107 protein-coding genes and 11 pseudogenes (2 of these 118 only partly in view) are annotated in these 111,277 nt (G+C 60.1%); 56 read left to right on the plus strand and 62 right to left on the minus strand.

The genetic code is table 11. The features are described 5' to 3' along the window. The 6 genes from ABID26_RS18890 to ABID26_RS18915 all read right to left on the minus strand — a co-directional run. On the minus strand, positions 1-571 hold the 5' portion of the coding sequence (locus tag ABID26_RS18890; protein WP_292374039.1) for a Gfo/Idh/MocA family protein. 530 nt of this gene lie to the left of the window's left edge; 571 of the gene's 1,101 nt are visible here — the first part of the coding sequence; it begins with the start codon at positions 569-571; its stop codon lies beyond the left edge, outside the window. Then, entirely contained in the window at positions 559-1,542 is a 984-nt protein-coding gene (locus tag ABID26_RS18895) for a glycosyltransferase family 2 protein (protein WP_292374041.1), read from the minus strand. The genes ABID26_RS18890 and ABID26_RS18895 overlap by 13 nt, the downstream gene beginning before the upstream one ends. Further along, positions 1,539-2,471 carry a glycosyltransferase family 2 protein gene (locus ABID26_RS18900; RefSeq protein WP_292301957.1) on the minus strand — a complete coding sequence of 311 codons (933 nt, stop codon included), beginning with the start codon at positions 2,469-2,471 and terminating at the stop codon, positions 1,539-1,541. The genes ABID26_RS18895 and ABID26_RS18900 overlap by 4 nt, the downstream gene beginning before the upstream one ends. A gap of 57 nt (positions 2,472-2,528) precedes the next feature. Next, positions 2,529-3,500, minus strand: coding sequence for an NAD-dependent epimerase/dehydratase family protein (locus ABID26_RS18905; RefSeq protein WP_127425066.1), 972 nt, complete (start codon positions 3,498-3,500; stop codon positions 2,529-2,531). Continuing rightward, the gene (locus tag ABID26_RS18910; RefSeq protein WP_292374044.1) at positions 3,497-4,684 is read right to left on the minus strand and encodes a glycosyltransferase family 2 protein; all 1,188 of its coding nucleotides are present in this window, start codon (positions 4,682-4,684) and stop codon (positions 3,497-3,499) included. The genes ABID26_RS18905 and ABID26_RS18910 overlap by 4 nt, the downstream gene beginning before the upstream one ends. A 455-nt stretch (positions 4,685-5,139) precedes the next feature. Further along, on the minus strand, positions 5,140-6,465 hold the full coding sequence (locus tag ABID26_RS18915; RefSeq protein WP_354416040.1) for a polysaccharide biosynthesis/export family protein: 1,326 nt from the start codon (positions 6,463-6,465) through the stop codon (positions 5,140-5,142). Positions 6,466-7,004: 539 nt separating this feature from the next. On the opposite strand from ABID26_RS18915, the gene ABID26_RS18920 reads away from it, so the two are divergent. Both ABID26_RS18920 and ABID26_RS18925 read left to right on the plus strand, forming a co-directional pair. After that, positions 7,005-7,274: an exopolysaccharide production repressor protein gene (locus tag ABID26_RS18920; RefSeq protein ID WP_127425069.1), complete on the plus strand. Its 270-nt coding sequence runs from the start codon at positions 7,005-7,007 to the stop codon at positions 7,272-7,274. Positions 7,275-7,704: 430 nt separating this feature from the next. Then, positions 7,705-9,588, plus strand: a complete 1,884-nt coding sequence (locus ABID26_RS18925) for a Wzz/FepE/Etk N-terminal domain-containing protein (RefSeq protein ID WP_292374047.1) — start codon at positions 7,705-7,707, stop codon at positions 9,586-9,588. A gap of 157 nt (positions 9,589-9,745) precedes the next feature. On the opposite strand, the gene ABID26_RS18930 is transcribed toward ABID26_RS18925, so the two are convergent. Continuing rightward, positions 9,746-10,858, minus strand: coding sequence for a glycosyltransferase (locus ABID26_RS18930; RefSeq protein WP_292374049.1), 1,113 nt, complete (start codon positions 10,856-10,858; stop codon positions 9,746-9,748). A 377-nt stretch (positions 10,859-11,235) separates the two neighbouring features. On the opposite strand from ABID26_RS18930, the gene ABID26_RS18935 reads away from it, so the two are divergent. The 7 genes from ABID26_RS18935 (at position 11,236) to ABID26_RS18965 (ending at position 21,542) form a co-directional block, all read left to right on the plus strand. Continuing rightward, positions 11,236-12,483 carry a glycosyltransferase gene (locus tag ABID26_RS18935; RefSeq protein WP_354416041.1) on the plus strand — a complete coding sequence of 416 codons (1,248 nt, stop codon included), beginning with the start codon at positions 11,236-11,238 and terminating at the stop codon, positions 12,481-12,483. Positions 12,484-12,641: 158 nt separating this feature from the next. After that, positions 12,642-13,859, plus strand: a complete 1,218-nt coding sequence (locus ABID26_RS18940; protein WP_292374272.1) for a glycosyltransferase — start codon at positions 12,642-12,644, stop codon at positions 13,857-13,859. Positions 13,860-13,959: 100 nt separating this feature from the next. Further along, complete coding sequence (locus tag ABID26_RS18945) at positions 13,960-15,102, plus strand: hypothetical protein (RefSeq protein WP_292301943.1); 1,143 nt, start codon at positions 13,960-13,962, stop codon at positions 15,100-15,102. 76 nt (positions 15,103-15,178) lie between these two features. Next, complete coding sequence (locus ABID26_RS18950; RefSeq protein ID WP_292374051.1) at positions 15,179-16,666, plus strand: lipopolysaccharide biosynthesis protein; 1,488 nt, start codon at positions 15,179-15,181, stop codon at positions 16,664-16,666. Between the two features lie 209 nt (positions 16,667-16,875). Next, the gene (locus ABID26_RS18955; protein WP_292374053.1) at positions 16,876-18,930 is read left to right on the plus strand and encodes a hypothetical protein; all 2,055 of its coding nucleotides are present in this window, start codon (positions 16,876-16,878) and stop codon (positions 18,928-18,930) included. 378 nt (positions 18,931-19,308) lie between these two features. Then, on the plus strand, positions 19,309-20,589 hold the full coding sequence (locus tag ABID26_RS18960; RefSeq protein ID WP_354416042.1) for an O-antigen ligase family protein: 1,281 nt from the start codon (positions 19,309-19,311) through the stop codon (positions 20,587-20,589). Next, a complete protein-coding gene (locus tag ABID26_RS18965) occupies positions 20,586-21,542 on the plus strand; it encodes a glycosyltransferase family 2 protein (protein ID WP_292301935.1) in 957 nt (318 codons plus the stop codon). Before ABID26_RS18960 ends, ABID26_RS18965 begins: the two co-directional genes overlap by 4 nt. 415 nt (positions 21,543-21,957) lie before the next feature. Here the strand turns inward: ABID26_RS18965 and ABID26_RS18970 are convergent, their stop codons facing one another. After that, a complete protein-coding gene (locus ABID26_RS18970; protein WP_292374057.1) occupies positions 21,958-23,133 on the minus strand; it encodes an IS91 family transposase in 1,176 nt (391 codons plus the stop codon). Positions 23,134-23,146: 13 nt separating this feature from the next. Beyond that, positions 23,147-24,008 (minus strand): annotated as a pseudogene (locus ABID26_RS18975) (tyrosine-type recombinase/integrase). An 886-nt stretch (positions 24,009-24,894) separates the two neighbouring features. Between ABID26_RS18975 and ABID26_RS18980 the strand changes: the two are divergent. Continuing rightward, on the plus strand, positions 24,895-26,046 hold the full coding sequence (locus ABID26_RS18980; protein ID WP_292374059.1) for a glycosyltransferase: 1,152 nt from the start codon (positions 24,895-24,897) through the stop codon (positions 26,044-26,046). 545 nt (positions 26,047-26,591) lie between these two features. On the opposite strand, the gene ABID26_RS18985 is transcribed toward ABID26_RS18980, so the two are convergent. Continuing rightward, positions 26,592-27,959: an exopolysaccharide biosynthesis polyprenyl glycosylphosphotransferase gene (locus tag ABID26_RS18985; RefSeq protein ID WP_292374061.1), complete on the minus strand. Its 1,368-nt coding sequence runs from the start codon at positions 27,957-27,959 to the stop codon at positions 26,592-26,594. A 381-nt stretch (positions 27,960-28,340) separates the two neighbouring features. Here ABID26_RS18985 and ABID26_RS18990 point away from each other — a divergent pair, with 381 nt between their 5' ends. The 8 genes and pseudogenes from ABID26_RS18990 (at position 28,341) to ABID26_RS19025 (ending at position 34,998) form a co-directional block, all read left to right on the plus strand. Continuing rightward, entirely contained in the window at positions 28,341-29,108 is a 768-nt protein-coding gene (locus ABID26_RS18990) for a Crp/Fnr family transcriptional regulator (RefSeq protein WP_292374062.1), read from the plus strand. A gap of 183 nt (positions 29,109-29,291) precedes the next feature. Further along, positions 29,292-30,181 (plus strand): annotated as a pseudogene (locus ABID26_RS18995) (DUF1403 family protein). A gap of 2 nt (positions 30,182-30,183) precedes the next feature. After that, a pseudogene (gene scpB, locus ABID26_RS19000) lies at positions 30,184-30,686 on the plus strand (SMC-Scp complex subunit ScpB); the annotation flags it as partial. A gap of 140 nt (positions 30,687-30,826) precedes the next feature. After that, the gene (locus ABID26_RS19005) at positions 30,827-30,982 is read left to right on the plus strand and encodes a DUF4236 domain-containing protein (protein ID WP_292374064.1); all 156 of its coding nucleotides are present in this window, start codon (positions 30,827-30,829) and stop codon (positions 30,980-30,982) included. A gap of 680 nt (positions 30,983-31,662) precedes the next feature. Continuing rightward, positions 31,663-32,202: pseudogene (locus ABID26_RS19010) on the plus strand (ATP-binding cassette domain-containing protein); the annotation flags it as partial. 141 nt (positions 32,203-32,343) lie between these two features. After that, positions 32,344-33,621, plus strand: a complete 1,278-nt coding sequence (locus tag ABID26_RS19015) for an HlyD family type I secretion periplasmic adaptor subunit (RefSeq protein WP_292374066.1) — start codon at positions 32,344-32,346, stop codon at positions 33,619-33,621. Position 33,622: 1 nt separating this feature from the next. After that, a complete protein-coding gene (locus ABID26_RS19020; RefSeq protein WP_292374068.1) occupies positions 33,623-34,348 on the plus strand; it encodes a tetratricopeptide repeat protein in 726 nt (241 codons plus the stop codon). Continuing rightward, on the plus strand, positions 34,282-34,998 hold the full coding sequence (locus tag ABID26_RS19025) for a tetratricopeptide repeat protein (protein WP_354416043.1): 717 nt from the start codon (positions 34,282-34,284) through the stop codon (positions 34,996-34,998). The genes ABID26_RS19020 and ABID26_RS19025 overlap by 67 nt, the downstream gene beginning before the upstream one ends. Here the strand turns inward: ABID26_RS19025 and ABID26_RS19030 are convergent. The 3 genes and pseudogenes from ABID26_RS19030 to ABID26_RS19040 all read right to left on the minus strand — a co-directional run. Continuing rightward, positions 34,995-35,310: pseudogene (locus ABID26_RS19030) on the minus strand (transposase); the annotation flags it as partial. The gene ABID26_RS19025 and the pseudogene ABID26_RS19030 overlap by 4 nt on opposite strands. A 375-nt stretch (positions 35,311-35,685) precedes the next feature. Continuing rightward, positions 35,686-35,877 carry a hypothetical protein gene (locus tag ABID26_RS19035; protein WP_292374072.1) on the minus strand — a complete coding sequence of 64 codons (192 nt, stop codon included), beginning with the start codon at positions 35,875-35,877 and terminating at the stop codon, positions 35,686-35,688. A gap of 356 nt (positions 35,878-36,233) precedes the next feature. Next, positions 36,234-36,323 (minus strand): annotated as a pseudogene (locus ABID26_RS19040) (transcriptional regulator); the annotation flags it as partial. A gap of 85 nt (positions 36,324-36,408) precedes the next feature. Here ABID26_RS19040 and ABID26_RS19045 point away from each other — a divergent pair. The 4 genes from ABID26_RS19045 (at position 36,409) to ABID26_RS19060 (ending at position 37,871) form a co-directional block, all read left to right on the plus strand. Next, the gene (locus ABID26_RS19045; RefSeq protein WP_354416044.1) at positions 36,409-36,645 is read left to right on the plus strand and encodes a hypothetical protein; all 237 of its coding nucleotides are present in this window, start codon (positions 36,409-36,411) and stop codon (positions 36,643-36,645) included. 159 nt (positions 36,646-36,804) lie between these two features. Next, on the plus strand, positions 36,805-37,131 hold the full coding sequence (locus ABID26_RS19050; protein ID WP_292303315.1) for a hypothetical protein: 327 nt from the start codon (positions 36,805-36,807) through the stop codon (positions 37,129-37,131). Between the two features lie 14 nt (positions 37,132-37,145). Then, positions 37,146-37,301 carry a hypothetical protein gene (locus tag ABID26_RS19055; RefSeq protein WP_292374076.1) on the plus strand — a complete coding sequence of 52 codons (156 nt, stop codon included), beginning with the start codon at positions 37,146-37,148 and terminating at the stop codon, positions 37,299-37,301. A 201-nt stretch (positions 37,302-37,502) separates the two neighbouring features. Continuing rightward, complete coding sequence (locus ABID26_RS19060; protein ID WP_292340739.1) at positions 37,503-37,871, plus strand: hypothetical protein; 369 nt, start codon at positions 37,503-37,505, stop codon at positions 37,869-37,871. Positions 37,872-38,331: 460 nt separating this feature from the next. Here the strand turns inward: ABID26_RS19060 and glnQ are convergent. The 11 genes and pseudogenes from glnQ to ABID26_RS19115 form a co-directional block, all read right to left on the minus strand. Then, a pseudogene (gene glnQ / locus ABID26_RS19065) lies at positions 38,332-38,588 on the minus strand (glutamine ABC transporter ATP-binding protein GlnQ); the annotation flags it as partial. A 20-nt stretch (positions 38,589-38,608) separates the two neighbouring features. Then, positions 38,609-40,342 (minus strand): GMC family oxidoreductase, encoded by a 1,734-nt coding sequence (locus ABID26_RS19070; protein ID WP_354416045.1) that lies wholly within the window; start codon positions 40,340-40,342, stop codon positions 38,609-38,611. Positions 40,343-40,345: 3 nt separating this feature from the next. Beyond that, positions 40,346-41,074 carry an SDR family oxidoreductase gene (locus ABID26_RS19075; RefSeq protein WP_292374105.1) on the minus strand — a complete coding sequence of 243 codons (729 nt, stop codon included), beginning with the start codon at positions 41,072-41,074 and terminating at the stop codon, positions 40,346-40,348. A 163-nt stretch (positions 41,075-41,237) separates the two neighbouring features. Next, positions 41,238-41,969, minus strand: coding sequence for an SDR family oxidoreductase (locus tag ABID26_RS19080; RefSeq protein WP_292374107.1), 732 nt, complete (start codon positions 41,967-41,969; stop codon positions 41,238-41,240). A 54-nt stretch (positions 41,970-42,023) separates the two neighbouring features. After that, the gene (locus ABID26_RS19085; protein WP_126098655.1) at positions 42,024-42,752 is read right to left on the minus strand and encodes an SDR family oxidoreductase; all 729 of its coding nucleotides are present in this window, start codon (positions 42,750-42,752) and stop codon (positions 42,024-42,026) included. Between the two features lie 47 nt (positions 42,753-42,799). Further along, positions 42,800-43,558 carry an SDR family NAD(P)-dependent oxidoreductase gene (locus ABID26_RS19090; protein ID WP_292374109.1) on the minus strand — a complete coding sequence of 253 codons (759 nt, stop codon included), beginning with the start codon at positions 43,556-43,558 and terminating at the stop codon, positions 42,800-42,802. A gap of 20 nt (positions 43,559-43,578) precedes the next feature. Next, the gene (locus ABID26_RS19095) at positions 43,579-44,847 is read right to left on the minus strand and encodes a D-tagatose-bisphosphate aldolase, class II, non-catalytic subunit (RefSeq protein WP_292374111.1); all 1,269 of its coding nucleotides are present in this window, start codon (positions 44,845-44,847) and stop codon (positions 43,579-43,581) included. Further along, positions 44,847-45,833 (minus strand): tagatose kinase, encoded by a 987-nt coding sequence (locus ABID26_RS19100; protein ID WP_292374113.1) that lies wholly within the window; start codon positions 45,831-45,833, stop codon positions 44,847-44,849. Before ABID26_RS19100 ends, ABID26_RS19095 begins: the two co-directional genes overlap by 1 nt. Before the next feature lie 38 nt (positions 45,834-45,871). Next, a complete protein-coding gene (locus ABID26_RS19105; protein ID WP_292374115.1) occupies positions 45,872-47,089 on the minus strand; it encodes an ROK family transcriptional regulator in 1,218 nt (405 codons plus the stop codon). 231 nt (positions 47,090-47,320) lie between these two features. Then, positions 47,321-47,761, minus strand: a complete 441-nt coding sequence (locus tag ABID26_RS19110; protein WP_292374117.1) for a substrate-binding domain-containing protein — start codon at positions 47,759-47,761, stop codon at positions 47,321-47,323. Positions 47,762-47,825: 64 nt separating this feature from the next. Beyond that, entirely contained in the window at positions 47,826-48,713 is an 888-nt protein-coding gene (locus ABID26_RS19115; RefSeq protein ID WP_126098660.1) for a sugar phosphate isomerase/epimerase family protein, read from the minus strand. Positions 48,714-49,061: 348 nt separating this feature from the next. Between ABID26_RS19115 and ABID26_RS19120 the strand changes: the two genes are divergently transcribed. From ABID26_RS19120 to ABID26_RS19185, 14 genes and pseudogenes are all read left to right on the plus strand, one after another. Then, entirely contained in the window at positions 49,062-50,450 is a 1,389-nt protein-coding gene (locus ABID26_RS19120; protein WP_435528591.1) for an extracellular solute-binding protein, read from the plus strand. Between the two features lie 121 nt (positions 50,451-50,571). After that, entirely contained in the window at positions 50,572-51,450 is an 879-nt protein-coding gene (locus ABID26_RS19125; RefSeq protein ID WP_354416046.1) for a carbohydrate ABC transporter permease, read from the plus strand. A gap of 5 nt (positions 51,451-51,455) precedes the next feature. Next, positions 51,456-52,292, plus strand: coding sequence for a carbohydrate ABC transporter permease (locus ABID26_RS19130; RefSeq protein WP_292374121.1), 837 nt, complete (start codon positions 51,456-51,458; stop codon positions 52,290-52,292). Positions 52,293-52,308: 16 nt separating this feature from the next. Further along, on the plus strand, positions 52,309-52,548 hold the full coding sequence (locus ABID26_RS19135; RefSeq protein WP_210211936.1) for a DUF2160 family membrane protein: 240 nt from the start codon (positions 52,309-52,311) through the stop codon (positions 52,546-52,548). A gap of 5 nt (positions 52,549-52,553) precedes the next feature. Next, positions 52,554-53,603, plus strand: a complete 1,050-nt coding sequence (locus ABID26_RS19140) for an NAD(P)-dependent alcohol dehydrogenase (RefSeq protein WP_292374274.1) — start codon at positions 52,554-52,556, stop codon at positions 53,601-53,603. 20 nt (positions 53,604-53,623) lie between these two features. Then, positions 53,624-54,703, plus strand: coding sequence for an ABC transporter ATP-binding protein (locus ABID26_RS19145; RefSeq protein ID WP_292374276.1), 1,080 nt, complete (start codon positions 53,624-53,626; stop codon positions 54,701-54,703). Beyond that, positions 54,700-55,395, plus strand: coding sequence for an HAD family hydrolase (locus ABID26_RS19150; RefSeq protein WP_292374123.1), 696 nt, complete (start codon positions 54,700-54,702; stop codon positions 55,393-55,395). Before ABID26_RS19145 ends, ABID26_RS19150 begins: the two co-directional genes overlap by 4 nt. A gap of 303 nt (positions 55,396-55,698) precedes the next feature. After that, positions 55,699-56,202 (plus strand): phage integrase N-terminal SAM-like domain-containing protein, encoded by a 504-nt coding sequence (locus ABID26_RS19155; protein ID WP_292374125.1) that lies wholly within the window; start codon positions 55,699-55,701, stop codon positions 56,200-56,202. Between the two features lie 265 nt (positions 56,203-56,467). Beyond that, positions 56,468-56,773 carry a hypothetical protein gene (locus tag ABID26_RS19160; protein WP_292374127.1) on the plus strand — a complete coding sequence of 102 codons (306 nt, stop codon included), beginning with the start codon at positions 56,468-56,470 and terminating at the stop codon, positions 56,771-56,773. Between the two features lie 312 nt (positions 56,774-57,085). Further along, positions 57,086-58,363 (plus strand): GGDEF domain-containing protein, encoded by a 1,278-nt coding sequence (locus ABID26_RS19165; protein WP_292374129.1) that lies wholly within the window; start codon positions 57,086-57,088, stop codon positions 58,361-58,363. Positions 58,364-58,827: 464 nt separating this feature from the next. After that, positions 58,828-60,804, plus strand: coding sequence for a hypothetical protein (locus tag ABID26_RS19170; RefSeq protein WP_354416047.1), 1,977 nt, complete (start codon positions 58,828-58,830; stop codon positions 60,802-60,804). Positions 60,805-60,838: 34 nt separating this feature from the next. Then, positions 60,839-61,384, plus strand: coding sequence for a hypothetical protein (locus ABID26_RS19175; RefSeq protein ID WP_292374133.1), 546 nt, complete (start codon positions 60,839-60,841; stop codon positions 61,382-61,384). Positions 61,385-61,490: 106 nt separating this feature from the next. After that, a pseudogene (locus tag ABID26_RS37065) lies at positions 61,491-61,657 on the plus strand (IS66 family transposase); the annotation flags it as partial. After that, positions 61,627-61,789, plus strand: a pseudogene (locus tag ABID26_RS19185) (transposase domain-containing protein); the annotation flags it as partial. The pseudogenes ABID26_RS37065 and ABID26_RS19185, both read left to right, overlap by 31 nt. Before the next feature lie 61 nt (positions 61,790-61,850). Here ABID26_RS19185 and ABID26_RS19190 read toward each other — a convergent pair. Then, the gene (locus tag ABID26_RS19190) at positions 61,851-62,582 is read right to left on the minus strand and encodes a cysteine hydrolase family protein (protein WP_292374135.1); all 732 of its coding nucleotides are present in this window, start codon (positions 62,580-62,582) and stop codon (positions 61,851-61,853) included. 571 nt (positions 62,583-63,153) lie between these two features. Here ABID26_RS19190 and ABID26_RS19195 point away from each other — a divergent pair. The 3 genes from ABID26_RS19195 to ABID26_RS19205 all read left to right on the plus strand — a co-directional run bounded on the left by ABID26_RS19195 (position 63,154) and on the right by ABID26_RS19205 (position 65,373). After that, positions 63,154-64,431 (plus strand): glucoamylase family protein, encoded by a 1,278-nt coding sequence (locus tag ABID26_RS19195; RefSeq protein WP_354416048.1) that lies wholly within the window; start codon positions 63,154-63,156, stop codon positions 64,429-64,431. A gap of 184 nt (positions 64,432-64,615) precedes the next feature. Further along, the gene (locus ABID26_RS19200; RefSeq protein ID WP_292374139.1) at positions 64,616-64,813 is read left to right on the plus strand and encodes a hypothetical protein; all 198 of its coding nucleotides are present in this window, start codon (positions 64,616-64,618) and stop codon (positions 64,811-64,813) included. Positions 64,814-65,154: 341 nt separating this feature from the next. Then, the gene (locus tag ABID26_RS19205) at positions 65,155-65,373 is read left to right on the plus strand and encodes a KTSC domain-containing protein (protein ID WP_292374141.1); all 219 of its coding nucleotides are present in this window, start codon (positions 65,155-65,157) and stop codon (positions 65,371-65,373) included. Positions 65,374-65,541: 168 nt separating this feature from the next. Here ABID26_RS19205 and ABID26_RS19210 read toward each other — a convergent pair whose 3' ends face one another. Continuing rightward, complete coding sequence (locus tag ABID26_RS19210; protein WP_292374142.1) at positions 65,542-65,727, minus strand: DUF3606 domain-containing protein; 186 nt, start codon at positions 65,725-65,727, stop codon at positions 65,542-65,544. Positions 65,728-66,737: 1,010 nt separating this feature from the next. Between ABID26_RS19210 and ABID26_RS19215 the strand changes: the two genes are divergently transcribed. Both ABID26_RS19215 and ABID26_RS19220 read left to right on the plus strand, forming a co-directional pair. Further along, positions 66,738-67,040 (plus strand): DUF982 domain-containing protein, encoded by a 303-nt coding sequence (locus tag ABID26_RS19215; protein WP_292374278.1) that lies wholly within the window; start codon positions 66,738-66,740, stop codon positions 67,038-67,040. Between the two features lie 27 nt (positions 67,041-67,067). Continuing rightward, positions 67,068-67,352, plus strand: a complete 285-nt coding sequence (locus ABID26_RS19220; protein WP_292374281.1) for a DUF982 domain-containing protein — start codon at positions 67,068-67,070, stop codon at positions 67,350-67,352. A gap of 880 nt (positions 67,353-68,232) precedes the next feature. Here ABID26_RS19220 and ABID26_RS19225 read toward each other — a convergent pair. Further along, a pseudogene (locus ABID26_RS19225) lies at positions 68,233-69,322 on the minus strand (IS110 family RNA-guided transposase). A gap of 427 nt (positions 69,323-69,749) precedes the next feature. Here ABID26_RS19225 and ABID26_RS19230 point away from each other — a divergent pair. Beyond that, a complete protein-coding gene (locus tag ABID26_RS19230) occupies positions 69,750-70,133 on the plus strand; it encodes a GFA family protein (RefSeq protein ID WP_292374145.1) in 384 nt (127 codons plus the stop codon). Positions 70,134-70,430: 297 nt separating this feature from the next. On the opposite strand, the gene ABID26_RS19235 is transcribed toward ABID26_RS19230, so the two are convergent. From ABID26_RS19235 to ABID26_RS19270, 8 genes are all read right to left on the minus strand, one after another. Beyond that, positions 70,431-71,288 carry a hypothetical protein gene (locus ABID26_RS19235; protein WP_292374147.1) on the minus strand — a complete coding sequence of 286 codons (858 nt, stop codon included), beginning with the start codon at positions 71,286-71,288 and terminating at the stop codon, positions 70,431-70,433. Beyond that, on the minus strand, positions 71,285-71,677 hold the full coding sequence (locus ABID26_RS19240) for a phage holin family protein (RefSeq protein WP_126098680.1): 393 nt from the start codon (positions 71,675-71,677) through the stop codon (positions 71,285-71,287). The genes ABID26_RS19235 and ABID26_RS19240 overlap by 4 nt, the downstream gene beginning before the upstream one ends. Beyond that, positions 71,674-72,270 (minus strand): hypothetical protein, encoded by a 597-nt coding sequence (locus ABID26_RS19245; RefSeq protein WP_292374149.1) that lies wholly within the window; start codon positions 72,268-72,270, stop codon positions 71,674-71,676. The genes ABID26_RS19240 and ABID26_RS19245 overlap by 4 nt, the downstream gene beginning before the upstream one ends. 164 nt (positions 72,271-72,434) lie before the next feature. Continuing rightward, positions 72,435-72,764, minus strand: coding sequence for a hypothetical protein (locus ABID26_RS19250; RefSeq protein WP_292374151.1), 330 nt, complete (start codon positions 72,762-72,764; stop codon positions 72,435-72,437). 2 nt (positions 72,765-72,766) lie between these two features. After that, positions 72,767-73,126, minus strand: coding sequence for a hypothetical protein (locus ABID26_RS19255; RefSeq protein ID WP_292374152.1), 360 nt, complete (start codon positions 73,124-73,126; stop codon positions 72,767-72,769). Then, the gene (locus ABID26_RS19260) at positions 73,126-74,346 is read right to left on the minus strand and encodes an NRAMP family divalent metal transporter (RefSeq protein ID WP_292374155.1); all 1,221 of its coding nucleotides are present in this window, start codon (positions 74,344-74,346) and stop codon (positions 73,126-73,128) included. The genes ABID26_RS19255 and ABID26_RS19260 overlap by 1 nt, the downstream gene beginning before the upstream one ends. Further along, a complete protein-coding gene (locus ABID26_RS19265; RefSeq protein WP_292374157.1) occupies positions 74,343-74,774 on the minus strand; it encodes a hypothetical protein in 432 nt (143 codons plus the stop codon). Before ABID26_RS19265 ends, ABID26_RS19260 begins: the two co-directional genes overlap by 4 nt. 111 nt (positions 74,775-74,885) lie before the next feature. After that, positions 74,886-75,860 carry an alpha/beta fold hydrolase gene (locus tag ABID26_RS19270; RefSeq protein WP_292374159.1) on the minus strand — a complete coding sequence of 325 codons (975 nt, stop codon included), beginning with the start codon at positions 75,858-75,860 and terminating at the stop codon, positions 74,886-74,888. 287 nt (positions 75,861-76,147) lie between these two features. Between ABID26_RS19270 and ABID26_RS19275 the strand changes: the two genes are divergently transcribed. After that, positions 76,148-76,393 carry a hypothetical protein gene (locus tag ABID26_RS19275; protein WP_292368018.1) on the plus strand — a complete coding sequence of 82 codons (246 nt, stop codon included), beginning with the start codon at positions 76,148-76,150 and terminating at the stop codon, positions 76,391-76,393. Between the two features lie 14 nt (positions 76,394-76,407). On the opposite strand, the gene ABID26_RS19280 is transcribed toward ABID26_RS19275, so the two are convergent. Then, the gene (locus tag ABID26_RS19280; RefSeq protein ID WP_292374161.1) at positions 76,408-76,782 is read right to left on the minus strand and encodes a low affinity iron permease family protein; all 375 of its coding nucleotides are present in this window, start codon (positions 76,780-76,782) and stop codon (positions 76,408-76,410) included. A 157-nt stretch (positions 76,783-76,939) separates the two neighbouring features. Here ABID26_RS19280 and ABID26_RS19285 point away from each other — a divergent pair, with 157 nt between their 5' ends. Continuing rightward, complete coding sequence (locus ABID26_RS19285; protein ID WP_292374163.1) at positions 76,940-77,485, plus strand: inorganic diphosphatase; 546 nt, start codon at positions 76,940-76,942, stop codon at positions 77,483-77,485. A 116-nt stretch (positions 77,486-77,601) separates the two neighbouring features. Here ABID26_RS19285 and ABID26_RS19290 read toward each other — a convergent pair whose 3' ends face one another. Further along, positions 77,602-78,123, minus strand: a complete 522-nt coding sequence (locus tag ABID26_RS19290; protein WP_189521492.1) for a YciE/YciF ferroxidase family protein — start codon at positions 78,121-78,123, stop codon at positions 77,602-77,604. 155 nt (positions 78,124-78,278) lie between these two features. After that, positions 78,279-78,593: a DUF982 domain-containing protein gene (locus ABID26_RS19295; RefSeq protein ID WP_292374165.1), complete on the minus strand. Its 315-nt coding sequence runs from the start codon at positions 78,591-78,593 to the stop codon at positions 78,279-78,281. 301 nt (positions 78,594-78,894) lie between these two features. On the opposite strand from ABID26_RS19295, the gene ABID26_RS19300 reads away from it, so the two are divergent. Both ABID26_RS19300 and ABID26_RS19305 read left to right on the plus strand, forming a co-directional pair. Beyond that, complete coding sequence (locus ABID26_RS19300; protein ID WP_354416049.1) at positions 78,895-79,884, plus strand: SDR family oxidoreductase; 990 nt, start codon at positions 78,895-78,897, stop codon at positions 79,882-79,884. A gap of 384 nt (positions 79,885-80,268) precedes the next feature. Further along, positions 80,269-80,853 carry a sigma-70 family RNA polymerase sigma factor gene (locus tag ABID26_RS19305; protein ID WP_292374169.1) on the plus strand — a complete coding sequence of 195 codons (585 nt, stop codon included), beginning with the start codon at positions 80,269-80,271 and terminating at the stop codon, positions 80,851-80,853. Positions 80,854-80,862: 9 nt separating this feature from the next. On the opposite strand, the gene ABID26_RS19310 is transcribed toward ABID26_RS19305, so the two are convergent. From ABID26_RS19310 to ABID26_RS19365, 12 genes are all read right to left on the minus strand, one after another. After that, positions 80,863-81,039, minus strand: coding sequence for a hypothetical protein (locus tag ABID26_RS19310; protein WP_292374171.1), 177 nt, complete (start codon positions 81,037-81,039; stop codon positions 80,863-80,865). 186 nt (positions 81,040-81,225) lie between these two features. Continuing rightward, positions 81,226-81,444, minus strand: coding sequence for a hypothetical protein (locus ABID26_RS19315; protein WP_292344995.1), 219 nt, complete (start codon positions 81,442-81,444; stop codon positions 81,226-81,228). A 63-nt stretch (positions 81,445-81,507) separates the two neighbouring features. After that, a complete protein-coding gene (locus ABID26_RS19320) occupies positions 81,508-82,422 on the minus strand; it encodes a class I SAM-dependent methyltransferase (RefSeq protein ID WP_292344996.1) in 915 nt (304 codons plus the stop codon). Then, positions 82,419-83,411 carry a GNAT family N-acetyltransferase gene (locus ABID26_RS19325; RefSeq protein WP_292374173.1) on the minus strand — a complete coding sequence of 331 codons (993 nt, stop codon included), beginning with the start codon at positions 83,409-83,411 and terminating at the stop codon, positions 82,419-82,421. The genes ABID26_RS19320 and ABID26_RS19325 overlap by 4 nt, the downstream gene beginning before the upstream one ends. Next, a complete protein-coding gene (locus ABID26_RS19330) occupies positions 83,408-84,472 on the minus strand; it encodes a glycosyltransferase (RefSeq protein ID WP_292374175.1) in 1,065 nt (354 codons plus the stop codon). The genes ABID26_RS19325 and ABID26_RS19330 overlap by 4 nt, the downstream gene beginning before the upstream one ends. Positions 84,473-84,493: 21 nt before the next feature. After that, positions 84,494-85,309 (minus strand): PIG-L deacetylase family protein, encoded by an 816-nt coding sequence (locus tag ABID26_RS19335; protein WP_292374177.1) that lies wholly within the window; start codon positions 85,307-85,309, stop codon positions 84,494-84,496. A 7-nt stretch (positions 85,310-85,316) separates the two neighbouring features. Continuing rightward, positions 85,317-86,249: a beta-xylosidase gene (locus tag ABID26_RS19340; protein ID WP_126098697.1), complete on the minus strand. Its 933-nt coding sequence runs from the start codon at positions 86,247-86,249 to the stop codon at positions 85,317-85,319. Continuing rightward, positions 86,242-87,003 (minus strand): TIGR04290 family methyltransferase, encoded by a 762-nt coding sequence (locus ABID26_RS19345; RefSeq protein WP_126102608.1) that lies wholly within the window; start codon positions 87,001-87,003, stop codon positions 86,242-86,244. Before ABID26_RS19345 ends, ABID26_RS19340 begins: the two co-directional genes overlap by 8 nt. Positions 87,004-87,005: 2 nt before the next feature. Continuing rightward, positions 87,006-87,809, minus strand: a complete 804-nt coding sequence (locus tag ABID26_RS19350; protein WP_292344998.1) for a nucleotidyltransferase family protein — start codon at positions 87,807-87,809, stop codon at positions 87,006-87,008. After that, the gene (locus tag ABID26_RS19355) at positions 87,809-88,909 is read right to left on the minus strand and encodes a CgeB family protein (protein ID WP_292344999.1); all 1,101 of its coding nucleotides are present in this window, start codon (positions 88,907-88,909) and stop codon (positions 87,809-87,811) included. The genes ABID26_RS19350 and ABID26_RS19355 overlap by 1 nt, the downstream gene beginning before the upstream one ends. A gap of 13 nt (positions 88,910-88,922) precedes the next feature. Next, positions 88,923-89,519: a histidine phosphatase family protein gene (locus ABID26_RS19360; RefSeq protein ID WP_292374179.1), complete on the minus strand. Its 597-nt coding sequence runs from the start codon at positions 89,517-89,519 to the stop codon at positions 88,923-88,925. Then, on the minus strand, positions 89,516-90,619 hold the full coding sequence (locus tag ABID26_RS19365) for an inositol-3-phosphate synthase (protein WP_292374181.1): 1,104 nt from the start codon (positions 90,617-90,619) through the stop codon (positions 89,516-89,518). The genes ABID26_RS19360 and ABID26_RS19365 overlap by 4 nt, the downstream gene beginning before the upstream one ends. Before the next feature lie 208 nt (positions 90,620-90,827). On the opposite strand from ABID26_RS19365, the gene ABID26_RS19370 reads away from it, so the two are divergent. From ABID26_RS19370 to ABID26_RS19395, 6 genes are all read left to right on the plus strand, one after another. After that, positions 90,828-91,283 carry a c-type cytochrome gene (locus tag ABID26_RS19370; RefSeq protein ID WP_292340709.1) on the plus strand — a complete coding sequence of 152 codons (456 nt, stop codon included), beginning with the start codon at positions 90,828-90,830 and terminating at the stop codon, positions 91,281-91,283. Positions 91,284-91,336: 53 nt separating this feature from the next. Beyond that, complete coding sequence (locus ABID26_RS19375) at positions 91,337-92,449, plus strand: c-type cytochrome (RefSeq protein ID WP_354416050.1); 1,113 nt, start codon at positions 91,337-91,339, stop codon at positions 92,447-92,449. Between the two features lie 171 nt (positions 92,450-92,620). Continuing rightward, complete coding sequence (gene coxB, locus ABID26_RS19380) at positions 92,621-93,700, plus strand: cytochrome c oxidase subunit II (RefSeq protein WP_292340707.1); 1,080 nt, start codon at positions 92,621-92,623, stop codon at positions 93,698-93,700. Next, entirely contained in the window at positions 93,697-95,610 is a 1,914-nt protein-coding gene (ctaD, locus tag ABID26_RS19385) for a cytochrome c oxidase subunit I (RefSeq protein ID WP_292374187.1), read from the plus strand. Before coxB ends, ctaD begins: the two co-directional genes overlap by 4 nt. Continuing rightward, on the plus strand, positions 95,611-96,207 hold the full coding sequence (locus ABID26_RS19390) for a cytochrome c oxidase subunit 3 (RefSeq protein ID WP_354416051.1): 597 nt from the start codon (positions 95,611-95,613) through the stop codon (positions 96,205-96,207). Continuing rightward, on the plus strand, positions 96,207-97,145 hold the full coding sequence (locus tag ABID26_RS19395; protein WP_292340704.1) for a cytochrome c oxidase assembly protein: 939 nt from the start codon (positions 96,207-96,209) through the stop codon (positions 97,143-97,145). The genes ABID26_RS19390 and ABID26_RS19395 overlap by 1 nt, the downstream gene beginning before the upstream one ends. A gap of 95 nt (positions 97,146-97,240) precedes the next feature. On the opposite strand, the gene ABID26_RS19400 is transcribed toward ABID26_RS19395, so the two are convergent. From ABID26_RS19400 to ABID26_RS19440, 9 genes and pseudogenes are all read right to left on the minus strand, one after another. Then, positions 97,241-97,399 carry a DUF3309 domain-containing protein gene (locus ABID26_RS19400; RefSeq protein ID WP_292340703.1) on the minus strand — a complete coding sequence of 53 codons (159 nt, stop codon included), beginning with the start codon at positions 97,397-97,399 and terminating at the stop codon, positions 97,241-97,243. A gap of 405 nt (positions 97,400-97,804) precedes the next feature. Continuing rightward, a pseudogene (locus tag ABID26_RS19405) lies at positions 97,805-98,812 on the minus strand (UDP-glucuronic acid decarboxylase family protein); the annotation flags it as partial. Between the two features lie 23 nt (positions 98,813-98,835). Then, positions 98,836-99,945 carry a CgeB family protein gene (locus tag ABID26_RS19410; protein WP_292340702.1) on the minus strand — a complete coding sequence of 370 codons (1,110 nt, stop codon included), beginning with the start codon at positions 99,943-99,945 and terminating at the stop codon, positions 98,836-98,838. Continuing rightward, positions 99,942-101,036, minus strand: a complete 1,095-nt coding sequence (locus ABID26_RS19415) for a CgeB family protein (protein WP_292374191.1) — start codon at positions 101,034-101,036, stop codon at positions 99,942-99,944. The genes ABID26_RS19410 and ABID26_RS19415 overlap by 4 nt, the downstream gene beginning before the upstream one ends. Beyond that, positions 101,033-102,163: a CgeB family protein gene (locus ABID26_RS19420; RefSeq protein ID WP_292374193.1), complete on the minus strand. Its 1,131-nt coding sequence runs from the start codon at positions 102,161-102,163 to the stop codon at positions 101,033-101,035. Before ABID26_RS19420 ends, ABID26_RS19415 begins: the two co-directional genes overlap by 4 nt. Before the next feature lie 2 nt (positions 102,164-102,165). Beyond that, positions 102,166-103,227 carry a glycosyltransferase family 4 protein gene (locus ABID26_RS19425; protein WP_292374195.1) on the minus strand — a complete coding sequence of 354 codons (1,062 nt, stop codon included), beginning with the start codon at positions 103,225-103,227 and terminating at the stop codon, positions 102,166-102,168. Between the two features lie 23 nt (positions 103,228-103,250). Beyond that, positions 103,251-104,543, minus strand: a complete 1,293-nt coding sequence (locus tag ABID26_RS19430; RefSeq protein WP_354416052.1) for a TIGR04295 family B12-binding domain-containing radical SAM protein — start codon at positions 104,541-104,543, stop codon at positions 103,251-103,253. After that, entirely contained in the window at positions 104,540-105,577 is a 1,038-nt protein-coding gene (locus tag ABID26_RS19435) for an NAD-dependent epimerase/dehydratase family protein (protein WP_292340697.1), read from the minus strand. The genes ABID26_RS19430 and ABID26_RS19435 overlap by 4 nt, the downstream gene beginning before the upstream one ends. Before the next feature lie 32 nt (positions 105,578-105,609). After that, positions 105,610-106,716 carry an NAD-dependent epimerase/dehydratase family protein gene (locus ABID26_RS19440; RefSeq protein ID WP_292374197.1) on the minus strand — a complete coding sequence of 369 codons (1,107 nt, stop codon included), beginning with the start codon at positions 106,714-106,716 and terminating at the stop codon, positions 105,610-105,612. A gap of 183 nt (positions 106,717-106,899) precedes the next feature. On the opposite strand from ABID26_RS19440, the gene ABID26_RS19445 reads away from it, so the two are divergent. Both ABID26_RS19445 and ABID26_RS19450 read left to right on the plus strand, forming a co-directional pair. After that, entirely contained in the window at positions 106,900-107,172 is a 273-nt protein-coding gene (locus ABID26_RS19445) for a hypothetical protein (RefSeq protein ID WP_292302537.1), read from the plus strand. Positions 107,173-107,281: 109 nt separating this feature from the next. Beyond that, positions 107,282-107,515: a hypothetical protein gene (locus ABID26_RS19450; protein ID WP_292374199.1), complete on the plus strand. Its 234-nt coding sequence runs from the start codon at positions 107,282-107,284 to the stop codon at positions 107,513-107,515. Positions 107,516-108,035: 520 nt separating this feature from the next. Here the strand turns inward: ABID26_RS19450 and ABID26_RS19455 are convergent. Together ABID26_RS19455 and ABID26_RS19460 are read right to left on the minus strand one after the other, a co-directional pair. After that, positions 108,036-108,356 (minus strand): hypothetical protein, encoded by a 321-nt coding sequence (locus ABID26_RS19455; RefSeq protein WP_292302539.1) that lies wholly within the window; start codon positions 108,354-108,356, stop codon positions 108,036-108,038. 12 nt (positions 108,357-108,368) lie between these two features. Continuing rightward, on the minus strand, positions 108,369-108,647 hold the full coding sequence (locus tag ABID26_RS19460; RefSeq protein ID WP_292374201.1) for a hypothetical protein: 279 nt from the start codon (positions 108,645-108,647) through the stop codon (positions 108,369-108,371). A gap of 979 nt (positions 108,648-109,626) precedes the next feature. On the opposite strand from ABID26_RS19460, the gene ABID26_RS19465 reads away from it, so the two are divergent. After that, positions 109,627-110,052, plus strand: a complete 426-nt coding sequence (locus ABID26_RS19465; RefSeq protein WP_126098720.1) for a hypothetical protein — start codon at positions 109,627-109,629, stop codon at positions 110,050-110,052. A gap of 457 nt (positions 110,053-110,509) precedes the next feature. Beyond that, positions 110,510-111,112: a diguanylate cyclase gene (locus ABID26_RS19470; RefSeq protein WP_292374203.1), complete on the plus strand. Its 603-nt coding sequence runs from the start codon at positions 110,510-110,512 to the stop codon at positions 111,110-111,112. A 68-nt stretch (positions 111,113-111,180) separates the two neighbouring features. Here ABID26_RS19470 and ABID26_RS19475 read toward each other — a convergent pair whose 3' ends face one another. Next, positions 111,181-111,277, minus strand: partial view of an RNA-binding protein gene (locus tag ABID26_RS19475; protein ID WP_354416053.1) — the 3' portion only. The gene runs 95 nt beyond the window's last position; the window shows 97 of its 192 coding nt (coding positions 96-192); its start codon lies beyond the right edge, outside the window — the gene reads right to left on this strand; the stop codon is at positions 111,181-111,183.

Here is a 111,277-nt window from a genome sequence, read left to right on the forward strand (position 1 = left end):
ATTCCGCGCAGCTGAAGTAGGTCGTCGAAGCCACCGGCCACTGGAAGGGGCCGCCCTCAAAACAACTGACGCTTCGTAGGCGTCCGATCAATCCGCCCTCCAGCATCGCCTTTATCGACCGCGTCGCCGGGAACTGCCTTCTGACGAGCCCCGTTGCCACATGAAGATCATTGGCCGCCGCTGCCGCGAGGATGCGATCCGCGTCGGAGCTGCTCGCGGCCAGCGGTTTTTCGCACAGAACATTGACCCCGGCTTTTAACGCCTGTGTCGACTGATCAGCGTGATAAGCAGGTGGCGAAGCGATGATCGCAATATCGGCGTGCATAGCCAAAAGGCCGTCGAAACTGCCTGCAACCTTGGCCGAAGGCAGTCGCGCCTGAACGAGTGCGGCCTGCTTTGCATCTGGATCGAATATTCCCGCGACGGCAATCTGGCCTCTGCTTTGAAGCCGCGAAAGCGCTTCCGCATAGTAAAGCTTTGTGACGGCGCCGCATCCGGCCAAAACGAGCCGGACCGGTTCATCTTCCCGCAATCCTTCAGGCCGCTGCTCGGTTTCAACTAGGATGGACAATCTTGCCTCTCCGCAACGAGCCGCAGCATACGACCAATTGTCTTGAGTGATGGATCGAAGCGGAACGCTTCGCTCATCTGCGCCAAGCATCCAGCCCAGTCGCCGGCGCCGAACAGTCGCCGCGCAGTTTCGAGGGCGCTTAGCGCATAGGTCCGCCGAGCCGATGCTGCGACATCGTCCGCAAGCTCGGTTGGAAGATAGGTCTTGAAAATATCGATCGCCATTCGCGTGTAGGCCATGTCCTCGGCATTTCGGATATGGCGTCCTGTGTTCGATTGGGGATGCATCCGATAAAGTGCAAGGGCCTGCGGTTCGTACCAGACAGGAAACTGAGAAGCGATGCGGACCCACATCTCCCAGTCTTCACTGCATTTTAGCCGCCGGTCGAACGCGCCGAGTTCTTCGTAGACCGCGCGCCGCACCACGATTGATGGCGTCATGATGTGCTGTTCCAGCGCCAGTCGAATCGCCGCATTCTCGAGCCGTCCGGGGCTTGACTGCATTACGGGCGGGATCGACAGCTCCTGCCCCTGGCCGTCTATGAAGATCGCCCGGCAGAATGCGGCGCCCGTACTCGGGTCCGCATCGAAGCCTCGTCCGAGCAATTCGTAGAAGCCGGGGCGGATGGCGTCGTCGCCGTGCAGGAGATGTACAAGTTCACCCTGGGCACGATCCAAGCAGGTATGGAAGTTGCCGATATGCCCTAGATTTTGCGGCTGGTGGAAAAAACCAACGCGGTTCCCACCGATTTCGTTCAAGACCCTCTGCGGGTCATCGGAGGAACAGTCGTCAACCACCTCGATTTGCATTTGAGCCGGGCCCGGGTCCTGCGCCAGCACACTTTCCAGCGTTGCGGCAAGAAAGCTGGCGCAGTTATAGGCGGGGATCATCACCGACCATTTCGGGCGAGCGGCCTCCCGTGGCAACGGCGAGATCGGATCGCGATATTCGAAGTCGCGGACCGTCGTCATCTCTTGCGCACCGAGGACTTCAGCAGATGCAGCCCCAACCTGGCAATGTCGCGTTTGGGCATGCCACGTCCGATGCCACCGCCGCGAAGGCTCCGCAGGAAGCACGATCTGGCGGATGGCAAATCTCCTTCTGCCAGATACCGCATTGACCATTCATAGAAGTAGCGGGAGCAGCCGCCACGCGCAGAATTTGCCCCTTGCGTATCCATGACCTGCGCCATGCGACGGTAGAATCCTTCGATCGCATCCAGTTTAAGTCGGCTTGGCAGTGCCGACACCAGTCCGCCCGGATGCAGCCGGTAGACACCTGCTACCTCGTCAACAAAAGCGATATCGGCTGTCTTTGCGCAAAGCACATAGAGCGGCCAGTCAGTAATCGGAAAGAAATCAGCATACCACGACGGCACGTTTCGAACGCACGCGGTTCGCATCATGCCAGCACAAGTTGCGAAAGGATTGCCTTCCCAGATATCCCGTTGCGAGACGATGGGTTTCTGGTCCGCCGGCGTCCACCGTGTCGATGTGACCTCATCGCCGTCTGCTACGACTGCATTATAGAATATTGCGGAGAGTTCCGGGTGCACGTCGAGATGGCTCGCCTGATCTTTCAGCTTGGTCCTGGATGTCCACAGGTCGTCGCCGTCGAGAATCGAGACGTAGCGCCCACGCGCCACCCGGAGTCCTCTTGCGACGACTTCGTTCGATCTCACATTACTGGTGGAAAAGATCGCCGCCAGCCTTTCAGGATGGTCGGAAACATATCGCTCGACAATCTCCCGGGTACCGTCGGTCGAAAAGTCTTCACTGATCAGTATCTCGACACCGAAATCGGCCTCTTGCATGAGAGCGCTGTCGATTGCGGCCGCCACGTAGCGTGCGTGATTGTAAGTGACAATAAGGACAGTCACGCGAGCCGTTGATTCATTCACCTTCCGCTCCGCAATGCAGGCCGCCCGGCTTCTCAATGACGCCGACAATTGCCAGCTCTAGACTGCACGGGTTGCCCTCATTTCCGCAATTCCACCATTGACCTCAAACCAGCGCAAGGTGCGTACGACACCCTCTTCATAGGGCACTTTGCACGACCATCCCGGCAGGATTCTTCGGCACAGGGTCAGATCAGGACACCGGTTGGTCGGATCCTGCGGAGCCAAATCGCCATGAACAATTGTCGTGCCGGGAATCAGGCCTGCAACATACCGCGCGATCTCAAGCACCGAAATCTCCCGGTCGTTTCCTACGTTGACTGCTCCCACATGATTGAAGTTCTCCAGCCAGAACAGCCGTTCGAGTCCATCGACAATATCGTCGACATAGCCCCAACTGCGGGTTTGGCGACCATCGCCATGAACGACGATTGGCTTGCCGGCCAACGCATTGGCGATAAAGTTGGAAATAGCACGCCCATCATCGGCCCGGGTACGGGGACCGTAGACGTTAAAGAGTCTGGCAACCCGCACGTCGACACCACGAACGCGGTTGCTCTCGAAGAGGAGCGCCTCGGTGCAGCGCTTGCCTTCGTCGTAGGAAGAGCGCGGGCCCGTACAGTCCACTGACCCCCGATACGTCTCCGGCAGCGGGTTGACCAACGGATTTCCATAAACTTCCGAGGACGACGCAAAGCAAATCCGCCCACCCTTTTTGAGCAGCTTCAAGAGCCGCATAGCGCCAACCAGATTTGCTGAGACAGTACGCTCGGGCTCCTGCATATAGACCGGCGGCGACGCGGGCGACGCAAGATGAAAGATCTCGTCGAATTTGAGATCGGATTGGAAATGCTCCACCTCGGAGCGGACCAGCACTAGGCGTTGATCTCGGATATGGCCAACGTTTTCTGTCCTGCCGGTCCATAGGTTGTCGACCACAACCAGCAGGTCCAAATCGTTTCTTTTGAGAAGCCGGTCGACCAGGTGCGACCCGATGAATCCTGCTCCTCCAGCCAGCAACAGCTTCTTCATCTCATTTCTCGAAGGGGATGTAGGCTGTGCGAATTCGTGTCCTCGTTGGGCATTGCAAGGGTCCCTTCTTCGGGATGCCGCGTCAAATAGCCTCCGCTTGGTCCAAGCTTCTCGTCCATTGCAGCAAGATTGCTGAGCATCGCGCGGTAGCCGGCTTTCGCGGTGGTGCTCGCAAACTCATCGATAGGGTAGTCCCAAAAATTTCCCCTGATCTCCGAGCTGCGGTCCTCCTCGCTTTCCGGAAGGGGAAGCGCTCGCTTCGCATAGCGCAGGAAAATGGCTGCGAATGCAGCAACGAGTTTCGCGAACTGCACAGGTGACATTCCGGCGCAGTTCGTGGCGACCGCAGCAAACCGACGCGTCATGAGCCCAAGCTTGGCTATCTCGACATCGGTACGGAACATGGCATCCAGCAGGGCAGGCCTCACCGCCTCTGTGCAGCGGGCGAGGACGCTCTCGAGCACCATCCGACGCGAGATGAGCATTCGCACAAAATCTGCCGACATGTTCCCCGGCGTTCGGCGATATCCGACAAGATGCTCCTCAACAACGCCGAAACGGTATTTCGAGGCAATGCTCTGTTGGATGAAGAAGTCCTCGCAACCCTCTGCACCGCCCTCGCGAAGTCGCGAGGAATAGCCACCCATTTCGAAGAGAACGTTGCGCCGAAACATCGCCGAACTGCCGTTGCCGACGAAATTTTGTCCGAGATGCTGCATGAACACCCACCCACTCGGGTGCGTCTGCTTCGACGTGATGATCACCATATCATCGGCGTCAATCGTTCGGTAAAGTGTATAGACAAGCCCAAGATCATTGCCAGCCGCAGCGAAAACACGCAGCTGCTTTTCGAGCTTGGTCGGGTGCCAGAGGTCATCGGCGTCCACAGGTGCTATGAAGACGCCTTTGCTTGCCCTCACCCCCGCGTTCCGCGCCGATGCGACGCCACCATTGTTCTGCCGGAGCAACCTGATGCGCCAGTCGCCATCCGCCAGTCGTCGAACGATCGATGCTGTCCGGTCGGTCGAACCATCGTCAACGACTATTATTTCCATATTCCTATGCGTTTGGGCGAGCACGGACGCCAAGGTACGCTCGATGAATGGTTCTGCGTTGTAGGCAGGGATGATAACCGATACCAGCACATCGGCAGAGTGGTGTGAATTGCCGAACAAATCCCCCATCTCTAGTCGCGCCCGAGCGCACAGAACTGCGATCGCCCTAAGATTGGCCAGTACTGATTTTTGGACGATATCTTGAAAAGATAATCAAGCAGCCCGAAGTTCGCAAAGACCTGAGGGGAGAGTGACGGACTAAGTGTCATCTGAACGCTTCTCCGCTGGTGGGTGCGGGCGCAGGCAAAAACAAAAACGCTTTGCTTTTCAGCATTCTTCGTTTGCTGCTATCCCGCCGCAACGCTAGGCACGGGTGGCCGGGATGGTCGTTCACGGCATATATTAGCCGAAACTACTGTTCGCGCCAAGGAGTTGAAACTGAGGCGGCCATCCACTTCAAGGGCTCTGGCGCGGTCCGACTCCGCAAGGAAGCCAGTCTTGGCTGCTTTCGTCAGAAGACATGAGGGCAGCAGCTTGCTGGCTTTGCCCGGACGCCGAAGCGGGTGATCCAAACCATGCCATCGTTAGTTCGCGACCGCCGGCCCTGGCGGGGCCAGCAGCGTAATTGTGATGGTGTCGCCCGGAGCGAGCAGAGTATCTTCAGTCGCTTCTGTCGTCGCTGCCTTTCCGTCATTGGAATGGGTTATACCGATCGCAACCCGCCGGCCCCCTTCGGCCAAAAGGTCCTCGCGCAGCTGCCTCACGTAGGCGAGTTGTTTGGCCAACGAATCCATCTCAGCTCGCATTTGCGCCATTGCCGCGCGTTCAGTCTGCAAGTCAGCCAACTGGTCAATTCGGCTCTGGTCAGTAAGCTTCTCAAGGCTGCGCTGTAATTGCCCTTGGTCGCGCTCAAGTCGAGCGATCTCAGCGTTGGTTTGCAAAGCGCGGGTCGCTGACAAAAGCAATGCGCGTTGAGCATCGTTGACCCTGTCGATCTGGACCAGACCTTTTTCGAAGAGCTTCTTGAGGCGATCAAGTTCCACCGCATCCGCTGCCGCGCCCGCTTGATCCGTCTTCTGCTGCTCGTTCAGGTAACCCATCCGTTCTGCCCCCTTGGTGATGGCCAACTTGATTGATGCACGCTCCTTCTCCTGATCCGCATAAAGAGCTTCCATTTGCTTCTGCTCCTGCTCCAAGGCTTCGTCGTGACGACGTTCGAGGCTCGGGTCACGTTCTGAACCTGGCACCTCGATCGCCCTGGCGCCGCTCAACTGCGCTTCTATGCGAGCAGCTTTGATTTCGCTTTCTTGATACTTGATACGCACAACGTCGAGGCGGCCGCCAAGGTCCGCTGCTGTCAGTTCAGGGTTTTCGAGCTCACCACGACCGAGCTTATAGCCGCCGCCGGCCGCCACAGCTTGTCGGACAGTCATTCCTGGCCTGAAGACCTGAGTCCCAGGAGTGGCAATGTCCCCGTCGATATAGACGGGCCGGTATTCTTCAATATCAATTATAATCTGATCTGGGTAGAAATTAGTCCAACTCTCAGTGCCGTCGGCGGATCGCTGCGGCAGGGACTTCGGTTTTAGGACATCGATTACCTCCTTGCGGACATCCTCTATTGTCTTGCCAAGAACGTTTAGGGAACCCAGCACCGGCAACACAATAATACCGCTTTGGTCGATCACAGCCCGCTTTTGCATTTCGGGATTGCCTATCACCGCGAAACCGATCACGTCGCCGGTCTGCAGACGATACCCACCGACATTATATTCCCCTCCTAGAGCAAGGCCATTCGACAGATTTGCCCATGCGAACAACAAAAACATACTTATAGGCCCGGCACAACTGTCGGCCCGCATCCGCTGTTCCTGAACTCGGAATCGTCCCCTCAAAGCTTTGTCACTCATGCTCCGTTGCCTGCTAACTGTTCTCAACTACACCGGCCACAGATCGGCAACGATCGCGTTTCGAAACGGCTGGCAGTGATAGACATAACAAATCTACTTCCAACCCTTGCCGCAACCCATTGAATGGATCGAGGTGCGGGTATGAAACAGCAGATCTGCTACTCCATCCTGTCATGAAAATATCGAGTGCGCTGTGCCCATGGTCACAGTGCCTGTCGCCGATATGCCTCAGTTATCCTAATTAAAGCTCGGTACGACGTCGTGCCGACGGAAGAGTTGGACGGGAACCAACCGTTCACCGAGGTTTCGGACAGTGGTCGAAACGCGAGCTACATCCGCGAGCGCAAGAAAGGCCTAAGCGGCATTGATCCCTGGGGCGCGGCCGCCATGTCCGCCGAAAGCGTTCTTGGCAAAGGTTGGCGCATATTCGCATCTGCTAACATTTGATCACTCTAGCCGTTCCGATATGTTATGATGGTTAATGGGCTAAGGGTTGATGGCCAGGAGCGCATCACGCGAGCGACTGCAAGTGGGAAGCGATGTCCTTTTTGCTTTTTTTGCGTGGCTTTATCATAGTACTGTTGGCATTCGCTATCAGTACATATTTGCTTACCGCCTCGCTCTGGAGCACGTTTGTTCAAACGGCAATTTGTGGGATCTTGATACAGATTGGGTATTTTGTTGCGGTCATGCTGATGGTGTGGCGCTCGGTTTCCAAGGAATCCGTGATTGAGAAGGCAGACATCCAGCGGGATGAGTCCGAAAGGGAGCAACTGCGGAGCCACTTAGCACATAAGGCGGACCAATAGACTTTGGGTGTTTAGTGCAGGACTATCAGCAGGATGACACCCCACACTACGATACAAAATGTGACTGCGGCCTGTCTTATTCGGACACTGGAGAGGCGTTCCGCGAAGCGCCAAAGGCGCCCAGCAGTCTTACGGTGCGCCTGTGATCGACGAGGCATTCCAATCGAGATCCCTGTGTCCGGGGATCTCTTGCCCAGATGTTTTGCCATTTGGCAATACGACTCCACTTCTTCGCTTGGTAGGATCGCACGACGTGCAGCGGAATTGTGGCCAGTCGGAGCACGGCGGGAATTCGCGCTCTTGGGCAAGGGTGGGCTGATGCCCCATGCTCCGCAGGCGGCGATGCTGAATTTGAAGACATTTGGTCAGATAACGTGGTATTGGTCACTCCCTAGCCGCTGCCAGTCTCATCCCACGGGTTTGAAGGCTTATGCTCCGCGAAGTTGAAAATCGACACCCGGATCCTGCCTTCATATTCGGCGATCCTCAGGCGGGAACGATTGATCTCGAAACACTCGTGGCGGCAGCGCGACGGCAGTTGGGGTTCGTCCTGGCATGCGCGCTCGCAGGCCTTGTGCTGGGGCTGGTTTATCTTCGGGTCGAAGTGCCCTTGTACGAGTCGACGGCCAGAATCCTAATCGACAAGGACCAGCCAGCCGTCGTAACCCAGTTAACAGAAAGCGGAAGCTCCACACAGCTTGACCCGATGATGCTGAGCCAGGTCGAATTGTTGCGTTCCGATCGCATCGGGCTAAAGGTCGTTGACAGCCTCGGTCTTGCTACCGATCGCTCTTTCTTGTCAGCGCCGTATTCGGTGCGCGATATTCTTACAGGATTGGTCGCCCGGGTGGTGCGGTCATTCGTCGGCAGTTCCCAACAAGATGAGGCGCCAGCAACGGTGAAATCGAGTGCGGCGCCAGCACCCGATCCTCGATGGCAGGCATTTGGCATTCTGGCTGAGAATACAACGGTTGATCGTGTAAGCGGTACTTACATTCTGCAAGTCCAATTTTGGTCGCCTAGAGCCGAAATGGCGCAAAAAATAGCCAGTAAGTATGCCGAAATCTATATCTCTGACCAAGTCGAAGCCAAAGACGAGTCGATTGTCCGAGCCCGCGGGGCATTGGCGGAAGAGCTCGAGACGGTGCGCAAGCGATCGGTCGACGCCGAGCTCGCAGTCCAAAAGTTCCGAACAGACAACACGCTGACCAAGGAAACGCTGGTTACCTTGAGCCAGCTCGAACTTGAGGCGTCTTCTCTCAAGGCGCAATATGAACAGGTCCTGCAGCAGCACCAAGCGAGCCTACAGAACTTGTCGATGGCGTTGACAGAGGCGCGGATTATCTCGGAGGCACCATACCCCAGCAGCCCGAGTTCTCCGAACCGTAGTCTTGTGTTGGCGATCTGCGTCATGCTCGGCGGCATGATTGGCGCCGGCTTGGGCGGAATTCGGGAATACCGGGAGCGCTTTTTCCGCACGACGGCCCAAGTGCGCGATGAGCTCGGACTTGACACGCTCGGAATGATCCCATTGCTGGACGGGAAGCCAATTAGTCGGAACAAGCGTGATCCTGCGGACGGAGAGCCGTCATTCATCGAGGTGGGGAACAGCGCTTTCAGCTGGGTAGAGCAACATCCGCACTCGGAATTCGCCGAAGCGATGCGATCGGTGAAAGTCGCTGTTGATGTCGAGTTACCAAGGAAGAGCACCAAGGCGATTGGCATTGTTTCCTGCCTCCCGGGAGAAGGGAAATCGCTGGTCGCGGCTAATCTTGCATTGGTTCTTGCTATACAGCGTTGTAGGACGCTGTTGATCGATGCTGACATCCACAATCCGGGCTTGTCGCCGATGTTAGCCAATGGTTGGGAACGAGGCCTGGCCAACTTGTTGGCTGGAGACTTCAATGCGACAGATTTGCTGGCCCATCGATCATTGCCATTGCGGTTCCTGCCCGGAGTGAACCAGAGCCAACAAAAGCTCGCAAAAACGATGCAGCCTATCGAGAAAATGGGCGACTTTCTGCTCAAGGCAGGCTCTACGTTCAATTACGTCGTCGTTGATTTGCCCCCGTCGGCTCCAGTCGCGGATGTGAGGTCGCTTGTCCAGCACCTCGACGGACTTGTCCTAGTTGTTGAATGGGGTGAGACCGCTCGTACATTCGTGCGAGAATGCCTCAACAAAAATCCGATCCTTGCGGAAAAGTGTATAGGCGTTCTGCTTAACAAGGTCGATACGAAAAGAGTCAGGATGTATCAAAAGTTCGGTAGTGCGGAATTTTATAGAGAGCGCTATAGTAAGTATTACAAGACTTAGTTGTGGTGCAAGCATTCCCCCCTTCGAGATGCAAGGAAAGGGTGTTGTACGTGCTGGACCAGGCCATCTCGGCAATACATTGTCCATCAGGCTGGAGAAAGTCAGGTCGAGAACCACGTCGGACGGAGTTCACGTTCAGCGTGGCTTATGCCGGCCCTTAAATTCCGCCACCCAACACCGCCGAAGCGCGGACACGCAAAGCACCCGGCGAATAGGCCTGCAGCATATCCTGTCGTGCCTGTATTCCGATTTTCTTGCGGAGCGTTTCATCGCCCATAAGCACCAGTGCCTGCGTCAGCGCCATCTCGGCTGAGGGAACAGCAAGCTTCAGCATATTCTCTCCATCGATCCCGTAATCCCGGATACCGCCGACGTCGGTCGCGATCACCGGAAGGCCGGCAAGCATCGCCTCGGCGACGGCGATGCAAAACCCTTCCGTATCGGACAGGCTGATGAAGATGTCACGATCACCGGCTAGCTCGTACCAGCGCGCGACATACCCATGGAAGTGCACGCGATCTCCAATGCCGAACTCATCCGCCAAGCGCGAAAGCGCCTGCCGTTCCGGCCCGTCGCCGTAAAGATCGAGGCTTGCAGAAACGCTGCGATCTTGGAGCATTCGGATAGCCTCGATCAGGCGGTCAAAGTTCTTCAGCGGGATAAGCCGTCCGGCAGTAGCAAGGCGCAAGGGTGTGTGAAGCGCGTAATCGCGCTTGTGGCTGGAAGCCTCATGGGAGCAAAACAGAGGCACGATATGCGACCGGCGCTTGCGCGGCAGGAAGTATGCTTGCGTCTCCTGCAGCGTACTTTCGCAGTCAGCCCAGATTTCATCGACGCGCCAGGACAACGCCTTGAGCACAGGGCCATAAACGGCTGCGGCGCGTCGGGAGCGGTAGCGGTAGCGGCTGGTGTGTTCGAATGAAACGCAGTGCACCCAGGGAGCAAACATCGCGGCAAGCCGTCCCAGGAGATTGGCCTGTTTGAGCGACAACGCAACCATATCCGGCCGCCACTCGCGGATGAGGCGCAAAGTTACAAAGAACGTGCCCACGTAGGTGCGAAAGGAAGCCTCTTCACGCTGCGAAGTTAGGATAAGATTGTGCTGTCCGATTTGTGCGGCGATTTCATCGGCAAGTGCCCCCCCACGACCGCGGCAACAGGCGAGAATCTTCAGCTGGTGGCCGTTGAAAAATCCCGCTTGCAGCAACGTGAGCAGCCCGTGCTCGGCGCCACCTGGATCGAATCCGTAGATAAAGTAAAGAATTCGCATGTGATTGTGGAAGTTTTCCGATTATCTTGTACCCTCAATACTGCCCGATCGTGTGTGAGGAATTCTCCAACGCTTGTGGTGAGACCGATGATGCGGGTCGGGGGATCTCTCTCAGTTCGTGCAACCGCGTTACAGCAGAAATAGTAGACCACAAATAATCATTCCGATGTGCCCGGGGTAACAGCGACATGTCTCTGAGGGATTTAAATTAAATAAGCTCAATCTGACCGACTGGATGACTCCCTCCTTCCAAACAAGGAGAAGAGACATAACAGGATTCCGGGTGTTCGGCATGCGGCATGCACGCGCCGATGTGTTGGTTGGGCATGGGAACGAACCTAGCAATCTGCTGGGTCCAGCGCGATCGGTGCGGCGATATGAAAGCGCGGGATGCGGAAGCAAAGATCGACATGAGGCACCGGCTGCGGATCGTCCATGTCATTACCCGTCTCATCAATGGCGGTGCTGATGAGAATACAGTCCAATCCTGCAATTGGGCCGCGCAACGAGGACATGATGTTGTCCTGCTGCATGGCGAGGCGGTCCATCCGGAAATCATGGCTAAAGTTGATCCGCGGGTGAAACTCATTGCTGTCCCGGCCTTGACCCGGTCCATTTCGCCCGCCTCCGATCTGAGGGCGTTGTTGGCGCTTACCCGGACAATCCGGGCCCTGAATGCTGACATCGTGCATACGCACACCAGTAAGGCAGGCATTCTCGGACGTTTCGCGGCATGGGCGGCGGGAGTTTCAGCAATCGTTCATGGCGTGCATATCGTGCCTTTTGTCAATGTCGGCTTTGCCGAGCGGTTTGCCTATCTCGCCTTGGAAAAGCTGGCAGCGCCAGTCACCAGTGCGTTCATTAGCGTGAGCGCTGGCATCCGTGACCTGTGCTTGAATGCAGGAATGGGGCGTCCGGACAAACATTATGTCGTCCATTCCGGATTCGATCTCGATCGTTTTCGCCACGCCGGTCCGCCCGATGATTGGCGCGATTTGTTGCGCTTGACACCAGGCGCCCCGCGGCCGCCGGTGCTCTTGATGATAGCAGCATTCGAGCCACGCAAGCGACACACGGAATTTCTGGATGCTTTCAAGAAGGCCGAGGCCCGCTTGCCCGACGCGGTGCTTGTGCTCGCGGGCGACGGCCCGCTTCACTCGGTCGTCGAATCGCGGGCCAAATCGCTCGGGCTAGAGCGCCGAGTTGTCTTTACCGGTTATCGAAGCGACCCCGAGCGGCTGATCGCACTGGCGGATCTCTGCCTGCTCTGTTCCATGCGGGAGGGATTGCCCCGCGCGGTCATGCAATATCTCGCCGGCGGCAAGCCTTGTGTCGTTTGCGATCTGCCGGGTCTTCGCGAAGTGTTGCGTCCTGGGATCAACGGTGTGATTACACCCGCGCACGATTTGGCAGCCATGGCCGACGCCATTGCGGCCCTGCTGGAGGATCGTGAAACGCTGTCTTGCCTCGCCCAAGGTGCCGCGGCGACCGATCTTTCGAACTGGGGCGCCAAGCTGATGGGCAAGCGGATCGATGCCATTTACCGCAAAGTTCTTGACCAGCATCGGGCAAGCAAGGGAGTGTCGACAAGCCGTCCTGCTCGAAATATAGCGCTTCCGCGATGAAGGGGTTAGATCTTCAGCTTTACTGCGATCGGTAGGTTATCGGATGGATAGCATTTAAGGCACCGTGCGTTGTTCTAGACAATAAGAGGTTCGGTGCCCTGAAAGGCGATAAAAGAGTGGCACCTTCTCTTTTGCAAGTGGGATGAGTTGTAATCTTGGTGGCCGCCATCGTCTCGAGGAACGTTGTTCGGCGGATGGATATGATTGTAAGAGAAAACCTCCCGCCAGCCGAAGCTCGGGTTCTGCTGGTGCTCCCAACCTATTTTCCTGAGTCATATGGCGGCGCCGAGCATCAGACGCGGCGATTTGCCCGGGTCCTGGTTGAAAGGGGGGTTGCCGTAACCATCATGGCACCCAGATTGTCGCGATCGACGCCGAAGAGGTCCTTCATCGACGGTGTGCCCATCCAGCGCCTTCGCCTGCGCGCGGCGCCCAATCTAGGCGGGCGGCGTATGCTGTCGTTCCTGTCGTGGTGCGGGCAGGTTGCAATTTGGATGCTGCGCCATCGCGGTGAATTCGATGTCGTATACATCATCCATGCCCGACTTCACGCCGTTCCGGCGGCATTGGCAGGAGCCCTCCTGCGCAAACCGGTTATCGCAAAATTGGGCCGGGGCGGACGGTGTTTCGATCTCGACGTTGTGCGGGAAAAGAAAATCATCGGCCGTTGGGCCTCCGCACTGATCAAGCGTCGCGTCACGGCCTTCATCGCCAATAGTCGCCAAATCGCTGCTGATCTGAAGAGACATGGCATCGACGCGCATCGCATTTATATGATCCCCAATGGGATTGAGCTGCCCCGCGAGCAGCGCTGGGAGCCGAGCGCCGATGGCAGCCGACGCTTTATCTGCCTTGGGCGCCTCGACCCCGAAAAATGCCTTGAGCACATGATCGATGCGTTCGCGACACTTCCAGCCGAGGCAAAGGCGCAACTCACTATCCTGGGCGACGGCCAGTGCCGTGCCACTCTTGAGGAACAGGCGGCCCGGCTGGGCCTTTCAGGCAGGGTTATATTCGCCGGCGCGATCGAAGATGTCTTTCCCTTTCTGTGGGAGGCTGACTTCTATCTTTCCACCTCCGCCTCGGAAGGCATGTCAAACGCGCTGCTCGAGGCTATGAGCTGCGGCGTAGTGCCGATCATCACCGACGTTAGCGGTGCGTCCGACATTGTGGAGCATGAGCGCAGCGGCTTTTTGGCTCGCTCGCATGCGGAGTTTTGCGGACTACTCCTTCGCGCGCTTGGCCTGTCGGAAACCAAGCGCGATGAAATGGGACGGCAAGCCGTGAACACCATCACAATGCGCTTCAGCATGGAGAGGGTCGCCCGAGAGCAAATGAGTCTCCACGCCACGCTTATGCAGAGAGCATTGCCATGAGCCCGCTTAAGTTTGCCTGCGGGCCGACGTGGCGGAGTCTCAAGGCTGATGCCAGCTTTGCTGGCTTTCGTTTTGCTCAAACGTGCGGGTAGAAGATCACATGAGGCTCATCCTTCATATTGGCACGCATAAAACGGGAAGCACTGCGTTACAGCATTTCCTGTCCGCAAATGGAAAAGGGCTGGGCGATCATGGTATATGCTACGCCTCGCCAATTCATGAGTTTAATTTCAACAGCATTGCCAATACGTTTCTAAAAGATGGATCGGAGAAATTCCGATATTTCCTTCTCAAGAACCTGGGAAAGGCAGAGCGAAACGGAGCACACACAATCATCGCAAGCTCCGAAAATCTTTATGCTATGGTTCGGTATCTGCGGCGCTTTAAAACCGAGGAAACGAGCGCGGAGGCCCTTGCAAAAGAGCGCCATCTCATCGAGCGGTTGCGCGCCGCAATCCCTGGCCATGTAGAATGCCACGTACTATGCTACGTACGTAGACCCGATCATTATCTCGAATCTCTGTACAATCAAAACGTGAAGCGGGGAGATCTTCTTACCGGCGATGTTATCGACTTTCTCAACGCAATTAATGATATTCTGGACTACCATAGCTATCTATCCATCTGGCGCGACGTCTTTGGGAGCCGCGCCTGTTCGGTACGCACATACGAAGCGGCGCTGCCAAATCTGATCGATGATTTCGTGAGACATGTTCTTGGTATTGGGGATATCTCCGCTTTCACGCAGCCGCATCTTCGTGCAAACGAGCGGCTTAGCCGAGATGTTCTGGAATATAAGCGCGCTAGAAATGAGCATATTCCTTATTCAGAGAGCAAATTGGAGCGTAGGGTATACGCAATGGTAGACAAGAGAATAACAGGCACCAACAATAATCACCAATATCTCGCTCCCGACGAAAGGGCCGCTCTTCTTTCCAGGCTGGAACCGTGCATGGAGCGGCTACGAAGGGAATTCGCTCTGCCGCCCTTTCCGCCGTTCAACCTCGAAGCGGCCAAGGCGTCCTGGCAGCCTTATCCGGGACTTTCGCCCGAGAAGAGACGAGAGATCGAATTCCACTATAATGCAGTCCAACGCCTCATCGGCTTCCGTCTGGAACGCCTTCTCATGCGGGGGGCGGCCTTGACGCGCAGGCGGTTGCCATTTCTCTCATGGCTTCTCGATTTTGCGCGCGGCAGCGGAATACGCAGATTGCTACTGGAGGTAACAAGTCGGTTTCAGTGAACCAGTGCTGCCGTGATTGCTTTTCGTTCCCTTGAGCCGGCTGCAGTCAAGTGCATTGTTCTTAGAGTCGAAGCCCGTGAACGAACACCGGAATTTGACACGCGAGGCTGCCCGGGGACTTTCCTGGTCGGGGAGCGCACTGCTGACCCGAACCTTGTTGAATGTCCTGGTCACGGCGGCTCTCGCGCGCCTGCTCTCCCCGCGAGAATACGGCGTTGTCGGCGCTGCGCTGATCGTCGTGGCCATCGCCAATAACATTGCCAATCTTGGTATGTCGCAAGTCGTGATCCAGCGGAGCGATCTCGAAAAGCGCCATATGGGAACAGTGGCATTCCTCTCGCTGCTCATCGCCGCAGGCCTGGCTGTGCTTCAATGGGTGTTCGCAGGCGCGATCGCCGATTTCTTTCGTGTGCCGGAACTCGAGCTTGTCAGCCGGGTGCTGGCGTTCAGCATGTTCGCAAACGCATTCAATCTCGTGGCCGAGGCGGCTCTCTCTCGGAACTTGAAGTTCAAATTGTCTTCGACTGCGAATTTGGCGGCTTGGATCATCGCCAATGTCGGCTTGGCTATTCCGCTCGCCTATCTTGGACTGAGCTATTGGGCGTTGGTGATCGCCTGCATCGCCCAAGCATTCATCCTTGCAGGAATCTATATTTTTGCGGCTCGACAATACCTCGTCAGGCCAGGCTTCGACTTGCAGTCTTATCGCGATATCCGCAGCCAGAGCCTGGGTTTTTCGCTGACTGGCATATCGACCTTCACCGCAAAATATATCGACAATGTAATTGTCGCTCGGTTGATCGGTACTACAGAGCTTGGCATTTATTCACGATCGTATTATCTGATCGCGATGCCGGCAAATCTGTTCGGAAATCTGAACAAGAGCGTAGTTTTCCCAATCCTTGCGAAGGTTCAGCATGATAAGGCACGGCTACGCAGCGCTCAGCTCAAGGGGTATGCGTTGACTGCTGCGCTCTCTATACCGACTAGCGCGTTTCTGTGCTGTTTTGCAAAAGAGCTTGTTCTGACAGTCCTCGGCCCGAAATGGATGGATGCCGTCGTTCCCATAACGATATTCTCCGCAGCAATTTATTTTCGCTTGGGTTACAGAGTGTGCGGAGCCGTGACGCTCGCGACTGGCCAAAGTTATCGAACGGCCTCCATGGCCCTCATCTACATGGCTTTGGTCGCCTCATTTGCGTTCTTTTCGGCGCCTTACGGCGTTAATGTGGTGGCGTTTGCAGTGTCTGGTGCCATTGCGATTAGCTTCTTTCTGTATGCGGCAATCACTTGTCGGATGACGGGATTGTCAGCTCTGGATTTCGCGCTCGTCCATGTACCGCCCGTCGCGTTCGCCGCTGTCGTGTTCGCCATCGGCTCTTCGGTCAAAATGCTACTCGCCGGATGGCCCGATTATCTTGTGCTCGCGACCGGGCTTTTCGTCACAGGTACATTGTCCGTTGCCATTCTCTATCTGAGAGCGTCGCTCCTCTTCGGGAAATATGGTGTGAAGGTCCTGCAATCCCTGACACCCAGGAAAGCGAAATGGATCAGATTTGCGTAGTGCACGCGACCCGCATTTTTACCGGGTCCCCTACCATCTGGGCGGTCAGCATCTGGTTTCCATCAGGCGCGTTTTGCCGCCTGTCGTCGAGACGACGAAGCGCGGCTCTATGATATGCCGCGGGCAGGCGAGGAGAGAAGCGCAATAGCGGGTAACGGGGGTCCACGGTGGACTCTCGCCCCGAAACCAGAGGCTATTGGCACACGACAATGACCAACCGCATTTCTCGCCGGGATCTGGCGCGGGCCGCATGCGCCGCGCTTGTGCTGACTGCAACCGGTCGCCCGGGACGAGACGCTCGCGCCGCCGGTTCGGAGCCAGGCTCGCAGCCGAAAGCTGATTCCTGGCACCTCGATCTGCCTCCGGAAATGATCGTGAAATCGTGGGTTCAGGAGGATCTAGCCGACGGCGAAGTCGCCTCGTGGCAATCCGGCGGCGTGAAGCCGGTGGCTGCGGTGCAAGCCGAGCCCAGTCTGCGCCCAACAAAGCTTCCGAATAATGGCGGCGTTCTCTTCGAGAAGGGCACGAAACAGGCATTAGCATGGGCGGTCGATAATGATGCCCCGTACCTTCACCGCTGGTGGGTCGTGATTGCCCGGTGCAATTCGGCGGTAAACGCCGTTGCCAATAATATTTCCGTTCTTTGCGTCAATGGAGCAGAGGGCGGCTCGCTGCACCGCCAGCCTCGGGTTTGTTTTAAGCCCAGGGCAGGGACATTCGTTTCGCAGCTCCATGACGGCAAGCTCAAGAGCGAGGAAGGACAATGCTCGACGGATTTTGGCGACTGGAATGTCATGGTCGGGTACCGCCGCGGATTCGTGATGCAGGCCGTGGTGAATGGGGTCAAGACAGCCGGTCAGACCATTTATGCATTGGCTTCCAACCGGATGAAATCGCAAAGCTTCATGGGCGACGTGAACGATCCGATGAGGGCCGATGTAGCGATCGACTGCGTCATCATCGGACAAAGCGAACTGGATGACTCGCAGATCGACATGCTGATGGGATGGGGCATGTGGCGCGTCGGCCGGCAATCCGCCTTGCCCGACGATCATCAATATCGCCAGAGTCCTCCTTCAGCCGTGGACGCGAACAGCAAACCGGCGCGTTACGCATTCGATCCAGCCTTTTGGGCATCCTGGGCAGCCATCGGCAATGAGCGATATGCTCATCGTGGCGAGGCGGCGTCCCCGATCAGCGGTTACACAACGGTTTTTCTTGACGACTTCGATTCCAACACAGTTGTCGATGATTCCAAAGGCGCGCAAGGCAGCATCTGGTACGCGCCGACCCATCTAGCGGGTATCGGTGTTGACGCTGATGCCCAGCGGATCTCGGCGTCGCCCTCCTCATATGTGCACGACCCCGCCAGCCATACGCTGGCGCTCCGGCTCTTAAATAACGGCCGCTGGAGAACAGGTGCGTTCTCATCCGTGAACAACAATGGCCAGGGGCGGTGTTGGGGAAAGGGGATTTTTGAGATCCGCGCCAGACTGCCGAAGATCGCAGCGCCCCGTCCCGGATTTTTTCCTGCCTTTTGGGCGTATGGCAAGGAGCATCTATTCTGGCGGACGCGCAATCGTCTTGAGACGGACTTTTGGGAATATGACGGTCTCGATGGGGCTTATATCAACATCAGCCAGCACGTGCACAAGCCCAGACTCGGCTATGCAGATCCGCAAGTCGCGGCACATGACGTGCACCGGAAAATCGCCGGCTATCAAATCGATCCATCGAATGGCTTCCCCGAGACGATCGACATATACGATGGCGAATTTCATACTTGGTACGCGCGGATCGAGGATGACTACAGCTATTTCGTGATCGACGGCTATGAAGTGGCGCGCGTTCCGACGACGCCGGAACTCACAGCGAAAAAATACATCATGGTGGATTTCGCTTACGACGAAAATAAGGGTCAGGCTCAGCCGGACCCGTCGCAGACTTATGACATGGTCATTGACTATATAAAGGTCCGGCAGACCGAAGCGGATCTGGCTAGGATCCCGCCGGGCTTCAGCGCATTGCCGGCCTTCTCGGGCAAAGCGTCACCGGGCCAAGCGCTGACCGTCGCGCCGAACGTGATTGCGTCCCAAATAGAGTATCTCTGGTATCGTGACGGCATTCCGATCGTGGGCGAAACCGGCACAAGCTATGAGCTCAGCTCAAGGGATGTCGGGCATAAGCTTCGCTGCCATGTTCGCGCGGTCTCTGTGCTCGACCAGCCAGAAGCGTGGACCCCGGAAAGCAAGACCGTCCGTTAGGCCGCATCGATTGCGCGCCGTCAGGATCATCATCACTTCCGTCGGACCGGCCTAGTGAGCCCTGCTGCCAACTAACCCGAAACCGCAGGCAAGGAGGATGAGTTTTCCCCATAGGCACGACGAGGCCCCTCATAACCGCCTTGTCCGCAGGGTTATCGCATTTCCAAGAGATTGCGGTCGGAAACATGGTGCCAGGCTTCCCATCCAGTACGGCATCGCGGTTCCCATTACTCGTGAGACGGCGGGCGGAACGATGACGCCATGGGCTCGAGCAAGGCGATGTCTTTCTCAGCCCGCTGGCATTGATACATCCACAAAGTTCTGTCGCCGGGAAAGAGAACACGCTAAAACAAATGTCGCGCCGCGAAGAGGCTTGTGATGCGTTATCTCCTCACATTCGCGATACTGAGCCTCTTCCTGCCAATCAGGCTCGAGACGAGTCTTGTTTTGCTGCGTCCGTTCGAGCTGCTCGTATTGCTAGCGCTCATCACAGGCTTGGCGACGGGGCGTTGGCGAAATTTGGCATTTTCAGCCGGTTTCTTGCTGCTCCTGTCCTTCTTGGGCTGGGACATCGTCTCGGCCTTCAGCGTAGACAGAGAGAACGGATTGCGCGAGCTGCTACAGATGTCCGCTGTGGGCGCCTTTGCGTTCGCCCTCGCACAGGAGGCCAGACGGCTCGAGACGGACAAGGCCGTCAACATCTTGCTTATCGGCATGGCGATGATCCTCGCCTATACGATCGCCTGGCATGTGGCTCATGGCTATTTGATCGGTTGGAAGCATCTTTACGATCCAAGGCTCGCGTTCACCTTTGTTCCAATTGCGCTCGCGGGACTGCTGATCTTCGTCAACCGGGTCAAGCGGCTTACCCTCTGGATTGTATGGACAGGGATACTTCCCCTGCTCGTGCTATCTGGCGAACGCAAGGCGCTTTTGATCTATCTCTTTCTGACCACTGCGCTTCTGGCGCGGGGACGGCTCGCTGCCATGGTACCGGCGATCGCCGCCGGCTTCATGGGTCTTTTCGTGCTGTCGACCATGGTGGATAACGCCTATGTTGAAAAGCAATCGCAGACCATCCTCCATCCGCTGAGGATGGGACAATACCAATATCTGGTCGCGACGGGGAAATATGCCCCTGGAGATACGCCGAGCAATGTCCAGCGCGCGTTTGCCTTCACTTTGTCCAGACAGCTCATTTCCGAACATCCACTACTGGGCGTGGGCACGAATCAATTTAAGAATATTGTCGATACGGAGTTCAGCAATCTTCCTGACGAGTTGCGGCTGGAAATACATGGCGAATTTCAACGCATTCTCACCGAGAACGGCATCATTGGGCTCTGCCTTTACATTCTGATATGGCTCGCCGCATGGATTCGGCTAGCCCGTGTTGTAAACTTGGCACTTCATCACGGATTGATCGGAGCGGCCCAGGCACGGCTTCTGCCCCTCGTGCTCCTTGTTCCCTGCGCCGTTTATGTTGGAACTGAAGCCTCCGGCACACGCGCCTTCGTCACGCTGATCCTTGTCTCGCTACTGCCGGAATTGACGCGGCACGGGCTTTGCCTATCATTGCACAAGGCACTGGGGAGGCACCCCACGAGCATGAGGCATCCCCGATTTGAGGGGCGCCCCTTGCCAGGAAGCGCGAGATGAGCGTTTCGGTTATCCTGACATGCCACAATGAAGAACACTTCATTGTGCAGGCAGTGGAAAGCGTGATCAATCAGACCGCCTCGAGCCACGTCAAAGAGATCATCATTGTCAATGATGGGTCGACGGACCGCTCAAGGGAAGTAATTGCGTCGCTGGCTGATCGCGAGCCGCGCATACATGTCCTGACGACGGCGGGTATCGGGCCTTCATCAGCAAGGAACCTTGCCATCAAACATGCTACCGGTGATTTTGTTGCAATTCTCGACGGCGATGACTTCTGGGCCGAGGACAAGCTTGAACGTCAATTGGACGTCTTTGGCAATGGCTGCAAGGCAGGCCTCGTTTATGGTGATTTAGTCGACTTTTCCGCTCCAGATCTTTCCGATGCTCTACACGTCGCCGTTGGCCGCTATCGCGCGGATCAAAGCGATACGCTGCCGAAATATTTTCTGCTTGATGGGCCGATTGTACCTTCCAGTATCGTTATGCGGCGGGAGGTCGTCGAAGATATCGGGTTGTTCAACGAGACGCTCAGGGTTGGAGAGGATACGGAGTTTTGCATGCGCGTAGCTGAGCGCTGGACATTTCAGCATGTGGCCGGAGCACTCGTCTATAAACGGCGCCATGGCTCGAACACAACCCGCAGGCTCGATGCGCTTCTGCCTGCAGCCGAACACCTCACGCGAGAATGGGTCAGGCGACGGCCGGAGCTCGCGCACCTCGCGCGCCGGCGCAACGCGCGCTTGTATGCAAAAGCTGGCAATGATTGTGTGGCTCAAGGCGAGAAGAAGCGCGGAGCGCGCCTACTCATTCGCGCGATGCGGCACGATCCATGGTCCTGGCGGGTGTACATTTACATTTTTCTTTGCGCCCTGCCGAGGGCCATGGAACCGCAGGTGCGCCGCGCAGCCAAGCTATTGTTCTACCGCGCCATGCGCAAAAGGCCTTGCTGACCCCTCAAGAGCTGGCGGAATGGCGAGAGTTCGAATCATCTCATGCGGCGGTCTGGGAATCTGGAGGCTTCTGTGAGGTCCGCATGCTCGACGGAGCGAGCCGGCTGATTGTCGGACCTCATTGCAAGCCGGATTGAGCGAAGCTGCGGGTCGGTCTGGCGCTATGGGGATTGTAGCCTGGAGGAGCGGTGGGGATTGTCTTTGCCGGGTCGATGAAGAGCGTTCGCGGTTCGACCACAGGGATGGACGGCATGGCGGAAGGCAAAACCGTGATGGCGTGGGTCGTCAGACAGGCAGCAGTGGCCTCTATCGCCGGGTTGGCTGCTTGTGGCTTGGTGCGGTGGGACAAAGGTCTGGGTGCCGGCGCGCATGGCGACGGGTGCCGAACAAGATGATGTGGACGCACCCGGCGTGATCATGAGGTGTCATTCCAGAAGGGGTTCGGCGGCGCCTGGCCGCATCGCCAGGTGGCGAGCGTGACCATCGCCCCTCCGCAGCATGGGCAGCGATGCGTCAACGTCAGGCGCTCGGCGGCGACAGCGGCGCTTTCGGCACTCGGTTCGCGATTGCTCTGCTGGCTGGCCAGCAGTCGGCGGCACAGGCCGAGCTTGGCGGCGCGATGACCGTTGGCGAGGAAGCCGTAATGACGGATGCGATGGAAGCCGTCGGGCAGCGTGTGCAGGAGGAAGCGGCGGATGAACTCATGGGCATCGAGCGTCATGACCTTCGTCCTGGCGCCATGACGATAATCTCGCCAGCGGAACGCGACGCGATCGTCGACCATGCTGACCAGGCGGGAATTGGCGACGGCGACGCGGTGGGTGTAGCGGCCGAGATGAGCCAGCACCTGTTGCGGCCCGCCGAAGGGCGGCTTGGCATAGACGACCGATTCGAGGCGACGGACTTCGGCGAGCAAGCGGGCGAAGGCATCGGGCTTTGCCAGGTGGGCGAGATCGCCGAAGAAGCCCAGCCAACCCGCATCATGGCCCACTCGCAGTTCCTCCAGGAAGCGGCGTCGAAACAGGCGCGACAGCACGCGCACGGGTAAAAAGAATCCCGGCCTGCACGAGATCCAGCGTGTGCCGTCGGGCGAGACACCACCGCCCGGCACGATGCAATGCAGGCGGGGATGGTAGGTGAGCGTCTGACCCCAGCTGTGCAGCACTGCGATGAGGCCGATCTCAGCGCCCAGATGTCTGGGATCGGCGGCGATCGTGCGCAGCGTCTCGGCCGCCGCCTTGAACAGGATCGTGTAGAGCACCGTCTTGTTGTGGAAGGCGATCGCGGCGACCTCGACCGGCAGCGTGAACACCACGTGGAAGTAGGCGACCGGCAGAAGCTCGTCCTGTCGCGCGGCGAGCCAGTCCCGGCAGGCCTGGCCTTGGCACTTGGGGCAATGCCGGTTGCGGCAGGAATTGTAGGCCACGCGGATCGCCCCGCAGGAGCGGCAGCCCTCGACATGACCGCCCAGTGCGGCGGTCCGGCATAGCTCGATCGCGCTCATCGTGCGGCGCTCGACGCGCCCGAGAGCCTGTCGATACGCCTCGCCATGGCGGCGGAAGATATCCGCCACCTCCTGTCTCGCCGGCATGGGCGGGACCGGATCAGACCGGCGGCACGACCTCGACGTTCAACCGGTCGAGCGGGCTCGTCGTGCGCCGGATTAGGCCGTTCGAGACCCTGGTGTAGCGCGCCGTACTCGACAGGTTGTTGTGGCCGAGCAGAACCTGGATGATGCGGATGTCGGTGCCGTTCTCCAGAAGATGCGTGGCGAAGCTGTGCCTGAGCGTGTGGACAGTCACCCGCTTGTCGATGCCGGCGGCCGCACGCGCCGAGCGACAGGCCGAATACAACACCTGCACATCGATAGGACGATCGGCGCCGCGCCCGGGAAACAACCAGTCCTGCGGCTTCGCCAGCCGCCAGTAAATCCGCAGGATGCGCAGAAGCTGCGCCGACAGCATCACGGTGCGGTCCTGGCCGCCCTTGCCGTGCTCGACCCGAATGACACCGCGTCCGCTGTCGATGTCGCCGACCTTTAGGCCGACAGTCTCCGAGGCGCGAAGGCCAGCAGCGTAGGCTGTCGTCAGGGCCGTGCGCGTCTTCAGGCTCGGCACAGCCTCCAGGAACCTGACTACCTCGTCGGCGCTCAACACCACTGGCAGCGTGCGTGGTAAGCGGGCGTAGGCAATGCGCTCCGGGATCTCGGCACGGCCCAACGTCACGCCCGTAGAAGAACCGTAGCGCGCACACCGTCTGGTTCAGCGCCGGCCACTAAATCCCCGTTGAGACCAGATGCACCTGGAAGGCGCGCACGTCCTCAAGGCTAAGCCGGTCAGGGGAGCGGCAAAAGGAGCGCGAAAACTTCGCCACCGCATGCACGTAGGGTCGCTGGGTGGCCGGCGACAGATTGCGGATCGTCATGTCCTCGATCATGCGCCGGCGAAGAGGGCTCAACTCGACCATCTCATTGCTCCTGTTCTCGAGATTGCGCTTCAACAGCCGCAATCCTTCAAAACAGAAGCGTCACCCGCAAACCGATCCGCCAAATGCCGCGTTAGCGGCTTCGTTCAATCCTTCAATACCAATTATTCTGTACCCGCGTCGGAAGGACTATAACACAGGCGAAATCCGAGCTCCCTGATACGCAAACGGCTGACTATCCGGTGGGGCGTGGTCAACCCGCACTGATCGATTTCTCTTGCAGTCTCGTGGCATGCCGATGTCCTGACGGCAAGCGGCATCTCGCTCATAAAGAGGCGACCGAACTGGCCGAGGATCACCAAGGAACGGCTTTTCGGAACTGCGAATCTCAGCGCACGAAACGTTGTCAGCTTTCGCGATCACATTTCTCGCCTGGCAAGTGACCCCTCAGTGCTCATGATTGGCGCCGCGACCAGGGGTGCGGGACCGAGAGCCTTTATGAGACCGAGGCCGTTCGACGGATTGCGTTCGCCATCTACCCGTCCGTTCATGGTCGAGACCACTGCACATGCTCAAGGCCGGGCGGAAGGGACGTCTGGGCCGTCGCCTCGGACGACCGCGGGCATCGCGGCGGCAGTCGCCTGGCTTGGCCTGGAACTTCCGGGAAAGCGTGACCCTGGCCCGCTCCATACGCCTGCAGCAAGGCTGGCGCCGGCAAGTCCGTCGCTCTCGGCCCGGCTGCACAGACGACGTCTTCTATGGCTGGTTCAGACATCAGAAAATGGAAATCGTGGACTTCAATGCCCTCTCCCGATAGGATGGCAAACTGTTCGTGATGTCCCTGAACGCCTGTTCGCGATGTCTCCGGAGGCTGACCCGAGAAGCATCTTGGCTTCGCCATAGCCGAAGCGTGAAGGTAGGCTTGTGGATGCGGCTTCTTTATATACATTCTGCACAAGTCCCGTCGCTGGCCGCCAATGCGGTACAAGTCGCAAAGATGTGTCATGCATTTCGGGTTGCAGGTGCGGAGGTCCTCCTGGCCGTTCCACGCGCCTCCATGAATAGAAAAGATCATTATGAAAAGATCGCGCGCGAATACGGATTGGACACCGAGTTCCCATTCCGCGTTCTCCCAGTGCCCTTTTGGCCTGTGCCCGGAAGGGAGCTTTTTTTTGCGACGTTGGCGCTTTTTGCTGCGGTCTGGCTGCAGCCGCATGTCATCTTTACACGCTCGGCTACCGTAGCGCTTGTTTCTGCGGGACTCTTCAGGTTCGCGACCGTTTTTGAACTTCACGATCCGATTGGCAGCTTGAGCGGCCGTCAGCGCCAGCGCCTTTTCAAACTGATAGGCCTAGTGGCATTCCGCATGCTGGTCGTCACAACGCAACGTCTGCGGGACAACAGCATCTGCCTTTTTCCTCAACATGCGGGAAAATTTTTCATCGCGCCCAACGGAGCGGATCCGGTTCCACCGAATGCGGAGAAATGCAGCCTCACCGGCACGTTCAAGGTTGGCTATGTCGGGCATCTGTATAAGGGAAAGGGCATGGAGATAATACGCGCTATTGCGCCTCGATGCGGCTGGGCGACCTTTCATATCGTCGGGGGAACACCTGACGACATAGGAAATTGGACATCGAAGCTAGCCCAATGCCCGAACATCGTGTTTCACGGCCATGTCCCCCACGCCGCGACATATGCCTACTTGGCTGAAATGGATGTTGTAATCGCGCCCTATCTCAGAGATGTGCAGGGCCAAGGCGGCGGTAGCAATATCGCTGAGGGAATGTCGCCGCTTAAGCTCTTCGAATATATGGCGCATGGTAAACCCATAGTATCCTCTGACCTGCCAGCTATCCGTGAAGTCTTGAGCGATAGCGTCAACGGCGTCCTCGTGTCGCCAGACAACCCGTCCGACTGGGTCAAAGCCCTTCAGCGCCTGCGCAAAGGCAAGGTGTTTCGGGATCAGCTTGGCCGACAGGCGAAGGCGGACTTTCTGGCCAAGTACAGCCGCATCGCACGCGCAACCAACATCCTAAAGGAAATCGAGAACCGGGTGCCGTCAAGCAAAAGCTCATAGGGCTGCGCAGTTTCTCTTATTGAAGGCGGAGCGCCGTCAGCAGGCCCTTCCCCGAGGTCAGGACAAAAGGGTTCCCTGCGTCGGCCTTGCGCGCGCATCGTTGCCCAGCGGGCAGAAAAAGTCGGGGCAAGAGCAGGCCATTAGTCGATCCCGAGGCGAAGCAACCACCAAAATCGACGCCCAGACCGATGGACTATGCCGGCCGATCGCGTTCCCGCTGGCCGACGGCGGGGTTGCCGACTGCACGGCGGAGGCAATCCCTCTCGGGTGGGTGCCGGGCGACGCCGATCCTGTACGCCAACAAGGGTCATGACAACGACGCCATTCGCCGGCAGCGTCGGGGTCTTGGGCACCTTCGCCAACAATTCCACTGAAGGGCGGACTGGAAATGGAACGGCAAAGATCATAGAGATCCGGCGACTGGACCGGCGCGAATCTCGACATACTCATTCGCCGTCGGAATCGCTCCCACCATCGAAAATAATACTGTGCGTACAATCGAAAGGATGGACTACAAATATCCATGGCTAAGAAGCTGCTATAGATCAATAAACATCGTGATCAGAAAGCATCAGTAAAGCGGTTGTCCAAACTATCTTAAGATCGAGGCGCACGCTCCAGGACTTTATGTACCACAGGTCATGCTCAACGCGCTTTTCCATCCTCCACAGCTCCCTCGTTTCCCCTCGAAAGCCATTGATCTGAGCCCAGCCTGTCAAACCGGGTTTCACACGATGGCGATAAGCATAGCTCGCAATAATCTTGCTATAGGAATCGTCATGGGCGACGGCGTGGGGTCGCGGCCCCACCAGCGACATTTCCCCCCGAAGCACATTGAACAACTGCGGCAGCTCGTCGATGTTTGAGCGGCGCAATACTCGGCCAAGTCGGGTAACCCGCCCATCATTACGCTGAGCTTGGCGAATTTCCGCACCGTTCTCCTGCACGGTCATGGATCGGAACTTGTAAATATTGAACCGCTTGCCACAAAAACCCCGCCGCGTCTGCAGGAATAGCACTGGGCGACCGCTCTCGATCGCTATGGCACATGCGACTATGGCCATCAACGGAAATAGGAACAGCAGAAGGAGTGATGCAAAGGCAACGTCGAACAACCGCTTCAGCAGGCGTTCGCCAGGCGTCAAAGGCGCGCGCTGGACTTCGAAGGCTCGCTGCCAGCCGGTGTGGAGCGGGGATCCGGCCAGAATCTTATCTGTGTAGGCATCGGCGAAAAGGTAGATCGGCAGCGGGAGGCGGGATGTTTCGTCCAGGATGCGTTCGATCAACGTCTGCTGGTCCCAAGAGCAAAAGAGATAAACTGCCTCATACTGGCCATTACGGAACGCAGCCTGTGCGGCCGCGACGGCGGCACGCACCGATGGCGCTGCGATGGTGCCGTCCCGGTTCTCAATGTTCGAAACACCGCAAACCGCGATGCCCTGTTGCCCGAGCTTGCCGATTATTCCCTGTTCTATTCCAGGAACGCCAACATAAAACAGATAAGCTGTGCGCAAGACGAGCCTCTCAGCGGTCAGAAGCCGTTTGAGCGCACGCGCTAAAACAATGTGGCCAGGCAGCAGGATTGGGAATCCGACCGCAAACGCCAGGGTCAAGGAGCCGCGCGAGAATGTCGATGTAGTCTTCGTGAGAAAAGCGAGCCAGAGAATTGAAAAGAAAACGAACAGCCACCCGGTGGAGAGTGTTTTGATCATGCGGTGATCGTCCAGGATGCCACTAACCGTGTAGGCGCCTCTGGCGGCAATGAACGCGACAAGCAGTATGCCGGCGGTAACGCTTAGATAAATCGTCTCCCAAATATCTGGCAGGTTCACACCGAGGTGCCTATGATAGACCTCATTTGAGGCAAGAAGGACCGTCTCTCCAAGGAGGAAATCGGCAGTTGCAAGAAACACGAAAACTGCTCCCACAGGGAGCCGGAGCGGTTGCGTGCTCCGGTTCAAGAACGCACGCGACGCCTGGGTTGGTGCATGCCGCATCGAGACGGATCCCGGATCTTGTTGTGTCCGCACCCATTCTTGGGTGATGGCACACATGCCATCCCACAAGGATTGTCCCCGCCGGCTTCCAATCGATCAAATTTGATTAAAACGCCCTCAGAGGCATGTCGCTGTTACCCCGGGCACAGCGGGGTGACTATTTTCCGATATGCTAATCTGCTAATGTTGTTGGCTTGCGCGATTGCGCGAGAACGGCTTGGAATTCGGACTCGTTCTAAGAGCTGACAAAGGCAACGCTTTAGGGACCGGGGCGCTTACCCTCTAGGGGCAGGAGCCATGGCAGTGAATAGTAATGAGTTTCGGTTCAGACAGCTCTGTGAAATATGTCTATTTCGGCAATTTGGGCAAGACATTCTTGGCGAATTGGCCAAAGTGGCTATCGTTCGAAGGATTCCCAAGGACAAAGTTTTAACTCACCTTGGCGATATACCGCGTTATGTTTACTACATAATCCAAGGAAAAATTCGACTTAGCGCTCCGCTTCCGGACGGTCGGGAATTCATCTTTTCAGATCTTGGCCCGGGTAACACTTTCGACCTGACTAGATTGTTCAGCAGGCGCCCGAGCAACATGAACGCTGCTTCAATTGTTGACAGCGACTTGCTCCAAATCGAAGTAGCCTTCATGGCTAGGATCTTCGACAAACACCCCGATCTCGCACTAAAGGTGATTCCGCATTTGTGCGAAGCAACGCACGAAGCGCAAGAGCGGGTGATCCACACTGCGGCCAGTGCCTTATCCACTCGACTGGCGACCACGCTCTTGCGATTGACAGAGAGCCCGCGCGGAATGACTTCAATGGATAGAATTGATATTTCGCAGACCGACCTGGCGGCAATGGTCCCGGCTTCTCGAGCGAAAGTCAATCGTTGCCTTAGAGAATGGGAACGGCGCTATTTGACCCAATACGACCACGGCTCGTTGACGATCCTCAATCGCGCCGGTTTAGCGGCTGTTGCTCTTGGCGAGGCCGCCTTTGATCGTCCAATGATACATATCGCACATGAGCGGGCGTCTCCATGGCATGGTGCTGGGAGACACTGAACGGGTCGGCCCGCACCCTTGGCAAAGTCTTTCTCTCAGCGTTGTAGGTCGCCGCACCGGACACCAAAGTGAGCGCAAAACAGCAAGCTTTGCAGAGTCGGGGCCGCCATCCGGCTTCGCTTGCGTGTCCCCGCAACCTTCACTGTCAGTAAGAAGGTACGGATCGGCACTTCCACCTCGATCGTGATTGCCGACTGGGGTGCTGGAACAAGCGACATCGACGCCGCCTTCCAGGCCGGCGCCGCGCTCGCCGCGCTCGATACCCTCGCCCGGGCGCAACCTCCCTGGTCTGGCGCCTGGCGCCAGCGGCTGGCGCTCAAATGCGCCGCCGCCAGCATGCGGCTCGCTGGCCGCGCCGAGGATGCGGTCGCCCTGCGTGATGCCTGGCACCTGCGCCCGGCCGGCGCCGATCCTGGGCCCGCTGGCGCCATCCCTGGCGCCTGGCGGCAGTTGGCCGTGCAGCCGCCCGCCGCCAGCGCTGATTGGCTGGCCAAAACCCTCAAGCAGCTTGGCCTGCGCTGGGACGGTGGGGCGCTCGCCGACCTTTGCACAGCGTCGAAGAACTCGCGGCTTCGCAGCGGCCGGCGCCGTTCGCCGCTCGCGTCGTCGACATGGGGCCTGACTGCGAGCTCTTCGCCTGGTGGCTCGCCGACCTGGTGTTGGCGCAAAGCCTGCGCTGGCCGCGGCCGCTGCCACTGCCACTGCTGATGGCGCAGGACTTTGGCCCATCCTTCCGCGCCGGGGCCGGTGGCGGCAAGCGCATCCGACCCGGGCGAGAAGGATTTGAGCGCGCGGTTTGCCTGGCGCTGGTTCAAGCGGCGGTGGGGGCCTGCCGGCTGGCCGGCGAGCTGTCGCGCCGCACCGAAAGACTCCTGGCGGTGGCGCCAAAACTGCGCGCCAAGGGTGCCGGCGAGGTGATTTTCCTGCTGCTTAATGACGACGCCCTCTCCGGCTCGTTGACGACGAAAAACCTGTCGCGTTTTGCGGCGCGGCGGCTGTTCGACCGGCTGCAACAATTGGATGCCGTGCGCGAGCTCTCCGGCCGTCTCAGCTTCCGGCTGTTTGGGCTGTAGCGATGGCCGAGTCCGCGAGATCCGAACGTCCGAGCGACAGGGATGTCCAGCGAATGCTGGTCGACAGCGAGCTCGATCACTTGCCGCCAGAACTGCGCTGGCGCGAATGGATGGGCCGTGTCGACGGTGATCTTTGCGGCAAGCGAGCCGGTGCCGCGCGAGGTGCTGGCGCGTGTCGTCGGCAAAAGCTCCAAACTCGAGCTGATCAGGACATCCGCGCCGAGCTCGCCGGTCGACCCTACGAGCTGGTGTCCGTCGCCGGCGGGTGGCAGCACCGGACCAAGAAAGCCTTTGGAGACCATCATCCGCTCTGCATTGGCGCCGCCGCAGGTGAGGGGACAAAGAGCTTTCGCAGGCGGAGGCGCTTGTCTTGATGTGCATTGCCTATTTCCAGCCGATCACGCGTGGCGAGCTGTCTTCCTTCTTCGGCAAGGAGGTGACGCGCGACCTGATCGGCGTGCTGCGCGCGCAGGACCTCATCGCCTCGGGGCCGCGCAGTCCGCAAGGCAAGACGACGGATTGAAATCAGGGTGAGGCAGCGCTCTCGCGAAACGGACCTCGCGCCGGCACAGGGATCGAAGTCATGAGTGGGAAAGGATGCTGGTGACCTAAGCGCTCCAGCATTGAGTTGGGGGACTCAAGGGGATGGGAATTTACGTTCGCAAATCGATCAGCGCGGGACCGTTCCGCTTCTACTTCTCCTCGGGCGGGGTTGGCGTCTCCGTTGGCGTGAAGGGCCTTCGGATCGGGACGGGCCCACGAGGCCACTATATCCACGCTGGCGTCGTGGACCTTGCTTGAACGTGCCTCTTTCCTGTTTGCTGCCGCCTGGTCCCGCATGTGCCCCCGAACCGTTCGACGCCCCCGGTGCGAGGGCGGTCGGATCGCCGCGACGTTGGACTGCGACAGCTTGCCAGTCAACGCTCCACCGCGATGCCGGCCCAGCCGCAATGGGCGAAAAGAGCCTGTATGCGGGTAAAGCCCCAAGCAATTGAAATGGCCTAGTCGCCGAGTGCGCTTCGATCGGGGCGATTGCTGATCGAATTTTCAATCTTGGTCCCGTCTAGTGTGTGCGGCCGCTCAGCTAGATCTATGGGATGGCTTCCAACTGCAGGCTACTACGTCATTCTCAAAGAGCGCCATCATCTCTCCTACTTATGCGTCTGATCTTCTGTAGTCGGCCCATCTCGGCCGTTCCGTGGGTGAGCACAGGGTCCTGTCATGACTCGAAGCCGCATTACGATATTGTGACGGTACTTTTCGAGAGGCGGGATTGTAAGCGGCTGGCGTTCTTTGAAGGATCGGAACGCCCGATTCGTCCCGATAGTACGCGAAACCTCAAAAAAATTTTTGTCGAAAATTTCCCCTTAAAATCAACACCATAAGATTTTGGCGGCCTCCTTGGGGGTTCCTCCAGCCGATATCAAGAAAAAATCCAGCGAGATCAATATTTTAGGAGGGTTGAAAACAATTGAGTGGGACTTGGCGTCGCCCTTCAGGACAATTTCCTTTTCCGCGGTTCGATCAGGGACAACATCATCGCCGGGCGCGCCGGCCTGACGCTTTCCGATGCCATGCGTGCCGCTCACCTCGCCGGTGCCGCCGAATTCATCGAACGCATGCCGAACGGCTGCGACACCTATATCGAGGAAGGTTCGCCCAACCTTTCGGGCGGCCAGAGACAGCGCTTGGCGATCGCGCGGGCGCTCATTCACGATCCGACCATCCTGATACTCGACGAAGCGACAAGCGCGCTCGACCCCGAGAGCGAGGCGGTGGTCAGCGCCAATCTGATGCGCATCGCCAGCGGCCGCACTATGATCATCGTGTCGCACCGGCTCGCTTCTCTGACAGAGTGCGACCAAATCCTCGTCATGGATCAGGGCAAGGTTCTCGACGTCGCGCCTCATTTCGTCCTGCTCGAGCGGTGCGACATTTACCGGCAGCTTTGGTTCCAGCAGAATCGCCATCTTGACGGGCGACATGGCCATTTGGCGGCCGTACCGCCTCGGCTGGCTTGAGATCGGCTGGCCATGAGCAGCACCACCTATACCGCCCTTCCTGTCCGCCGGCGCCTGACAGACGCTCGCGATCCGACGGCGCCTGTCATCCTCGAATTCCAGTGGCCGTCGACGGCGGTCGCCAATGCGCCCATTCCGCGCGTGGCGCGCGGTATCGTCTGGATCATCTTCAGTCTGGTCGTCGCGTTGATCATGATTGCGGCTCTGATACCGGTCGACCAGGTTGTCACGACGAGGGGCCTCGTCGTCTCGCAATCGCCCAACATGATCGTCCAGCCGCTGGAGACAGCTATCGTCCGCTCAATCGAGGTGCGCGAAGGGCAGCATGTGAAGGCCGGTCAAGTGCTGGCTCGCCTTGACGCTACTTTCGCCTCGGCTGACCTAACGGCGTTGGCCACCCAGGTCACGACGCTCGAAGCCGAAGTGGCGCGCCTGAAGGCGGAGGCCGATGACAAGCCTTTCAGCTATGACGGACTGGATCCTAGCTGGACACTGCAAGCTTCCATCTTCGAACGCCGCAAGGCTGTCTATGACGCCAAATTGGAAAGCTTCGACCGGCAACGCGACGAGCTTAGTTCCGTGATCTCACGCTCGCAGTCCGATGCCGAGGGCTACCGGCAGCGGCTGGCAGTGGCGGCCTCGATCGAAAAGATGCGCCAGCAACTCGAAGAACGACAAGTCGGAAGCCGTCTCAATACGCTCCTTGCCGAGGACAACTCCGCGGAAATGTCGCGCTCGCTCAGCAACGCCGAACAGACGAATGAGGCCGCCAAGCGCCAGCAGGCAGCAGTTGCGGCCGAGCGTGACGGCTACATTCAAAGCTGGCGTGCCGAGGTATCGCAGAGCCTGTCGGAAGCTAATTCCCGCATGTCCGACGCCCGCGAGTTGCTCAACAAGGCGAAGCTTCGCAAACAGCTGGTGGAGTTGAGGACCGAAGCCGACGCTACTGTCCAGTCGGTGGCCAAGGTCTCGGTCGGCTCGGTCCTGCAGTCCGGAGAGCGGTTGATCACGCTGGTTCCGGCCGACGCCGTGCTTGAGATCGAGACGAACATTGTCGGGCGCAGCAGCGGCTTCGTCCATGTCGGCGATCCCGTAGCCATCAAGTTCGATACCTTCCCCTATTCGCAATATGGCTTGGCTCACGGAACGGTTCGCACGGTCAGCCCGGACTCTTTTTCGGCCGGGGAACAGGCACGCGATCCGAACAGCTCGTTGGCGATGCTGCCGTCAGATGCTGACCAGTTCTATCGCACGCAGATCTCCATCGACGACGTCGCCCTCCATGGCGTGCCCGCGGGCTTCGCGATCAGTCCCGGCATGCCCGTGACGGCGGACGTGAAGGTAGGTCGCCGCACGGTCCTCAAATACATTCTCGGTGCGATACTGCCACTAGGTCAGGAAGCGATGCGGGAGCCGTAGAATGGCGATCCTGGATCGGCTGAGCGGCTTGCACCCTGCACTGGCTCTGCGAAGAGCTGTCCGGCTTAACGCAGGTGGCAAGCCCGCCGAAGCCTTTCACCTCATGGCGATCGCCGCTCGTGCGGGCATTCCAGAGGTCGAGTACCGCGTCGCTCGTTGCTATCTCGAAGGCTTGGGCGTGCCGCCAAGCGGGTCGGAAGGCGCGCGCTGGCTGCGACGGGCCGCCGATCATGGAAGCGCCGATGCGCAGGCGCTTCTCGCCGCGCTTTGCGTCGCTGGACTGGCAGGACACGAAAACAGCGATGGTGGCCACAATTCGGAAACCCTGTTCAAATCGGAATTCGCACGAGACCCCGATTTCGAGACAGCGCTCCAGTTCGCTCGCGAAGCCGCGCAGGCCGGCTCCCCAACCGGGCAGGCAATACTCGGATACATCCTGAGCAGAGGTCCGAAGGCAATGCGCGATCTCGATGCGCGCACGACTGGTATGAGAAATCCGCGGCAGCCGGTTGTCCGGAAGGATGCCTTGGCCTTGCCCTTTCCCTTTCCCGACTGGGAGAGGCGGAGCACAAAACCAGAATTGCCGCAGAGGTACGGCGCGCCGCGGATGCCGGCCTGCCGACCGCGATTTATCTCCTTGCAATCCTCATCGAGCACGGAATGGGCGTACCGGTGGATTTGGAGGCGGCTGCGCGGTTGTATCAGCTTGCAGCGGAAAAGGGCCTAGCCTCGGCTCAGTTTCGGCTGGGACTCGCTCTGATCGGGGGCAGCCTGACGGATCAAGATCCCGTCGCCGGCGAGGCATGGATGCGCCGCGCTGCACTCGCCGGAAATCTCGACGCCGCCTATCGTCTCGGCAAGCGGCATGTGAGGGGTCCTCGACCAGACTATGCGGAAGCCGCGACATGGTATCGGCGAGCTGCAGAGGGTGGTCACCAGCCGGCGGCCCGCGCCTTGGCTTCGCTCTATCTCTCGGTAAATGGAGTGGCCCAGTACCCGGAAGAAGGAACGCGCTGGCTGCGCGCCGCCGCAAACAGCGGCAATCGCGAATCCCAAGTCGACCTCGCCAATCTGGTCCTCGAAGGCGCAGGCGATCCCGATGACAGTCTCAGCATCGCAGGATGGTTCGGGGCGACTGCTTCGTCGGGTGACCTGACCGCGGCCTTCAATCTCGGCCTTTGTTTCGCCGAGGGAGTTGGAGTGCGCAAGGATCAGGAGCGCGCGGCACATTGGATGAGGCGCGCGGCCGAAGGTGTGGCTGAGGCGCTTGGCTTTCGAACCGAAATCCAAGGGTCACGATGCACAGGCCCAATGAGCCGGGTTACAGTCGCGCCGGCGTCTTCGTGCTCGACGACTGGCGCTAGACATGCAGTCTAACGCTTGGTGCCACGCCTAACGGCAGCGATGATTTCATTCGGATCAGCCGTGCAGGTGAAAGGCTTGGGACGCGCATTGGTTTCAGCGACGTACCGGTTGATGGCCTCCTGAAGATCGACCACCGAACGGAAGACGCCGCGCTTGAGCCGCTGGCGGGTCAGCTTGGCGAAGAAGCCTTCAACGGCATTGAGCCACGAGCAGGATGTCGGGACGAAGTGGAAGGTGAAAGCGCTTGTGGCGGTCGAGCCAAGCGCGGACCTTCGAGTGCTTGTGAGCCGCATAGTTGTCGAGGATGACGTGCACGGCTTTATCATGGCGCGATCACGTAAGCCCTTGGCAAGCGATCGGCGATCAGGAATATAATCCTCCCCAGGTGCGGTAACCCCATTCCTCGAGGATCGCCAATGACAGAAGTTCCCATTCACCGAAAACACGCTCGGCAAGTAGCTAGAGGCCGAGCACGGGTCTGTCGGTCGATTGTCTGACATGCAAGCGCAAGGCCACCCTGGATGTTGCCGAACTGCTGCGGCGGTTCGGACCAGACCAGCCATGCTTGCACTGGGATCTTCTCAAATCATCTATTGCCACGAGTGCCGCGCCGCCGGCAGGGATGACCGGAACCTACGGTTCACGAACCATGCGATGACGCCGGAGCAGCGCAAAGGCTGGACGCCTTGCCCTTAAACCCTACTCATCCGCAGCTTTCTCAAGTCCGGTTGTTAGCCCTGCCAAGAGCATGGAAGACAGTTCACGGGACCGCTCGATGAGCCGGCGGTTCTTCTCGATAAGTTCCCGCGTTTCCTTAATGCGGATCAGGCTTTGCCGCTCCCTTTCATCGAGGTGCTTAGCCAGCTTTTTCGTGTCGTCGGTCTGTTGCATAATAATGGCCGCCTTCAAATCGGGACGCGTCCGCCTGCGTTAGAAACCCACGAGGACTGGAAACTGTTCCCTAGTGGCAGGCGCCAGAGCGTGCCGGAGACTTCGGCGGCGTAGGAGAGCGGCGAGGGCAAACGCGCGCCGGCGGCCTTCCTTGTGGCGCATGTCGAATGCCTCTTGTTACGGGAGCGGCCCGGCAGCCTTTGTTGAATTTTCGAGGACGAGGATCACGATGGCCACCGGGCCTGACCGGTGGGAGCGCTTGGGACTTCGCTAACGAGAAGCACCGGCTGACGATAGATATACGCTCCTGCTAATATGATCGGAACACATCCATAAGGACGAAGCAGGGGTAGCGGTCAAGCCTTCCGCAGCCTCACTCCGGCGCCACCGCCGTTCTCGGGGATGAACTCGACCCCAGCGGCTTCCAGTGCGCGCTGAATAGCATCCTTCGTGACCTCTCGGGGCTCCCGCGCATACTGGACGGCTCGCAACGAGAGCAGAGCAGCCCCCATGCCCGGCAGGAAGGTTGGGATGATCAACCGCAAGGGCGGCTTGACCGCTGCAGAACTGGCCTATGAAGCCTGCTTCGACGAGCTATGGGAGATCGGGGAGAGCATCTTTGCCACGCCGGCCAACACGCTTGACGGAATGATGGCCAAGATCCGCGCCTTCGACAGGCTGGAACTGGAAAAACTCGACGGGGAGAACCGGGCCTTCGCGTCGATCGCGGCCGACATCAGGCGGATGACGGAAGGCGGTGCAGCATGAGCAAGATCATCGACCCGGAAGAATTGGAAATCCTCGGGCTGTTTCGCCGGCTCTCGCTAGAGCAGCGGCGCGTGTTCCTTCTGATCGTTCATATGCTCATGCCGGTGCAGCCATGAACGCGCACATCAGAAGTCTGAAGCCCTACGGCATCCCGGAGGGATGGACCCGCGCACATGGCGGCAGGCCATCGAGGCACAGCTTAACGACCTCTTTGACCGCGCCACGGCTCTCATCACCGCGCTCGACCTCATGGAAGCTGACAGCAAAGACCTGGAAGATGGCGCCGACCATGAGCCCTATCTGGTGGGCTGGTCGGGCTACAACGACGACCGGGAAGCGACAACTGCGACCACGAAGACGACGGCGCGGCAGAACCGAGCCTTGGCGCTCAACCGCGTCTGTCAGCTTCATTGGGCAGTCGGCTCTCGCAGCGACCGCGAGAAAGACGCCGGCGACATGGCGGAGGTTCCGGCCTATGGCGACTGACATCCTTCGACAAGATGGCTGCCGAGGCCACGACGAAGGCCAAGGCGAAGCTCGCCGAAATCGAGCTTGCTGCCAAATACGTTGCACACTTGATGGAAGGCCTTCACGGTGGCGACTGGCGCGTGAAGATCGATCACCGGCCCGGGTTTGTGTTGATGGTGGGAAAATGAAGGCCTCTGAGCTTCTGAGAATCCTCGCTGCCATGTCTGCCCGAGGAAAGCGGGCGGTGATCGCGGAGTTCAAGCGGCGCTATCGCTAACCGGGAATCGGTCCATGAAACACGGCCCGCTGCCTCACGGTGGCGGGCCTTAGCTTTGCCGGAACTATCTTCTAAGGTCGGCCGTTGAGCGACCGACGTAAGGAGAAAGCCGATGCCGGATGCAAGCGACGAATCAACGCCGAGCATGAATCAGCGCAGAGCTCAGGAGGCGCTAGAGAAGCAGGTTGCGCAGTTGAAACGCGAGATCAACAAGATCAATCGGACGCTGGCCGAGCGCGCCGAAGAGGCTGGAGAGGAGGTAGCAGGCTGGTATGAAAGCGCTGCCGATGGCGCCGGCCGGACTGCTCAGGCGCTCCGGACCGGGGCTCAGTCGGTTTCGGGAGCCGTCCAAAATAATCCCGGAACGGTTTCAACGGCCTTCTTTCTCGGCGCCGCGCTGGGGTTGCTGCTGGGGCTTACCCTCAGTGATCCTAGTGGAGCTGGCCGGGATCATTGGTTCTATAACCGAGCGAACAGTTAAAAGCCCGGCTGCTCGGGTGGTCTGGATTGTTTTGTGGCAGAAAAGTCACGCGGTCTTAATATGCAGCGCTTCAACTAGGGCGCGCTTATTATCCGTCTTACCGAGGCGTACGGTCTTGCCGGCGAGGGACAAAGACGGGCCACTGGAGCGCTCGCTGCGGCAACGTAGCGGGCGCTTCCGATTCGCGCGATGGCGATCGATCCCCGCCGAAGCCAGTAGGGATCCAGCGCCTTTTAGTGTCTCGGCTACCCCTACGGCTACCCACGTCAGGTCTTTCCAGGGTAGCCATCTCCTTGCCTTGGAAGCGAATTGCCAAGGAATTTCAATGTGGTGCGGACGACGGGAATCGAACCCGTGCGATCAGAGATCGAGGATTTTTAGTCACTGGGTCAGGTGAAGCGCCTCTTCCTGCCCAAACCGCTCTTGAGAGGGTGACCCTGGATCAACTGGTTCCGGCCGATCATCTGCTACGCACGACCGGCCGCTTCGGAGCGGTGCCGCGCCGCCTCTCACCCCGGTCCATGAAGATGATTTTGTCGGCGACCTGACGCGCAAATCCCATCTCGACGCACAGCATGGTCATGCCCTCATCTGCCAGCGAGACATGGTGTCGAGCACTTCCATCACCATTTCCAGGTCGAGCGCTGAGGTCGGCTCATCAAACAGCATGATCTTCGGGCGCATGCAAAGCGAACGCGCGATCGCCACGCGTTGGTATCGATCTGCCTCCCGAATACCTATGACGGCTTGCCGACGCGATCAGATGTTGACAGTCCAGGCGGGTTCGACGAACCAGCCTCCCGCTTGATTAGATCCGCCGCCTTCTCAGCAAGGCAATAGGTCGCCGCGACGGTGTTGGCCGAAACGATGGCCGGCATGATCGAGGCGTCGATCACCCTCAGCCCGCCGACTCCGTGAACGCGCAGCGTTCGCGGATCGACCACCGCTTCCGCCCCAAGACCCATCGCGCAGGTGCCGACCGGGTGGAACAGCGTGCCGACGCGTTCCCGGATGAAGGCGTCGATGGCGCCGTCGCTCTCCACGTCGGGACCGGGATCGACCTCCGCGTCGAGATGTGGCGCGAAGGGTTGCTGTGCCATGATCTTTCGAGCCAGCCGCAGGCCGGCGCGCATCACGTCCATGCCGCTTTCACCGCGAAAGAAATTGTAGAGGATCGACGGCTGGTCGGCGGAATCCGCGCTTTTCAGTGTGACGCGGCCAATGCTGCCCGGCCTGAGCTGACAGACATGCATCAGGAACCCGTGCCCGGTGAAGCCCGAGGCGGACTGTGTGTTGGCCCGGCCCGTGCAAAAGAAAAGCTGGATGTCAGGTCGCTCGCTGTTCGGATCGGTCGACAGAAACCCTCCACCGTCGGCGGTTGTCGAGGCGAGAAGCCCGCGCTTGCGCAACAGCCAGTCGAACAGATGGAGGATGTTTCGCGGCAACGCTTTCCACGAGATGCCGTATGGTGTGATGGATTTGGCGCGGTATTCCAGCGTGATGTCCAGATGGTCCTGCAAATTTTCGCCGACGCCAGGTAGGTCCTGCACGAGCGGAATACCGTGCCTGGCGAGTTCGCGCGCCTTTCCGATGCCCGACAGCATCAAAAGCTGGGGCGAAGCGAAAGTGCCGGCCGAGAGGATGATCTCCCGTGCGGCGATTACACCAGTCTCGGCGCCGCGTTTCCACTCGACCCCGGTAGCCCTCTTTCCGTCGAACACCACTTTGGTAACTTTCGTGTTGCCTATTATGGTGAGATTCGGCCGGTGCCGCACCGGATCGACATATGCGCTCTCCGCGGTGACGCGCTCCCCGTTCTTCTGGGTGAAAGTGTAGAGCCCTATACCGTTCTGCCGTGGTCCGTTGAAGTCGGGATTGAGCTCGTAGCCGGCGAGTTGCGCTGCTTCGATATAGGCGTAGGCGAGCTTGTTGACGCTGCGCATCGGCGCGATATTGACCGGACCGTCCGTGCCGTGCAGAGCCGGATCGACTTGATCGGCCAGTGGCCGTGGCCCCAGTCTAACATGCCGGCTGGATCGGGGGGCAGCGAGCGGTTCGAAGCGCTCGAGCTTGCGGAAATAGGGCAGCAGATCGTCAAAGCCCCAGCCCGGATTGCCGCGATCCCTCCAGCCGTCGAAATCCTCGCGCTGACCTCGGATGAAGACTTGTCCGTTGATGTTGGTGCACCCCCCGGTGCCCTTGCCGCGCGGCAACATCATCGACCTGCCTTGGAGCCCGGGTTCCGGTTCGCTCGTGAACCACGTCATGAATTTCGGGCCGCCCAGAAACGCCAGCGCCGGCGCCATAAAGGTGACCATGGCGAGCGGAATGCGCACGATTGCCTTGCGGGCATTGTGATCCGGCCCGGCTTCGATCAGCGCGACGCGGGCGGCGGGATCTTCCGTCAGCCGGTTGGCAAGCACGCAGCCTGCCGGCCCGGCGCCGACAATGACGTAGTCGAACGAATCCATCACCTAAATGTCCTGGTTCTGCGGCAAGATCACCAGGTCGCGGATCGTGACGTTGGCCGGCCGGGTCAACATGTAAACGACCGCATCGGCGACGTCTTCCGATCTTAGCCCTTCGCGGCTCTCCACCTTGGCGTCGATCGCGGCCGCGTCGGTGTAGCCCCACAATTCGTTGAGGACAACGCCAGGCGCGACCGCGCCGACGCGAACATTGTGCGCTGCCACCTGACGGCGCAGCCCATGAACGAAGGATTGGATCGCGTGCTTGGAGGCCGAGTAGACGGGCTCCCATTGGATGGCCTGATGGCCGGAGACCGATGACGTGATGACGATGTGGCCGGCCTTGCGCTCGATCATCTGCGGGAGTACCGCGCGCACCAAGCGGAATACGCTGTTGACGTTGATCGTAAGCAATTCGTCCCAGGCATCGGGATCGCCGTCAGCGACGTCACCGGCAACGTAGAGTCCCGCGTTCGGCAGCAGGATGTCGATCCGTCCGAACCGGCTGCCGGCTTCGGAGACGACCCGTTCGACTTCACCTGGCTTCGTCAGATCCGCGGCAATTGCAGCAGCGCCGTTGCCGATCCGGTCGGCGATCGCGCCGAGACGCTCGGCGGACCGACCGACCAGAGCCAGGTTCGTTCCCTGCGCCGCCAGGGCCATCGCCATGGCGCGCCCGATGCCGGAACTGGCCCCGGTCACTAACACCACCTTGTCGGAAAGGTCCTGCTGCATTTTCGTTTCCTCCTATGTCACCATCCCGCAGCCACTCCACACCTTTTGACTTGAAGCCGGTTGGATTTGCTGACCAGACCGGCGTCACATCCAGATGACTGCGGCAATTCCGGAGCGTTCAGAAATGACCGGCCAGTAAATACTGGCGAGAGAGATAGAGCCTCTATTTGACGCTGAAACCGCCATCAGCCATCAGCACCGCACCGTTGATGACTGCTGCTTCGTCTGATGCGAGATAGCGTGCGGCCGCTGCGATTTCGGAAGGCTTGGCGAAGCGTCCGATGGGAATATCCTTTCTGGCCTTTTCTCCCTTTTCTCCCGACCAGCCGATAAGCGCCATCGGCGTTTCGACCACCGTTGGAGCAATCGCATTGGCGGTGATGCCAAACCTGGCCCACTCGATCGCCATCACCTTCGTCAAATTGATCAGGCCTGCCTTGCTGGCGCCATAGGCCGCATGCTCATCGAGGGCGATGACGCCGGCCTGGGAGGAGATATTGATGACGCGTCCGCGGCCTGAGGCCTTAAGATAGGGCAGGGCTGCGGCGGCCATAAGCCAGGGGCCGCGCAGATTGATCCGCATCGTCTTGTCCCAGGCCTCGAAATTTGGTTCCCCGACAGGGAAAATAATGCCGAGCCCGGCATTGTTGATCAGTATATCGATGCCCATCGTCACGCCGATGTGCTCGACGACAGAAGCTATGGCGCCGGGGTCTTCAAGATCGAGCACGAAGCTCCTATGACAAGCACCCAAGCGCGATGCCAGCTCCGAGGAATCGTTGAGATCAAGAAGGGCCAACCGCGCACCGGTCGCAGCAAAGCCTTCCGCCATGGCTTTGCCGATCCCGCCGGCAGCGCCGGTGATTAGTACTGTTCGACCTGCCAAATCGTTCATCGGGACGCTCGCTCCTACACAATGAGGGAAGGCTTTTGGCTGCTCGGTTTCGGTTCAGATGTCGAAATTGGTCGGCAGGACGATCATGTCACGGATCGTCACATTGCGCGCCCGGGTCAGCATGAAGATCACTGCATCGGCGACCTCTTTCGGTTCGATCAGACTGCCGTTTTCCTTCGCCTTGCGAAGATTTTCTTCCGGCCAATCGGCAAGAAGGGCGGAGATGACCGGGCCCGGCGAAACCTGTCCGACGCGGATCCCGTGCTTGTTCAGCTGGCGGCGCATCGTCTGCACGAAGCATGTCATTGCCCATTTGGATGCCGAATAGACCGGCTCCCACGGCACGGGGAAATGACCGGCAACCGAACTGGTTACGATGATGTCGCCGCTGCCGCGTTCGATCATATGGGGAATGACGGTGCGGACGTTTTTCATCACCGCGTTCACGTTGAGGTTCAGCATCCGGTCAATCGCATCGAGATCCGTCTCGGTCAGGTCGCCGCCGATATATGAACCGGCGTTGGCATGGAGGATGTCGAGATGCCCCGCCTTCTCGATGATCCCATCCAGGATCGTTGCGCAGCTTGCCGGATCGAGAAGGTCGACCTTCAGCGGGATCACCTTGTTGCCCAATCTCTCGCACAGGGTTTCCATAGCCTTTTGGTCGCGATCGACCATGACCACGGTTGCGCCTTCGCCAAGCATGGCTTCCACGCTCGCCAATCCGATCCCCGAGGCTCCTCCGGTTACTGCTGCAATCTTGCCTTCGAGTTTCCCAACCATGATATCGATCCTATGTTGAGGCACGCCTCGGCGTGCGGTTTGTTCGTTTAGTGGGTGGTGTAGCCGCCATCAGCCGTGAGGACACTGCCGGTGACGTAGCTTGCGGCGTCCGAACATAAAAACAGCGCGCAGGTGGCCATTTCCTCGGGCCGACCGAAGCGGCCCATGGGCGTGTTCTCTGTCCAAATCCGGTTCCAGTCCTCGTTTGCTATCCCGCCCTGCGTCATGTCGCTGACGACATATCCAGGAGCGAGTGCATTCACCCGGATGCCGCGGGAAGCATATTCGAAGGCCATGACGCGGGTCATCTGATGCACAGCCGCCTTCGATGCATTGTAGGCCACCTGCAACTGCGGCTTGTTGGCCACTTCACCCGAGATCGAGCCGATGTTGAGGATCGCTCCAGCTCCCTTCTCCAGCATTGGCATCACAGCCGAACGCGCGATGCGGAAGGGAGCGATGAAATTGGTGTCTGTGATCGCGGCGAAGCGGTCGTCGCCGAATTCATGAAAGTTGCCGTGGTCGGCGATGCCAGCATTGTTCACCAGAATGTCTAGTGCACCGAACCGATCGAGCGTCGCCTGCACGATCCGCGCTGGTGTTGCCGGGTCGGTCACATCGCCCTGCACCCAGCCGTAGCTTTCGCTCTTGCACAGGTCTTCGGCAGCATCAGTGAGCGTTCGGCCGCTCATCATCACCTTCGCTCCAGCCTCTCCAAAGAGTTTGGCGATGGCCAGGCCGATGCCACGGTTGCCGCCGGTGACCAGCGCGACTTTGCCGTCCAGCCGGAATTGTTCAAGTGCCATGATGCTCTCCAGTCTTTCGCTCATCCGTTGCAGGCGGCGTGATAGGCTTGCAGGCTTTGCGTCACGCGCCAGATCAAAAAGGTCTCGGGCTCGAGCGGCGCATCTGCGAAGTCTGTAGCGGCGGGCAGGTATTGCCACATCAGGGGAAGCGGGATGTTCCGACCTGTGAGCGCTGCGATCAGACGAGCGACCGCCTTTTCGGCGGCCTCGGTTGCCCAGTAATAGCGGATACGATCGGACAGCGAATAATGCCGCAGCACGGCTTGGGTCGCTGCGTCTCCGTAATAATGCCGGTTCCAGTTTCCAGGATCGGCCAGCATCAGCCGTTCCATTTCCTGCTTGAGCGGCTGCTCGCCATAACCCGGCACCAGATCGGACGCGATCAGGTCCAGCGCGTAGAGCGCCTCGCGCAGGACGAAGGTCAGTTCCGGGCCGACCTTGAGAATGGCAAAGCCGTCTTCGACCAGTCCGGCCAAAGGCTTGGCGCCCTGGTAGTCGGTGGAATGTGCCTCGAAGACGAGCCCCGGCTCGCCATCCAGCACCCGCACCAGCGACTGAGCCTTCTTTCGGTCATAGAAAATGACGTTGCGGTTGCCGAATTCCACGCCGGGCTGCACCACGATGCCAATGACACGGTTAAAAGCATCCGCAAGCCCGGCTTGCGCGAAGGCCTCCCGATGCACGGCAAGGGTCTGGCGTACGGCTTCGGGCGCGGTGGGTGTGATGGTGTCGAGCGCATGGTCGGCGCCGCCCGGGGGCGGCACTTCAGTACCGATGATGTAGCAGGGCATGTCCCCGCCGACGTCTTTCGCGGTTTTCTCGGCAACGGCAGCCAGTCGAACGGCGCGCGCGGCGGTCACGGCGTCGTCGAGCGCCACCGGTTCGTCCTTGCACCCCATCGAGGCGTCTAAATGAATCTTGCGGAAACCCGCCGCGACATAGGCTGCAACCATTTTTCCTGCCTCGGCCATGGCGGCTTCCGCATCACGGTCGCGCCAGGGGTTCGGACCCAGGTGATCACCGCCCAGTACGATCTGCTCGACCGGGCAGCCCTCCTCAGCGGCGATACGGCACACCAGAGCGACAAAATCGGCAGGCTTCATGCCCGTATAGCCGCCCAGATGATTGACTTGGTTGCATGTCGCCTCGATGAGCACCATCGCCCCGGACTGCAACCCGTGGCGGAGCGCGGCGCGCAGGATAATCGGATGCGCGGAGCAGACCGAACAAATGCCGCGCGGCGTTCCGGACGCCCGGTAAGCGGCCAGTTGTTCAAGTTTCACCTGCATTACGTCAGTCTCTTCGTCGTTCTGATGAAATCGTCCAGCTCCGCCCGCGTGCCAGCACCTTCCATTGGGCCGCGCACCGTCACATTGCGTGCGCCGGCGGCACAGCCGTAGAGCAGCGCCTGCTCGACGGGCATGCCGAGTCGGCGGCAGGCGATATAGGCGCCACCGAAGCAATCGCCGGCCCCGGTCGGATCAATCTCTTTGACATCGAAGGCCGCAGCGTCTACGCGCGTTCCATCCCGCAGGAAGCAGCTTGCTCCGTCCCGTCCGCGCTTGAGAACGATCTCGCCGACGCCAAGCTCGAAAAGCCGGGCGATACTGGCAGCCTCTCCCTCGACGCCCGCAGCACGCTCGAGCTCGTCGCCCGAGGGCAGCAAAAGGTTGGACATCGCAACCAACTGGGCGAAGCGCGCTTCGGTCTGGTCGTCGTATTTCAACTCCTTGCGCAGGTTGGGATCCAGCGACAGCGTGCCGCCTCGGGCCTTAATAACCTGCGCGGCCTTCTCGATGACTGTCCAGGCGCTGGGCATCGATAAGGCCGACCCCATGACGTGCAGATGGCCCGAACGGGTTACCAGCGCCTCCACCTTCTCCGTCCAGCTGAAACGGGCAGCGGCAGAGGTGCCAATGTTATAGACGAAGTCGCGCGAGCCATCGGTGCGGTATCGTACGAACGCGCTGCCAGTCGGGTAATCCGGCGAAACCGCAATAGCGGAAACGTCGACCCCGTCCCTCTTTAGACGTTCGATGTTGACGAAGCCGAAATCATCGCTGCCGACGGCCCCGATCAAAGCCGCGCTGCCACCGATGCGTCCGCACTGGTCGACGAAGATCGCAGGCGCGCCGCTGGGGAAGGGGCCCAAGAGCTCGACAGGCTCCCTGAACCCGACGCCGATTTTCGTAGCGACGATCTCCACCAGTATTTCTCCGACCGTTACCGTCGGCCCTAGTGAATCCGGTGCCAGTGTTTTGGAGGGTTCATCCATCAGCCTCAAAATCCCGTATGTGATGCCGATTCACATTTTCAGGCGGCGGAATTGCCTGGATCGGAAACCGCGTCCTTATTCAGCAGCTGGTTGTCGAGCGACACGAAGCGTTGGTGCATCATGCAAGCAGCTCCGAAGGCGGATCCGTAGGCGGCGTTCTCGTCGAAAATGATCTCGGGGATGGGAAAGGTCGCAGCCTGAAGATCGCGGATGTGGGCGTCCACGCGAGCGGCAACCATGGGGTAGAGTTCCGCAACAGACCCGCCGAGAACAATGCGGTTCGGGTCGATCAGTCTCGAGATCTGGACAACGGCAAAAGCCAACAGGCTGGACCATTCTTCGGCAAACTGCACGGCCTCGGGAACACGATCTCGGACATCGCTAAGGAACGCGTCCAAGTCGGCGTCCGGATCAAATTGGCGATAGGAAGAAAGGATTCGGTCACGGCCGAAAGCCTGCTCCAGATTTCTGTATTCGGAGTTTCGTGTCTTCAGGTGGCCCACCTCACCTGCCAAGCCGTTGCCGCCGCGAAACAGTTTGCCGTCGATCACGATTCCGCCGCCAACACCGGTTTCGATGACCATGAAAAAGGTCACGCCGTTCGCCGCTTCGTGCTGACTATAGGTGGTGCCGATGCCAAATGCGTTGGCGTCGTTCTCCGCTGAGACGGGGACTTCGGCCGGGAGAAAGGTGCGAGTAAGGGCCGGGAGATCAAGGTTGCGCCATCCGAGGATCGGTGCGACATGGATGAAGCCATTCCGGTCCATCTGCCCCGGCACGGTAATGCCCAGGCCTTGGCATCTCGTCAGGTCGTGCTTCCCGATCTCGGAAAATGCCTGGTCGATGGCGGTGCGAACCGCTTCTTCCGGGCCGCTGTTGCGGCCTTCGAAACGTCTCGTGCTGCTGCGGACAATCTTACCGGCAAGATCGATCTCGACGCACGTTATGTGCTCGACGCCAATTTCGATGCCGACAAAAAAGACAGCGTCGGGCACGAGCTCGACAAGTATTCCCGGCCGTCCGGCTCTGGGCTGGGCGGCCGAATTTGCGGCCTCGTTCTCAGGCACTTCGCGAACGAGCCCTGCCTCGACCAATTCCAAAACGATATTGCCGGCGGACGAGCGGTTGACCCCCATATGCCTGGCGAGTTCTGCCCGGCTTAACGGACCGAAGCGGTGAAGCGCGTTCAATGTCGCTACCGCGTTACTCTGACGGATCCTGCGTGGCGAGCTGTTGGGAAAGGTCACGCGAGTCATGGCGGGCTCCTGCAAATTCGTTCCCCGGCTATACTTCGCCCGAGCGCCGTTTTCCTCCTGGCGACGCGGAATCTCGGAACTTTTCATTTCGAAGACCTTTTTTGTATGCGCGGCAAGCAGGTCATTGTCGTTCCTTATGTAGCCTCAACTGCCCCGCACATGCGAAGTACGGCCAAATCCCTGCGAGGTGTCATCGAACATTTCATCCACATGGAATTGCCTACGGCTTACTCATCGAACATTCCATGGGGAGTTGCCATTGACGTCACAGACGGCGGCGCGCGGCTTGTCGTTGTCGCCTACGAGCTTATGCAGGACGAGGTCGATTGCGCCCTGTGCCTGGCCGTGGGCATCCTGCGGGCTGGACATCACCTGCTCACCGCGCTTTACGGCTTCAGGCGCACCCAACATCTCCCCGGCTTCGACATCGTTGGAGTTGATGTAGGCGTCGTGGAGGGCAGTGTTTGAGACCATCGCATTGGAGCCGGACACGGGAATGCCGGCTGCCTTTGCGCGCTCAATTGGCTCGTTGCCTGCATCGATGTCGAGCGGGATGAAGAAGATCGCGTCATATCCGTCAGTGATCGCGGTGTCGAACAAGTTGGGCCGCGTCAGCATATCTTGGCGACCGCTGGCGTCGCTTTCATCAGCAATGCCCAAGGCCTGCCTCATCTTCCCGTCCTCCTCGGGCATCAGATGGTGCGGGCCAAGATGAGCCCGCGGCTTTCCGGTCCTTTCATGCAGCCTCGTTGATCTCGGCCCGGCGCACGGCCTCCGACCAATGGCTTTCGATGAAGGCTCTGGCATGCGCGGCGAGCGGATTGTTGTCGTCCCATGTGTCGCGCCAAATGCCGCAGGCGCGCGACAAAGCCTCATCGACGATGGCGCTGGAGAAGCTTTCGAAGACGACGTCTCGATTGTGGAAACCGATATCGACCAAGGCTGAGAAAATGCTCGGAAAGTCGATCGTTCCGGTACCGAGATAGCCACGGTAGTTTTCGTTGAAGTGAAAATAGCCCAGCTTGTCTCCCGCCATACGGATGGCGTGAGCCGGACTGGCTTCCTCGACGTTCATGTGGAAAGTGTCGAGATGCAGAAGGACGTCATCGCGACCGGTATCCTTGATAAACTTCATGCCTTGGGCGGTCGTATTCAACAGGTTGGATTCGAAGCGGTTCACCACCTCAAGGACGATCTCCACACCGCAATCCTTGGCAACCTCGGCGGTCGCGGCGACAGTCTCGGCGCTGTTCATCCAGCCGATGCGTGTTGGCATCCGCTCATACTTGCCGTGCATCGAATAAAGGATGCCGCCCAGCCGGATGCCGCCGATGTCGCGGACAGCCTTGACCGCGTCGGACAAGAGCGCTCTGCCTTTGGCGACCACGGCCTTGTCCTCGCTCGACACGTCCGCATCCGCGCTCAGGCCCATCGTGACCACAATCTCGATATCCAGCTCCTTGGCCTTTTTTGCCAGGCGGTCGAGATCGAATTTCTCGGGGCGCAAATACGCAAACTCGATCAGGCGGTAGCCATGCTCCGCCGATTTTTCCAAAGCCATTTCCAACCCCTCTTGGGACTGGCCGTTTGTCCAGACAAACGAATGGATACCAAGACGCCGCATTCGCATTCCCTCCTAGCAATTTTGCATGCTAAACATACAAACGTCGCCCTTCAATGCTCCAATTTTGACGTGTGCGCAAGGGCCCCTCTCCGTCGCCAACGGCAGCCAACAAATTCAGATCAAAAATTATTCAGTTTAATCAATACAATAGCTGATGTCGTTGAGCGACTGAGAAATTCCGCCTTCGCAGCCGCAAAAAGATAATATGCATCTTTACGCAACAAAACCTTGCAAGGTATCCCCTTTTGCCTTATCAGGGCAGGACGGCAATGAGCCGTTCGTTTTAACAGGGAGGAGCAGATGAACGTTCGAATGAAACTCGGCGTGGCTGCCATTGCGGTCGGGCTGATGTCCGGGACCGCGCTTGCGGACAGCAATGACGACTTCTGGGCAAAGGCCGCCGAACCCTACAAGGGCGTCGTCCTGCATGGCGTGACGGAAAGCACGCCTCCGTCCAACTACATCAAGGATGTTCTGGCGCCCGAGTTCGAGAAGAAGACGGGCATCAAGGTCGAGATCGAGACCACCTCGTGGGACCAGATGTACGACAAGGCCATCAAGGACATGGAAGCCGGTACGGGCATCTACGACATGGTCTATATCGAGCAGGACATCATCTATTCGTACCTGGCGCGGAACTTCCTGGTCGACATAACCAAGGAGCTGAAGGACAACCCGTCGCTGAAAGCGCCGACCTACGACGACGCGAATTTCACCTCCTTCGCAGACTACTTCAAACAGAAAGATGATCTTTATGGAGTGCCCATGGAGGCGTTCATCAAGATCTATCTCTACCGCAAGGACCTGTTCGACGATCCCGAGATCAAGGCGGCGTTCAAGAAACAGACGGGCCACGACCTGGCGCCGGCGGCGACCCACGAGCAATATACCGAGATCGCTGACTTTTTCACCAAGTGGGGTAAGGATCATGACATGCAGCTCTGGGGCTCGACCGCCCAGGCGCATACGGGACACCCTGCCTCGTGGTACGAATTCTTCGAGTCGGTCGCGCCGACGTTCGGGGTCTACAACTGGGGCATCAACGCTTCTGACAACTACGGTGCCACGGTCGAGCATGGCGGCCAGATGAACTCGGACAAGGCAAAGGCTGCTCTGAAGTGGTGGCTGCATTTGCGCGACGTCGCTCCGCCGGAATCGGTGCAGTCGACCTGGAGCGAGGTTGCAACGACCTTCGCCGCCGGCCGCGCTGCTCAGGGCTTGGTGTACGGCGAGAACGCCGCCTGGATCCAGGCCGACGAATCCAAGTCCAAAGTCGTCGGCAAGGTCGGCTTCGCGCTGCCGCCGCTGTCGCCCGGCGTCAAGGAAGATGCCGAATCCCGCAAGGGCTATATCGGCTACTACGACGGCGGCGCCTTCGGCATCCCGGTCAGCTCGAAGAACAAGGAAGCATCAGCACTGTTCCTTGAATACATCGGCCAGGACTCGGTGCAACCCGGCTGGGCCATCGCCGCGCCGCGGATCACCAACAAGGCGACCTACGACGACCCACAGGTCAAGGACATGGACAAGAAACTGGGCGGCTACTACACGATGCTGAAGGACGACGGGCATCTGTTCGCCGGCGCCCCGCCCTATCCGTTCCACGCGCAGGTGCGTGAGGCCACCGCGCCGATCTTCTACAAGATCCTCACTGGCGAGCTTGGCGCCGACGAGGGGCTCGATCAAATGGCGGCCAAGGCGGAAGAAGAGCTGACCACTCTGGGCTACCGCAAGTAGTCTTCGCCTCCCTGAAGACTGCCGCCGGGGGGGGTCGTCACCTGAGTTTGTGGCGACCCCACCCTCATACGCCCTATGATACGGGCCGGGAGTTTCGCATTGCTACCGGGGAGGATGACCGATGCAATCCAAGACACTGGGCTGGATACTGCTGGCCCCGACGATGATCATATTGTTCTTCTTCGGCGTACTGCCCTTCATTTACGTGGTGTGGGTATCATTCCATCAGTGGAACCCGTTCGCTGCTGACCCGAGCATGATCTTCAACGGCGCGGACAACTACCGTCACGTTGTGTTCGATCCGGCCTTCCTCGCCTCGCTCGGCGTGACCGTCCTGTTTGTATTCTTTGCCGTGCTCACCGAAGTGATCCTCGGCTACGCTTTGGCGCAGGCGTTCATAAAGGACTTCCCCGGCAAGGCGATATTCCGCACTATCCACACGCTGCCGCTGATTATGGCGCCGATCATCGTGGGATCGGTCTGGAAGCTTATGACGACGCCCTCGATCGGGATCATTCCGCATTTCCTCAAGGCTTGGATCGGCTACGACCTGAACATCGGCCAGAGCGCTCTGGCAGCTTTCGTCGTCACCGTCGTCATGGATGTCTGGCACTGGACGCCTCTGGTCACACTAACCCTGATCGCCGCGCTGGTCTCGCTTCCAGCCGACCCGTTCGAGCAGGCGCAGATCGACGGGGCGGGCAAGCGCCAGATCTTCTGGCACATCACTTTGCCAATGATCGCGCCGGCGCTGATCGCCACAGTCTTCATCCGTCTGATGGATGCGCTGCGCATCGTCGACGAGGTCCTGATGCTGACCGGGGGCGGCCCCGGATCGGCCACCCGCTATGTTGGCGTGCATATCTTCAGGGAGGTGTTCCCGCGCACCAACTATGGTTATGGATCAGCCATCTCCGTCGTCGTCCTCTACCTCACCATCGTGGTCTGCTGGCTGCTCTACACGGGCTTGCTTGCACCGCGGAAGCCGAAGAAGGGGTGAAGCCCATGAAGAAGCGAAACCCTTGGATACGGACGCTGTTCTGGGTCTTGATCAGCTTTGTGACGCTGTTTCCGATCTATTGGCTGTTCGTGATCTCGGCAACGCCGGCGATGGAGCTGTTTTCGACACCCGATGTCGTCCTGGGCCACGTCTATTGGCAAAACTATATCGACGTCCTGAACAATCCGACGCTGCGCGGTTACATGCTGAACTCGCTTGTCATCTCGTCGGGCAATGCGCTTGTGTGCACCACGTTTGGCTTCTTCGCCTGCTACGCGCTGTCGCGCTTCAATATGAGCGGCAAGGAAAGCATCTTCTTTTGGACAATCACCAACCGGATGGCGCCGCCAGCCGTGTTCCTGCTGCCGCTGTTCCTGTTGATGACTCAAGTCTATAAGGTCGGCAGTTTCACGCTGCTGGACACACGCATCGGCATGATCATGGTGTATTGCACCTTCAATCTGCCTTTTGCGATCTGGACATTGCGGCCGACGGTCGATGGCATTCCCCGCGAGCTTGACGAGGCGGCCTATGTCGACGGCGCAAGTCCTTGGAAGGTGATCACCGAGGTCGTGTTCCCGCTTTGCCGACCGGGATTGGCCGTGACGCTCATCCTCACCTGGGTGTTTGCCTGGAACGAATACCTGCTTGCGGCGACGCTTACCAATTTCAACGCCCGCACGCTGACGACCGGGCTGTCGGAATATGTCACGACGACCGGCACGGCATGGGGCATCATGGCAACGATTTCGGTTTTCACGCTGATCCCGGCCCTGATCGTTTTTAGCATCGTCCAACGTCACATCGTCGCCGGTCTCACGTTCGGCGCAGTTAAGGGCTGATGGCATGGCCAGCAAGATGGAAAGTATCGAAAAGCCGATCGACATCCTTGATGACGGGAATGCTCGACCGATCCTGCAAAAGAGAGGCTTTCTACCTATAGAAACGAACTGGTTCGACCGCCTTTTCATCTCCGTGGTCATTTGGGTCGCGCTGTCGCTTCTATGGTTCCGCCTGATGGAGCCCATGGGGCTATCGATCTGGATCTCCAACCTCATCGCGCTTGCTCTGGCAGCGTTGATCATAGCGAAAGGCTGAATCACATGGAGGCGCTTGTTCTCGAAAAAAAACTCGATCTCTCGCTCCGCGATTTCCCGATTGAGCGTCAAGAGGAAAAGCTCGGTCCGCGCGACGTGCGCATCAAGCTGCATACGGTCGGCATCTGCGGTTCGGACGTCCATTACTATACCCATGGGAAAATCGGTCCCTTTATCGTCAATGCGCCGATGATCCTCGGCCACGAAGCCTCTGGCACAATCATCGAGACGGGCTCCGAGGTGACCACGCTGAAAGAAGGCGACCGCGTCTGTATGGAGCCCGGGATACCGGATCCGAACTCAAAGGCGACACGGCTTGGAATGTACAATGTGGATCCGGCCGTGCGCTTCTGGGCAACGCCACCTGTGCATGGAATTCTGCGCCCGACCTGCGTGCATCCCGAAGCGTTCACTTTCAAGCTGCCCGACAGCGTTTCCTTTGCCGAGGCGGCGATGGTCGAACCGCTCGCGGTCGGGGTCCATGCGGCTACGAAAGCCCGCATCAAGCCAGGCGACATAGCGATCGTGCTTGGCGCGGGCCCAATCGGGCTGGTCACCGCGCTCTCCGCGCTGGCAGGCGGTTGCGCGCGGGTCTATGTGAGCGATCTTGCCAAAAAGAAGCTCGACATCGCCGAGGGCCTGAACCGCGCCATCACCGGAGTGCAAGCGGGCAACGACGACATCGTCGAACGCGTGAAGCGCGATACCGATGGCTGGGGCGCGGACGTGCTGTTTGAGGCAACTGGCTCGCCCAAGGCCGCCGCGAGGGTCTTCGAACCGCTGGCGCCCGGCGGATGCGTTGTGATGATTGGCGGCCAGCCCGAGCCGATTTCCTACGATGCGGGCGCGGCGATGATCCGCGAGGCGCGGGTGGAAAACATATTTCGCTACGCGCATGTCTTCCCGCGCTGCGTGGCGATGTTGTCGTCGGGGGCGATCGACGTCCGTCCGCTGATCACGCGCAAATTCGAATTCAAGGACAGTGTGCATGCCTTCGAGATCGCCGCCTCGGCACCCCCAGCGGACGTGAAAATGCAGATCGAACTGCCGCAATAACGAAAAAGGGAGACCGGCTCGTGGCTGATGTCAAAATCGAAAAAGTCTTCAAGCGCTACAGCAACTTGGAGGTCATGCACGGTGTCGGTGTCGATATCGAGGATGGCGAGTTCGTAGTGCTCGTCGGGCCCTCGGGCTGCGGAAAGTCCACGCTGCTACGCATGATTGCCGGTCTCGAAGAGATCAGCGAGGGCACGATCAGGATCGGCGGCCGCATCGTCAATGACATGCCGCCGAAGGATCGCGATATTGCCATGGTGTTCCAGTCATATGCGCTCTACCCGCACAAGACTGTTTTCGACAATATTGGGTTCCCGCTGAAGATGGCCAAGCGACCCCAGGCGGAGATCAAGGAAAAGGTCCACAAGGCGGCCGATATTCTCGATCTGTCGAAGCTGCTTGACCGCTATCCCAAGCAACTTTCGGGCGGTCAGCGCCAGCGTGTCGCCATGGGCCGAGCCATCGTTCGCGATCCTCAGGTCTTTCTGTTTGACGAACCGTTGTCGAACCTCGACGCGAAACTGCGCGTGACGATGCGTGTCGAGATCAAGGAGCTTCATCAGCGGCTGAAGACCACGATCGTCTATGTAACTCATGATCAGATCGAGGCCATGACAATGGCAGACAAGATTGTCGTCATGCGCGACGGCCGGGTTGAGCAAATCGGCGCCCCGCTCGATCTTTACGACCATCCTCGAAACGTTTTCGTCGCCGGCTTCATCGGGTCTCCGGCAATGAACTTCATTCACGGCACGATCAAGGGCATGAGCGCGAACAAACAGTTCGTGTCCGACAGCGGGCTGACGCTCCCGATTCCACCGACGGATGCCGCGGACGGCCAGACGGTCATTTACGGCGTCCGGCCTGAACACATTCTGGTCGGCGCCGGCGGTATTCCGGTCAAAGTTGTCGTAACGGAACCGACCGGATCGGAGACGCAGATCTTTGCAAGGGCTGGTAAGGACATGATCGACGCCATCGTCAAGCAACGCATCTCTGCCGCCCCGGGCGAGGAGATCGGCTTCATCATCGATCCGGCTAACGTGCATTTGTTCGATCGCAAGACCGAACAGCGCATATTAGAGAACAAGTTTGCATGAGTAAGTCCGCGATCAGGGCGGTCATTTTCGATATGGATGGCTGCCTGGTGGACAGCGAACCGCTTTCGCTCGAAGCGGTGGCGGCCGAAATACGCGCATCAGGACTGTCCAGGATGACTGCGGACCATGTTCGGGAGAAATATCTCGGCATCTCTATTTCTACGATCTGCCAGGATATCGGGGAAACGTTGGGCCAGGCCTGCCCAGAGGGTTTCGCCGAGCGCGTGGAAGATCGCCTGTTCGAAGCTTACAAGACAGGGCTACGGCTAATCGACGGCGTTCTCGGGCTTTTGGAAGCGCTGGATCGTGCCGGCATCGCTGTGGCGATTGCGACTGGCAGTTCGGTGCGGCGGCTGGAAAAGACGCTTGAGATGTCGGGCCTCGCTCCGCATTTCGATGGTAGAGGGTTAAGTTCCGATCAAGTCAAGCACGGCAAACCAGCCCCCGATCTGTTCCTGTTTGCAGCGGAGAGGCTTGGCGTCCCTCCTAGCCGCTGCGCCGTGCTGGAGGATTCACCTCACGGCATAAAAGGCGCCGCCGCGGCTGGCATGCGCCCCATTGGGTTCGTGGGCGGAAGTCATCTGAAAGGATGCGAGGCGGCCCAAACGAGCGTCTTGCGAAGTGCCGGAGCGGTTGAGGTGATCGACCATCTTTCCACAGCATACCGAGCGCTGGCACCTTTTCGGACGTAAAGTGCCCAACGACCCTCGTTCGCCGTTACTTCTGCGACCTCGGCCGAGAAGGCTCTTTCATTGCATCGTCTGGCCGCTTGCCTCGAGTATCGACCCGATGCCTATAAAGGGATGGCAAATCCTGATCTCAACAGATGAATGGGGGCGGACTGCCGCTCCGCAGCATGCGGCCGGAGAACGAACCCGCTGCGCGGGAGGGCGCGAGCGTTTGAGGTAGAGATCAAGAACCGGTCGTTGCGTCTGCGTTGAGTGCGGTTCGGCAGGGGCAGAGCATCACAGGCTTCTTCAACAAGGAGCCTGACCATGCCTCCTCCAGTTCTCGAAGCTCCGATCACCCTGTTGCGCCAGCGGCTGATCGACGACATGAACATGCGGCGTTTCTCACGGGAGACGCAGCGCAACTATCTCCGCGACATCGGACGCCTGACGACGTTCCTCGGCCGTTTACCACACACAGGGACCACCGACGACCCGCGCCGGTTCCAGATAGAGCAGCAGGGCGACGGTGTTCCCGTGCCGACGATGAACAGCATCGTGTCGGCGCTGCGCTTCTTCTTCACGCATACGGTCGATCGTCCCGATCTGGCGCGCAAGCTCGTTCGTCTGGCGCACCCGTGCAAGCTGCCGGTGGTGCTCAGCCGCGACGAGGTCGCCCGACTGCTCAACGCCACCACCGGCCTCAAGCGCCAGGCCGCGCTGTCGGTATGGCGCAGGCCTGCGCGTGGCAGAGGTGCCGATGCTGAAGGTCGCCGACTGTGCAATCGATGCGACACCAGTCAGATCTCGACTTTGACAACACGAGAGTAAGATCGGTCGAGGTCACAGCATGGCCGTTTGCGGCGCTACCAAGACTTCCAGCTGGTCAATGCGATATCCTTCCGCGAAGGAGACCTCTTTGCGACCTAGTCCTGGTTCTGGATGTTAACCAACCCTTGTGGGATTCATAAGAAAAATCGAGGCAGCCCAGCCGGCTCTTTATCAATACTTCACCATAGAGATGGCGGTTCCGGAACCTTTCCAACTGTTGCGGACTTCTGGGGTTCACTGTGAATTCGAATGAAGAGGTACCCGCATGAAAGTCACCGCAGCAGGCATCGACCGCATCAAGATCGGCAATGCGGACGCGAGCGGCCACGGCGCGCATTTCGTCGTTTGGCTTTATCTTCAGGTCGACGAAGGCGGCACACAGACCGGTCAGGAACTGGTGGTGTCGGTGCCATATGACGCGCAGATGACCTTCGACGATCTCGCTACCCAGGCTTTCGAGAAGGCGCATGCCATGCTTCGCGCCTGCTGCGAGATAGATGAGCCCATGTGGTGGAAGCAGTTCAACCGCAGCCTTGCGCCACTGCCCGAATGGGCGCCCGGCGCGCAATAACTGGGAGGCGCCGGAACAGACCCCAGGGATGATTTACACGGCCGAGAGAAACGCTTCTCAGCCAGCACTCTTTGGACCAGAAGAGGAAGTTCGACCGGACGCACTCTGATCCAACGCACCTGCGCCCAGAGCAGAACTAGTCTTTGCCGACGCGCCCGAAGAGTTGGGGTGGTGAGTCAGGAGAATGTCTCGAATGATTTGACGTTTCGCGTGAGCAATCGAATCTTCAGGATATCGCGGCATGCTAGCCCGCGACCGACCAATGGATGGCTCGGATCGATGTTCAGGAGAAGGCAGTTTCAGGGTCCGTCGATGGTGTCAGATCAAAAGCGCCTCGGTGCGCAGGATGATCCAGCCATTACCGCGGAAGTGGAGCAACTTCTGGCGCGCCGCACGCGCGACATTCGTTTCAGCGGCGAGATCGAACGCCTGTTTCGTGCTCGTGTGTGGTCGCAAACGGCGAAGATCATTCGCGCCTGGATGATGTGGGTAGCCGTCTTGGATGTGCTCACCCTGGCGCTCTACATGGTCATACTTCCGAGGGCGATCGCCGTATCGATGCTCCTGCCTGGGGCTATCATTCCGCCGGTCGTTATCGCGGTCGTTCTCGCGTGGCGAAAGCCGCGCCCCTCCTGGCTCCAGGGGCCCACGTTGATCGCAGGCATGTTCCTCATCTTATTCTCGGTTGCATTGGTCGGTGTAAGCGCTGGTGGCGAGTTCTATGAACGGCATTTGAACATCATGCTGTTCGTGGCCATCACAGCCATCATCATCTTCGGCATCCCATTGGCCTGGACGATGACCATTGCCGCCTTGGCGCTCGGTCTCTATCTCATTTTTCAACTTCAGAATCCGGCGATCGAACTTGGCAGCGCGGTGGCTGCGACGCTGTTCTTCGCCAGCGGCGTCCTCGCAACGATAGCCGCGCGGCGCATCATGACAATTCTCGCTCAGAAGACTTTCCTGTTTGAGCTTCGCGACCGGCGCAGGGTCGCCGAACTGGCTAAAGCGAACGCTCGACTGGAACTCCTGGCGAGGACCGATCCGCTCACCGGCATCGCCAACCGGCGCTGGATGACGGAAACGCTCGACCACCTATGGGGAAATGACAAACGTTGCCTCGACGGTGCCGCGATGCTGATGTGCGACATTGACCACTTCAAGAAGCTGAACGATCACCTCGGCCATGCCGAGGGCGATCGCTGTCTGGTGGAGGTCGCCAGGATTATCCAGGAAAACGTCAGGCGCGATCATGATCACGTGGCCCGCTACGGCGGCGAGGAGTTCCTGGTGATCCTGCCCGGGGTGAATGAGGAAGAGGCCGTGTTTGTGGCTGAGCGAATCCGCAAGAGCGTTGAGGCCGCCGGTTTTCCCAACCCTGGATCCCGCGTGTCTCGCCGTGTTACCCTGAGCATCGGTGTCGCGGTTCAGACGTCTGAAGAGGCCATCTCGCCGGAGCAGTTACAGCGTCAAGCGGATGCGGCACTCTATCTGGCCAAGCAAACGGGCCGCAACCAGGTGCTGCTCCACCGACCAGACTCAGCCGAGCGCAAACATAGTCAGTCGACGCGGTCCGCGGCGCGACGGTAAGTTTTCGCTCGCCACGCCGCAGTCGTTCAGCGCAGGCGCATCCTCCATTACGCCTGGCAGATTGGGCCGCTTCCGGACCGGCAGGATTTGAGCTCTCCAGGGTAGCCTTGTCTAAGGAGCGAGAAGGCTCCCAAGGAGCGCCTGGTCGGGGTTGGGGAAATTCACGCCTATCGTCGTCCGGCCGCCGGGCAAAGAAGCGATGAACAGACCCACTCCGCGATGTCCACGAAACCTTAATGTTACTGGTGATGTCTCCGGAACACACCTGTGATGAAGACGGGCAACGCACAGTTCTATTGCTTGCTAAACAGACGTCTTGGACATAAGCCTGAAATTCTGCGTTCCTCTGGCGGGTCGGATTCGGGCAAGGGTCATCGCAGGGAGGGGGCTTGGTGCTGACGCAAAAACAGTTCGCAAGGAATGCCAGGTGCGCAGCGTTGCGCCTGAGCGTGGCAATCCTCGCCATGCCGATCGCGAATGCGCTTGCCGACCAGGTCGTAGCGGACGATCAGATCGTGCAAGGCAGCCTTTGTGTGGGCTTCGATTGCGTCAATAATGAAAGCTTCGGTTTCAACACGATTGTCGTCAAGGAAAACAACACACGCATCTATTTCGACGACACGAGCACGACGGCCGGACTTCCTGCCAACGACTGGGCGCTCATAGCGAACGACTCCGCATCGGGTGGTGCTAGCTACTTCGGTATTCAGGACGCGACGTCTGGCAAGATGGTGTTTCGCGTGAATGCGGGCGCTCCGGAGAATGCGGTCTACGTCAACAGCTCGGGAAACCTGGGCCTTGGCACCTCCAATCCGGCTCTTGGACTGCAGATCACGCGAAGCGATACGCCCGCGATCCGCCTGGAGCAGACCAATGCCGGCGGCTTCACGGCGCAGACCTGGGATATCGGAGCCAACGAGGCGAATTTCTTCGTGCGCGACACGACAGGAGGCAGCCGGCTTCCTTTGCGTATCCGGCCGGGCGCACCGACGAGCAGCCTCGATATCGCCGCGAACGGCAACGTCGGTCTCGGCACCGCTTCCCCCGACAGCAAGCTGCATGTCTACGGAAGCTCCTCGGATGACACCTTCGAGACGATCGGCGTGTCCTCGGCGGCCAACAGCGATGGATTGACGGTCGGCTATGGCGGCGCGAGTTTCGGCGTCGGAACGTCACTGATCAATGCCCATTCGGCCACCGGGTCCGGCGGTCGCCTTCTCCTTGCCACCGATGGCGTGACGCGCATGGCCATCGATGGAAATGGAAACGTGGGCATCGGCACGGATACTCCGGCCGCGGGCCTCGACGTCGTGGGCACTGTTCGTTTTGCATCGCTTGCGGGCTGTTCCTCCGGCATAGGCACCAATGCCTTGGGCGACCTGACCTGCATCACCGGCGGCGGAAGCGGAAATCCCCCATATTACGATACGACTTCCACCGGCCCGCAGCCGAACGCCAGCGGAACCAATTCCACTGCCGCGGGCTCCGGCAGCAATGCCAGCGGCACGAATGCGCTGGCGGATGGCACCAACAACCATTCGCAGGGCAACAACACCACCGTCGTCGGCTCCAACAACAGTGTCACGGGCGACGATAGCGGCGCTTTCGGCGTGGGCAACACGGTCAACGGCAATGGCAGCTACGCGGTCGGCGACCCCAATGTCGTGAACGGCGACAAATCCTTCGTCTATGGCGACGACAATGCCGTCAACGCCCCGAACGTTGCCGGCAACGGCAACGGCATCCAGGTCTTCGGGTCGAACAACAGCGTCGCAAGCATGGCCAATTCATCCGGATCGCTGGTGATCGGATCGGGCAATAAGATCAACGCCACCAACGCCGTCGCGCTCGGCAATGGAACGACCGTGACCGGCGCCAACGGCATCGCCATGGGATCGGGCGCATCGTCGGCCGGCCTGAACGCGGTTGCGATCGGCACCGGCGCAAGCGCCGGCTATGCGGGTTCGGCGGCCTACGGCTCGGGTGCGGTCGCGACGAGGCAGAACGAGCAGGTCTTCGGAACGGCGAGCAACACCTATGCGATGCCGGGCTTGACGTCGGCGGCGAGTTCGTCGGCCCAAAACGGCGCAATCCAAATCCTCACCACCGATTCCAGCGGCAATCTCGCTTCGGTGACCCCGGGTGCGCTCGGCTTTTCCGATCCCGCGCAATTCAACAGTCTCAGCTCCCGCATCGACACTGTCGGCAGCCGCGCCTATTCCGGCGTCGCCATGGCGATGGCGCTGGCCGGCGCCCCGACCGTGCTTCCGGACGAGAGATTCGTCACTACCTTGAACTGGGGCACGTTCGAGGGCGCCAACGCCTTTGCGCTCAGCGCGGGCGCCCGGCTCGGCTCGCAGCTCCAGCTGAATGGCGGCGTCGCGTTCGATCCCGGCCAGCATATGGCCGGCGGACGGCTGGGCCTGAGGATGAGCTGGTAGGAAGCGGTCCCGCCGGCGCGATATGATGATCCCGATGCGAATAGTCACAACCATCCTGGCGGGGACGCTGGTCGTGTGCGCCGCCGGACCTGGCCTTGCCCAGGCGCAGGCGCCGGCGTCGGGCAAGAAAAAGGCGGCGCCGACCGCACCGGCCTCACCCGACTGGCCGGCAAATGCCGCGCAGTCGATCTATCTCGCCCGCAGCACGATGACGGCTCTCCAGCAGGCGGTGGAGACTGGCAACTTCACGGTGCTGAGGGATTTGGGTTCTCCAAGGTTTCGCGCGGAGAACACCGCAGGCGATCTTGCGATCAAGTTCCAGGCGCTGCGCCTGACCGGCGCGGATCTCACGGCGGTTGCCGTCATCACACCGCAACTGTCCACGCCGCCCTTTCTCGATCCCCAGAAGCAGTTGCACCTCGTCGGCCTGTTCCCCACGCAGCCGCTGGAAATCGACTTCGATCTGTCCTTCGAAAACGTCGACAACCGTTGGAAGATTTCTTCCATAGCTGTGACGACAGCTCCCGCGCCGACGCGGCAGAATTCAGACATCGGCGACAAGGATAAGCCGGCGAAATAGTATGTTGGCGCCTTGGTCGAAGCGACCGTGAGCGGACCCACGGTCAACGAAGGTAAGGGCTGTTCCGGCAGCACCTTTCGCGCTTGACCGTGAGGGGCGATGTTCGGAGCGGCTGCTTGGCAAGCTGAAGTCCTCGCCAAAACTCTTCGCCGACGAGACGACCGCTCCGGTACTTCGATCCGGGCCGCAGCAAGACGAAGACAAGGCCAACTCTGAGCCCATGCCCGCGATGATCGACCATGGCAGGGAGCGACCCGCCGGCCTACGGTGGCGCCGAGCACTGGGCAGTCATCGCATCGCTGACTGAAAGTGCAAACTCAGCGGTGTCGAGCCGCTCGGCTACCTTGCCGATGTCCTCACCAGGAACACCCCAACAGCCAGATCGATGACCTGCTGCCTTGGGCCTGCATCGGGCTCCCGAGCTTAAGGCCGTGTCTGAGTTCGGGTGATACGCGGCCTCGCCAACTCATTCGGCTAGCTCAAGACGCTCCTGAACTCGCTCCTCGATCGCCTTCAGCAAATGGTCGGACGTCGATGTCCATCCAAAGAGTATCTGCACGAGCGTGATCGAGGCATCATGATTGCTCCTTGAGGCGTCCCAAGCAATGGGCTCGCTGGTGCAATCCGTCAGCAGTATGCAGTGATAGTCCCTGAAGAAGGCATCCCGAATTGTCGATTCCACACACACGCTGGTCGTGCATCCTGTCACGATGAGGTGTTTGACGCCTGCGGTCTTTAGAACAGAATCGAGTTCGGTCTCGTAGAAGCCGCTGAACCGTGTTTTGTAGAGAACGACATCTCCTGTTTGTGGCTTGAGGTCGTCAACGATGTCTGTTCCCCAGGTGTCGCGGATCAGAATCCGGCTCTCGTTGCCATCCGGCGTTATCATGCTCTCACCGACCCCAAAGACCTGGAGGTGTCGGATACGGTTGGGGGCGTCCGACCTCCCAAGGTCCGAGAGGTCTGACAAATACCCCATCTTCAGATAGACGACGGGCACTCTCAAGTTGCGAGCGGCAGCGATTACTCTGGCAGTAGGGCCGACAGCCCTCTGGATCCCGGAGATATCGATTCCGGCTCTGTCGAACATTCCACCTTTGGAGCCGAAGTCATTTTGCATGTCCACGACGAGAACTGCAGCGTTAGCAGGATCAATTGAAATAGGTTGAGGCTTCGCGTCGATGACAAATGGATGCATCATTGCCCTCCCACCAGCATGAGGTGTCGCTCTTTGCGCCGCTGGCTATCATGATCCGCCACCTACACCGCGTCAACAAAGGGGAAGCTACGTCCCTGCTTGGCGGCCCAAGAACAGTGGTTACCAACGAAGTGGGTGGCTCAGCGTTGCATCGACCGCAGCGGGGCAGGGCGGCGCCACAACTGGTCCCAGATTTCGTCGTGCTTGTAGTTCTCGTCGAGGAGCGCCTGCAATCGACCGCGCGTCTCCGCGCAGCGCCGCATGGCCTGCAAATATATCCTTCCAATGCGGTTGGATTTTTGTCGATCACGACCTGCTGGGCTTGGGCCCGCACGTCACTCTCAGGCGGATCAGCAAGGAATCGGAGCGACACCCTAAGCTGCCATCGAGGCCGGTCATCGAGGCCGGCCGAATAGCACAGCAAAGAAGACGAGCATCGCCAAAGCGAGCTTCAACGGTGTCCAGCATCCCGGGATCCAAATGATGAGAAACACCGATGGCAAGTCGAGCGCTAGGCAAACGCCTCGCGCAAAAGATGGGAAGCGCATCGAAGGCCTCTATATCAGCAGCCATGGATGCATCGACCGACAACTCGCTGAAGGCACTTTTCTCAGACATTCAGCGCCTGTCCTTCGACTATTTCCTCAAAGAGGCCAACCCGGCAAATGGCCTGATCGCCGATCGCAACACCAAATCGTCGCCTGCCAGCATAGCCGCCGTGGGGCTCGCTTTGTCGGCCTATCCCGTCGGTGTCGAGCGTGGTTTCATGACACGCGCTGCGGCCGTTGGACGGACGCTCGCCACGCTTCGCTTCTTCTGGAACGCACCGCACGGGCCAGAACCCGACGCCACTGGCTACAAGGGCTTCTATTACCATTTCCTGGATATGCAGACTGGACGCCGCGTCTGGAACACGGCGCTCTTGCTTGCCGGTGCGCTGGCCGCCGGAGCCTATTTCGGCCAAGACGATGAATCCGAGCTGGAAATTCGTCGGCTTGCCGACGGGCTCTACCGCCGCGCCGACTGGCGCTGGGCGCAGAATGGAGGCGCCACCATCACCCATGGCTGGCAGCCGGAAAAAGGGTTCCTGCGATACCGTTGGTTAGGCTACGACGAGGCGCTCATCCTCTACATGCTGGGTCTCGGCTCGCGGACTTTCCCGCTCCCGCCAGAGAGCTATGCAGCCTGGCTCTCCAGCTACAAGTGGAAAAGGATCTATGGACGGAAACTGGTTTATGCCGGTCCGCTCTTCATCCACCAAATGTCGCACATCTGGATCGATTTCCGCGGCATCCGCGATGCCTTCATGCGCAACCATGGCAGCGACTATTTCGAGAATAGCCGCCAGGCGACCTACCTGCAGCGCGACTACGCCATCCGCAATCCCAAGGGCTTCAGCGGTTATGGGGAAAACTGCTGGGGCTTCACCGCCAGCGACGGCCCAGGCCCGACAAAACGTCACATGACGATCGGTGACCGCCGCTTTTTCGGGTATCTGGCCCGCGCCGCGCCTTTCGGTCCCGATGACGGCACGGTCTCGCCGTGGGCGGCGATTACCTCGTTGCCCTTTGCGCCCGAGATCGTTCTGCCGGCGCTCAGCCACTTCCACGAGATCGACTTGCAGGCGGGCAACCCTTACGGCTTCACCGCAAGTTTCAATCCAACGATCGCCGCCGCCGATGGCCGGGCCTGCGGCTGGGTATCGCCGGACCATATCGGCATCAATCAGGGGCCGATCGCCCTGATGATCGAGAATTACCGGTCGGACTTCCTGTGGCGACTAATGCGCGGCGTGCCGGCCATCGCCACCGGACTGCACCGAGCCGGTTTCTCGGGCGGTTGGTTGTAAGAAACAGCGATTGCCAGCTTCGCGACATTTGCCACGAACGCTATTTGGCTGCACGACCTAATGCCGCGTGCAGCACCGCGTGCCGTCTGCTTTCTTAGATTTCGATGCAAAGAGCACCGCTCCCGACGGGAGGAACCTTACCAGCTCCGGTCTTGTTAAGACGATACCCATCGGAGGGATCACAATGACCGAACCTAACAATCAAGAAGCCGCCGCGCGGAAACTGGAACCGCACAAACCCGGCAAGAAACAGCACCATTCAGGCAGCAGCGACGCCGACCCGACGCCAAAACACGTCGACCCTCCTCCTCGTGATGTCCGGGAAGCACCGGCTCCGAACCCAAACGGAAATGGCGACCGGACCGTCGATTCCGACGGGTAGTCGAGCACCAGCTTTTTTGACGTGTCGCCGGTTTGTTGGCTTCGGGTTCGACCAATCAGCCTACGGCGCGCGCTCCAGGCGGCCGCAAGCTTCCCGCCTCGTCACTCCTGGTTCTTATCGGACCTCGAATTTCCCAAGCGTTCGGAAGGCCTTCTTTTGGCGGGCTTCGGCACCGCTGAAACCTTTCTTGTGCTCGGCTGCGCTTGGCATCGCGCTATAATGGCCAACCTGCCTTCTGTGTGGGCGAGGGTCGCATACGTTGCCAGGAGCCCAGGTGAGGCGCCACGGAACGTTTATGTCACCTCGAAGTTGAATTCTCAGGTCCGCGCTTTCGAAGAGTCATGCCCTCCACCTCGATAAGCAAAACAGCCTATGATCCGGAGAGCAGGATCTTGTCCGTGTGGTTTGTGACAAGCGGCAAACACTACGAGTTTGAGTCTGTGCCACCGGAGACTTTTGCGGCATTCCGAGCGGCTTTCGCCAAGGGTCGCTTTTTCAACGACCACATTCGCAATCACTTCCGATATCGTCGGATTTCTGGTGATGGCGATCCCTCATAGGGAAGGGCCTTGGCCCCACTTTCGGGTCCATGTCCAACGGTTCGTGGGCCGGCTATTTATGCAAGATCACTTGGCATAGGTCGCCACGTAGAGGTGATCTTGCTTCCTTGCTTGTTCGCCACTATGCCGCTTTCCATCAATCGGTCGGACCAAGTCTGAAAATGTTGGTCATCCTCGAAGCTTCTCGGCCTCGCGTTCCAGCGTCTTCCGGTCGTTACCGTGCTGCTTGATGAGATCGCGGACCTGTTGGACCGTCAGGCCAACCTTGTTGGCGAAATGACGGACTTCGTAATCCTCGTCCGCCGACACGCGGTTACGGTCGCGGAAGTCACGCTTGGTCTTGTCGTCTACCATGGCCGTTCCTCCTGATCAGAGAACCGCGGCCATGCCGGAATGTTCCAGCACGCTTTTTTCAGCGAGTGCGAACCGGACGCTTACAGCTATGCGATATTGAATTAAATTCGAGTGTCGCGTTTTGGGTTCGTATGCATAAGCCTGCCGGCGGGGTCCGGCAGCGGCCACGGTCACAGAACGATCCAGACCAAGACGCTTTCAGATTAGATCGCCTTGCCCGCAAATGAGCGATGCTCCGATCATTCGCAGGCCTGACGAGAACAACGGGATCATGCTGCGCGCCATCTACCGTTCTTTCTTGTCACCGGGGAGGACACGAAACACACGAGCATGTTCGACTGGATGATCCCGGCCGGGTTCGCCACCGTCCTCCGCGCAGGAGGAACCCTACTACGTGCTTAATGGCGAATGCGTCTGGCACGTCAGTGAAAGACGATCCGTGCGACCCCGCGCACGCCTCGCGCGCTAGCCAAGAGAAATGGGCTTATCGGATCCTACGAGCAGGCCGGTAAACTGTTGCGGGGTCACAAGCGGTCGCCTCGCTTCGACAGTGTTACCTGAGGATTTGCGTAGGCGGGGCCGTTGCCACGTCCAAAGCCGACAAGCGGCAGGCCTTATGGGATTTCGTCCACGGCATGGCCGGCGCTCCTGCGCCGAAGGAGCTTGGACGAACGGCAGAAACCCGGCCTGGTGAAGACACTGAAAGGCGAGGAGATGCTCCGCCACGCCTCGCTAAAGGATTTCTGGCTACTCGCTGAGCGGTACCGCTGTTGAGCCGCTTCGCGGCAAGGCGCCGAGGCAACCCTGTTTCTATGCCAGCCTGCCCTCTCAGCGGTTTCGATCAACTCATCGAGGCGCCGCCGATGAGCACGGAAATTATGCTCCGAAATTTTGATGCAGCCGAAATCTTGACGCTCAAAAATGACAAACCCATATCGCCGTCAGGCTCGAACCGCTGTCGGTTCTCGCCTGTCCCAAAGCTGAGTTGTTCGTTCGATTTGGAGGATCTTATGAACGATCGTATCTTCGACAGCCCCGTCTATGTGAAGAATGGAAACAGCCTCATTCAGGAGGTCGCCTGCCTCGAGGACGCTCTGGAATTCCTCTATGAATGGCCGAAACACAAACGTGGTCCAGGTTATGACACGGCATTGCGTGCTTGCCAGCGCGCCTTCGACAGCGGCTACCCGCTGACCGCGGCGCAGAAAGCCTTTTCGGGCTTTGCGAAATCGGCCCGCATCCTTGAAGAGGTGAGCGCCCCGCCACCCTGGATGACCGGCACGAACAGCAGAGGCGGCGGATTGACCGCCTGAAATCGTCGCGAAACGATGGAGGTGGCCATGGTTTCCAAGCCTTTTGAAAAGCCGATCCGTGTCTGGGTGGGTTTGGGTTTCCCGCGGCAGCTCAACACGGTCACCGATGCCTATCAGTTTTCGGTCGACTGGTGCGGCAACAGCCCCGAGCAAAAGGCTGCCATCCGCGCCTGCAAAGCGGCCCTGGTGGGAGATATCGACGCCGAGACGGCGAGAGGAGTTTTCGTCGCATTCGCGCGCAGGAAGGACATACTCGTCGAAGATGGCGAATTTCCGCATGTTGCGGGAAAGAGCCATGCTACTTACGCCTGAGACCGCTTGGAGCGCCCGGACGCGCCCGGGCGCTCCAATCCCTCTTCCCACGAGAAGATAAGATGATGACAACCGAAACGCCGATCAGATCGCCGGCACACGAGGTCAATGCGGCTCAATACGCTGCCGTTAAGATTGACCTGTTGCCGAGACCTGCTGGCCAATTCCTAAAATTGGAACCAATCGCAAGCCATGGCGCGGTTGCAGGATCCTTGCGCCTCGCTTCCAACGGGTGAGGTAAATGGCTCGGCCACAATCTTAAAATCTACCTACATGTGCGGCCGGGCCGCGGGGCCTTCCCGTCTGAGGCAGCCGGCGGGTTCGTCAAGCACAGGCTAATGTGGCAATCGGGAACTTTTCTTCGAAGCCGCTGTTGAACCAATTGGACGGCGCATCTTTCTCCAACCTTAAGAAGAGCGCGCCGCGTCGAGATGGATTGTCGCCTCCCTGCGGAGCTTCGGGAGATGCCGGCTTTCCTTTAGGAGGTCTCGACCAAGAGCCCGCCCGCCATAGACGCCAGGGAGCGGGCTCTTTCATTGACCTAAGCCTCGACAACCTCACAGATCGCGATCACTCCCGAAAGGTGGCCCGGAAACAACGCTCTGATGTCCGCTGTCAAGGGTTGTAACGCAGGATATCGTCCGATCCGAGGAACGGCTGCTCATTCTGATGATCGCGCATGGGTGGAGGCGGAACTGAAGGACGTCGGTGATCAAGCTCTGATGCGCGGGTTGGCTACCGCATTCCCGATTGTGCGTCCGGGGCTGTTCCTATCTTACTGCGGGCGTCGGCCAGGTTGCCGGCCACAAAGCGTCTGACGGGCATTCCCCTGCCGTGGTCCCGCCTCCGCCCATGCGCGAGATGAAGCCGTCGCAGCGGTCTACGACCTGATCGCCTGCGCCTCCCTTGCAACGGCCCACATGAAGCCGGCCAGTTCACGGGCGATCGCTGTGCAGACCACCGTTGTCTTCTTGCCTCGTCCGCTCAACATTCGATAGCGGGCCGTCAGCCGTGTTTGAGCCTTCCATGCGATGTCTCGCACCTTCGGTGGTGCTTGTTCCAGTCGGTATAGCTTCATCTTGCCAATCTTCGGCGGATGCCGATAGGTCCAGGCGCTCGTTCCCCGCCTTGGTGATGCCGCCCCGTCTGACTGTCTCGCCGGTTGATCGTTCTCCAGGAACGAGGCCGAGATACCCCATGAGCTGACGCGGGCTCTCGAACCGCTGCACGTCGCCAACTTCGGTGGCGAATGTTACGGCGACGATCAGCTCTACGCCGCGCAATGTCTGAAGCGCCCGCACGACGGGCGCCAGCGACCAGGCCGGAACGAACTCCTCGATCACACGCTCAAGTCGCTCGACCCGCTCTTTTGAGACGCGGACCGCTTCGACCATTTCCTGAAGCGCGATCTGATGTGCCGGGTGATCGAACGGTTGCTCCTGCAGCCAGCGCAGATAGCGCATCGTCCAGCCCTTCTTGCGGGGATAGATACGCCCGTGCTTGAGCATGAAGGCGCTCACATGCTGCCGGTGGACGCGAAGCGTCTCGACCGCGGCCGCCCGGGCGCGGACGATATCCCGCATGGCCTCGTGACCTTCATCGGGAACCCACACCGCCGTCAGTTCGCCGGCGCGCAGCAGTCGAGCCAACGCAAGAGCATCCCGGCGGTTCGTCTTCACCCGATCGCCAGGCTTCCTTGGGATCAGCGACGGGGCGACCACCATGCATTCATAGCCGAGCGATCGGATCAGCCGATAGAGACCATAGCCGGTCGGGCCGGCCTCGTAGCAGAAATGCACCCGATCGAACTTGGCAGCGATCCGCTGGATAACTCGGCGCATGCTCGTATCCGACGCGTCGACCTCGCCGAAGAAGCGAACCTCTCCCTCCCGGCCAGCGTCCGCAATCGCGATGGCGTTCCTCAGCTTCGCGACATCGATTCCGACAAATGCTCGCCTATAATCTGCCACGGCTCGTCCTCCTGTGATGAGGATCGGCTCGGCCCGCCCGAGCAACCCTCGGACGCGCAGTGTAGGGCGAGCCACCTCACCGACAGAGGCGGACATACGGTCTTACGATCGATGCGGCCGGGCTGGACAAAGACCGGCTTACGAAAGCGCTCTAACCGCATACGGCCCTCCCACGTTTCGGACAGCAGATGATGGGCGACCGTAGAGCAGGGACAACAAACCATGTTAGTGCGAGTCACCCAATAGGGTCCAATTTTCTTTGTGATAGTCCGGGATAGGCGGCACCTTCGGCCAACGCGACGAAACGCGAAATAAGGATTCGAATTGGGGACCGCCATATCGCCGCCGAGATACATCAGCACGCCGGAACCGACGAAGATCTTGACCACGCCACGGAACAAAAACTCGCCTCGCAAGTAAGGTTTCCATGTCATCGGGACATTGTTTGTGCGGCGGTGTGCGCTACCAAATCGCGGGCGAACTCGCAGACCCTATAGCCTGTCACTGCACGCAGTGCGCGCGCACAAGCGGCAACTTCGCAGCCATGGCGGCTTGCCGATCGGAGAATCTTAGGCTTCTGACCTCGTCGACGCTGAGCTGGTATCAGTCCTCGGACAACGTCGAGCGCGGCTTCTGCTCACGCTGTGGCGGCAACCTGTTTTGGAGAGAGGCTGCCAGCACGCAAACGTTCGTCGCGGCTGGCACTCTCGACCAGCCGACGGGTCTTCGTCTCAGCAAGCACATTTTCATCGGCTCGAAATCCGATTTTTACGACCTCACTGACGGCCTACCACAGGAGAAGGAGGGTTAAAGTGTGTCGAACTGATATCTTCGAGTAGGTGCAGGAAGCCGCTGGCTTTGCCGACCGGCAATTCGTGGCTCCACCTAGCTAAGAAATTGTGCTCGTGGACACGCTGCCGCGCGCCTTCGCGGATGTGGTGTTGCGCCATGCCGATTTCGTCAGCGAAGCGCATTTAATAACGCAACTGCGGCAATGCCGGCACTCGCGGTCAGCCGGGAAGAGGCGGCCGAAGTGGATCGTGACAGGTATGCAACAGCTACGCAGTCTTCATGCCGCAGGGTTGTCAGCGCGCGTGCCGAGATGCTTTCAAGTCGATTTGTTCTTAACAGACGGCTCGGTATCGGAGAGTTTTCGGCGCACCGCCTCATCGGTTGTGTCGGCGGCGGACTTGACGACATCACCGACTTTATCGGCCAGCGTGCCTTCGCTCGAGGCTTGCCGCCCGGCTTCTTCGCTGGCTGTCTGATAGACTTCGGCTGCAACCTGCTTTGCCTGATCGACGCCCTCTTCAAGTGCGTCTTCGGCCTTGTCCCGAAGCTGTTCGCGGTAGCCACCCAATTGCTCGTCCTCGATTTGCGTGCGAGGCAGCATCGCGCCGATCGCGGCACCGACTGCGAGGCCGACAGCCGCCACCGCGAGGGGTTGATCCTCCAGCAACTGTTGCGTGGAACGGCTGGCTCTCGTTACCATGTCGGCCGTGGCTGCCGCCGAGTTCGTGAGCGTCTCCGCTGCGCCGCGTGCCATGTCGGACACCGTATCGGTTGCGCCGCTGGCCATGGCCGAGACACTTCCTGCTGCCCCGCCGGCCATCTCAGCGACCGAGGCCGCTGTGTCCGAAGTCATGGCAGCGAATTCAGTGCCGGTCGCGTCATCATCGCGACGGGCCACGTGGCGGGGAGCAGCGGTTGCCGCGGTAGCGCCGCTGCCCAGCATGAGCCATGCAATGCCGGCCCCGATCACGGTCAGCGGCAAGGGGTTTTCCCGCACCTGGGTCTTCAGGTTGTGAAGCATCTCGGAGCCCGCACCACCACTGAAAAGGCCGGTGAACTCATCGAACAACTGGCCAGGGGTCATCTTGCCTCGGATGGAATCGGCCGTTGCGATCACCCTTGCCCGCGTGGCCTCGGCCTCGCGTTCGAGTTCGGCTGCGGATTTGTCAGTCATCTCGCTTGTTCCTTGATCACGTTCGCGTCGCGTTTCAGCTGCTCCTGCGTGCGGTCCGGCGCCAGTTCCGAAGGCGCCATGCTTGCCATGCCCGTACGCAACAGGACGACGCCCAGCACGGCCACGACCACTCCGACTAGCAAAGCGGACCATCCGGCGCCCAGCCCCAAGCGCGCCAAGGCAATGACGAGTGCCTGCAGCAGAACCAGCAGTGCGGCGAGCAGGCATATCGCACCGCCCAGAACCTCGACTGCGCCGGCTTCGGCCTTGGTCACGCTCTCCGATATCTCCGCCCGCAGGAGCCTGGCCTCCGTCTGAACCAACGTACTCACCTGCTGCGCCAGATCAGCTAACAGAGTGCCTAGGCTTGGGTTGTCCTGAGTATTCATCTTTCCAGCTCCGCTGCCTGTCCGGGAACGCCGCCGTCGGAGCCCCAATTGGGCGCCGCGTTGTCCCGGGACTCGCTTGTTCTCACACCGGTTTGTCGGCCCGATCCGGCCGCAGCCTGCCCTGCCGGCGGGGAAGCCTTCATGAACCTTCCGAGCGCGAGTCCCGCCAAGACTGAACCGGCAACCAGTGTGCCCGGATGCTGGCGACCGAAGGACTGAACGTCCTCAAGTACCTGCCCGAACGGTTTCTGCTTCAGCGAGGACGACAGCCTTTCCAGGCCGCCCGCCGCATCCAGCATGAATTTCGACGCCGCGTTTTGATCGGTGTTGGCCAGATGGTCGCTTGCAGCGCGCAAGGCGCCGCCGAGTGCCGCCAGGCTCGATCCGATGTCGCGCTGCGTTTCCTCAGCTCTTTCGGACAGGGCCTCCTGTGCTTCCGACGCATAATCACCCGCCCTTTGCGCAATTTCGTCGCGCGCATCGTGGAGCGCCTCGGCGGCACTTTGTGCCTCTTGCCGAACCCGATCGGAAACCTCGCTCTTGGCCTTGCTGAAGTCGGCGGGCCTGCGGCCCTGATCATTCTCGCGCTGCATGGCGCCCTCCTAATGAAAGCCGAGGAAGGAGAGAACCGCGAGCACAATCACGATGAGACCGATGAGATAGATGACAGTGTTCATGGCGTAGGATCCTCCTTACCAGTCCCGAACTTCGCGCCGGCTGGGATGTTCCCTTGGATGAGCAGCTTTTTAGTAAGTGGCTATTTACCTTTCGGCTGCGCCCTCAAAGCCGCAAGCGCTTCATCCGGGCAAAGCAGCCTCGGGCGTGCCGGATCGGAAATATCGAGCGTGTCCCATGGTATGCGGTAGAGGCCGTCGCGGCGGCGCAGCGCGAAGAAATCAAGCAGCGCAGCGCCTATGGTCGAGGCGGACAGGCGTTCAAAAGCGGCAAAGATACCGACATGGAATTCAGTGACGACGAGGTCGTCGCCGTCCTGCTCGGCTATGATCTCCTCGACATAGCCGATGCTCTTGCCGCGCTCCGAGAACACGCGCCGGCCAGTCAGATGCTCGAGATTCACATTTGCCATCGTCAGGCTCCCGGGATCCAGCCGACAACGTGATCGCGCAGCCAATCCTGCCAGGCCAAGATTTTGGTCCGCCGCACGTCCAAATCGAATTCGATGTCGACACCGATGTCGCGCACCTTGTTCCACGCGATGCGATGTGGCCGGGCCTGCCGGTTTCCACGCAGCCGGGCCGTGAGCCTTGCCGTCCACCGCCCGGGACGCTGACCCAGGCGGCGTGCGAGCGCGATCGAGCCAAGTTCGACGGCAACGACCCTCGGCGGCTTGCCCTGCCTCAGCTCGGCGACTAAGCCGTCCACCCTGCCGATCTTGACCTGCTCGCGGTCGACGACCTGCTTGTCCAGGATATCCCGCAGCAACTGCATCACGTGCCTCCAAATATCTGCAGGGGAACGGTCACCACCGCCAGCACGAAGCCGAGCGCGATGATGAAGATCACGGCGGCGTTCGAAGCGACGCCATTGCGGTGCTCACCGACATAACGATCGTCATTGAGCAGGAAGAGAAACGGGACGACGGTCAGCGGCAGACTGGCCGCGGTCAGCGCCATCGAAAAGATGGTGAGCTTTAACGGATCGAGGCCAAGCGCTATCGGAATTGCAGCAAGAAATAGCGTTACGGTGTAGACGAGGCTGAAACCGGGATCATCGCGCGGACTGAGATTTTCGCCCCACGTCCAGCCGAATCCCTGCGCCACGAGATACGCCTGCTGCAGCGCTATCTCGAGCGCAGCGCCGAAGCAGGCAATGGCCAGCGAAGCAGTGAAAAGGACAAAACCCCAAAACCCGAATATGGCGATCAGCATCAGCGGGAGTTGATTGTAGTCATTCACCTGATTCACGCCATGCGCGCCGAGCACAACCGCCGCCACGATCAGAACAGCGACGGAGATCGTTCCACCGAAAGTCATTCCTAGACCGGCAATGACCCGATTGGCGCCGAGATAGCTCTTGTCCCACTGATCCTCGATCGCTCCTGAGGAATAGAACATGAAAAGGTAGGGGGATATGGAAGCGCCGAGAATGCTGACGGCCATGAACCAGTAGTTTGCCGGATCGTGGTGCGGCAAGGTGGGAGCAGCACCGAAGGCAACCTGTTTCCAGTCCGGCTGAAGCATCACCGCCCCGACCACGAAACAGAGCGTGACCAGGCCCAGCATCGATACCCCCTTCTCGATGAGGCCGAATGTGCCTCTCCACAACAGCAGCCAGGCGAGGAAGGCCACCGGCAGCGCCCACCACTGATAGCTGATCCCCGTGGCAAGCTCGGCGGCGATGGCAGCCCCACCTATCTCGGCGGAAAGCACCATGAAGTTGATCAACAAGACTGCCAGCAGTGGCCAAAGGAATGCATTGAAGCCAAACCGTTCCCGGATACCGTCGGTGATGGTGTGGTGGCTCACGGCGGCGAAGCGACCGGCCATCTCGACCAGGAAGATGATGCAGATGGTGCCGAGCACGATCGCCCAGATGAGCTGGAAACCGAACAATGCGCCGGCCTGCGCCGCCGTCGCCATCGAACCGACCTCCAGGAAGCCGCCAACGCTGGTCACCACGCCCAAGGAAATTTCCAGCAGCTTCTTCATCGTTGCGGCGCGAAATAGTCGCGATAGGCCGTGGCGAGATCCGCTTGAGCGGCGCTAAGCTCGTCGCGCGCCTGGCTGGCCTGCGCGTGCTCCGCGGCCTCGACCGCGCTCTTGGCGCGCCTTGCCGCGTTCGACAGTCGGCTGACCGCCGCCTTTAGCCTATCTCGGTTCGCAGGATTGGACGGGGAGGCCGACTTCACCCGCCGGCCGGCATCGGCGATCGTCTCGGCGAAGGATTGCAAGGCAGCCGATGCGTAGTGGGATGGCGCAGCATCGGAAAGCCAGGCATCGGTCACCAGCACTGCCGCCTTCCCGGTCGAGGCCGCAAGTTTCGATTGCTGTTCGACGGTTTCCGACGAGGAGCAGGAGGCAAGCGCCAGCGCAAGCACCTGCAGGAAAAGGCGACTCCGCCAAACAACGCTGCGCAATATCTTCCCCTCGCGACCGCTTCGAACATCAAGATAAAGCGGCGCCGGTCGGAAGGTTCCGCACCGGGCCAGCACGGCAGTATGAGTTAACCATTCTTGGCGCGCGGCCGCTTATCGGCCGCTCAACCTCGCGTCGCCGACGCTCGAAAGAGCGGCGATCTTGTCGATCATGGCAATCACCGCCTGTGGGGCTGTCTGATGCACCATATGCCCGGCATCGGGGACGATATCGACCATCGAGTTCAGAAGCTCCGCGTGAAGCCGTAACGCCTCGGCCGGCGCGTCGAAGAGCTGATCGCTGGCGCCTGCGATGATCCCAACAGGAACGCAAATGTCAGCGTGCCGAGACCTCGCAAACGCCGCTGCGACCCACATCAGGAACGACTCCGCCGCGATGGACCGCAATTGCGATGGCCGGCACGCCAACTCCCGCGTCGCTGCCGCGAATGCCGAAGAGATCGCGGCGGGGCCAAATATCTTTCGCATTGACCAGCCCCAGCCAAGTCTGACCAGCGGCGGCAGCAAGGTATGGCGGACCACGGTTCCGATCAAAGGCAAGGCTGGCAATGCCGACAGCGCGAGTTCGAACCTCGGCGACGGATAGTGGTAGCCTGAAACGAGCACGATACCGGCAACGGATCCGGGGCAACGGCGCGCCATCTCGAGCGCTACCGTGGCTCCCCATGAGTGGCCAAGAGCGATGTAGCATCCCAGCCCGAGTTTCGCGGCGGCGGCATCGATCAGGTCGGCCTGGGCGGCGGCCGACCAGACCCTGCCGATCGGGCGCGAGCTCCTGCCGAAGCCTGGTCTGTCAAAAGCCAGAACACGATAATGCGGAGCCGTCTTGTCAAAGATGCCGCTCGTCATGAAGTCTTCGGCCGAAGCGCCGTTGCCATGCAACAGCAATAGCGGCATGCCCTCGCCCCCCTCGATAACGTGCAGCCGCACTCCCCGGACTTCAACGAACCGTCCGAACCGGCACCCGCGCAAAGCCCAGCGCGCCTGCAGTCCATTGTAGAGGGCGAGCCCTGCCGTTCCCGCAGCCAGGAGGAGGATTACGCCGTTGAGCGTTGCGATGTCGGGCATGATCCAAGCTGACCCATGGCCTTTGACCGAAACGGAATTGGACCGAGACGGTGGCTGCCCAAAGCACGACTCCTTCAGGCCGAATCTTTCTGAGGCAGCTTTGTCTCTTCGTCGACGTGTTCGCGAAGCGCTTTGACTATTGCCGTCTGGTCGAGGCGATGCCTCAGAATGTATCACGCCAGACGTCTTCGTCCGCATGCGAAATTTCAGAAAGATCGAAACTCCTCGCGCAAGCCAGGAACGATCGAGTCCGGGTGCCGTTACCCACAAAAGCGCAGGGGTAAGCGATGACTGGACGCAAAACCCACGATCAGCAAACGCGCGTCATCGAAGAGCGTGAGAACACGAAGAACGCGCCGAAACAATTCGATGCCAAGGCGGAGCTGAAGCGCTCGATTGCCGAACGTGAGGCTCGGCGGAAGGGCTCGAATCTGAGGAGCGAGGCCCCTAACCTCGTCGACCCAGACGACCGCAACATCCTTCGCGGCAAAAATCAGGAAAGTGAGCACAACAAGCATCGGGGTTCCAAGTAGGACCGCCTCTCACTCTAGGCGCGTGCGGTCGTGCCTTCGCTGGCGGCCTTGGCTTTCGCACACTTATCTCTGAATTCTTGAACCTCACCGTCCGTGAGATGTTCGATACCGATGAAGGCGTTTTTCGCGCGGCCTGAGCGGATGAGCTCATCGAGCTTGGCCTGTATGGCCGCACCGTCGCGATTCTGGGTATTTTGAATCAGGAAAACCATTAGGAAGGTAACGATGGTGGTTCCCGTGTTGATGACCAGCTGCCAGGTCTGGGAGTACTTGAAAATCGGGCCAGCAATGGCCCAGAGGAGCACCGAAATCAGGCACAAAGCGAACGCCCATGCATGTCCTGCGGCGTGGGCGACAATTTCCGCGAGCCGATTGAATGCTTTTTCCATGTTGAACTCCGATCAGGGCTTGCCTTTTTGCGAAAGGCATTGAGGCGGCAAAGAGATGAACGCCGCGCCGGCGGGCGAGTTTCTGCGCCCCAAATGAGCAATGGGAACTTTCGTCTCTGGCAGGGCTTAGGAGGGCGACACTGGGCCAGAGTGGACGATGCCGGATTACGAGAAGCTGCCAACGATGAATGGCGAACATATAAGGGTCGTCGTGGAGACACCGCGCGGAGCTGCGGCCAAGTTCTCCTACCATCCCGAAACCGGCGTCTTCGAATTCACCCGGCCGCTGCCGATTGGAAATACTTATCCCTACGATTGGGGCTTCATACCGTCCACACGCGGCGAAGACGGTGACCCGTTGGATGGCCTCGTCATCCATCAGGCGGTGTCCTCGCCAGGCATCGTCATCAACTGCGACCTGCTTGGCGCGCTGCGCGTCAAGCAAAAGGATGCCGAAGGTTCGGAGTTCTACAACGACCGTTATATCTTTAGTCCTCATAAGCAAGATTCACCCGACAAGCCGGGTTTGATGGATCGCGTGCCCGATGAACTGCGCCGCGAGATCGAGCAGTTCTTTCTGTCGTCGGTGCTGGGCACCAGCAAGAAGATCAAGCTGAAAGGCTGGCGCGACGCCAGGAGGGCGGCCGCTCTGCTGAAGAAGGGAATGGAGCGGTTCGTGAGGACACAAAAGCCGGCACGCTGATCGCAGTCTTGCCGGGCGATAGATGGCTACCAGTTGATTGCGGCCTCGGTCGGGAGACCGGGGCCGCATCGTCAAGCTAGCATTTCGGCTTATGAACCGAGGGTATGTCAGGCGCCTCACGCGGCCGCCTGCAAAGCCCGCTCGTTCGCACCGCTTTCACCGAGTTTGGTAAGTGTCTCGTCGGTGGCGGATTCTTCCTTGAGCGTTTCGCGCAGCAAGGGCAGGGCGTCTTTCAGGCCCAGTTGCTCCGCCCAGGCGATCAGCGTGCCGTAACGAGCTATCTCATAGTGCTCGACCGACTGGGCGGCGGCCACAAGGCCCGCATCGAGCGCGGGCTCGTCCTTGTATTCCTCAAGGATTTCCGAACCTTCTTCGATGATGCCGTCGATCGCGGGACACGTCTTGCCTCGTGCCGGCTTACCCAACATTTCGAAAACCTGTTCAAGCCGGTCGACCTGGCCTTCCGTCTCCATGCGATGCTTTTCGAAAGCCGCGCTCACCTCCTCCGACTGCGCCGCCTTGGCCATCTTCGGCAGCGTCTTCAGAATTTTCTTCTCCGCGTAGTAGATGTCCTTCAGGCCATCCACAAACAGGCTTTCCAGCCCGTTCGCCGCGCCGGACGAACTTTTCTTCGCCATCAATATCTCCTTCGGTTGTGTCTGCTGTTCCAGCGGAACGGCGCCGACCCATTGCTCCAACAAGATGCTAGGAAGCGCTCAGCTTCCCTGAGCAAGCACAACTGGCAACGTCAACCGATGTTCCTGGCGAAACAATTTGTGACCTGACGCGGGTGTCACTTCGGCCGACCCTTACCGTCGCCGGACCAGAGCTGGTCGAGCATGCTGAGCGCGGTACTTGGACCGGCAGGCTCCAGCAGACCTTGTTCAGCAGCCGCCTTCTTGAAGGCAGCAAAGGCAATCGCCGGACGGCAGATACCCGCCACGGCGTCGTCCACCAGTCGTGCGGCTCTGGCAAAGGACGGGACGTCCTTGCTCTTCCTTCTTCCGCCGAGCGCCTTCTTGGCGTCGATGATCGAAGCGACCACCATCGTGCCGCCGCCGACGAATGAATGGTGAGCGGCAGGAACCGGCTCATGCGTTTTCACCATCGGAGCCATTCGGCCGTGCGGCCGTAGTGAAAAGGGGATTGATCGTCCGTAGGGATTTCATGGCTGCCACCAGCTTTGGATCGCGATCAATGTAGTTGCCGCCGGCTGGTTGCATGCCGGCTGAACCAAGAGGAGTTATGCCGCCAAGGCGGCCGGTCGTTGGCCGGTCCGTAGGTTTGTGCGCGATCTTTCGCCGACGCCAGCGGCCAGGCGGGGACTGGTCGCCCGAGAGCGTTCGCGAGAAGACGGCCAAACCTTTTTTGCCGGCGTGCGTTGACCTTCCAAAATGAAGGAGAAAACGATGCCGACAAGACTCGCCACCCGAACGAAATCCGACGCTGAGCAGGCCGCCAGCAAGCAGCGCAGCGTGCAGCGCAAGGTCGATGCTAAGGATCAAGCCAAGCCGAAGGCAAAATCATCGACGGCCATGCAGGCCGGCGCGCGCCAATATCCGGTGCCGCCATTTCCGAAGCAGCACCATCCAAAGCCGGGCGAGGAATGGGCGATCGAGCCGGCGCCGCTCTACGACGCGCCGTTCTGGCAGGGCTCGGGCAAGCTGGCCGGCAAGGTGGCGCTGATCACCGGCGGCGATTCCGGCATCGGCCGCGCCGTCGCTGTGCTCTTCGCACGCGAAGGCGCCGATGTAGCCATCGTCTATCTCAGCGAGGATCGCGACGCCAAAGCGACGAAAGCAGCGGTAGAGGCTGAAGGCAGGCGCTGCGTCACGCTTCGCGGCGATGTTTCCAAACGGACCTTCTGCCGCAAGGCAGTGGAACAGACAGTGAAGGGGTTGGGCAAGCTGGACGTGCTTGTCAACAACGCCGCCTTCCAGGTGCATTCAGCCGATTTCGTCGACCTCACCGAGCAGCATTTCGATACCACGCTGAAGACCAACCTTTATGGCTATTTCCATATGGCGCAGGAAGCGGTGCCGCACATGAAGCCGGGCTCGGCGATCATCAACACGGGCTCCGTCACCGGCATAGAGGGCTCGAAGGACCTGGTCGATTATTCGATGACCAAAGGCGGCATCCACGCCTTGACCCGGGCGCTTTCCGGCAACCTCATAGGCAGGGGCATCCGCGTCAACGCGGTGGCGCCGGGCCCGGTCTGGACGCCGCTCAACCCGTCGGAGAAGAAGGCCGAGGACGTCGCGCAGTTCGGCGCCAAGACGCCGATGAAGCGGCCCGCCCAGCCAGAGGAGGTCGCGCCGGCCTATGTGTTTTTAGCCTCGCCGCAATGCTCCAGCTACATCACCGGCGAGATCCTGCCGATCATCGGGGGCTATTGAGCGCCAGCCCGGCCGTACTTGGAAATTTCAAGAGCACGCGTGTTTGCGCACTGTAGTCGCGGCGGTCCGTCTCAGGCTTCATGCATCGTGCAAGGTTTTTCCACTCCCCCGCTCCTGCTGTTGATGCTTCTAATGACGAGCGACCGCAGGATCATGGGCGACAGGGTCAATAGCCGGAGCACGAACATCCTCGGAGGCATCACGACGGCCGTAATCTTTGCGGCCTCGGCTGGCCTTGTGGCGAGTTGGTTACTGTAGCCCGAACGGCGCCGTCGACGTTGGCCGGAGGGCGTTCGAGCAAGTTCGATTCGAACAGGAACGATCGTCATCGTCACGCATTCTCCCTGATCGATGTTCTTCAACTCTCTCTGCTGGGGTCGAGCCGTGTTACCCAATGGTCATGCCGCGCCAGATTGTGCACCGGGTGAAATCTCCGTCGTCGACCTGATCCCCGCCTTGCGCGCTTTTGCGCGCACCTTTTGCCGTGTTCCTGATGACGCCGACGATTTGGTCCAGGAGACCTTGACCAAAGGGCTTGCCAATTTGGACAAGTTCGAGCCGGGGACGCGACTGAAGTCCTGGCTTTTCACCATTATGCGCAACACGCACTACACGCGGGTGAAGGCTGCGGCGAGGGAAGCGCCGGGGCTGCTTGATTGTGCCTCCAGCCGACCGATTTCGGAAGCCTCCCAGGAATGGTTCCTTCGGAGCAAGGAGGTCTATCGAGCTATCCAGAAGCTTCCAGAACATCAGCGCGAAGTATTAATGCTGATCGGCGTGCTGGGCGTCAGCTACGAAGAAACGGCTGAGATATGCGATTGTGCCGTCGGAACCGTGAAAAGCCGGCTCAACCGGGCGCGCGCGCACGTTCTGGAACTCCTGAATGAGAGCTCCTCGCAGACGCTGGTCGAAAGACATGACCATCTTTTGAAAGATTGCTGGGATCGAGGGACTGATGAACCCAGATAAGCGCCTGTGTCAGGTCTCCGGCTTGCACCGACGCTTCTGGATCAGCGCATTCTGCAACTGGATCGCCAGCTTAGTCAGGCGATCAGGAATTTTCTCCTGCTCGATGGCTGTCAACAATGACGCAATCTCTTGGTCTACACTCAGGTTTTCCTGAGGGTCGAAATCGCGTTGGCTCGGACGACACATGGCATTCTCTTAGCAAACAGGGTCCCTTAAATTCACTTGAGACCATAGACGGCCGGAGTTTGCAAGGCGCCTTCAACCGTCGGTCAGCCCGGCTCCACACAGGGTTCTGGCAGAGCGCAACACCGTGCCTGAATTCGATACCTGATCCGTTGCGTGCCCGCCGGGCCTTAAGAGCTACCCGCAAGCTCAGTCTTTAGGAAGCCGGTTTGCCGCATTATCTTGATACTGATCGGATTTGATCCGACTGCTGTCGAGACCGCGTTGCTTTGTGTGCTGCTTCTTGTCTCGATTCTTCAGGACCTCATTTTCGCCAACCATGTCCTTCGGAAGCTCTGTCTTCGCTCCGGTCCCGGAACCCTTGCCCTGACTGCCGCGGCCCATATGTTTCTTGCCACCGGTCGCCATTTTTTCTCCTGAATATGCCAGCTTCTGCGGAAGTGGTTTGGCGCCCCAACTTCGGTCTGTCCGTTATGTTCCGCCAATACGACGAATTAGAAACGCGGTGCCGTCCCAGCGACGGAAAGGCATGTCACCGTCGATGACGACGTCCATGCCGAAAGCACCGGCGAGACCGCGAATGTCGGAGGAATCGACGCCAGACGGCACCCGATATGAATAGTTGAGAATTGCGGCCATTCCGCCTGGGCGCAACACGCGCGCCACTTCGCTGAAGTGCCGCTCGGCGACGCCGGCGAGTACCAGGTAAGGGAAACTGTCTACCGCCAGCACGCCATCAAGGCCTGCATCGGTGAATTCGTCAAGATCGAGCCCTGAGGTGTGGCGGAACTCCACATTGGTCAGACCGGCGCACCGTCGACGCGCGATGGCAAGCATTTTGGCGGATATATCGATCCCGACAATATGCCTTGCCCTCGCGTGGAGCGCATATTCGAAGCGGCCGATGCCACAACCGACGTCGAGTATCGTCTTGCCTGCGCCCGTAAAGCCTTGTCGCTCCAGCCAGGAAGTGATCTCGGCTGTTGCAGCCGAAAGCTTCTCCTCATCGCCAAGGGACGAAAGCTGGACGCTGGCGACCGCAGAAATGTCGGCCGCCTGGTCGAAGCCGATGGCCAGTCGGCTGATGGTCATCTCACGCGTTTCGCCAGCCAGGCGGTTATGAAGTACGGAAGCCGCCGTCGTCCGGAGTTCGTCAAAGGTGTCGATCTTGCGGGAGAGAAGCACGGCCACCTCGTCGAGCCAGTCCCCTCGGTGGGTGGCATTTGCACGCATATCCAATGCGATCTTCGCAAGTTCTGCAGCGTTGATGCCCGTCTTGAGATAGACGGCCAATCTGGCGATCGCGACGTCCGCGGATAGGCCGTTCGCCATGCAATTTTCGAGAATGCGTCTCGCAGTAGTCTTTGCCTGTTCTGCTGCGGTCATGGCGGCGCGCCTCGGGTCCAGACCCTCTGCGCAGTCCAACGGTCGACGGCGCCCCAGCCATACTTGTAGCTTTCCCGGCCGCGCAGAAAATCGAACTCGCGTGCCCCCTCCCGAGCGGCTTCGACAATGGCCTTGCCGATCAGGATCGCGCCCGGGCTCTCCTCGGCATAGGCCGGGTCGAAACCACCGAGATAGGCATAGGCGCGATCACGGTGATGAAAGCCATAATACGCACCGACGACAGCTTCGCCGATTTCGATCAGCCAACACCTCGCCAAACCGTTTGCAGCGAGGCGGGGCAACGCATTGCGGTGGAATTCGATAGCGCTACCCACCAGCACGCCGCCGCCCCGTCCGGCCCACCGGGCATCGTGCAGTCGGACCAGCTGATCGACGAACGTCTCCGGATCGGCCTCGTATCGCGCAATGGCTACCCGTCCCCGTCGTTGCGCGGCTCTTTGGGCGCGGCGCAGTTGACGTCTTCGTCGGGCGGGTATCAAGCTTACAAGCGTCTCATTGCCCGCAGGCGGAAGCACTGGACAGGCGGCATGGTGCGCGCACCGGCTCTCCTTGACCTGCGGTAGCGCAAGGCTCAAGGAGGCAGCTCTGGCTGGCAGGTCTGGAAGGATCCATTGCGACCATTCGAGCGAGAGCGCTGCCTCGGCGATAGCAGCGCTCACCGCTGCTTCTTGACCGGGGGTGCACAGAATATCGAGGTAGTCGCTCAGCGAGATTCCGACCGGCAGCAGTTTCCAGCCGGAAGCGTGCGGTTCGAGGTACAGTGGCGCCAGGCCGACGAGATCTTTCCCGCGCCACACGGCGATCGCGGAGAGATCACCCGGCGAGAATGTCCGCCACCACGGCAACAGCCAGGCGGGTGACTGGAAAGGCGTGGCAGAGGTGCTTTGCGACCAGAGCGGCCACCAATGCGACTCGAGATCATCGAACGCGCCCTGATCTCGGATGACCTCGGCGCGCAGGGCGCTCACCGAGCGGCCCTCAACTCTGCTCGGGAAGTGCCGAGCTTTGCCAATGCCTGGTAGGTATCCATATAGGCCGAGATCATGCGATCGAGCGAAAAGCGGCGTCGCGCCGCGCTTAGGCACGCTTCGTTGCTCAACTCGGCCGAAGCAAGGATCGCTGTCGCCATCTCGTCGACGTCGTTGACGAGAAATCCGGTCTCGCCATGTTCGACGACATTGGGCAGGGCGCCATTCGGGAAGGCTACGACGGGCGTGCCGCACGCAAGCGCTTCCATGGCAACCAGCGAACTTGTTTCCGCTGCCAGGCTCGGAATGACCAAACAGCGGGCGACATTGAGAAGTCGCCGCTTGGCGGAAAAGCCAAGCGGCCCCAGAAAGCGCCGCCGCCTGTCGAGGCGGGGGCGCACCTCGTTGGCGAAGTACTCCACATGTGTCTGGTAAGGATAGATCTGTCCGCCGATCGCCAGCGGCACCGAGGCGCGTTTGGCGGCTTCGATCGCCAGATGGATGCCTTTTTCCGGGCAGATTCGGCTGAGCACGAGCGCGAAATCGCGCCGCGACCGCGGCTGGTTCAGCCCATCGACGTCGACACCGTTTGGAATAGGCGCTACCAGCCTCGATCCGGCGGGCGCGGTTTTATGCTGCGCGTCCGAAACCGCATGCAGCCATAGGTCCTCACGGGCCGGTCGCAAGGCTTCGGGCGCATACCAGCTGAGCGGCAGGTGAAGTGTCACGAGCGTCGGACCGTCGCCGGGAAGGTAAGTGTCGAAATCGATGCCATGTAGATGCACGATGTCGATCGGCCAACGCGCCCGCGCGGTTGCGATCGCCCCGCGGTGTGCCTGCTGCGCGCGCTTCTTGGCAGTTTCGTCGAGGACACCTGTCTCGGCAGGCGTCTCCACCAGAGTACCGGCCGCGCTGGAACCCCGGCAGGCGACGACAATAGAACGATGGCCGTCCCGCACCAGGGCGCGGTCAAGCATCGACAGCACCTGCTCGGCGCCGCCGACCGCATCCGGTCCGACAGGCGCGAGAGAATAGGCGACGTTGAGCACCGTGAGGGTCATGGCCGGTCTAGCCGAAGCTCCTCATGCGCGGCTGCCGCCACGCCGAGTTGCGGGCTCGAAACCAAGCGGCAGGGATTGATAATAAAGTCTGCCGTTATTCGGCAGCGCACGGAAATCGTAAGCGGGTGCCAGTCGAAAGCGCTCGGTCGAACTGAAGAACGGCGCCAGCGTCCGCTGCTGTGTCTTATGGCTGGCCAACATGGCTTGCTTGAGCCGAAAGGCCGGTCCGGTCAGGCAAACCTCGATGCGGTCCGCCTCGGGGCTATCGACGAAATCCTGGAAGATGGGGCCTTCCGGCCCCGCGGCATAGAACGCCATTTCGATAATAGACGGCGCTGGGTGCCGGTCGCGGCGCAGCAAATGGCAGGCCGCATGAACGGCAAAGGCGGTGGTATCGTGGTCGGGATGGCCTCCTTCGAAAGGATGCGTGCAAACAAACCGGATCTCGCGTGCGGCCAAAAGGCAGGCCAACTGCTGCGCGAGTGCGCCGAGATGCATGACCGCTTCCGTGTCAGGGTAGTCGAGGCTGGTCAGATTTGCAGACGATAGCCCTGCCGCCGCTAACGCAGCCCATAGTTCCATACGGCGAGCATGGGCATAGTCTTGCCATGTCTGGAAGCTGTGACTCCGCGCGTCGGCAAGATCGCGCGGCGCTCCGTCCGTGACATGAACGATCCGGCAGCCCGGCAGCCCGGCAAGATGGCCGCCGATGCCGATCGTTTCGTCATCCGGATGCGCCACGACAATCATGAGACCGGCGCCTGGGCCGATATTCCTGCCGGTCAGCAGTGCAGCGAATTCGGCCAGCACATTTGACGATTGATCGGCGGACGACATGGCAGCCTCATGCAGCCGAGGCCCGCTGCGCCGGCATGGCCGCATTGTGCACTCCAGGCGCGTAACGACGGATCATTGTCGCGCAGAATTCGGCGAACTCCTCAGGCACTTCCGGTGGGCTGGTGTGATGAGGCTGCAGGCCGCGATGTTCAGGCGTGAAGCAAAAGGTGATGGTGACGTCGAAGTCGGCGAGCGCTTCCATCTGGCGGTCGAACCAGTCGAGGGCATTTGGCCTGAAACTGTCGGCCCAAGAAAGGCCCGTGCGCAAATTTGTAACGCCCAGACGCTTCATCCAGGCGACGGCGTCGTCCAGCCGGTGGTCCTCGAAATGGAACCACTGGACCAGTCCCATTTGCGGAGTGTAGCGCAGGAAGTCCTCGAGAGCCGGCTTGGGCGTGCCATCTTCGCGCAGCAGGCCCATGTAGAAATGGCGATAATAAGAGGAGCCTTCCACCTCGCGATGCCGCGTGGTCGCGCCCCATGCGTGAGGCAAATCATAGAGGCTGTACCATTGCACGCGGGGCGCGTTGCCAAGCAGCAACTCCGCTGTCCGGCGCAGGCCCCAGACCTGGATCTCCTCGGCGCCGAAACTCGACACGCCGGCTTCGCTGATCCAGATCGGTAGATCGGTGATGTCGGCGATCTCGCCGAGCTTTTGCGGCCATTCATGCATCTGCCAAAGGTTCCAGTCGAGCGGGAAGCCATGTACGGCGACGGCATCGACGTGATCGAGTACCCCGAACCCCTTCATAAGCGACATGAAGCCGGCATCGATTGGCGAAATGCCGCCAAGGACTCGCGTGATCGCCGGGTTTTGGAGACCGATTGCATCGGCTGCCAGGATCGCCATGTTGGCAAAGCGGCTCCAATCCGGATCGAGCTCGGGATCCCAATGCGACTTGTTGTTGGGCTCGTTCCAGATCATGGTTGCTTCAATCATCGTTTCTTCCTTTCGCAGGGTAGACCGCACCTTCGCCCGCCGGCTCACCGAAGGCCCGGCAGAAATAAACCTCCTCTTCCGGTTGAAGCAGGATCTCGAATCCGGCGCTGCGCAGCATTGCCTCGATGCAGCCACGGTTCGGGATCCACCAGTTGGTCGGGTCGTCGGCATACCGGTGCTCGACGAAGTGCAGCTTCGGGAATTCGGGCCGATCGAACAGGTCGTGCGTCCAGAAATGGTAGTTTTGCTCGAGCGCGGCGACCTCGCTGCTCCCGCGTTGCATAGACTGGAAAACCATCAAGTCCGGTGCGACGTGCTCGCGGATAAGGTCCAGCGCCAGCAACGGGTGGCGCAGGTGGTAAAAGACCCCCATGAAGAGCACGATGTCGAAAGTCTCGCCGAGAGCGGCGACGTCGTATACCGACAGCTCGCGGAATTCGATATCGAAATCGGCGATTTCGGCGGCGAAGCGCGCCTGCGTCAGGTAGCCCACATCGAAGTCGATGCCGAGCACGCGATCGGCGCCTCGCCGCTTCATTTCGATGGAGTAGAAGCCGGCATTGCAGCCGATGTCGAGCACGGACTTGCCCGAGAGATCGGCCGGGATCGCATCCGCGAACTTCTGCCATTTGATCAGGGGATAGTTGCCAAGGAAGTGGTTGGGAGCCGTCTGCACACCTGCCAGTTCCATGTTGTGGAACCACGGACCCAGCGCATCGATGCGACGGCGTATTTCCGCTGCGGAATGCAGCATGGTCATCCTCCTTCGCCTGGCAAGGATGGTACTTGCGAGTGGCTCGACGGCACGAATATCGGCGTGCCTTGGTTGTCCGACGCGTCGTTGTTTTCAAGCAGCCGGAGCGCCGTGCGGTAGCCATTGAACGTTCCGACATCGACGTAAGCCGAGCCCGCCTTGACACCCAAGGCTTCACCGCCGGCAGCCAGATAGGCATTGACCAGGGTTCCGAAAAACTCATCGCAGCCGTTTCGTTCGCGCCAGAGCGCATGAAGCCGGTGGAAGATGCTGGCCGGCATTTTGAATGCGCCCCAGACCCAATTGGTCGGTGCTTCGCGCTGTTTGACCTGGATCTGCTCGACCCGGCCATCCCGATCGATGACCACGGCGTCAAAAAGCTCCGGCCGCTCTACGGGGAACAGCAGGAAAGACAGCCGGTCGTCCGGAAGATGGCAGAAGCCGTCTTCGGGAAACCAGATGGTGTCAGGTAGCCCGATCAGGACCGTCTCTTGCGGCGTGACGAGAGGCGCGGCGCGGAAGATCGCGTCGCAGAGGCCAACCGGAGAGGGCTGCACCACGAAGATGGCGGCCGCGCTGTCATAGCCGGCGGCGTAATATTCGAGGATATCGGACTTGCCCGAGCCGATGATGAAGCAGATCCTGTCGACGCCATTGCTCACCATTCGGCGGACCAGATATTCGCTGACCGCGCAGGGGCGCTCAGTTTGCCCGTCCATCCTGCTGCCCACCGGCAGCAGCTCCTTGGAAAAACCCAGCGGTTGAATGCGGCTGCCGCGCCCCGCGGCCGGGACGATACCCAACATCAGACGGCTTCCTTATTCGGTTCGCTTGCTTGCGCCCGAACGGCCTCGTTCAGGATCCCGTCCAGTTCCGCGGCGCGGCGCGTCGATGTGTGTTCGTCGAGGACGCGCTCGCGGGCTTGGCGGCGCAATGCCTCGAGTTCCGCATCCGACAAACCGAGCGCGGCGACCACGTCGTCGGTGGAATGCGCAATCACGATTTCGCTGCCGGGTTTGAAGAATCTATCGATGCCCGGCCAGTCATCGGAAATGAGCGCTGCGCCGCAAGCTGCCGCTTCGAACAGTCGGCCGGAGGGACACCAGCCCTTGCGTGCCATTGCTTCGCGGGTGACGTTCAGGGTCAGGCGGGACGAGCAGAAGAAGGCCGGGTGGTCGGCAGGCGGCAGATGCCTGACAAAGAAGATATTGTCGCTCCACGGAAAATCCTGCGGGTATTGCGCGCCGCCAATAACGAAGCGGCGATCCGGCATCCGGACAGCTGGCGCGACCAGCAATTTCTCGACGCCCGCCTGGCGATCTTCGGCATAGGTTCCGAGATAGGACAGATCGCCAGCGAACTCGGGCCTGGGCTGCGCCGGTCTATGGCTGTCGGGGTCAACGTGGCCGTAGAGTGGCACGACAAGGCGCGCGCCCAGCATTGTCTTGAGTGCATCGAGCGCCGGGCCGCCGGTGTAGCTCATCACCAGGTCGAAATCGCGAAGTCCTTCTGGACCGAAATAGGATGGTTGGTCGCCCCGCTCGATACGCGCGAGCGTCACCGCGGTGTCGAGATCGTAGAAAACCTTCAGGCCGAGGCAGCACTCCTGCGCGAGGCGCGAGGCTTCAACAGCATCCGGGCAGTAGGAGGTAACGATAACGACATCAGCCTGCCGGACCGCGACCGCCGCTGCCTGAATGATGTTATCCCACACGGGATATAGCACCACTTCGCCGCCCTCGAGGTGGTCGATATCTCTTGTGCCGGCGTAGTAGGGCGTGTCTCGTTCGAAGAAGCTGATTGACCAGCCGAGTGCTGCCAGCGCGCGTATCAGCCCGCGCCAGAGCGTGGCATGCCCGTTTCCCCATGAGGAGGTGACGGTGAGACCGAAGATGACCATCCGCATCGGACAGCTCCCGTCAGATGATTTCGTTCAGGCGAATGAGCTTTGAACCCCAGTCGCCATGGACGATGGTGGTGATCGAGGCAGGCTCAATATCGAAACGGAAACAGTCACCGAGTTGAAGGCCAAGGACCTTGCACACCGCCGCCTTGATAACGTCCGCGTGGCTGATCAGCGCAACATAGCAGTTTGGGGTTTGTTGGCGCAGCGCATCCATCAGGCCGACGACCCGTTGCTGCGTATCCTGCATGGTCTCGCCGTTCGGTGTGCGGGCATTCTGCCGCTGGTCGTTCCACATTCGCCAGGCGGCATCGCGGTTCAGCTCTTCAAACGTTTTGCCGGACCAGGCGCCGTAGTCGATTTCATCCAATTCCTGACGGATCGAGATCTGCTCGAGTTCACAGGCGACGGCGATGGATTTGGCGGTTTCCAATGTGCGCTTGCGAGGGCTGCTCAGGATGGCGGCAATCGGTTCCCTGGCCATGCGACGTGCCAGACGCAGCGCCTGTTCTTGGCCGGCGCGACAGAGCTTGACGTCCTCCAGGCGCCCAGCCAGATACCGGTCGACGTCGTCATAGGCGGCATGCCGGATGAGAAAGAAGGTCGTGGTCATTCCGCGGCATCGAGCATCGGCTCGTCCCTGCCGGCGATGAAGGCGAGCGTGCGCAGGCGGGCCTCAGCGTCGGTGAACTGCTCCGGCGGCGATTTCATGAAGTAGCTGCAAGGCCCGGTGAGCGCCCCTGCAATGCCGCGATCGAGAGCAAGCTTGGCGCAGCGCACGGCATCGATCACCACGCCGGCGGAATTGGGCGAATCCCAGACTTCCAGCTTGAGCTCGGCGTTCAGCGGCACACCGCCAAAAGTCGTGCCTTCGACGCGGATATAGGCCCATTTGCGATCGGTAAGCCAAGGCACATGGTCGCTGGGCCCGACATGGATATTGCCAGGTTCGAGCGGAACATCAATCTGGCTGGTGACGGATTGCGTCTTGGAGATCTTCTTGGATTCCAGTCGCTCCCGCTCCAGCATGTTGAGGAAGTCCGTGTTGCCGCCGAAATTGAGCTGGTATGTGCGGTCGATGCGGACCCCGCGTTCCCGGAAAAGATTGGCAAGCAGCCGGTGAACAATGGTCGCTCCGACCTGGCTCTTGATGTCGTCGCCTACTAAAGGCAGGCCACGCTCCTCGAAACGCCGCCGCCATTCCGGTCGCGAGGCAATGAAGACGGGTATGCAATTGACGAAAGCGCATCCGGCTGCCAATGCGCATTCGGCATAGAAATGGGTGGCCGCTTCCGAGCCCACCGGAAGATAGGACACCAGTACCTCGGCTCCGCTTTTTTGAAGACTCGCGGCGACGTCGGCGACCGGTTCATCCGCTTCCTCGATCTCGTCGCGCAGGTATTTGCCGATGCCGTCGAGCGTCGGCCCGCGTTCCAGGCGGACGCCGACCGGCGCCACATCTGCAAAACGGAATGTGTTGTTCGGGGCGCTGTAGATCGCTTCGGCCAAATCGCGCCCGACCTTGCTCCTGGCGACATCGAAGGCGCAGACGACCTCGATGTCTTCGACATGATAGCCGCCGAGATCGGCATGCATCAGCCCGGGAATGGGCTCGTTGCTCTTTGCCTGGCGATAGTAGGTGAGGCCTTGCACAAGGGAGGATGCGCAATTGCCGACGCCGACGATGCCGATGCGGACTTTTTTTGATGTCACGAGACCGTCACCTCTGCTGTTGGGGGTAAGTTCCTCGTCGCCGAACCAGGAGCAACCAGGAATGTTCCTTGGACCGCGCAAAAATTGCTGAGCTCGATTGCCTAATCGACCTTTCGCTTTTGCTTCGCCGCCGAGCACGCAAGGCGAGGGCGCGACCTGAAATGGAACCTCGCCTATCCTCCCAAGTTAAAGCGCGGGAGCGATTGTCATGTCCGCAAACGTCGGCCTCTCCGCTATAGTGGGCTGCGCATTTTGGTTTCTGGCCAACAGCAGCTGGGCCGCGGCAGAGGAACTCGAACATCAGCGTGCGAAGGTGGTCGAACCTCCGATGGCGCCGGCAACCCTGACCGCACAGCAGCTCGAGAATCCAATCGCCCCTCAAGGCCCGCTGGATAGCGGGCTATCGCTTTTTGTGCGCAACGGTTGCGGCGCATGCCACAGCCTAAGGGGCACCGAGGCACACGGAACGATAGGCCCGGATCTGTCCCATCTCGGGTCCCGAAAGGCAATCGGTGCCGGCATCCTGCCGAATACCGAGGAGGCCATTGCGCTTTTCATCGCTCGGCCCGATCTCTTGAAACCAGGCGTGAAAATGCCCGCATTCGATATGCTTCCGCAGGCCGAAATCCAGACCATCGCGCGATATTTGAAAGCATTGCAGTGATGCCCGGCTCTCGAACCCATCTCTTGCCAGAGCCGTCCAATGCCACTTCCGAGATGGAGGATGACGTCAGCCGGATAAAAGACCAGCCGATAATGGTTCGCCTGAAGCATGTCGTCATCGGCGCGATTGGTTTGCCTGTCGTGATATTGCTTGGAGCCTGGATCGGTTTTTTCAATGTCGGCGCCAGCAGCGGCCATTGGAAGGTGACGGCTTGGTTCCTGCAACTCGCCATGCGCTCGGCCGTGCGAACTTATGCATTGGCCGTAGATGCTCCGAAAGTTCTCGACAGGCGAGGGCTGCCGGCCGCAGCCGGGCATTTTGCGAGGGGCTGCGCGGTCTGCCACGGCGCACCCGGCGAGCTGCGCTCGCCGGCGGTGCTGCGCATGCTTCCGCAACCGCCGGATCTTGCGCTGACGGCCGGAGATTGGACCGACGCTCAACTGTTTCGGATCGTTAAGCATGGCATACGTTTCACGGGCATGCCCGCATGGCCGGCCCGCGACCGCGATGACGAGGTCTGGGCAATGGTTGCCTTCCTGCGCGAACTTCCGAAACTCGATGCGAAAGGATTTCGGCAACTTGCCTTCGGTGCCCGAGAGGCGACCGGCAACGAAGCGCAACCTTCCGCACCGGACACCCTTACAGACTGTACGCGGTGCCACGGAAGTGACGGCGAGGGCAGGGGCGGTCTCGTGCCTGTGCTGGCTGGGCAGAAAGAAGCCTACCTGTTCGCCAGTCTTCAGTCCTTTGCCAAAGGCGATCGCACCAGCGGCTTCATGGCTTTGCCGGTGACGGGCCTTGCTCGCGACGAAATGGCAGCGCTTGCCAGGCATTTTGCGGCGCAGCCGCCGATCCCGGTGGATCGCGATCAAATTCCGGCCGAAGTGGTCCAGAAGGGACAGCAAATCGCGGAAGCCGGAATTCCCGAGCGGAACGTACCCGCCTGTTCCGGCTGTCATATCGGTTCTGACAAGAATCCGGTCTATCCGCGCCTTGACGGTCAGCATGCCGCTTACCTCGAACAGCAACTGAAACTATTCCGGTCTGAGAGCCGAGGCGGCACGCCATTCTGGCGCATCATGGCGACCGCGGCGCAACGCCTTACAGACGAGGATATAAGAGCTTTGTCGGCCTATTTCTCGAAGCGAACTGAAAGTCCGCAATGAGCCGATCTGCATTCGCGGAAGCCTTGCGGGCAGGCGAGAGCGATGCTGCGCGGAAGGGTCAAGATCGGTCCAAGGAACTTTATTACTTCCAGTCAGTTCAAATTGGGGCACAGACAAGCCCCGTAAGCGGGCAGCCGACTGAAGCGTCCTCCTCGTAGTGAACCATGCTGAATGGATTTCTGGCCGGCTAACGAGACGCAGAATTTCGGGGTCGGCGATTACCCCGGACCGTTGTTGCACTTATGGCGCGTAGATGCTGCAAAACAGCAAAACGCCGCCAACCAGGGAGAAGGTGAGCAGCGTTGCGACATAAAACGCGGGTTCGCGAAAAATCCTGGTGTCGCGTCTGAGACTCACGGTTTGGCCTCCTCGGCACCGTATGATCCCAACAACACGAAACAGTATTGGGGAGTTCCGGACGCCGTATTGCCTGTGTGGCCGAAGGCTCGTCAACGAAGCGCGACGGCGCTGGCCAGCCTTCTGGGCGTTGTTGGTGGCTCTGCTCTCCTGTCGGCCTGCACCGGTGTGCAGTCGGCCCTCGATCCTCATGGCAAGCAGGCCGACGCGCTGGCTGTTCTGTTCTGGGCGTTTACGGCAGTGCTCGGTCTTGTCTGGCTCGTTACCATGGCCGGCCTGCTCCTCGCGCTGGCGCGTGGCCGAGACGGTGGCAGCGAGCCTGCGCAAGCCCGCCCAGCCGTCAAACGGCCGATGCTCATCGCCTTTGCCGCGATGCTGGCATCGAGCACCATTATTCTCGCCGGCCTGGCCGTGCTCAGCTTCGGCGCGCAAAGAGCGGTTTCCGCAGGTGGGGCCGGGGGCGTGCTGACGATCTCGGTCATAGGGCATCAGTGGTGGTGGCAGGTCCGCTATGAAGGAGATGACGGTTTCGAGACGGCAAACGAGATTCGCATCCCGGTCGGCAGTCCGGTCGACATCAAGCTGGCCACGGCGGATGTCATCCATTCGTTTTGGATACCGAGTCTCGCCGGCAAGCTCGATCTCATTCCCGGCAAGAGAAATGAACTCCGTATCGAGGCGGACAAGCCCGGCGTATATCGTGGCCAGTGTGCCGAATTCTGCGGTCAGCAGCATGCGCACATGGCGATCTTCGTCGTGGCACTGGAGCCGCGCGAATTTGAAACCTGGCGCGCCGGTCAAGCCTCACCGGCAAAGCCGACGACGTATCCTTCGGCGCAACGCGCCTTGGCGGGAACTGCCCGATTCACCGTCATGTCCGAGAGTCCGCAATGAGCGTTGCATTCGACGAGCATCGCGCGACCCGCGACACCGACCTGGGCGACGAGGAGCTGCGCGCACGATTGAGTAAGACCTGGGGCACAATGCGCGGCCTGGTCGATGCGCTTTCGACGGTCGATCATAAGATTATTGGAATTCGCTATCTCGTGACCGCCTTCGCCTTCCTGCTCGCCGGCGGCGTCATGGCGATCATCATGCGGCTGCAGCTTGCCAGACCAGATAACCATCTTGTCGACGCCGAGCTCTACAATCAGCTTTTCACGATGCATGGCACGACTATGATGTTCCTGTTCGGCGTGCCGGTCGGCGAAGCGTTCGCCGTCTATCTGGTGCCGCTCATGGTCGGCACACGCAACATCGCTTTTCCGCGCCTGAACGCCTTCTCCTACTACGTCTACCTATTTGGCGGCCTGATGCTGTGGGGCGGCTTCGCGCTGAGCATTCGCCCGGATGTCGGCTGGTTTTCCTATGTGCCGCTCGCAAACCTGGACTTCACCCCAGGTAAAGGTCCCGACTATTGGGCGCAGATGATCACGTTTACCGAAGTCGCGGCGCTCGCAGTATCGGTGGAGATCGTCGTCACAGTCCTGAAGCAGCGCGCGCCGGGCATGACGCTTGACCGCATTCCGCTCTTCGTGTGGACCATGCTTGTCCATTCCTTCATCATTATCTTCGCCATGCCGGCGGTCATGCTCGCGTCCTCGATGCTGATCATGGACCGGCTGGTAAGCACCCGGTTTTTCAATGCCGAGGCAGGCGGCGATCCTTTGCTCTGGCAGCACCTTTTCTGGTTCTTCGGCCACCCCGAGGTCTACATCATCTTCCTGCCCGGAACCGCTTTCGTCTCGGCGATCGTTGCGACCTTCTCCAGGCGGCCGGTCTTCGGCTATCTGCCGATGGTGCTATCGCTGATCGCGATCGGGTTCCTATCCTTTGGCCTGTGGGTGCACCACATGTTCGTCACAGGGTTGCCGCAGGTGGGAGCGGCATTTTTCACTGCCTCCAGCATGGCGATCGCCATCCCAAACGGCGTGCAGATATTCTGCTGGATCGCCACACTGTGGGACGGCAAGCCCGTGCTCAAGACGCCGCTGATTTTCGTGCTCGGCTTCTTCTTCATCTTTGTCGCCGGCGGGCTTTCGGGAGTCATGCTGGCGTCGGTTCCTATCGATACGCAGGTGCACGACACCTATTTCGTCGTCGCTCATTTCCATTACGTGCTGATTGGCGGCACCCTTTTTCCGCTCATCGCAGCTGTTTACTACTGGTTCCCGAAGGTGACGGGGCGCCTGATGAGCGAGCGGCTGGGCAAATGGCAGTTCGCTCTCGCCTTTATCGGCTTCAATACCACCTTCTTTCCGATGCACATGCTCGGCCTGCTTGGCATGCCGCGCAGGGTCTACACGTACCCCGCGCAGATGGGCTGGGGCGGGCTCAACCTTCTCGCCAGCACCGGTGCGCTGCTGTTCTTCGCAAGTTTCCTGCTCATGCTTTACAACATGGTCGTCAGCGCCCGCTCAGGTTCTCCCGGCGGCGACAACCCCTGGGGTGCGGACACGCTGGACTGGGCGACCACCTCGCCGCCCCAGCCGCAGAACTTCGACCGCATTGCGTATGTCACAAGCGGCTCGCCGCTATGGAGCCAGGGTGACGACAAGCCTGTGGTGGGCGGCCTCAAGGTCGATGAGCGTGAATTGCTCGTGACAACCGTCACCGAGGCCCTGCCTGATATTCGCGAGGAGTCACCGGCGCCTTCGATCTGGCCCTTTATGGCGGCGTTTGCCACCGCGGTCATCTTCATTGGTTCGATCTACACGCCATGGGCGATTACCTTGGGCTCCCCGGTCGTCGCCGTTGTGCTCGTCGCCTGGTTCTGGCCGAAAACCATGGGGGAAAACGTCTAGATGGCTCGCATCGTCATGGATGTCTCCGGCTTGCCGACCTATGCCTTCGGCTCGTGTGTCACTCCCTGGTGGGGAACCTTCTCGTTTTGTCTGCTTGAGGGAACCGGCTTCGCCCTCGGCATTGGCGGCTATCTCTACCTGGCAGTCACCAACGATCATTGGACGAAGGATGCTGTTCCCCTAAACCTGGTCTGGTCCGCGCTCTTCACGCTCATCCTGGTTGTCAGTGCGCTCCCGAATTTGCTGATAAAGCGGGCAGCGATGCGAGAGAGCCTGCGCTCGGTCCGCCTGCTGCTGCTGGTCATGAGCTTGGTCGGTCTGGTGCTTATCGGGCTGCGCATCATGGAATTTTCAACATTGCCGGTAGGCTGGAGCGACAACGCGTATGGCTCCTTTGTCTGGCTGCTGCTCGGCCTGCACGGCGTCCATGTGTTGACAGATGTTGCCGACACGCTCGTCCTGGCCGTGCTGATGTTCACGCGACACGGGACGGGCAAGCGCTTCAGCGATGCAGAGGACAATGCGTTCTACTGGTATTTTGTCGTGTTCTCCTGGCTGCCGCTGTACGCGGTGCTCTATTGGTTGCCGAGGTTCTGATGCCGTCCTTCATCCGTAAGGCGTTATCGATCGGAGGTCCTGTTTCGGCGTTGTCTGTAGTGCTCGCGCCCACCGTTCAATTCGCGCATGGCTGGGATCAAGAACCTGATGGCTGGTCGCTCTCTGCCGTGACAATCATACCGCTTGGCATTGCGTTGCTCCTCTATGCCGTCGGCGTTGCGCGGCTTTGGCGGCGGGCGGGAATGGGACGGGGCGTGACTTGGTGGCGCCTGGCCTGTTTCGCGACAGGATGGGCACTGCTTGTCGTTGCGCTCATGTCGCCGCTGCATGAATTGGGCGAGCGGCTATTTACGGCGCATATGATCGAGCATGAGGTGCTGATGGTCGTGGCGGCGCCCTCGCTCGTGTTGTCCCGACCGCTGGGCGTCATGCTATGGGCATTTCCATCCGCCGTGCGACGAAGCCTTGCGAGCGCACGATGGTGGCCTCTGCGAAGGGCATGGCGAGGGCTGACCGAGCCGGCTTCAGCGACGATCCTGCACGGCCTCGCCCTGTGGCTATGGCATATGCCGATCCTGTTCGATGCAGCTCTGACAAGCGAGCCGGTCCACTGGCTGCAGCATTTCAGCTTCCTGGCAAGCGCGCTGCTCTTCTGGTGGGCCTTGCTCAATGGCCATAGCCGCCGCAGGGGCTACGGCGCGTCGGTGTTTTATCTGTTCTTCACGTCCATGCATTGCGGACTGCTCGGCGCGGTTCTGGCCATGTCGGGAAGCGACATATTCGCCGCCAACAGCTCGGCGGCGGCGCAATGGGGCCTGACGGCGCTTGAAGACCAGCAACTCGGGGGCTTGATCATGTGGGTGGGCGCCGCTGCATTCTATTTGGCAGCTGCGCTGATCTTGGCAGCGCTTTGGATCGGAAGCGGATCGGCCGAGCAGAAGAAAGCCGGCGGCAGCGCGCGTTTCATTCGAAATTGATTGCGAACTGATTGTTGCTGTCCAACCGGCTTAGCGCGCTCCGCGCACCCAAGAGGCCGTCTTGCCGACTGCAGGTCAGCACAGGCCATCAAGGGTCAAATCCGGCCCATGAGCGCCATGATCACGAAGATGATAACAATCACGCCGAGCAAGCCCGAAGGCCCATAGCCCCAACTCGAGGAATAAGGCCAGGCCGGGATCGCGCCGATCAGCACCAGGATGAGAATGATAATAATGATTGTGCCCACACTCATATCGGTTGCCCTTCATTGACAGGGTGATGCTCGGACCGGCGACTGAGTTGCACGTATATGTTTGTTTTGATCCTCATTTCATCGTGGGCCTCAGGCCTCTAGTCCAGGTTGCGCAGCATGTCAGCTTCCTGCTCGAGGATGGCGGCTACTTCCTCGCGTGGAAGATGTGTCATCATCAGGCTGACGCAACATTCGAGATACGTGATGGAGGCTCGGCGCAGGAAGGCGGCGGTTTCCGCGGCCGCCATCTGTTCTATGTCCTTGGTTGGTCGCTTCGACTGCACGACTGTGTTCTCCGTGCCCGTTATTGTGCCCAACCAGAATCTCGGTCGGATGTTCCGCTTCCGCGAAAAGAACACGGGACGCGTCCGGTTTCTCGGGGCCGCCGGTTTCAAATCCACCTGCGCCGGACCTATCTGTCGCAGACGTTGGCGGCACCGCTAGGGTGTCGTCAAGGCCGGCGAAGTAACCGACCGTCTGCAGCAAACCTTGTCTTAAAGGCACCTTGGGCGACCAGCCAAGAAGTGCCTTCGCACGCGCTATATCGGGGCGTCGCCGGCGAGGATCATCTTGCGGCAAAGGCAGGAATTTTAAGGGCGACCTGGTGCCTGTGAGGTCTCTCACTAGGGCCGCGAGATCGAGGATCGTGAATTCTCCGGGGTTGCCAAGATTGATCGGCTGGCGGGGATTGGGATCGATATCCATGAGGCGCCGCAGCCCTTCCACTAGGTCGGTGACGTAGCAGAAGGATCGCGTCTGTCGGCCATTGCCGAATATCGTCAGCGGCCGTTTCTCGAGTGCCTGCATGACCAGGGTCGAGACGATGCGGCCGTCGGCAGGATCCATCCTCGGACCATAAGTGTTGAAGATGCGGGCGACGCGGATGTCGGCCATCTCGGCTCGCAGATAATCGAAACAAAGCGTCTCCGCGGCGCGCTTGCCTTCGTCGTAGCAGGCGCGGGGGCCGGTGCAGTTCACGTGGCCTAGATAGTCCTCGTGCTGCGGATGCTGTTCCGGATCACCGTAGATTTCGCTCGTTGAAGCTTGCACGAAACGTGCACCGTCGCCGACGGCAAGCTCGAGCAGATTGAGCGTTCCGATCACGCAGGTGCGCGTCGTATGAACCGGATCGGCTTGGTAGCGGGGCGGCGACGCAGCGCATGCCAGGTTGAAAATATGGTCGACCGGCTCACCGAGCTCGAGTGGAGCGCAGATGTCCTGCTCGATCAGCCGAAACCGCGATTGGCCGATAAGCGACGTGATGTTTTCCATACGTCCGGTCAGGAAGTTGTCGACACAGATTACGCGATAACCGTCACCGAACAGAGCCTCGCATAGGTGCGAACCGAGGAAACCGGCACCACCGGCGACGAGCGCCGTCCGTGTCCGTTGGGCCTTTCTTGAACGCCGCATCTGTATGTTCTCCTACCTGCCTGTCATGCTGCACTTTCGATATTCAGATCGAGCACCGGACGCATCTGCCTTGGCTGCCTCAGCACTGACGTGAACTCGCGTGCCCGAGCGGCTCCGGTGTGTCTTGTCAGGACCAGCGAATGAGCCTGCTTGGCCATGCTAAGCCTGGCCCGATCCGACTGCCGCAGAAGGATTCCTGTCACATCATCGGCGCTGCTGGCCGTCCGTATCGCCGAGGCTGGGAAGAAACTGTCGAGGCCAGGCCAGCAATCGCTGATGATCGGCGTCCTGCACGCCGCGGCTTCGAAAAGCCGTACGCTGGGCGACCATCCGGCTGCGATCATCGAGGTGCGCGTTACGTTGAGCGTGTAGCGTTGCCGGCTGTAGAAATCGGCATGCTCGGCCGGCGGCAGATGCTCTATCCGTATGACATTGTTGGGCCAGGCGATATCGCCTGGGTATTGAGAGCCCGCGACGACAAAACGTCGATCCGGGAGTCGCCGTGCGGGCTCAAGCAACAATGCTTCCAGAGTTTGCTGCCGATCGGGGCTGTAGGTGCCGAGATATCCCAGATCCCACTTGATCGTGCTTCCAGTCCAATGGTGCCGCTCGGGATCGACGGAGCAGTAGAGCGGTTCCGCCGAACGCGCGCCGAATTCGGACTTCAGGCGTTCGAGCGTCGCTCCACCCGTGAAGGAGAAATAGACGTCGAAATAGGGAATCTGGCGGCGGGCCAGGTAGTCGCAATCATCTTCGGCAACTCTTGCCAGCGTCACCGGCGTGTCGATGTCATAAAAGCAGAATTGCCCCGTGCACAATGATGCGAGGTCGTCGATGATCGCTCTGCCTTCGGGTACGAAGGAACCGACGACCACGACATCGGCCCGCCGGAGGTCTCTTTGATGGTTACGGCGAAGTTCGTCGACCGTGTCGTAGTAGCGCAACTCGCAGAAATCGGGGTCGCGCAGGTCGCGGTGGTGTGCGTACCAGGGCACGTCGCGTTCGAGGAACGTGATGCGATGGCCGAGCTTGTGCAGCGCCCTCAGCAGCCCCCGGAAAGTCGTCGCATGGCCATTGCCCCAGGAAGAGGACAACGACAGGCCGAGGAAAACGATGTCGAGCGCCTTCGTCATTCTGCGGCCTCCGCGGTCCGGCGCTCAAAATGCGCCTTGAAGATGGCGTCGACCAGTTCGGCCCTCAATGTGTATGTATGTTCGGCAAGAACGCGCCGAAGCGCCGCCGCGCCGATCGCCTTGGCTTGCGGGAGCGTGAGCGTGCGCATGATCTCGACGACGTCGGCGCCGTCCCGTGCGACCAGGATTTCCTCGCCGGGCCTCAGGAACATGTCGATACCGGCCCAGGCGTCGGTGATAAGGCAGGCGCCGGCGCCGGCCGCCTCGAATACCCGAGTCGCCGGCGAGAAGCCGTTGCTGGCCATGCTGTCGCGGCTGATGTTCAGCACCGCCTTCGGCGTGACATTGAAGGCGTTGTGATCGCCCGTGCCGACATGGCCGAGCCAGGAGACATTCGCCGGCAGCGGCTTGTCGCCCCAGCCTGATCCGCCGAGCAGGAATTTCTGGCTCTCCAGCGCACTGGCGGGCTCAAGGAAAAATCCCTCCACGCGCGCCTCGCGGTCTGGCAGGCGATTGCCGAGAAAAGCCAGGTCGCAGGCGAAGCGGGGATCCCCGGCGACGGGGAAATGCGTCTCGGGGTCAAGGGCGTTGTAGACCGGCACGCATTCGGCCGCGCAAAGCGCGCGATAGTCCCATACCACTGGATCGCCGCCGCCATAGGTCAGCACGAGCCCGATCCTTTTGAGTTCCTGGTGGAGAGGATGGTCGGGATCCTTGCGCAGTTCGCTGAGCGTCGCCGGAGCATCCACATCCCAGAACACTGGCAGCGCGTTGGTGCGGGCTTGGTCGAGCACTGCGCGCAACAGGGCATCGTCTTCGAAGCCGACGCCGCTTGCCTTGACGACGATGTCAGCCTCCGCGGCGCGGGACGCGACCTGCATCAGCGCATCCGGCGCCGCCTCATAGACGACGACCTTGCACCAGTCGGGAGCCTCGATGTCGCGGTGCTTCTGCCGGTCGAAGGCGTCTGGTTCATAGAAGACGATGTCGTAACCGCGTCGGGAAAGTGCCTTCAGCAGCCCCCGATAATACGTGGCGGCCCCATTCCAGTATGACGATAACAGGCTGGATCCGTAAAAGGCGATTTTCATGCGGCGGCCTCCCTTGCTGGCGTGGTTTCGAGCGCATGGCGATCGCCGCATGCGACGAGTATCTCGAACAACTCATTGGCGCGGTGCCGGCACGTGTGCCGCGCGAGAATGGTTTCCAATCCCGCCGCCGCGAGCGCCTTCGCAAGCTCGGCGTCGTGCAGCACATCACGCAGGTGCTGCCGCATCTCGGCGCCGCCACGGGCAAACAGAAAGTCCTTGCCGGGGCGGAACAACCCTTCGACATCCGACCACGGCGCCGAGATCAGGGGAATGCCGCAGGCCAATGCCTCGAACATGCGGATCGTGGGAATGCCTGGCAGATGTTCCCGATAAGGCCTGCGCGGGATGTGCACTGTGACGCGATGCTGCGCGAAAGCTTTCGGGACGTCGGCATTAGCGATCCAACCCTCGTAACGCAGCCCGGCCTCGGCGAGCGCCGACAGGGCCTCGGCTGGATAGCGTACGCCGTGAACGGCTCCGGACAGGTCGAGGTCGCGAGCCGGCTCGATCAGGAACTGGTGGATTTCGGCGCTGCGTTCATCATCGCCCCAGTTGCCGACCCACACCAGGTCGGACACGGGATCGATATCGGGGCGAGGCCTGAACAGACGATCGTCTGCTGCCTCATGCCAGGTGAAGGCGCGGGTGCCCCAGCCGGTGCGAAGATAGCTCTCCCGGAGGGCTTCGCCGAAGACGAGCACACCGTCGTAGTGCTGGAGGTCGAGTGTAGAGATCGACTGCGTCGCCGAGACGGCTCGATGATGCGTGTCGTGGAACAGCAGCGTGAAATTGCCACCATCGAGCTTGGCCCGCCCGATGCGCGCCACTAGACCTGGATCGGTCCATTCATGGACGATCACCACATCCGCGTCCGCAATCCACGCCTCGTGATCGAAGGAAGCATCGTAGGTCACCGGAATCAGCTCGGGAAAATCTTTCCTGAAGCGCTCGACGGCGAAGGAGCCTTGCTCGGCCAGAAGGTTCGAACGGCTCCAACCGTCCGTGGGTTCGAGCGCAATCGCGTGGTGGCCGCGTGCGATGAGCTCGCGCATGATGCCGCGCTGGAAATGCGCGTTGCCATGGTTCCAGTCGGATACCACGGAATGGGTGTAGAACACGAAATGCATGGTCAGAGCCTCGCTACGGCCATCGCCGCCCGATCGTAGATTTCGTCCATCGCCGCAGCCTGCGCCCGCAGCGAAAACTTGCGCGCGCGCCGAGCGGCGCGCCGGCCGAGCTGGCGCCGAAAGCCTTCGTCGCGGCAGAGGTGAGCAATGCATCCTGCAAGAGCATGCGGATCGCGCATATCGAAAAACAGAGCCGCGCCGTCCCAGATCTCGCGATAGGTCGCAATGTCGGCGAGCACCAGAGGCGTCCCCGAGAGCGCGGCCTCCAGCGCAGCAAGCCCGAAAGGCTCGTAGATCGATGTCGAAACGAAGATGCCGGCCCTAGTCATCAGCCGACGCACCTCGGCGTGGCTGAGGGGGCCAAGCGGGAAGCAGTGATCGAGACGGGCCCCTTGTCCATCCGCCCCAAGGCAGGAGCCCGCGGCATAGACCGGCCATTCGGTGATCGCGGCCGCGGCATCCAGCACCGCCGCGTTCTTGCCCTCGTCCCACCAGCGGGCGGCGGCAAGCACGAACGGCTCGCGGCGCGACCCCGGCGGGCCGGGCAGGGCGCCGTTGTGGACGACGTTCAGACGCGCGATCGGCCCATAGCAGGTCTCAAGCATCATCGCGTGGCTTCGGCTCGGCGCCACGACCATTCCGGCGCGATCGAATCCTGCCCTGTTGCGATCCTTTTGCCAGGCCCAGTCGCCTGCCGCGACTTGCTCGCGCACCGCATGCAGCCACGTCACCACGCAGGAATGCGAAACCGCCACGACGGGGCAGAGCAGATCGAGGCCGGCCGCCTGCGCCGGTGCATTGAGATGAACCAGATCGACGCCATAGGCCGCTATAAGGGCTTTCAACTCGTCGGGGAATCGGTCGAGATCGCTTTCGTCGCGTGTCATCCAGTCCGGCGGGGTCTCAAGCCATGTAAGCGTTGCGAAGGATTGCGCTTCCTGAGCCTGCTCGCGCGAAGGCTCGGGCCCCAGCCCGGCAAGCACGATGGTATCCCCTCGGGCAGCAAGCTCGCGTGCCAGGTCCAGCGAATAGCGCCAGACCCCGCCGACGGCGTCGGTGGTCATCAGTACGCGCCGTGGGCGATGGATCAATGATTGCAGCATGAGGACTCCAACTCAGCTAGCGCGCGCGGACGCTGGTCCTGGATGTCGCTGAATGTCCGGAACGAGGCGAGGTAGTGCTCGTGCGCACGCTCCCAGGCAAAATCGTCGGGCTCGCCCCACAGCTCTCGGTAACTGGGGGAACTCGGATAGGGGTAGAGCGGCACCGGCTCGTTGGCCCACACGCCGTGGTCGATGAGATGCTTGCGCCAATAATCCACCAGCGCCGGATCGTCCTCGACCACGCCGATCAGATTGGCCTGAACGAAGGGAACGTGGCGGCGGGCGTCGACCAGCAGCGCCGCCAGTTCCTCGGTGCCAAGCCGGCAGCGTTTTGCCAGCATCTCACGGCCTTCGACCGTCAGGCTCTCCAGGCCAGCTTCGATCGAGACGCAGCCGGCCGCGCCCAACAATTCCAGCAACTCCGGCTTCCACAAATCAATGCGTGTCTGGACGCCGAATTGAACGTCGCGGTCGATCAATGCCTGGAGCAGCGCCTTCTGGGGCAGGAAAATCTCGTCGATGAAGTAGATATAGCCGACGCCCTGCGCGATCAGGCCATCGATCTCGGCAACGACGGCGTCGTGGTTCCTGCGCCGGTATGCATCACGAAAATCAATCTTGGCGCAGAAGCTGCAATTGTAGGGACAGCCCCGGGAGGCCTCCACTTCCGCGCCGGTGCCCTTCTGGTCCGCGTCGAAGCGATGATGGTGATGCGCGTGGGCCGCGATCCAGTCGGCCGGCCAACGGAGCGCCGGGTGGTCGACGAAGCGGCTGACACCCACGCCGCCGTTGCAGGCCAGCTCGTCGCCCTCGATACGGCAGGTGTGAGCAACGGTGCTCCAGTCTCTCTGGCCGGCGAGCTCCGCGACCACTTCCTCGCATTCGCCGCGCACAACGACGTCGACGCCAAGCTTGCGCAAGGTGGGGGCCGGCGTCGCCGAGCCATGCGGCCCGACGGCGACGGTGCGGCCTCCGCGGCCGCCGAGATGCTTCAGGAACTCTGCAGGCACCCGCAACTCCGGCGGGGCACAACGCCAGAAGAGGTAGGTCGGCGCGGTCGTCACCACGGTCATGTCGGACCCGAACGACGCCGCGCGCTCGGCAAGCGCTTTATTGTCCAGATCCTGCAGCTGTCCATCCAGCATCAGCACCTCGTGGCGGTTGGCTTCCAGCAGCGCTTTGCAATAGCCAAGCTCCAGCGGCAGATGCGGCTGGCGGCAGCCGAAATAGATGCTGTGTTCATAGGTCCAGTGCGGGTTGACCAGTGCGACTTTCATGCGACGTACCTCGCGGTTTCAGAACGCGGCTGGAGACGGTGCTGCAGCAGCCAGCTGGCGAGATCGCACACACCCTCGCGCCACGACACATGCGCCCGCCAATCGAGAGCGGCCTCTGCTTTGCGGGTGTCGGCGACGAAGAAGGGCTGGTCCCCGGTGCGTTGCGTATCGTGGCGCAGCACGATGTCTCGACCAGTCATCGCGGCGATCTCCGACAGCAGCGCGCGCAGGCTGACGGCATTGCGTGGCCCGCCGCCGAGGTTGAAGGCCTGCCCCTTGAGGTCGTCGATCCTGGCCAGCACGCTGCGATAGGCGGCCACGGCATCGGAGACATGCAGAATGTCGCGCACCTGCTTGCCGTCGCCATAAATCGTGATAGGCCGGTTGCTGAGCGCGCTCAGCAGAAAATGCGCGACCCAGCCCTGGTCTTCGGTACCGAACTGGCGCGGACCGTAGATGCAGCTCATGCGCAGCACTGCCGTCGGCAGGCCGTAGGACTTGGCGTAGTCGAGGACATACTGGTCCGCCGCCCCCTTGGAACAGCCATACGGCGTGCAGAAATCGAGACCGATCGTCTCGTCCACGCCATTGGCACGGATGGTTTCGTCATCGGGTTCGTAACGGTCGTCGGCTTCACGCACCCCGATTTGAGGCAAGCTGCCATAGACCTTGTTGGTACTGGCGAAGATCACCGGCATGCCTGCCCGCCGCGCTGCTTCGAGCACGTTGAACGTGCCTTTGAGGTTGACGTCGAGGTCTTCCGCGGGATCGGCCAGGCTCGTGGTCACGGCGGTCTGGGCGGCCAGATGGAAGATCGCCTTGGCAGGCGCCAACGCGCAAGCCAAGCTGGCTTGGTCGCGTATGTCCACGGTTTCCACGCCGAGATGGCTGCCGTGCTTTTGCGCCAGCCATTCGAGGTTCTGCTCGACGCCGGGACGGCTGAAATTGTCGATGACCAGCACCGGCTCGCCGTCCGACAACAGGCTGTCGGCAAGATTGGATCCGATGAAGCCGCTGCCGCCGACAATCGCCACCGGCGCCTCGCGAAAGTTGCGATGCCGTTGGCTCATGACACCAGTCCTCGCTCTTCAAGCTCTCGCTTCATGTCGGCGCCACGGTCGACGGCGACGCTGTTGCGAACCCAGGCCGCGAATTCACCGAGCGAATTCTCCAGCCGGAGGCCGGGCTCGAAGCCGAGCAACTCGCGCGCCTTGCCGATATCGGCGAAGCAGTTGCGGATATCGCCGGAGCGCGCCTTCCCGAGAATCTCGGGCTGCCGTTTCGGAACGCCCATGGCCTCGGCAAGCAGGCGGGCGACCTCGCTGATCGTGTAAGACCGTCCGCTGCCGACATTGATAGCGTGGCCGGCTGCCTGACGTTGCTCCAACGCCAACCGGAAAGCACGCGCAACGTCTCGTACATGGACAAAGTCGCGCTTTTGCCTGCCGTCTTCGAAGATCATCGGGCGCTTGCCGTTGGCAAGGCGCGAAGCGAAGTTGGCGAGCACGCCGGTGTAGGGATTGGCGAGCGCCTGTCCGGCGCCGAAGACGTTGAACAGGCGCAATGCCACCGCACCCATGTCGTAGGCTTGCCCGAAGATCAGAACAGCCCGCTCCTGCGCATATTTGGTCAGCGCGTAAATCGAGGCCAGGTCAGGTCGCTTCTCCTCGTCGGTCGGGATCGGCAACAGCATTTCGCCGGCAGCCGACAGCAGGTCCCACCGACCAGCCCTGACGTCGACCGGCCTGCGGCGAGCGTCATCGATGCGCTGTCCGCCCGGGGTCTCGTAAAGGCCTTCGCCGTAGATGCTCATCGAGGATGCGACGACAATCCGTTCGACCGGCTTCTTGACGAGGGTCTCGAGCAGGGTTGCGGTGCCGAGATCGTTCGTGCCTACATAGCGGGTGATCTCATACATGGATTGGCCCACGCCGACCTCGGCGGCGAGGTGGATGATGGCGTCGATGTCCGAAACAGCCTGGGCCACTGCCTCGCGATCACGCACATCGCCCTTAATGAGCTCGGCGCCCGCAGGCACGCTGATGGTTTCGCTGCCATGCACCTGGTCCAGGAGTACGTCCAGGATACGCACTTGATAGCCATTTGCGGTAAGCTCCTGGGCGACATGCCGGCCGATGAAACCGCAGCCCCCCGTAACCAGTACACGTTTCACGAGAACTCCTTGCCGATTTGGCGTTGGGCTCCCGAACTGCAGGACAGAAGGTTTGTTCCCTGCTTCAACAAAGTTCGCTCTGCGGTGCCGGAGGCGACGGGTTGGAGGCTGAGCTGCCGCATAACTTGGAACATTGCGCTTTGCGCGTTGTTAGGGCTGCCCGCGGCGAGAAAGGGAAAAGCCATGTCAGAGGCAAAGACGACCACCAACCACGACGAAATACGCAACTGGGTTGAGGAGAGAGACGGCCGCCCCGCCGTGATCCGCACGAAAGGCGAGGGCGGCATCCTGCGAATCGACTTCGGCGAGCCGGAGCAGGCGCTGGAACCGGTAGACTGGGATGAGTTCTTCCGAATCTTCGACGAAAACGACCTCGCCTTTCTTCATCAGGATGAAGCCGGGAGCGGAGAAAAGAGCCGCTTCAACAAATTCGTGGAGCGAGGCCGGAACGCTTGATCTCGCCCGAACCCCGCTGTCTATCGCAGCGCACCGGCCGCTGGCGACTGGTGCGCCACGGAACCATTTTCAGGTCCGGCGGTTCCGGCATCGGCATGGAGTGATCGCCATGGGATTCTTTTCCGACCTGAATAAGAAGCTGATCGAAAATATCTATGCGCACAGCAGTTACCTGACCGATCCGAGTGCCGATCTGCCACGGCGGGTCAAGGAGATCGTCGATCTGCTCATGCCGTTCATCCAGCCGGAGGCGCGCGAGGAGGTGAGGCTGGAAATTCTGGGGATCATCCACGAGCACATGTATGACGAGGTCGAGATTGAAGATTCAGCGGCCGAGAAATGAGTGCTTCGTTCTCGTGAGTCTTGTTCGTATTTGTCTGATCCGGCGCGGTATTGCTGCGCCTTCCTCAACCACTCGGCATCTTTATCCAGCTATGCAGCGTTGGTAGCGGCTGATCCTGGTGATCATCGCACCGAGGCGGCTGCCGACAGCCAGCGGCCGTTCGCAACAAGGCGCAGGCAACGCCTGGAACGGTGACGGGCAGGCCATCGCGTGTACATTCGGGCTATGTTCAGCTGGAAACGAGGCATGGGCGAGACTGCGCCGACCGCCGATCGGCGGCGGAGCCGCCGCGGTAGGTTCGACCGGGCGGGAAAGGCGTTATCCTTTGCCGCCGCGCAAATCCTTATCCCTCGTTTCACGCAGTAGCCGCACGATTGCGTCCACCGGAGATGGATCGACCGTCGGTTGGACATTTCGGCCCCACAGATGATGAAGAAGCCCCTTTAAGCTTAGCATCGAAATCACCTCCTTCGGTTGCAAACTTGGTGAGGAAGGGTGTTGCTTTGCACGACTCCCAAAATTACCCCAACAGCGCGGCAAGGAGGAACGCAACGGCCGCCAGGGCCACGAGCGCGGCGATCACCAGCACCGGCCCTGGCCTGCTCGGCTGAAGGCCGGGCGCGTTGTCGGGCCGCCGCATTGCGTTGGCGAAGCTCGCCTGATTGGTGAATTTTGCTTCGTGCCGCGCCACGGGACGAGAGGAAATTGCCGCATCACCTGCTTCAGCGTCCGTTTCCTGGGGCGCGGCGGCCGGATCGAATCCGGGCGTCTTGTCTTGAGTCATGCCCGCCTGGATTTCGCCTCGGTCCTCGGCAGGTGTTCGCTCGCTAGATGAGGTCATAGGACACCTCCTTCACAACCAAACCTCTGTGCGGCCCTGCTGTTCCAACCGGATATTTTGAAGAGCGCTGCCGCGCGAGCTCATGCCCGGCATCGCGGGTCGCTGTCTTGACTGCGCCCGGAACTTTTCCAGTTGGACGACTTTAATCTTCATCAAGCCAAGTTCACGAGGCGGCGATGCAGGTACTCGAAAACCGAAATGCATGCCGGACTCACAGAGTGCGGCGCGAAAAGGCGGCGGCGGAATGAGGATCGCGGGCTGCATGGCCAAAGAAAGGGCATTCTGATGCATCCCTTCCTATCGTTAGATATGCTGGCGGCACCCAGAGGCGAGGGACTGCACCCCAAGCTTGCCCGCCTGCTCAGATCACGCATCGCTTTGAGCACCCCTGACGTGATTTCACTCCGTCACGCCCGAGATGACGGCCTGGTCCAGGCCGGTCCCAATCCGGTCGGCAATGCCGATGAAGCGCCGCAAAAGGAAGTGCTTCGTTTTCCCGACGGGCAATGCCGCAAAGTCTGGCGTCGGAAGGGGTAACTGAGCGCCGTGCCATTTGCCGGCCCTCCTGTGCCGAGAGCCAGCTCGCTCCCGTCTTGCCTATGGAACCAGCCGGCAGGTGTTTTGTTGGGCTCGCAGGAAACATTCAAATCTAGGGAGGCCCGTATGAGGGCGCCCTTGGCACGATCCTGAGACGAGAATCTGATCGCTTCGGACGTGGTGAATGGACTGATGGCAAGCGGGTTCGACGTAGCCTGCGTGGCCTCTGAGCGAGCAGCCGAAACTGGGTTGGAAGACAGGCCGGATGTCGCCATCATCGACATCCAACTCCTAGACGGGCAGCGTGGTGTCGCCGCCAGCCGTCACGAGTGGGGCTAAGATCCCGCGTCCAAGCTCCTCGTCTTTCACGATGCGCCGTACCTTTCGAAGCCGGCGGCGATCCAGGACCTGGTCAAGCTCGCGAGTCAATCATCGAGAAACGCGCTGCATCGTAGTCGGGCTTGAGATCCGCAATTGGATTGTGCGTAGGCCGTTATCAGTCGGTGCCGCTCGATATCCCGCGATCCACCGCCGATGCCGGTCAGAGCACGAATTCCATCTTCCTCCGGAACATTAAGGACGATTGCCAGTTCGATGTTGTGCAGGCGCCGCTGCTTGGCGTCTGCCGAAGATCGGTGGGCAACCTGATCGGCCCGCGCCCCCTAGTCCCTCGGACGCGGGCCTGCCCGCCCTGCGTCAGGACGAACCGGTCAAGGATGGACGGGAGCCAGTCATGAAACACCAAACGCTCGACCAACTGCAGGCACTCGCGGACGTCAACCCGCTCGTGCCGCTCACGACAAAGACTGAGAAGATAGAAAGGTGGGCAGAATTGCTCGACCGGGATCCGTTGCGCTGTCTCGCTGCGCTCACCGGCACCGAATATCTCTATCCGGGCATGCGGGAAGAAGCGCGCGCAGCAGGATCCCCGCTCACGGTTGCGTTCGAGGACCCGCTACTCAGGGCGTCGGGCTTGCAATCGGATACCTATGGTGAAGCCAGGCGCTTCTTTGAACTCTCCGATTGGGAACTGCACGAAATCGTCTGCAGCTGTCATGCCGGCGCAACCATGCAGGCCAGTTGGGCTGCTCAACGTGTCCGCAAGATCCTCACCGGCAATCGTATTTTTGCCTGGCTGAGAAGTCGTTTTGTGCGCTGACTGAAACCCATGATGCCGATAGGCAGCTGTTGCGACAGCCGCAGGCGATGTTTTCAACGTCAATGCAGCAAACTTGGTCCCGCATGAACGGGCAATCTTGTTCATGATGCCGCTCAGCCAATCGGCGGTTGTTTGTTTGGCCGGCTTCGTCTCGATTTCCTCGATGGCCCTTTTACAGCGTGCGTTCGACCAGCTCCGTTGCACCTATTTTCGAAAGGGGGACTGCTGCTGCAAGGCCTTGTCACTTGGTTGGCCGTGGGCAGGCTCTCAGAGGGCGTGCCAACGAATACGTGGTCAGGGAGAAGTCGCTCCAGTGCAGTTGCCGTGCGCATCGCGGTTGCACCGTTCGGAACCATTTGCCTGGCGCGCAGTTCGACCCGACGGGTCGGCACGGGTGGGAGCTCGCGTGAGTACCTCATGGAGCAGCACGACTAGGTCAAGGCTGGAGCGTCGATAAATGCTGAACGATCCGATGGTGCTGATACTGATGTATTTCGTTTTGCCGGTCTGGCTGATCGCCGGATTTGCCGACTGGCTCTGTCATCGCGCGACCCATATCGAATCCACGACTGGAGCAAAGGAATCGCTGATCCATCTGCTGATGTTCGCCGAAGTCGGCATTCCGCTGCTCGCGGCAATGTTCATGGAGATCAATTCCCTGGTGATCGCCGTGATGATGATCGTGTTTGTCGTCCATGAAGCGACCGCGATATGGGACGTACGCTATGCGACCACCGCGCGTACCGTGAGCCCGATCGAACAGCATGTGCACAGTTTCCTGGAAATGATCCCGCTGATGGGGCTTGTCAGCGTGATCTCGTTGCATTGGGGCCAGTTCCTGGCGCTGTTCGGAGTTGGGCCTGAGGAGGCTCGCTTCGACCTCATCTGGAAACAGCAACAGCTGCCGGTGGCCTACATCGTGACGGTTATGGCCGTGATCTTGCTGTTCGAACTGCTGCCCTATCTGGAGGAGTTCTTCAGAGGCTTGCGGGCCAACTCCGGCCGGCTGATTCCTCCCAAGGCCCGGCGAAACAAGGCTGGTGAGACGGCAATGCGCTGAGGAGGCCGCCGGGTCACGTTGAGGCCACTCAGCCGCTCTGTTGGGAATTTCCGGAAAACAACCCCGAATTATGCGCGCCGCTCCGGTGACATATTGGCGGCGCGCTTCTTTCCGCCCCTCGATCCAAGCTCTTTCGCGGCGGCGTTCTTGCGGTCGTCCTGCACG

Source organism: Mesorhizobium shonense (genome assembly GCF_040545255.1).
Lineage (GTDB): Bacteria > Pseudomonadota > Alphaproteobacteria > Rhizobiales > Rhizobiaceae > Mesorhizobium > Mesorhizobium shonense.

What these genes read in the sequence shown, in the direction of transcription:
- ABID26_RS18895 (WP_292374041.1), bottom strand. Translation starts at nt 1,542, where the DNA reads ATGACGACGGTCCGCGACTTCGAATATCGCGATCCGATCTCGCCGTTG.
- ABID26_RS18905 (WP_127425066.1), bottom strand. Translation starts at nt 3,500, where the DNA reads ATGAAGAAGCTGTTGCTGGCTGGAGGAGCAGGATTCATCGGGTCGCAC.
- ABID26_RS18910 (WP_292374044.1), bottom strand. Translation starts at nt 4,684, where the DNA reads ATGGGGGATTTGTTCGGCAATTCACACCACTCTGCCGATGTGCTGGTA.
- ABID26_RS18915 (WP_354416040.1), bottom strand. Translation starts at nt 6,465, where the DNA reads ATGAGTGACAAAGCTTTGAGGGGACGATTCCGAGTTCAGGAACAGCGG.
- ABID26_RS18920 (WP_127425069.1), top strand. Translation starts at nt 7,005, where the DNA reads ATGTCCTTTTTGCTTTTTTTGCGTGGCTTTATCATAGTACTGTTGGCA.
- ABID26_RS18925 (WP_292374047.1), top strand. Translation starts at nt 7,705, where the DNA reads ATGCTCCGCGAAGTTGAAAATCGACACCCGGATCCTGCCTTCATATTC.
- ABID26_RS18930 (WP_292374049.1), bottom strand. Translation starts at nt 10,858, where the DNA reads ATGCGAATTCTTTACTTTATCTACGGATTCGATCCAGGTGGCGCCGAG.
- ABID26_RS18935 (WP_354416041.1), top strand. Translation starts at nt 11,236, where the DNA reads ATGAAAGCGCGGGATGCGGAAGCAAAGATCGACATGAGGCACCGGCTG.
- ABID26_RS18945 (WP_292301943.1), top strand. Translation starts at nt 13,960, where the DNA reads ATGAGGCTCATCCTTCATATTGGCACGCATAAAACGGGAAGCACTGCG.
- ABID26_RS18955 (WP_292374053.1), top strand. Translation starts at nt 16,876, where the DNA reads ATGACCAACCGCATTTCTCGCCGGGATCTGGCGCGGGCCGCATGCGCC.
- ABID26_RS18960 (WP_354416042.1), top strand. Translation starts at nt 19,309, where the DNA reads ATGCGTTATCTCCTCACATTCGCGATACTGAGCCTCTTCCTGCCAATC.
- ABID26_RS18965 (WP_292301935.1), top strand. Translation starts at nt 20,586, where the DNA reads ATGAGCGTTTCGGTTATCCTGACATGCCACAATGAAGAACACTTCATT.
- ABID26_RS18970 (WP_292374057.1), bottom strand. Translation starts at nt 23,133, where the DNA reads ATGCCGGCGAGACAGGAGGTGGCGGATATCTTCCGCCGCCATGGCGAG.
- ABID26_RS18980 (WP_292374059.1), top strand. Translation starts at nt 24,895, where the DNA reads ATGCGGCTTCTTTATATACATTCTGCACAAGTCCCGTCGCTGGCCGCC.
- ABID26_RS18990 (WP_292374062.1), top strand. Translation starts at nt 28,341, where the DNA reads ATGGCAGTGAATAGTAATGAGTTTCGGTTCAGACAGCTCTGTGAAATA.
- ABID26_RS19005 (WP_292374064.1), top strand. Translation starts at nt 30,827, where the DNA reads ATGGGAATTTACGTTCGCAAATCGATCAGCGCGGGACCGTTCCGCTTC.
- ABID26_RS19020 (WP_292374068.1), top strand. Translation starts at nt 33,623, where the DNA reads ATGGCGATCCTGGATCGGCTGAGCGGCTTGCACCCTGCACTGGCTCTG.
- ABID26_RS19025 (WP_354416043.1), top strand. Translation starts at nt 34,282, where the DNA reads ATGGGCGTACCGGTGGATTTGGAGGCGGCTGCGCGGTTGTATCAGCTT.
- ABID26_RS19035 (WP_292374072.1), bottom strand. Translation starts at nt 35,877, where the DNA reads ATGCAACAGACCGACGACACGAAAAAGCTGGCTAAGCACCTCGATGAA.
- ABID26_RS19045 (WP_354416044.1), top strand. Translation starts at nt 36,409, where the DNA reads ATGATCAACCGCAAGGGCGGCTTGACCGCTGCAGAACTGGCCTATGAA.
- ABID26_RS19050 (WP_292303315.1), top strand. Translation starts at nt 36,805, where the DNA reads ATGGACCCGCGCACATGGCGGCAGGCCATCGAGGCACAGCTTAACGAC.
- ABID26_RS19055 (WP_292374076.1), top strand. Translation starts at nt 37,146, where the DNA reads ATGGCTGCCGAGGCCACGACGAAGGCCAAGGCGAAGCTCGCCGAAATC.
- ABID26_RS19060 (WP_292340739.1), top strand. Translation starts at nt 37,503, where the DNA reads ATGCCGGATGCAAGCGACGAATCAACGCCGAGCATGAATCAGCGCAGA.
- ABID26_RS19070 (WP_354416045.1), bottom strand. Translation starts at nt 40,342, where the DNA reads ATGGATTCGTTCGACTACGTCATTGTCGGCGCCGGGCCGGCAGGCTGC.
- ABID26_RS19075 (WP_292374105.1), bottom strand. Translation starts at nt 41,074, where the DNA reads ATGCAGCAGGACCTTTCCGACAAGGTGGTGTTAGTGACCGGGGCCAGT.
- ABID26_RS19080 (WP_292374107.1), bottom strand. Translation starts at nt 41,969, where the DNA reads ATGAACGATTTGGCAGGTCGAACAGTACTAATCACCGGCGCTGCCGGC.
- ABID26_RS19085 (WP_126098655.1), bottom strand. Translation starts at nt 42,752, where the DNA reads ATGGTTGGGAAACTCGAAGGCAAGATTGCAGCAGTAACCGGAGGAGCC.
- ABID26_RS19090 (WP_292374109.1), bottom strand. Translation starts at nt 43,558, where the DNA reads ATGGCACTTGAACAATTCCGGCTGGACGGCAAAGTCGCGCTGGTCACC.
- ABID26_RS19095 (WP_292374111.1), bottom strand. Translation starts at nt 44,847, where the DNA reads ATGCAGGTGAAACTTGAACAACTGGCCGCTTACCGGGCGTCCGGAACG.
- ABID26_RS19100 (WP_292374113.1), bottom strand. Translation starts at nt 45,833, where the DNA reads ATGGATGAACCCTCCAAAACACTGGCACCGGATTCACTAGGGCCGACG.
- ABID26_RS19105 (WP_292374115.1), bottom strand. Translation starts at nt 47,089, where the DNA reads ATGACTCGCGTGACCTTTCCCAACAGCTCGCCACGCAGGATCCGTCAG.
- ABID26_RS19110 (WP_292374117.1), bottom strand. Translation starts at nt 47,761, where the DNA reads ATGAGGCAGGCCTTGGGCATTGCTGATGAAAGCGACGCCAGCGGTCGC.
- ABID26_RS19115 (WP_126098660.1), bottom strand. Translation starts at nt 48,713, where the DNA reads ATGCGGCGTCTTGGTATCCATTCGTTTGTCTGGACAAACGGCCAGTCC.
- ABID26_RS19120 (WP_435528591.1), top strand. Translation starts at nt 49,062, where the DNA reads ATGTCCGGGACCGCGCTTGCGGACAGCAATGACGACTTCTGGGCAAAG.
- ABID26_RS19125 (WP_354416046.1), top strand. Translation starts at nt 50,572, where the DNA reads ATGCAATCCAAGACACTGGGCTGGATACTGCTGGCCCCGACGATGATC.
- ABID26_RS19130 (WP_292374121.1), top strand. Translation starts at nt 51,456, where the DNA reads ATGAAGAAGCGAAACCCTTGGATACGGACGCTGTTCTGGGTCTTGATC.
- ABID26_RS19135 (WP_210211936.1), top strand. Translation starts at nt 52,309, where the DNA reads ATGGAAAGTATCGAAAAGCCGATCGACATCCTTGATGACGGGAATGCT.
- ABID26_RS19140 (WP_292374274.1), top strand. Translation starts at nt 52,554, where the DNA reads ATGGAGGCGCTTGTTCTCGAAAAAAAACTCGATCTCTCGCTCCGCGAT.
- ABID26_RS19150 (WP_292374123.1), top strand. Translation starts at nt 54,700, where the DNA reads ATGAGTAAGTCCGCGATCAGGGCGGTCATTTTCGATATGGATGGCTGC.
- ABID26_RS19155 (WP_292374125.1), top strand. Translation starts at nt 55,699, where the DNA reads ATGCCTCCTCCAGTTCTCGAAGCTCCGATCACCCTGTTGCGCCAGCGG.
- ABID26_RS19160 (WP_292374127.1), top strand. Translation starts at nt 56,468, where the DNA reads ATGAAAGTCACCGCAGCAGGCATCGACCGCATCAAGATCGGCAATGCG.
- ABID26_RS19165 (WP_292374129.1), top strand. Translation starts at nt 57,086, where the DNA reads ATGGTGTCAGATCAAAAGCGCCTCGGTGCGCAGGATGATCCAGCCATT.
- ABID26_RS19170 (WP_354416047.1), top strand. Translation starts at nt 58,828, where the DNA reads ATGCCGATCGCGAATGCGCTTGCCGACCAGGTCGTAGCGGACGATCAG.
- ABID26_RS19175 (WP_292374133.1), top strand. Translation starts at nt 60,839, where the DNA reads ATGCGAATAGTCACAACCATCCTGGCGGGGACGCTGGTCGTGTGCGCC.
- ABID26_RS19190 (WP_292374135.1), bottom strand. Translation starts at nt 62,582, where the DNA reads ATGCATCCATTTGTCATCGACGCGAAGCCTCAACCTATTTCAATTGAT.
- ABID26_RS19195 (WP_354416048.1), top strand. Translation starts at nt 63,154, where the DNA reads ATGGATGCATCGACCGACAACTCGCTGAAGGCACTTTTCTCAGACATT.
- ABID26_RS19200 (WP_292374139.1), top strand. Translation starts at nt 64,616, where the DNA reads ATGACCGAACCTAACAATCAAGAAGCCGCCGCGCGGAAACTGGAACCG.
- ABID26_RS19205 (WP_292374141.1), top strand. Translation starts at nt 65,155, where the DNA reads ATGCCCTCCACCTCGATAAGCAAAACAGCCTATGATCCGGAGAGCAGG.
- ABID26_RS19210 (WP_292374142.1), bottom strand. Translation starts at nt 65,727, where the DNA reads ATGGTAGACGACAAGACCAAGCGTGACTTCCGCGACCGTAACCGCGTG.
- ABID26_RS19215 (WP_292374278.1), top strand. Translation starts at nt 66,738, where the DNA reads ATGAACGATCGTATCTTCGACAGCCCCGTCTATGTGAAGAATGGAAAC.
- ABID26_RS19220 (WP_292374281.1), top strand. Translation starts at nt 67,068, where the DNA reads ATGGTTTCCAAGCCTTTTGAAAAGCCGATCCGTGTCTGGGTGGGTTTG.
- ABID26_RS19230 (WP_292374145.1), top strand. Translation starts at nt 69,750, where the DNA reads ATGTCATCGGGACATTGTTTGTGCGGCGGTGTGCGCTACCAAATCGCG.
- ABID26_RS19235 (WP_292374147.1), bottom strand. Translation starts at nt 71,288, where the DNA reads ATGACTGACAAATCCGCAGCCGAACTCGAACGCGAGGCCGAGGCCACG.
- ABID26_RS19240 (WP_126098680.1), bottom strand. Translation starts at nt 71,677, where the DNA reads ATGAATACTCAGGACAACCCAAGCCTAGGCACTCTGTTAGCTGATCTG.
- ABID26_RS19245 (WP_292374149.1), bottom strand. Translation starts at nt 72,270, where the DNA reads ATGCAGCGCGAGAATGATCAGGGCCGCAGGCCCGCCGACTTCAGCAAG.
- ABID26_RS19250 (WP_292374151.1), bottom strand. Translation starts at nt 72,764, where the DNA reads ATGGCAAATGTGAATCTCGAGCATCTGACTGGCCGGCGCGTGTTCTCG.
- ABID26_RS19255 (WP_292374152.1), bottom strand. Translation starts at nt 73,126, where the DNA reads ATGCAGTTGCTGCGGGATATCCTGGACAAGCAGGTCGTCGACCGCGAG.
- ABID26_RS19260 (WP_292374155.1), bottom strand. Translation starts at nt 74,346, where the DNA reads ATGAAGAAGCTGCTGGAAATTTCCTTGGGCGTGGTGACCAGCGTTGGC.
- ABID26_RS19270 (WP_292374159.1), bottom strand. Translation starts at nt 75,860, where the DNA reads ATGCCCGACATCGCAACGCTCAACGGCGTAATCCTCCTCCTGGCTGCG.
- ABID26_RS19275 (WP_292368018.1), top strand. Translation starts at nt 76,148, where the DNA reads ATGACTGGACGCAAAACCCACGATCAGCAAACGCGCGTCATCGAAGAG.
- ABID26_RS19280 (WP_292374161.1), bottom strand. Translation starts at nt 76,782, where the DNA reads ATGGAAAAAGCATTCAATCGGCTCGCGGAAATTGTCGCCCACGCCGCA.
- ABID26_RS19285 (WP_292374163.1), top strand. Translation starts at nt 76,940, where the DNA reads ATGCCGGATTACGAGAAGCTGCCAACGATGAATGGCGAACATATAAGG.
- ABID26_RS19290 (WP_189521492.1), bottom strand. Translation starts at nt 78,123, where the DNA reads ATGGCGAAGAAAAGTTCGTCCGGCGCGGCGAACGGGCTGGAAAGCCTG.
- ABID26_RS19295 (WP_292374165.1), bottom strand. Translation starts at nt 78,593, where the DNA reads ATGGTGAAAACGCATGAGCCGGTTCCTGCCGCTCACCATTCATTCGTC.
- ABID26_RS19300 (WP_354416049.1), top strand. Translation starts at nt 78,895, where the DNA reads ATGCCGACAAGACTCGCCACCCGAACGAAATCCGACGCTGAGCAGGCC.
- ABID26_RS19310 (WP_292374171.1), bottom strand. Translation starts at nt 81,039, where the DNA reads ATGTGTCGTCCGAGCCAACGCGATTTCGACCCTCAGGAAAACCTGAGT.
- ABID26_RS19315 (WP_292344995.1), bottom strand. Translation starts at nt 81,444, where the DNA reads ATGGCGACCGGTGGCAAGAAACATATGGGCCGCGGCAGTCAGGGCAAG.
- ABID26_RS19320 (WP_292344996.1), bottom strand. Translation starts at nt 82,422, where the DNA reads ATGACCGCAGCAGAACAGGCAAAGACTACTGCGAGACGCATTCTCGAA.
- ABID26_RS19330 (WP_292374175.1), bottom strand. Translation starts at nt 84,472, where the DNA reads ATGACCCTCACGGTGCTCAACGTCGCCTATTCTCTCGCGCCTGTCGGA.
- ABID26_RS19335 (WP_292374177.1), bottom strand. Translation starts at nt 85,309, where the DNA reads ATGTCGTCCGCCGATCAATCGTCAAATGTGCTGGCCGAATTCGCTGCA.
- ABID26_RS19340 (WP_126098697.1), bottom strand. Translation starts at nt 86,249, where the DNA reads ATGATTGAAGCAACCATGATCTGGAACGAGCCCAACAACAAGTCGCAT.
- ABID26_RS19345 (WP_126102608.1), bottom strand. Translation starts at nt 87,003, where the DNA reads ATGCTGCATTCCGCAGCGGAAATACGCCGTCGCATCGATGCGCTGGGT.
- ABID26_RS19350 (WP_292344998.1), bottom strand. Translation starts at nt 87,809, where the DNA reads ATGTTGGGTATCGTCCCGGCCGCGGGGCGCGGCAGCCGCATTCAACCG.
- ABID26_RS19355 (WP_292344999.1), bottom strand. Translation starts at nt 88,909, where the DNA reads ATGCGGATGGTCATCTTCGGTCTCACCGTCACCTCCTCATGGGGAAAC.
- ABID26_RS19360 (WP_292374179.1), bottom strand. Translation starts at nt 89,519, where the DNA reads ATGACCACGACCTTCTTTCTCATCCGGCATGCCGCCTATGACGACGTC.
- ABID26_RS19370 (WP_292340709.1), top strand. Translation starts at nt 90,828, where the DNA reads ATGTCCGCAAACGTCGGCCTCTCCGCTATAGTGGGCTGCGCATTTTGG.
- ABID26_RS19375 (WP_354416050.1), top strand. Translation starts at nt 91,337, where the DNA reads ATGGAGGATGACGTCAGCCGGATAAAAGACCAGCCGATAATGGTTCGC.
- coxB (WP_292340707.1), top strand. Translation starts at nt 92,621, where the DNA reads ATGGATTTCTGGCCGGCTAACGAGACGCAGAATTTCGGGGTCGGCGAT.
- ctaD (WP_292374187.1), top strand. Translation starts at nt 93,697, where the DNA reads ATGAGCGTTGCATTCGACGAGCATCGCGCGACCCGCGACACCGACCTG.
- ABID26_RS19390 (WP_354416051.1), top strand. Translation starts at nt 95,611, where the DNA reads ATGGCTCGCATCGTCATGGATGTCTCCGGCTTGCCGACCTATGCCTTC.
- ABID26_RS19395 (WP_292340704.1), top strand. Translation starts at nt 96,207, where the DNA reads ATGCCGTCCTTCATCCGTAAGGCGTTATCGATCGGAGGTCCTGTTTCG.
- ABID26_RS19400 (WP_292340703.1), bottom strand. Translation starts at nt 97,399, where the DNA reads ATGAGTGTGGGCACAATCATTATTATCATTCTCATCCTGGTGCTGATC.
- ABID26_RS19410 (WP_292340702.1), bottom strand. Translation starts at nt 99,945, where the DNA reads ATGACGAAGGCGCTCGACATCGTTTTCCTCGGCCTGTCGTTGTCCTCT.
- ABID26_RS19415 (WP_292374191.1), bottom strand. Translation starts at nt 101,036, where the DNA reads ATGAAAATCGCCTTTTACGGATCCAGCCTGTTATCGTCATACTGGAAT.
- ABID26_RS19420 (WP_292374193.1), bottom strand. Translation starts at nt 102,163, where the DNA reads ATGCATTTCGTGTTCTACACCCATTCCGTGGTATCCGACTGGAACCAT.
- ABID26_RS19425 (WP_292374195.1), bottom strand. Translation starts at nt 103,227, where the DNA reads ATGACCACCGACGCCGTCGGCGGGGTCTGGCGCTATTCGCTGGACCTG.
- ABID26_RS19430 (WP_354416052.1), bottom strand. Translation starts at nt 104,543, where the DNA reads ATGAAAGTCGCACTGGTCAACCCGCACTGGACCTATGAACACAGCATC.
- ABID26_RS19445 (WP_292302537.1), top strand. Translation starts at nt 106,900, where the DNA reads ATGTCAGAGGCAAAGACGACCACCAACCACGACGAAATACGCAACTGG.
- ABID26_RS19450 (WP_292374199.1), top strand. Translation starts at nt 107,282, where the DNA reads ATGGGATTCTTTTCCGACCTGAATAAGAAGCTGATCGAAAATATCTAT.
- ABID26_RS19455 (WP_292302539.1), bottom strand. Translation starts at nt 108,356, where the DNA reads ATGACCTCATCTAGCGAGCGAACACCTGCCGAGGACCGAGGCGAAATC.
- ABID26_RS19460 (WP_292374201.1), bottom strand. Translation starts at nt 108,647, where the DNA reads ATGCATCAGAATGCCCTTTCTTTGGCCATGCAGCCCGCGATCCTCATT.
- ABID26_RS19465 (WP_126098720.1), top strand. Translation starts at nt 109,627, where the DNA reads ATGAAACACCAAACGCTCGACCAACTGCAGGCACTCGCGGACGTCAAC.
- ABID26_RS19470 (WP_292374203.1), top strand. Translation starts at nt 110,510, where the DNA reads ATGCTGAACGATCCGATGGTGCTGATACTGATGTATTTCGTTTTGCCG.